Genomic DNA, 91,689 nt, shown 5'->3' on the forward strand with positions numbered 1-91,689 from the left:
GACATCAAGAGAGCGGTAGCCTTTTTTAGGATTTCAGCTTCCATCTCCATGCGCTTGATCTTGGCTTTTAGCTCCTGGATCTGGCGCTGATCGTCAGTAATCGCCTTGGTGCCTTTAACTGGCTGGCCCTCGCGTTCCTTACGAACCTGATCAACCCAGCGCCGTAAAGCGGTGGGTCCGATGTCCAGCGATGCACAAACTTCTGGTACCGGGCAGTTATCATCAAGCACCATGCTGGCAGCATGCAGCTTGAACTCGCGGGTATAGACCTTTCTTTCGTTCATGGAACCTCCAAGTTGGCGAAATCATATCGCCCTTAAGAGGTGTCCGGAATTATTAGGCCAGTTCAGCTTGCTCGCGATGGGGCCGGTACATTCGACATCATCCTTAACAGACCCACCGCTATCGCGAGCTAATCCAGCGGCCCCAGCACCTGTCGATAGCTTTCGGCCCCCTGAGGCGTCTGGCGAGTCAGGCTGACTTCGATGCCTGTCGGATTTTCCTGGCGGTTGCCGCTGAGTTTGCGCCAGCCTTTTTCCGTGTCCCAGTACCGCAGGCCGGCGTCGCTGACGTCACTGAGCACGGCCACGCCCGGGCCGGGTGCGGGCAGGGGGTAACGGTTGCGGGCCTGGCCTTGGGCGCGGTAAAGCGTGTCACCCTTGAGCCACCAGCGCACCCGTTGCAGCTCGCCTTCCTGGGTCGCCGCCACGCGGATCACATCCAGGCGAAAGCCCCGACCTTCGGTGCTGCGCACGGTAAGGGCGGGCGGTGCGGTCGAGGGCTGGTCGTCGACGCCGGGTTTGACCGGTTCACTCAGCTCGATGCTGGCGCGCAGGGCCACGTCGCGCTCCAGTTGGTTCAACACCCGCAGCAGCGCTTCGGTCTGCTCGGTACTGGCCTGCAAATGGCTGTCGGCACGGGTCACGCTGTCCAGCCCGCGCCAGGCGATCAGGCTGACCACCGCCATCAGCAGGATCGCCACCATCACCTCCAGCAAGGTGAAGCCTTTCTCCCGGGCGCTCATTGGAGTTGCACCCGCCCGGCGGCACTGCGTTGCACAGTGAGACTGTTCTGGCCGTCCGACAAGCGGATCTGCAAGGGTTCGCCGATCCATTCGGCATTCAACACGACCCGCTGCCTGGGTTCCACGCGCACTTCCATCGACGGACTTTGCCAGCGACGTCGGCGCAGTTGCGGGTCGTCCTCGAAGCGATCGACCCCGGTGCCCCGGTCCGCGCGGCGACTGAAGCCAAAGCCCTTGGCATCCCAGCGCCAGGTAATCGGCCGCCCGTCGCTGCGTGCTTCGGTCTGGGCCAGTTGCAACAGCTGCACCAGCCGTTCGCCATCCTGGCGCAGCAACCTCAACGGGTCCGGCTTGATGCTCAAGCTCACGGCGGCACTGGCGATGCCGATGACCACCAGCACCACCATCAATTCGATCAGGGTAAAACCGCGTTGCTTGCCGAGGTTCATGTGCGCTCCTTTGCGTGAGCGTCATCCTGCACGGTGAAGATGATAGGGATGTGAAATAAAACGGAGAGAATTGACGCGTACGCTGCAAGTTGGAATCAAAAAAAGGAGATTCAGGCCATGGCGTTCATCGAACGTGTGTCCCCGGCGCAAATCGTCCAGGTCGTGGGCTTGTTGGCGGCGTTGGCCGGGGTGGCGACCTGGTCTTCGCTGCTGCTCACGTCGGCCGAGTCGCGCACGCCGGACGTCGCTCCGCAGCGCATGGCCGAGCGTTCCGATAACCCGGCGTTGCAATGGTTCTCCAACCAGCCGGCACCGGTGGACATCAAGGTCAGCGGCGTGCTGGCCGGTACCCACGCCGCCGTGGCGATCCTCAGCCTCAACGACGGGCCGCCGCGCAGTTTCCTGGTGGGTGAACGCGTGGCCCAGGGCGTACGGCTGGTGGCGATCGAGGCGCAGGCGGTGGTCATCGAACGTGGCAATGAGCAGACCCGGCTGGCCCTGGCCCGGTTGCCGGATTCGGTGAGTTTGCCCTCGCTAACCCGCTGAAGCCCTTGTGGCGAGGGGATTTATCCCCGCTGGGCTGCGCAGCAGCCCCAAATGGCAGAATGCATTAGGCCTGGCATTTGATGAGGATGATTATTAGGGCTGCTTCGCAGCCCAGCGGGGATAAATCCCCTCGCCACAGAGGATGTGTTAATCCATACCATTCAAGGTTTGTCCCGGCTGACCAACGTCTCCAGCCGAGCCAACGGTGGTGCTTCGCGACTGCGGTCCGACACGCTCAGTTGAACCTGCAGCAACCGGCCGTTTTCCGCCGGGCGCAGGGTCTGTTCGCAGCGCAGCAGCAAGCGCCCCTGGTCGCACTCGAACACTTCGGAACCCTGGGCAAAACGGCCTTCCAGGCGCAACTGCGCCAGTTGGCTGCGAGCGGCCAGCAGGGCGATGGATTTGTCCCGCAGCAGGCCGTTGCTCTGGGTCATCACCGCCGCCACGCGCACGGCGGCCGACATGGCCACGGCGATGATCGCCAGGGCCACCAGCACTTCGATCAGGGTGAAGCCGGCTTGCGGAGCAGGGCGTGGCATGGCGCGGGCTCGGGTGCGAGGGCAGCCTCAAGGGTAGCCGGCGTTCGTGACCGATTGACGACGCAAGCTCCTGAGCAATTTCAATATCACTGACATATTTTCTTGCAACACTGCGCCTCGAATCGAATCCAGCGAAGGACCGTCGAGATGCAGATCGCCCGTTACAACGCCCGTTCCCAAGGCCCTCGCGGGCAGCGGGGTTTCACTCTGATCGAAATCATGGTCGTGGTGGTGATCCTCGGCATCCTGGCGGCGATGGTGGTGCCCAAGGTCCTCGACCGTCCCGACCAGGCGCGGGCAACGGCGGCGAAACAGGACATTGGTGGCCTGATGCAAGCCTTGAAGCTGTATCGCCTGGATCACGGCAGTTACCCGAGCATGAACCAGGGTCTCAAGGTGCTGGTGGAGAAACCGGCCGATGCGAAGAACGGCACCTGGCGCTCCTACCTCGAGCGCCTGCCCAACGACCCATGGGGCCGCCCCTACAACTACCTCAACCCCGGTGCCAACGGCGAAGTCGATATCTTTTCCCTGGGGGCCGACGGCCAGCCTGATGGCGACGGCGTGAATGCCGACATTGGCTCCTGGCAGCTGTAAGGGCCGTGATGCGAACGGATTCGCCCCTCGCGGCGAAGCAGCGCGGCATGGCGGTGATCAGTGCCTTGCTGATCGCCGCCGTGGTGGCGGTCATCGCCGGCGGCATGCTGACCCGCCAGACCTTGTTCACTCGCAGCCTGGAGGCCGAGCAGTTGCGCGTCCAGGGCACGGCGCGATTGCAGGGCGGTCTGCAACTGAGTCGCCAGTTGCTCCGGGATGCCCGGCAGCGCGATCCACTGACGCGCTTCGGCCAACCCTGGGCCAAACCCATCGTGATACCGGGTTCAGGCCAGATCGACACACCCTTCGAAGGCCAGTTGGAAGATGAGCAAGGCAAGTTCAACCTGCGCAACCTAGTCGCCAATGAGCGGGTGGACGAGGAACAAGTGCGCGCCTTCGAACGCCTGTGCCTGCAGTTGGGCGTGGCCGCGACGGTCCGCACGCGTATCGTCGACAGGGTGGTCGAGGCCTATCCGCGCCTGTTGAATCCGCAGCGGGTGGACCAGGCGCCAAAGGCCAATACCTTCAACAGCGGGCGCGAAACGTCGCCCCAGGCCGACAACACGCCGCTGGCCCCGACGCGGCCGATGCTGCGCACCTTGCAAGACTTGCGCAGCGTCAAAGGCGTCACCACGCGGTTACTGGACACACTGGCGCCTTACGTGACGATCCTGCCCGCCAACACCTGGCTCAATGGCAACACCGCCAGTGCCCCGGTGCTGGCCGCCTACGTGCCTGGGCTGTCGCTGCAACGGGCCGAGGCACTGGTCAGGGAGCGCGACGGCGGCCACTGGTTTATCAACCGCGGGGATTTCGTCAATCGCCTGCGCATGCCGGAGCTGGAGACCGCCAGCGTCAAGGTCGGCATCACCAGCGACTGGTTCCGCCTGCGGGGCCAGGCGCGCAGTGGTCAGCGGCGGGTCGAACTGGAGGCTTTGCTGCAACGCACCGAGGACCGCTTGCCCCAGGTGATCTGGTCAAGGGTGGGGGTATGACGCGCTTGCGTATCGCCCTGGCGCCGCTGGGCAGCCTGGACCTCGACAGCCCGCTGGCGTTTGCCTGGCTGGATCGCCAGGGCCAGGTCCGCGAGCAAGGCCGCAGCAGCCTTCGGGCGTTGGGCCAGCGTGGTAAAAACCTTTCGGTGGAGTGTTTCCTTCATCCCCGCGACAGCGTGTTGACCCGCCTGGAGTTGCCACTGTTGCCGGCGGCCAAGATCACCGCAGCGGTGACGTGCGCGGCCCAAGCCCTGATGCTCGGCGCCAGCGAACACATGCAGGTGGCCCATGGCCCGCGTGACATTGACGGGCAGGTGCAGATCGCCTGGCTGGACCGTGAATCCCTCGCCAATCTCGGGCGGCTAGTGCACCAGGCCGGCATGAAACTGCGCGGCCTCTACCCGGCGGCCTACGCCTTGCCGGTGCTGTCGGGGCCGGTGGCTTGCATCGAGGACGACCATCTGCTGGTGCGCCATGGCCTGCAGCACGCCGTGGTGCAACCGTTGCAGGAGGAGGCGCTGGACGAGTGGCTACTGGAAACGGGGGGTGGGCTGCACTGGATCGGCGCCGCGCCGCCACAATCTTCCCTCGACACCTTGGCGGAAGGCCAACGCTGGACTGGCCCCGCTCCGGGCTGGGGCTTGCATGCCGGTCTTGCACGCAACGCCGTCGAGCGCGGTGGCTGGGGCCGGGCGGTAGCGATCTGCGCGACAGCGCTGGCGGTGTGGGTGGCCGGGTTGAACCTCTATGCCGCCCGCGAAGCGGCCCAGGGCCAACGGCTAAAGGCGCAGATGAGCCAACGGGTGAAACAGGCGTTTCCCGAGTTGCCGGTGATCCTCAACCCGTTGCAACAGGCACGCCAGCAAATCGCTGCGCGCCAGAGCGGTGCGGCGACCGACCCGGCCCAACGTTTTGCCAGCCTGGTGCAACAGGCGGGCAGCGCCATGCCGTTCATGAGCGGCAATGTCCAGGCGTTGGTGTTCGAGAACGGTGAGTTGCGCCTGACTGTCGTGGCCGAGGCGCAGAAAACCGCCGCCGAAGAGGATTGGAAAATCCCCCTGGCCCAGGCCGGCATCGACGTCGCCGCCGTCGACCAGGGCTGGCGCCTGCGGGTGGCCCCGGCCGGCCAGGGTACGCAGGACGCCTCCGACGAAACCCCGGACGCCGACGATGAATAAGCTCTCCCTGTCACTGGCGCGGGTCCGTTGGCAAATCTTTCGCACGCGTTTGCGCACGTTCTGGCAGGGGCTTGCCGTGCGCGAACAAGCCGCCGTGGCCCTGGCCGTGCTGGTGTTGGGCGGCTGTCTGGTCTGGCTCGCGCTGATCCAGCCACCGCTCAAGACCATCGCCTACTGGCAAGCCGAAACCCCGAAGCTGCGATCCCAGACCGAGGCCCTCGAAGTGCTGTTGCGTGGCCTCGCCGGGCCCGCGCAAGGTCTGTCCCTTGAAGCCGCCTTGCGCCAGAGCCTGGACGCCAGCGGCTTGAGCCAGCACTACCAATTGCAAGCGCCCGGGACCGAGCGCCCCGGCGCCTGGCAGCTCACGTTCGAGCAGGCCCCGGCGGAGGCGGTCATCAGCTGGCTGCTGGGCAATCCACGGCAATTCTCCCTGGAGGTGATCGAGGCCCGTTTGCAGCGCACCGCCCTTGCCAATCCCAATAACCACGACAACCTCGACAACAGCGCCGGCACACTGTCCGGAACCGTTCGCATGGATCAGGCGCAAAGCGCTAAGGAAGCTTCATGAAAGGGGCCCGATACCCACGTCATTGGCGCAAGGCCGCGCCGCTGTTGTTGCTGGCGTTGAGTGCGTGCAACAGCACGCCGCCCGCGTCGCAGCCACCGTTGCTGGTGGACAGCGAGCTGGGTATTCCATTGGGGAGTACCCAGCGCAGCGGCGATGCATTGCTCGATCGCCAGCGGGCCCAGGACCTGCGTGAACGCAAGCCCGCGGTGCGGCATCAGGTCGATCTCACCGCCCGTGCCCGAGAGCCCCGCAGCAATGTGCCGGCGCGCACGCCCCTGGGGGATCAACCGGTGACGCTGAATTTCGTCGAGGCGGATATCCAGGCGGTGGTGCGGGCCTTGTCCCGTTCCACCGGCCAACAGTTCCTGGTGGACCCGCGGGTCAAGGGCAACCTGACGCTGGTTTCCGAAGGCCAGGTCCCGGCCCATCAGGCCTACGACATGCTGCTGGCTGCGCTGCGCATGCAAGGTTTCAGCGTGGTAGACGTGGGCGGCGTGGCCCAGGTGGTGCCGGAGGCCGATGCCAAGCTGTTGGGTGGGCCGATCTACAGCGCCGACAAACCGGCCGGCAACGGCATGCTGACGCGCACCTTCCGCCTGCAATACGAAAACGCGGTGAACCTGATCCCGGTGCTGCGCCCGATCGTGTCGCCGAATAACCCGATCAATGCCTACCCGGGCAACAACACCATTGTCGTCACCGATTACGCCGAAAACCTGTCGCGGGTGGCGCAGCTCATCGAAGGCATCGACACCCCGAGTGCCATCGACACCGATGTGGTGCCGATCCACAACGGCATCGCCGTCGACATCGCGCAAATGGTCTCTGACTTGCTGGAAACCCAGGGCGGCGACCAGACCCAGAAGATCAACGTGATCGGCGATCCGCGTTCCAATTCCATCATCATCCGCGCCGGCAGCCCCGAGCGCACGGAGCTGGCGCGCAACCTGATCTACAAGCTCGACAACGCTCAGAACAACCCGAGCAACCTGCACGTGGTGTACCTGCGCAACGCCCAGGCCGGCAAACTGGCCCAGGCCCTGCGCGGCTTGCTCACCGGGGAAAGCGAAGGCGAGGGCAACGACAACTCGCGCTCGGTGCTCAGTGGCATGGGCGCCAGTACCAATGGTCAGAATGGGCAGGGCAGCAGTGGCGATGGCACCGGCAGCACCACCAGCGGCAGTGCGTCGACCAGCGCCAACGGCTACGCCCAGGGCAACAACGGGACAACCTCCGCTTCGACGAAAAACGAACAGAGCACTGCTTTCAGTGCCGGCGGTGTCACCATCCAGGCCGACGCCACCACCAACACCTTGCTGATCTCCGCGCCGGACCCGCTGTACCGCAACCTGCGGGAAGTCATCGACCTGCTGGACCAGCGCCGGGCCCAAGTGGTGATCGAGAGCCTGATCGTCGAGGTCGGCGAGGACGACGCCAGCGAATTCGGCGTGCAATGGCAGACCGGCAACCTCGGTGGCAGCGGCGTGATCGGCGGGGTCAACCTCGGCGGCACCGGGCTCAACCTCAACGGCAAGACCAGCATCGATGTCTTGCCCCAGGGCCTGAACCTGGGTTTGGTCAATGGCACCGTGGACATTCCCGGTATTGGCAAGATCCTCGACCTCAAGGTCCTGGCCCGGGCCTTGAAGAGCAAGGGCGGCACCAACGTACTGTCGACGCCGAACCTGCTGACCCTGGACAACGAAGCGGCGAGCATTTTTGTCGGCCAGACCATTCCCTTCGTCAGCGGCAGCTACGTCACGGGCGGGGGCGGCACCAGCAACAACCCGTTCCAGACCGTGACCCGCGAGGAGGTGGGTTTGAAGCTCAATGTCCGGCCGCAGATTTCCGAAGGCGGGACGGTCAAGCTCGACATCTATCAGGAGGTCAGCAGCGTCGATAATCGCGCCTCGAGCACCACGGGTATCGTCACCAACAAGCGCGCCATCGACACCAGCATCCTGCTCGACGACGGGCAGATCATGGTCCTTGGCGGGCTGCTGCAGGATGGCTACAGCCAGAGCAACGACGCGGTACCGTGGCTGTCGACGATTCCCGGGATCGGCGCGCTGTTTCGTAACGAACGGCGGCAGATCACCAAGACCAACCTGATGGTGTTCCTGCGGCCCTACATCATCCGCGACACGGCGGCGGGACGCGGCATTACCCTCAATCGCTACGACTTCATGCGCCGCGCCCAGGGCCTGCTGCAACCGGATCGCAGCTGGGCAATGCCGGACATGCAGGCCCCGCAACTGCCGGCCTCGGCGAGGGCGATCCCGGGGACGCCGCCCGCCGGGCCGCAGATGCCCAGGGCGGTGATCAAGGCGGTGCCGGTCGAAGGAGGCACTCGCTAATGAACAACAACCCTGGAAACACTGCATTTGTGGCGAGGGGATTTATCCCCGTTGGGCTGCGCAGCAGCCCCCAGCCTGACACCAAGGTATGTCGGGTGGATGTTGTAAGATTTTTTGGGGCCGCTGCGCAGCCCAACGGGGCGGTGCGACGTTTCGCTAAATCCCCTCGCCACAGGTTTTGTGCATGGCCAAGTGGTCGGGGGTTGTTGCCATGAACACCCTCCCATACGCCTGGGCCAAGGCCCAGCGCCTGGTGTTGCGGCAGGCCGAGGACGGTGCGGTGCTGATGGTGTGCCCGTCCACGCCGGGCTGGTCCATCAGTGAAGTGCGCCGTCAGTTCGGCGAAGTGCGGCTGGAGCGGGTGCGCGACGAGGAGCTTGACGGGCTGCTCAACAGTGCCTATGCCGACACCGGCAGTGCTGCCGCGGTGGTGGGCGCGGCGGAAAACGAAGTCGACCTCGACCGGCTGATGCAGGACATCCCCGAGATCACCGACCTACTGGACACCCAGGACGGCGCGCCGGTGATTCGCATGATCAATGCCTTGCTGACCCAGGCCGCACGGGATGAGGCCAGCGACATCCACATCGAACCCTACGAGAGCCATTCCGTGGTGCGCTATCGCGTCGACGGCACCCTGCGCGATGTGGTTTCGCCACGCAAGGCCCTGCACGGTGCGCTGGTGTCGCGGATCAAGATCATGGCCCAGCTCGACATCGCCGAAAAACGCCTGCCTCAGGACGGCCGCATCGCCTTGCGCGTCGCCGGTCGACCGATTGATATCCGCGTCTCGACGGTGCCCACCGGCCACGGCGAACGGGTGGTGATGCGGTTGCTGGACAAGCAGGCCGGGCGCCTGCAGCTGGAAACCCTGGGCATGGATCCGGACGTATTGGGCAAACTCGATCACCTGATCCGCCAGCCCCACGGCATCGTCCTGGTCACCGGCCCCACGGGCAGCGGCAAGACCACCAGCCTCTACGCCGCCCTGGCCCGGCTGGACGCCAGCGTCCACAACATCCTCACGGTGGAAGACCCGGTGGAGTACGACCTGCCGGGCATCAGCCAGATCCAGGTCAACGCCAAGATCGACATGACCTTCGCCCTGGCGTTGCGGGCGATCCTGCGCCAGGACCCGGACATCATCATGATCGGCGAAATCCGCGACCTGGAAACCGCACAAATCGCCGTGCAGGCGTCCCTCACCGGTCACCTGGTGCTGGCGACGCTGCACACCAACGACGCGGTGTCGGCCATCAACCGCCTGATCGACATGGGGGTCGAGCCGTTCCTGCTGGCCTCGTCGATGCTCGGCGTGCTCGCCCAACGACTGGTGCGCAGGCTCTGCCCGCAGTGCAAGCAGCCGGATCCGGCCACGCCCGGCACCTGGCGCCCGGTGGGGTGCCCGGGCTGCAACCAGACCGGCTACAGCGGGCGCACCGGGATCCATGAACTGTTCTGCATCGACGACGATATCCGCACGCTGATTCACCTGGGGGCAGGGGAGCAGGCACTGCGCGCCGCCGCTCGCCAGGCCGGCATGTTCAGCATGCGCGAGGATGGCGAGCGCTGGGTGCGCAGTGGCACCACGGCCCCTGAAGAAATCCTGCGCGTGACACGGGACGCCTGATGAATCGCTACCGTTTCGAGGCCGCCGACGCCCAGGGCAAGATTGAATCCGGACACTTGGAAGCCGACAGCCAGGGGGCGGCCTTCAACCTGTTGCGCAGTCGCGGGCTGACGGCATTGCAGGTGCAGGTCGAGCGCAACACGACACCGGCGAACGGCGGTGGCTTGTTCAGCGCCAAACTCTCGGACAACGACCTGGCCTGGGCCACCCGGCAACTGGCGAGCCTGCTGGGCGCGAGCCTGCCGTTGGAAGCCGCGTTGAGTGCCACGGTGGAACAGGCCGAGCGCAAGCACATCGCCCAGACCTTGAGCGCGGTGCGCGCCGATGTGCGCAGCGGCATGCGCCTGGCCGAAGCCCTGGCGGCACGCCCCCGGGATTTTCCGGAAATCTATCGGGCGTTGATTGCCGCCGGTGAAGAGTCCGGCGACCTGGCCCAGGTGATGGAGCGATTGGCGGACTACATCGAAGAGCGCAACAACTTGCGGGGCAAGATCCTCACGGCGTTCATCTACCCTGGGGTGGTGGGGCTGGTGTCGGTCGCCATCGTGATTTTCCTGCTCAGCTACGTGGTGCCCCAGGTGGTCAGCGCGTTTTCCCAGGCCCGCCAGGACCTGCCCGCGCTGACCGTGGCGATGCTCACCGCCAGTGATTTCATTCGGGCCTGGGGCTGGTTGTGTTTTGGCGTGCTGGCCGGTGGGTTCTGGAGTTGGCGCATGTACTTGCGCAAACCGGCGGCGCGCTTGAACTGGCACGCGCGGGTCTTGCGCCTGCCGCTGATCGGGCGTTTCGTACTGGGCCTCAACACCGCGCGCTTTGCCTCCACCCTGGCGATTCTCGGCGGAGCCGGGGTGCCGTTGCTGCGAGCGCTCGAGGCCGCACGCCAGACGCTGTCCAACGACCGCCTGAGCCAGAGCGTCAGCGAAGCCACGGCCAAGGTCCGCGAAGGGGTTAACCTGGCGGCGGCGCTGCGGGTGGAAAAAGTCTTCCCGCCAGTGCTGATCCACCTGATCGCCAGCGGCGAGAAAACCGGCTGCCTGCCACCGATGCTCGAACGCGCCGCGCAAACCCTGTCCCGCGATATCGAACGCCGCGCCATGGGCATGACTGCGTTGCTGGAGCCGCTGATGATCGTGGTCATGGGCGGTGTGGTGCTGGTGATTGTCATGGCGGTGCTGTTGCCGATCATCGAGATCAATCAGTTGGTGCAATAAACCGCCCTCTACTGGTTGACACAGATCTTGTGGCAGACACAGGTCCTGTGGCGAGGGGATTTATCCCCGCTGGGCTGCGCAGCAGCCCCATGCCAGCCCAGTCAATTCGTCTGATACACCGAGGCGGCAGTTGTGAAGGGTGCTTCGCACCCCAGCGGGGATAAATCCCCTCGCCACAAAAGCACACCGAGCAAAATAGATGTTGACGCCGTCAACACCTCCCGAGCCTCACCATCGCCAAACTCGGGTTCCTTGTTCTGTCATCTTCCGTCGCCCGGCAACCATCCGCCGCCACCTCCACGGGCAGCCCTTGCCGTCCCCCTGGAAAAACCGCCTGAACCCACGGCGCAGAGCCCTCGAACACCCGAGGAAAAAACTCGAAAAACAGCCCTCAGCTCCCGAGGTTTTTTCCTTTATCTGTCACCGGAAACTGCGAATTTCTAACCCATGGCCTCACCCCATCGCCATCGGCACAGGACCGAGCGCCATGACGGCAAGCACGCGTCACCCCAACCTACGTACGAACACGATGAAAGGAGATTCTTCATGTTTAAGCGCAACGTTCTCGCGGTATCCCTGACCCTCGCCGGCCTCTGCGCCGCTCAGGCCGCCATGGCTGATGTCAATGGCGGTGGTGCTACCTTGCCTCAGCCGCTGTACCAGACTTCCGGCGTCCTGACTGCCGGTTTCGCCCCTTACATCGGCGTGGGCAGTGGTGCCGGCAAGTCGGCTTTCCTGACCAACGACTACACCAAGTTCGTGCCAGGCGACACCAGCGGCAAGAAAGTGCACTGGGCTGGTAGTGACTCCAAGCTGAGCGCCACCGAACTGAGCACTTACGTCAGCGCCCACGGTGCTGCCTGGGGTCCATTGATCCAGGTGCCATCGGTCGCCACCTCGGTTGCCATTCCGTTCAACAAGACCGGCACCGCCAACGTTGACCTGAGCGTCAACCAATTGTGCGGCGTGTTCTCCGGCCGTCTGACCGACTGGAGCCAGATCACCGGTTCGGGCCGTACCGGCGCGATCACCGTGGTCTACCGTGCAGAAAGCAGTGGCACCACCGAGCTGTTCACCCGCTTCCTGAATGCCAAGTGCGCTGAAACCGGCACCTTCGCCATCACCACCAACTTCGCCTCCAGCTACAGCGGCGGCCTGCCAGCCGGCGCCGTTTCTGCCACTGGCAGCCAGGCTGTGATGACTGCAGTGAACGCCGCCCAAGGCCGTATCAGCTACATGAGCCCGGACTACGCGGCTACCACCCTGGCCGGTCTGGACGACGCCACCAAGGTCGCCCGCGTTGCCGGTGTTTCCCCAGCCCCGGCCAACGTATCGGCCGCCATCGCCGCTGTTGCGGTACCTGCCGTCGCCAACCGCTCCAACCCGAACGCCTGGGTACCGGTGTTCGCCGCTACCACCAACCCAAGCGACCCTAGCGTCGTAGCCTACCCAACCACCGGCTACCCGATCCTGGGCTTCACCAACGTGATCTTCAGCCAGTGCTACGCCGATGCGACCCAGACCACTCAGGTTCGCAACTTCTTCAGCCGCCACTACGGTTCGTTGACCAACAACGACTCGGCCATCACCGCCAACCGTTTCGTGCCGCTGCCTTCGGCTTGGAAAACCGCCATTCGTGATTCCTTCGTCACGGCTTCCAGCGGTCTGAGCATCGGCAACACCAGCGTCTGCAACGCCATCGGTCGTCCGTTGTAAGCCCAGGCTTGAACGACTCGCAACATCCGGTCAGCAACGGTGAAAGCCGTTGCTGACTTTTTGCGTCATAGCCGTACCAACACAGCCACATGAAATTTTCATGACATCCGTTCGGTCGCGAGCGGCTGTAACCGCCTAACCCCTATAACCAACGCTGGCAGCTTGATAGCACTGCGTTGCGCCCCCTTAGAGCGAACCCGAAAGGATGAGTAGGATGCTGCGCTGCAAACCCCAGACGAACCCGAACGCCCCACGTCGCGATGGCGAGTTGTCGATGTTGCGGCTCAAGCCGCTGGCCCAGGCCATTGCCCTGCTGATGGTAGCCGGCAATGCCCAGGCGGCGACGGCGTTCAGTTCGGCCTGGTTTGCCGCCAAGGGCGCGTCCCAGGCCGGTGGTACGGGGCGGCCCACGACCGCGCAGCCAGGCATGCCGCCACCCTTGGCCCAACAGCAACGGGCCAATGCGCAGTTGCAGCGTTCGCTGACCAACCTCAACAACACCGTGGCCGCCATCGCGGCCCAGCAGGCGGCCCAGGCCGCCGGGCGGCAAGCGGCGTTCGGGCAGGTGCAGACCGTGCCCGACGGCTTGGGCGAGGGTGGGCTCAAGGTCGATAACAGCCTGACCCAGGGCTGGCTCAACGCCAAGGGACCGCAGCAGACCCAGAGCGGCGGCAAGACCACGGTGAAGATCGAGCAGACCGCCGACAAGGCGATTCTCAACTGGGAAACCTTCAACGTCGGGCGCAACACCACGGTGGATTTCCAGCAGCAGTCGGACTGGGCCGTGCTCAACCGGGTCAACGATCCGCAGGCGCGACCGAGCCAGATCCAGGGTCAGATCAAGGGCAACGGCACGGTGATGCTGGTCAACCGCAACGGCATCATTTTCAGCGGCAGCAGCCAGGTCAACGTGCGCAACCTGGCGGCGGTGGCGGCCAACATCAGCGATGAGCAATTCAGCCAGCGCGGCTTGTATGTCGATGCCACCGGCAGCCAGCCGACCTTCACTGATGCGGCGGGCAAGGTCGAAGTGCAGCAGGGCGCACTGATCGAAACCCATCGCGCTGCCACCTCCACGGCCGGTGGTGGTTATGCCTTGCTGCTGGGTTCTGAAGTGGAGAACGCCGGCTCCATCATCACTGCCAAGGGCCAGACCACCCTGGCGGCGGGCGACAGTTTCTACATCCGGCGCGGCCAGGGCACCAGCGGCAACCTGCGTTCCACCACCCGTGGCAACGAGGTCGCGACGTCCCTCAAGCCCGGCAGCAGTGCCGGCACGGTGATCAACAGCGGCCTGATCCAGGCCAGCACCGGTGACATCACCCTCACCGGGCACAACGTGCAGCAGAACGGCGTGGCCGTGGCCAGCAGTTCGGTGGACACTCGCGGCACCGTGCACCTGCTCAACGCCTTCAGCGACAGCAGCGGCAGCGTGACCCTGGGGCAGGGCAGCGCCACGGCGGTGTTGCTCGATGCTGCCGGCGGCAGTGCCCTGGACAGCCAGCGCAACGCCGGACCGGCCGGCCTGGATGGCACGCCGAACAACCTGATCACTGGCCAGTTCAACAACCTCAGCAGCGTGGTCGACCGCAGCGACCAGTCCCGGGTCGAGATCGTCAGCGGCGGCAGTGTCGACTTCCAGAACGGCTCCATCACCCTCGCCACCGGCGGCCAGGTCGCGGTGAGCGCTGCCGGGCGCAGCCTGGTGCGCGATGGCGCGGTGATCGATGTGTCCGGCGCCATCGGCGTCAAGGTGGCGATGGAATCCAATTCCATCAAGGTCAACGTGCAGGGCAATGAACAGCGCGACGCCCCGGTCAACCGCGACGGCGGCAAACTGACCAACAACGATGTGTGGGTGGACGTGCGTGACTTGATCTACGTGCCGGCGGGCACTAACGGTTACGCCACCGATCGTTGGTACACGGCGGGTGGATTGTTGGAGGTCGGCGGTTACCTGGGCACTCGCGGCCACAGTGTCGGCGAATGGGCCGCACAAGGCGGTACCCTGACGTTCACCGGCAACGATGTGGTGACCCAGCAGGCGTCGCAGTTGAACCTGTCTGGCGGCACCTTGGATGTGCAGAGCGGCTACCTGCGCCAGTCCTGGCTCAAGGGCGCCGATGGGCGCTTGTATGAATTGTCCAAGGCACCGGGGGACATTCTCTATACCGGCATCTACAAAGGCTACGAAGACCACAGCCAGCGCTGGGGCCAGACCGATTACTACTACAACCCGCTGATCGCCCCGCGCGAGCGTTTTGAGGCCGGCTACACCGTTGGCCGCGATGCCGGCAAACTGGTGGTATCGACCCGCAACGCGGTGCTGGAAGGCCAGATCGTTGGCGAGGTCTACCGGGGTGAACGCCAGACCCAGGCGCCGAACCTCAACCTCGATGGTTACCAGCAATCGCAAAACGCCGTGGCCCGTCGGGCCCAGTTGTGGGTGGGCAGCTACACGCCGATCTATGACAAGACCAGTGGCGTGATCAATAGCGGCCTGAACCCCACCTTCGATCAGGTCACCGTCGGCAAGGTGACCGACAAGATTGCCGCAGGCCTGGACCTGACCTCGATGGTCGGCAGCGACCGGCAAGGCAAGTTGGTGCTGGATAACGCGCTGCTCAATGGCTTCCAGCTCGGCGCGGTCAAGGTGGCAGCGGCGCAAGGCATCAACGTCGATGGCACGCTCAAGGTGGCCGATGGCGGGGATATCACGCTTTATGCGCCGCAGGTGGAGGTGAACGCCGACCTGACCGCCCGTAGTGGGCGCATTGCCTTGGGTAACGTGCTTAAACAGGTCCGAACCGATAATTTCCAGATGGAAGACGTTGTGCTTTCGCCCGCCACCGGTCAGCGTGCCGCGGTCACGCTGGGCGAGGGCGTGACATTGAACACCGCTGGTCGGTGGAGCAACCTGCTACTCGACGGCAACGATCACCAGGGCCTGCCGTTCCTCAATGGCGGCGCTGTGTCTGTACGCAGCAGCGGCGACATCGATGTGCGCCAGGGCAGCCTGATCGACGTCAGCTCCGGTGCTGCGGTCATGGCCGATGGCAAGACCCGTGGCGGCAAGGGCGGTGACCTGACCCTGACCGCCAGTACCGGCACGTCGTCCAGTAACGGTGCCTTGAACCTGGGCGGCGAATTGCGCGGCACCGGCGTGAATGGCGGCGGGACCTTGAAACTGTCGGCCAACAAAGTGCTGATCGGCGACAGCGGTTCGCCCCTCGAACCCGGCACTTTGCAACTGGGCGGCGACTTCTTCGACAAAGGCTTCTCGGCCTATGACATCACCGGTAACCAAGGCCTGACCGTGGCCGAAGGCACCCGCGTCGATGTGACGATGCCGGTGTACCGTTTCGGCGAGCAGGCGTTGAGCACCGGCAGCGGCGCAGAACCGGCCGATGCGTTGCAGCGCTGGACGCCGCAGCTGTACCAGGAAGATGCGATCAAAGGCGTCCTGACCCAGCGTCGCGGCGCAAGCCTGAGCCTCACTGCCGGTACCGCGAACTCCAGCGCGGCCGACATGGCCAGCACGGTGTTGAACCTCGGCAAGGGCAGCGTGATCAGCGTCGATCCGGGGCAGGGCATCGATGTGCGCAGCATCGGTCAACTGACCGCCAACGGCACCCTTAATGCGTGGGGTGGGCGGGTCAGCCTCACCGGGTTGAGCGTCATCGGTGCGCAGGGTGAAGCCGTCAACGCCCAGGGCCACGGTCGTTCCATCTGGCTGGGCGAGCAAGCGCTGATCGACGTCTCCAGTCGGGCCGTGACCGCCCAGGATATGCGCGGTCAGACCTATGGCTTGGTACGTGATGGCGGGCAGATTGTCATCGGCGGCCAGATCGATGCCACAAAGGGTTCGGCTTCCGCATCCGAACTGTTTGTCGTGGTGCGCGACGGCGCGCGTCTGCAAGCGGATGGCAGCCAGGCCGTGCTGGATGTTCCCGGACAGGGACGCACGTCGGTGGCGAGCGATGGCGGCAGTATTTCCGTGGCGTCGGCCAATGGTTTGTACCTGGATGGCGATTTCAGCGCTCGTTCGGGGGGCACGGGGGCGGCAGGGGGCAGTTTGTCGGTGGCCCTGGAAACGCCGTATTACCGCAACGATGCGGTCAGTGACAGGGTGTTGCAAGTGCGTGAGCTGGTGCTCGGGCAAAACGCCCAAGCGACCCTGCCGGGCGACACGGCCGAAACCTCGGCGGATTCACTGGCCTACGGTCACGGCCGATTGGGTGTGGATCAGGTCCAGTCGGGTGGCTTCGACAGCCTGGCGCTGTTGAGCAACGGGCTGTTGAGCATCGATGGCGACGTGTCGCTGTCCCTTGGCCAAAACCTGAGCCTGTATGCCCGCAGTTTTGTAACCAGTGCAGCCGCGCCAAATACCCGGGCTCAACTCAATGCTTCCCATGTACTGCTGTCGGGCCCCGCGGCCAACCTTCCAAACAGGGATAGCTACGTCCGACCGGTGGTCGATGGCGGCGTATCGTTGCAGACGAACAAGGCCGTGTTTTCTGTCAACGCAGACCTGCTGGATGTGCAGGGTAACGTGACCTTCAGTAGCAAGGGTACCGTGCGACAGGCCGACGGCAGCACCGTCGAGTTGGAGCGCGCCGGTTTTGACCGGGTTCAGTTAAGCAGTCGGGGGGATGTGCGATTCCTGGCCGGGTTCTCGAACGATGGATTGCCTACAGGCTTTACCACCCAACTCCTGACGCCTTCGGACATGATGTTGCAAGCCGCTCAGCTGTATCCAGCGACGGGCGTTGGCGCCCGGGTTTTGGCGGGTTGGAGCATGACCGCGGAGGGAACGCCGCAATATGATCCTTTGCGCAGCCTGGTCATCGGGCGAACGACCCAAACCACGTCCCAGGTGCCTTACTCGGCATTCGGGCGCTTGCAATTGGGTAGCGCAAGGATTGAACAGGGCGGGGTGGTACGGGCACCGCTGGGTTTGATTGAAATCGGCACCAATGGTGGTCCCGGGGAAGCCATCACCGATCGGATCAACCTGTTGCCGGGCAGCTTGACCTCGGTCAGTGGCCTGGGTCTGGTCATGCCGTATGGCGGCACTGTCGATGGTCAGAGTTACCAGTATGCCGGCAAGAAGGTTGTGCTGCTGGGGCAAGGCGCGGTTCCTTCCGAAAACGGCGACATTAATATCGGCGTGATTCTGGGCGGCAAGTCGGTGGAGGGCCAGGAAGGCTCGGTACTCGACCTTTCGGGTGGCGGTGACTTGCTCGGTGCTGGTTTCATCTCCGGCCGTGGCGGTTCCACCGACGCACGCTTCAACCCGTTGGTACAAATTGGCGCGAACGGCGGCTTCACCCTGCCGGGGCTGTCCAGCAATCCGGTCTACGCTATCGTGCCGGGCAATCAGAGCCAGTATGCGCCGGTCGCCCCCGAAGGCGGCGCGGTGGATCCGCGAGTAGGCCAGCAAATTACCATTGGCGCCGGTGTGCCAGGGCTCGCCGCCGGTACCTATACCCTGATGCCGTCCACGTATGCGTTGATGCCAGGAGCGTTCCGAGTCGAGGTCAACGGCCTGGCGGGACAAGGCCTCACAACGGGCGCGCAACAGATGCGCAACGGCTCCTGGACCACCGCTGGCGTGCTCTCGGTCGCCAATACCGGACAGCGCGACAGTTTGTCCAGCCAGGTCATCCTGACGTCGGGGGATGTGCTGCGTCGCTACTCGCAATATAACGAAACCAGCTACGCCCAGTTTGCCGTGGCCGATGCCGCTCGCCTGGGCGTGCCTCGGGCCGTCTTGCCGGTCGATGCCAAGACCTTGAAGTTGAGCCTGTCGCCTGGCGCGGGAGATCAGGCGTTTTCCTTCAAGGGCATCGGCAAGTTCGCGCCTCAAACGGGGGGGTATGGTGGTACTGTCGCTGTGACTGCTATCGCGAATAAGGCGTTGGAGGTGGTAGCCGAGGGAAGTGGGGCGACGGCCGGCTTCGAAGGCGTGACCCTCAATGCCGAGAGCCTGAATGCGTTGAATGCCTCGCGCCAAGTGATCGGTGGCCAGTTTTCAGTGATCTATGGACAAGGCGGCAATTACATCAGCCCGCAGAAGGTGTCGAGCAGCGTGATCTTGCGCGAAGGCGCGACCTTGGCAGTTCCCGAAGTATTCCTTCTGTCCAGTGGCGGGGAAGTGCTGGTGGAGCAAGGCGCCGCCATCAATACCATCGGCCGGGGCAAGGCCGCCTATGACGCCCGTGATGGTTTTATCTATAACCTGAGCGGGAAATCGCTCAACTACAGCATGCTGGCTGCCTCCAACGGTTTGCTCAATGTGCTTGCGCCCGAGTCGGGTTCCAACGGCTCCATCAACATCGGCGGTTGCAGCCTGATAGCGTGCAGTGGCGTCACACGGATTCATTCCGAGGGCAGTATCGTCGCCGCTTCGGGCGGCAGCGTGGCCCTGAGTGACCAAGTGCGCTACGGCACCCGTCACCTGACCCTGGCCCTGAGTAATATCAACGTCGGCACCGCCCAGGCACTCAGCGATGCGGCGATGCGCCAGGTCTTGCCAGGGGGGCTGACCCTGAGCCAGACCGTGCTTGATCGCCTGTTGCGTGGCGACACCGAATATGGCGCACCGGCCCTGGAAACCCTAGAGCTGTCGGCCCGCGAGGCGTTGAATTTCTACGCAACCGTCAGCCTCGACACGTATGACCCGGTCACCGGCAAATCGCGCCTGAGCAACCTGATGCTCAGCACCCCGGCCATCTATGGCGCCGGCAACGCCAATGACGTGGCGACCATCCGCACCGCCAACCTGATCTGGAACGGCGCTGTTGGCGCGCCGGGTTCGGTGATTGCCGGTGGGGCGGGCACCGGTGCCGGTCGCCTGGACATCCAGGCCCAACGGATCGAGTTCGGTTACAGTGACTTCGCCCAGCCCAGCTCGATCACCACCCTGGATCGCCTGGCGCTGGGATTCGCCAACGTCAACCTCAGCGCCAGCGAGCGATTGACCGCCAACCACAAGGGCAGCCTGGCGGTGTATCAGAGCCAGGGGGCCTATGACGCGAAAACGGGCTACGCCTACAGTGGCGGCAACCTGAATATCCTTACCCCGTTGCTCACCGGTGAGGCCGGTTCGGTCAACCGCATCACCGTAGGTGGGGCGGTCAATGTGGCAGGCACGACCGCTAAGCCGGGCGCTGTCTCCGGGCTTGGGGGTGAGTTATCCCTCAAGGGGCAGAGCCTCAACCTGGCCAGTGCCGTGGTGCTGCCCAGCGGCAAGCTCACCCTCAGCGCAACGGATGACCTGACCCTCGCCGACGAAGCGTTGATCGATGTAGCCGGTCGCGCGATCACCTTCAACGATGTCACGCGCTACAGCGCCGGTGGCGAGGTGATCCTGCAAAGCCGCAACGGCAACATCCGCCAGGCCGGTGGGTCGAGCATCGACCTCTCGGCTCGCAATAATCAGGCTGGCCGGCTCAGTGCGGTGGCGTTGGACGAGGCGGCCGGGCTGGTCGACCTGCAAGGACGAATCCTCGGCAGCAGCAGTGGCGAGTATGACGCCGGCGGCACCGCCACGCCGTACTTGGCCGGCGACGTGGAAATCCAGGCCCAGCGCCTGGGCGACAGCGGCGATCTCAGCGAGCAGTTCGCGGCCCTGAACCAACGTTTGAACGATGGACAGGTCTACGGCTCCCGTGGCTTCCAGCTCAAACAGGGCGACCTGGTGATCGGCAACGAACTCAAGGCCTCGACCATCAGTGTGTCGGTCGACAACGGAAACCTGTTGGTCAATGGCAAGGTAGACGCCAGCGGCGAACGGGTCGGCAGCATCCGGCTCGCCGCCGGGCGCTCTCTGACCCTGGGCAGCAACGCGGTGCTCGATGCCCACGGCAATCGCCTGCGTGTAGACAGCTACGGCAAGATCATCGACTCGCCGAACCGCGCCATGGTCGACCTGACCTCCCGGGGCGGCGTGCTGACATTGGCCGATGGTGCGCGCATCGATCTGCGCCATGGCACCGCGGCGGCTGAGGGGCAGCATGATGGTCGCGCTCGCGGCACCCTGGAGCTCAATGCCCGGCGCGCCGGCCCGGATGCCACCTACGGTGACATTGCCATCGACGCCAGCGGCAACCTGGATATCCAGGGCGCACGGTCCATCGCCGTCAATGGTATGTGGCAATACAACGACGCAGCCTTTGGCAGCGATCCGGCGGCCAGTGGCCGTCCTTATCAGGTCATCGACCAGGCCTACCTGGATGGCAAGCATCAGGACAGCCTCGCCTTCATCAACGCGGCGCTGGCCAACAGCGATTTGATGCAACGCAAACTCGCTGGGCTGAGCAACGCCCGTTATGCCGATGCGTTCCACCTACGGCCCGGCGTCGAGATCGTCAGTGCGACGGCCGACGGTGATCTGGTGGTGCAGGGCGACCTGGACCTGTCCGGTTATCGCTACGCCAGTGTCAACCCGCACACCCGGCAAACCGCCGTGTACGGCTCCGGCGAGGCCGGCGCGTTGACCCTGCGCGCCGGGGGCGACCTGAGCATCTACGGCAGCATCAACGACGGATTCGCTCCGCCGCCCGCCACTCAGGATGACAAAGGCTGGGTGTTGCTGCCCGGCATCGATTTCACCGGTGGCGACATCGTCGTCCCCGGTGCCGGCGTGACCCTGGCCGACGGTACGGCGTTCCCGGCGGGAACCACGCTCAACTACGACTTACCCATCAAAAACGTGACCCTGGCGGCCGGCACCCGGTTGCCAGTGGCGGCGATCCTGGAGCAACCCTTGGAACTGCCGGCCGGCACGGTATTGGCGGCGGCGGTGCACGACGCCTCCGGCAACCTGCTGTTTGCCGCGGGCACTTTGCTGAGCCGGGCCCAGACCCTCGAAGCCGGTTCGCAGTTGGGCGCCGGCAGCGTGTTGAGCGGCGCCGCCGCATTGCTCGGTTTCACCTGGCCCAAGGGCGTGGCGCTGCCCAATGTAGCCAACGCGGGCAATGTGCAGAGCAATATCCTCAGGCTGGACGGCAGCCTGGCGCTGAACCGTGGTTCGCTGATCCCGTCCGGGACCGATGTGAAGTTGCCGGATGGCGTCGAGTCGATCCAGCTACGTCCGGAAATCGCCGGCAGCGATGGCCGCATGTGGGCTATCGCCCCGATGCTCGCCGAGGGTTCGCAATCCTGGTCGCTGCGGCTGGTGGCCGGGGCGGATACGACGGCGGCGGACAGCCGGATCGTCCAGCCCGATCCGGTACAAGGCGACTTGCGCCTTGCCGATAGTCACTACGGCATGTTTGGCAAATCCGTGCCGGCCAAGGGCACCTATCGGTGGACTCAACAAGGGGTCGATGAGCTGGCGGGCGCGGGATTCACGGTAGAGCTTGGCCAAACCGTTGACCTGGACATCGTGAGCAATTTTGGCTACGACTCGGTTGACGCCTTCTGTGCGGATTTCGCCGGCATTTGCGCGCTTCAAGCTTCTTACAGATGGACCAAGGCCGCGGAGGAGGAGTTGGCCGGTTCCGGCTTTGAGGTCAAGGCCGGCGAGCTGATCAGCCAGGCCGCTGCGCAGTTTTTCCAGTTTGATTCGGTTCAGTCACTCTGCGACGCGGCGCCGAGTGTCTGTGCCCCCGCAGACGTGGAGTATCAAGCGGTTGCCGGCAGTGTCCGTCCGAGCGTCATCCGCACCGGTACCGGGGACCTGGAACTGCTCAGCGGTGGCAACCTGCGCATGGATTCGTTGTTCGGCATCTACACCGCCGGCACCTCGTCAGCACCAACGTTCCCGGGCGATCCCTACAACCAGCCCAAGGCCCTGGGCGCCAACGGCAAGGTGCTCAACGACGAGGATGGCAGCAACGAAAAGCTGGTCGATGGCGGCACTGAAAGTCTCTATCGCGCCTGGTATCCGGACGCGGGCGGCAATCTGTTGCTCAAGGTCGGCGGCGACCTCAGCGGTAACCTGACCGCGCCTGCAGCAACCCCGAACGGACGACCGAATCCCGCCGACATTGGCCAGGACTCGGCCAATGTGGGCAATTGGCTCTGGCGCCAGGGCAATGGTGATTCAGTGAGCAGCCAGCCGACCGCCTGGTGGATCAACTTCGGTAGTTATACCGCGTCGACGGTATCGGGTGGCGCTGATCAAATGGCCGCCTTCACCGGGTTCGGAACTTTGGGTGGCGGTGATCTGGATGTACAGGTGAAGGGTGACGCGGGCGTGTTGAACCGGCTCGCCGGTGGCGACTTCAACTCAAACATCAGCCCTCGTAGCCAGGGGCTGCTGTTGGCGGTGGGCAGCACCGGACGTGTGGGCGCTGATGGCAGCCTGCAATTGACCGGCGGTGGTGACCTGAGGCTGCGGGTGGGGGGCGTTCTGAATTCCGATAGCCGGCTCACGGACGGGCGTCTCAGTGGCGCAGTGATCAATCTGCGTGGGCATGCGCAGCTCGACAGCAGCGTGATCGGGCGAATCGACCTGCGCTACGGTAATCAGGGCACGGACCAGTCCCCGGGGGAAACGCGGGCTTACGATTCCTTCCGCTCCACACGCGGCCAGGCAACCGGTGGCTTGACCCTGATGCCAGGCGACGCCACGTTCAATCTTTCGACCCTGGGCGACCTGGTGGTGCAGGAGGTCGTAGACCCGGGGAGAGCGCCGATAATGAGCGTTTCGCCCTTCAAGAATGGCGAGATCAATGGGGCGGGTGTGAGCTGGTTTACGCTGTGGACGGCCAATACGGCAGTGGACCTTTGGTCGTCGGGGGGCAATATGACGCCCCTGGTGTCAGAAATCGAGACCGACCTGTCGGTGGTCTATCCCTCCATCCTGCGGGCTGTGGCCGCCAGTGGCAGTCTTTATTATGGCCAGGCCAAGGTTTTTGGTACCGCAGGCTACGATGGCAGTTATCGCAGGGCGCTGCTACTCGCACCCGGTATCAACAGCGAGCTGCAGTTCCTGGCCGGCGACTCCATCTATGGCGGCGACCTGACGGTCAGTCGTTCCGGGGCCTCGTCTGCGGCCATGGCCACCCCGCTGCGGCCGGCTTTCATGGGGCTTGTCAATGGAAGTGTGGTGGTCAGTAACCTCTCTGCCGATGCCAATAGTGTCTCCATAGGCGCGAATACATTGCCGTTGTTTGCTTTTGACAGCAGCAGCGCTGCCGACGAATGGGCGACCAACACCGATCCTGCCCGTTTCTATGCGCTCAAGGGCGACTTGCTGGCCGTCAATAGCGGGCGGGCGATGACGTTCACCACCCCGAGTGACAGCCGATTCGGCCAGACCTATTACGAAGGAACCGGGTCGGTGTGGATGATGGCCGGACGGGACATCGTCAGCAGCGGCACCCCGCTGAGTGGCGGCAGGGGCGGTGAGTCGGTCACGGGGGAGTACACCAGCGCCGGCAACCTCTTCATCCACAACAACCCCACCGACATCTCCATCGTCTCAGCCGGGCGCGACATCCTCTACAGCAACTTCAACGTCGCCGGTCCCGGCCTGCTGGAAATCACCGCCGGGCGCAATATCCTGATGGACGACAAGGTCAGCATCACCAGCCTCGGCGCCGTGGTGCCGGGGGATTCGCGCTCTGGCGCGAGCCTGGTGCTGCAAGCTGGCGCGGGCCTCAACGGCGCGGATTACGAGCGCTTCGTCAAGGCCTACCTGGACCCGGCGAACCAGGCCCTGGCCGGTGTGCCGCTGGCGAACCAGGACGGCAAGGTCGCCAAGACCTATGAAACCGAACTGGTGGATTGGCTCAAGGAACGCTTCGGTTTCAGCGGCGACACCGAGCAGGCCCGCAGCTACTTCGCGGCGCTGCCGGCCGAGCAGCAGCGGGTGTTTGCCCGCGACGTGTACTTCGCCGAGCTCAAGGCCGGCGGGCGTGAGTACAACGAAGTGGGCGGCGTGCGCCAGGGCAGTTACCTGCGCGGGCGGGAGGCTATCGACTTGTTGTTCCCGAGCAAGGATGTGGCGGGCAATCCGATCACCTACAAGGGCGACATCACGATGTTCGGCGGGGCGGGGGTGCACACCGATTTTGGTGGCAGCATCCAGATGCTGACGCCGGGTGGCGGGCAGACGTTCGGCATCGAGGGTAACGCACCGCCGTCCACCGCCGGGGTCATTACCCAGGGCGAGGGCGATATCCAGTTGTATGCGCAGAACAGCATCCTGTTGGGGCAGAGCCGGATCATGACCACCTTTGGCGGCTCGATCCTCGGCTGGTCAGCCCAGGGCGACATCAACGCCGGCCGGGGTTCGAAGACCACCGTGGTGTACACGCCGCCCAAGCGCTTGTACGACACCTGGGGCAACGTGACGCTGTCGCCTTCGGTGCCGAGCACCGGGGCCGGTATCGCCACCCTCAACCCCATTGCCGAAGTGGCGCCGGGGGATATCGACCTGATCGCGCCGTTGGGCACCATCGATGCGGGCGAGGCAGGGATCCGGGTGTCGGGCAACGTCAACATCGCGGCGTTGACCGTGGTGAACGCGGCCAACATCCAGACCCAGGGCAAATCCACCGGCGTGCCGCTGGCGGCCTCGGTGAACACCGGGGCCATCACCTCGGCCAGTTCGGCGGCGTCTTCGGCGACGCAAGCGGCTGAAGACGTGGCCCGTCAGCAACAGAACGCGGCGCGGCAGAACCAGGCGTCGGTGTTCACGGTGCAGGTGGTGAGTTTTGGCTCCGAGCAACTGGCCCCCTCACGTGATGGCGCCAGCCGCGACGCGCCTCGGGCCTACGACCCGGCCAGCCCGGTGCAGGTGCTGGGCGCGGGGCCTTTGGACGAGCAGAGTCGCCAGCGGCTGACCGAGGAGGAGCGGGGGCGGTTGAGTTTGTAGGAGATTGAGCTTGCAGTGAGGTGGGCTGTGATGGCCTCATCGCGAGCAAGCTCGCTCCCACCGGGAACTGGGGTGTTCATGAGTTTTCTGCATGCACCACAGCGCCCATTGTGGGAGCTAGGGGTTTAGGAGCTTTGCATGCACCGCAGGTCTCATTGTGGGAGCGAGCTTGCTCGCGATAGCGGTGGGACGTGGGTTACAGCCACCGCGGCGTGGTGAAGAACGAGGCCATTTCCGAGCGGGCCAGTGCCGCGCCGAAGTACGGGCCCTGGACATGGTCGCAGGCCACGTTGCGCAGTTGGCTGAATTGCCGGGCGTTTTCGATGCCCTCGGCGGTGACCATGAGCCCTACGCTGCGGCTCAACCGGATCATCGCCAGGACGCCTTCCTTGTCGTCCTCCAGGCCTAGCTGCGACAGGATGTTGCGATCGAAGCGGATGCCATCGAACGGCTGGTCCAGCACCTCGCGCAGGGAGGCGATGCTGGTGCCGAATTTGTCGATGTTGATCCGCACGCCGAGGTCCTTGAGCGCATGGAGGGTGCTGGCGACGGTCTTGTGGTCGGCCAGCAGGACCCCTTCGGCCACTTCCAGGGTCAGCCGGTGAGGCGCCAGGCCGCTCGCTTCGAGGGCCTCTTGCACTTGGTCGAGCAGGAAGTTGCTGTTGAACCACCGGGGTGAAACCGCGATGGAGACATTGACGGCGCTCGGCCAGGTCGCGGCCTCTTCACAGACATTGATCAACATCCAGGTACCCAGCTTTTCCAGTTGGCCCGAGGTTTCGGCCACCGGTATGAAGTCGCCCCCAGCCAGCTCACCTTTCTCGGGATGGTGCCAAAAGGTCTGGGCTTCGAAACCGTGCAGCTGCTCGGCGCTCACATCGAAGCGAGGCAAGTAGCGCAGTTCCAGTTGGTCCCGCTGCATGGCGTCGCGCAGTTGCTGCTCGTATCGCCGCCGGTCGCGGGCCAGGTTGCCCATGGCTTCCACATACACGCGCCAGGTGTTGCGGCCTGCTGCCTTGGCCGCATACAAGGCGATATCGGCGTGGCGCAACAGTTCATCGGCGCGTTCGTCACCGGGCTGCGCCCAGGCAACGCCGATGCTCACCCCCAGGTACAGCGTATTGCCGTCCAGGTGCATGGGCCGTTGCATGCAATCGATCAGCCGTTCACACAGTTGATCGAGATCGTCGGCGTCGCCGGGGTCGGGCATGACAATGACAAATTCATCTCCCCCCAGGCGCGCCACCAGATCGGTGCCACGGACGTTTTGCTGGAGGATATGCGCCACTTCCCTGAGCACTTTATCGCCCACTGCATGGCCCAGGGAGTCATTGACCGGCTTGAACCGGTCCATGTCCAGGTTCAGCAGCGCCAGTGGCGGGCGATCAGGTCGACTCAGGTGTTCGCGCAGGCAATCGAACAAGCGGTTGCGGTTGGCCAGCCCGGTCAGCGGATCATGCAAGGAGAGGTGCTTGATCTGGGCCAACGCCCGCAATTCATCGGTGATGTCGGTGGCGGTGCCGCGAAAACCCAGGGTGCCGGCCTCGATGGCCCGTACCGACAGTTTGCAGGTGCGGATGCGCTGGTTGCGTGCGGTGTACTCGCACAGCAGCGGCGCCGAAGAGAGGCTGTTGGCGCCGTCGAGCAACCATTGGGCAATCGAGATCGAGCCGCCATGGGGATGAAGCAGCCGATGCAGAGGTTTGCCCAGCCATTCCGTGGGGCTGAACCCGGTTACTTGTTCGAAACGCTCCGACAGGTAGGTCAGCGTCCCGGTCGAGTCGACCTCCCACAACCAGTCGGATGAGACTTCGGCAATGTCGCGGAAACGTTCTTCACTGCGTTCCAGCGCCTTGCGATGGGCCAGCAGGCTGGCGTATTGGCTTTCCTGGGCGCGAAGCATCACCAAGGCATGGCGCAGGACGGCCAGCGCCAGGATTCCCAGTACCAGCAGCGCCAGGGCCAGTAAAGGCAGCAGCCCCTTGCGCAGGTCCTGGCCCGGGGTTTGTGGTCGCCAGGCCAGGGCCTCCAGGGTCAGGTTATCGAGCAGCAATTGGGCGGTATCGGCTGGGCCGGGTGTCCTGGCGATATGGGCATCGGGCAGGGCGAAGTCCCGCGCCAGGTTTTCCAGGGCACCGGGGTCCAGGACCTTGACGAAGAGCATCAGGCTGGGCGGTCCGGGAATTTGCGCCACGCTGTTGTCCGTGCCGGTGGTGATGGCGGACACGGCGACGAACGCCGGGGCATCTTCGTGATGCAGCATCTCGACGACCACTTCGTCGTGATTTTCCTCGGTGCTGGCTTTTTTCCACAGGGCACGCAGGTCGCCGGTCAGCCAGGTGTCGGCATCGACGTCGCTCATTTGACCATCGATCACCGAATAGACGGTCTTGCCGGTCGGGGAAATGACAAACACCGCCTGGTAACCGTAGAGCGAATGCACGCTGCTGCCGACGTTTTCCTGGTCATAGGCCCATTCCTTGTCGACCTGGACATGCAGGTGCCGGTAGGCGTCGCTCCACTTGGAATAGTCGCTCAGGTCCCGGCCGATGCCGGTGCGGATCCCCTCGATGGCCCGTTGGGCGAAAAACAGGCTCTGCTCACGGGCGCGTCGGTCCTGGGCACCGGTGATGTTGAGCAACACGGCGATTGCCAGTGCGGACATGACAAACAGCAGGAGCATGATGGCCGGAAAAGTGCGACGGGTGAAGCTACGGGTTGGCGAGCCCGGGGAAGGGACAGTCGAGTCGTTGCCAGCATTTTCAGTCATAAAGATAAGTCATCAGCGCAAAAAGCGATTTCACCCGCACGTGTCTTGTATCGGCGCAGAGGCTGATTTACTTAGTCGTCTTAACGAAGGGGCCGACGGGCTGCGTTGTCTTCGTCATGTGCGGGCCTTCAAGCGTGAGGCCACTCGAGGGCGACATCCCGTTGGCGCAGGGAATTGCCCCGGCGGCCAGCCATTCAATGATTTCGTAAATGGCCGGCGACGCGAGAATCAGGCGCCAGGGCCAGGAAACAGCCCCCGAACCCTGTTGCTGGCGCAACCGGCAGCAACACCTCGCGCAACTAGCGACGATGCAGCTCAACGGTTGCCATCGCGTCGGCCTCATTCCTTGTCCGTGCGATGGCCCGGCAGCAGGGTGCTCAATACCTGCTTGGCGGTCTCGACCACGATGCCTCGCTCGTTCGGGTCGCCCTGGAGCAGGGTCGAGGCGAACTTCTTCGCCTGCTCCAGCTTGATGTGCGGCGGCAGCGGTGGCACGTCGGGATCGGTGCGGAACTCGATCAGCACCGGACGATCCGCCGCCAGCGCGGTTTCCCAGGCCGTGGCCACGTCGTCCTCATGCAGCACCAGGATGCCCTTCAGGCCAATGGATTCGGCGAACAGGTGGTAGGGTACGTCGGGGATGTCCTGGGAGGCGGCGAATTTCGGATCGCCCTCCATGACCCGCTGTTCCCAGGTCACCTGGTTCAAATCCCGATTGTTGAACACCGCGCAGATCCAGGTGCCGTTGGCCCAGGTGCGCCAGTATTTGGCGACGGTGATCAGTTCGGCCATGTTGTTCATCTGCATGGCGCCATCGCCCACCAGGGCGACCACCGGCCGCTGCGGATGGCAGAACTTCGCCGCGATGGCATAGGGCACGGCCGCGCCCATCGACGCCAGTCCACCGGACAGCGAACACATCATGCCGCGACGGATCTGGATGTCCCGGGCGAACCAGTTGGCGCAGGAGCCGGAATCGCAGGTGATGATGGCGCGCTCCGGCAGCCGCGGCGACAGTTCGAAGGTGACCCGCTGCGGATTGATCGGCTTGGCCGATACCCGGGCGCGTTTTTCCAGGGTCCGGTCCCAGCGTTCCCGCCAATGTTCGATTTTCTTGCGCCAGGCGCGGTCGGGTTTTTCTTCGATCAGCGGCAGCAGGGCGCGCAGGGTGTCGACGCTGTCGCCGTGCAGGCTGACTTCCATGGGATAGCGCAGGCTGAGCATGTCTGCCTGAATGTCGATCTGCACGCCCCGGGCCTGGCCTTCAGGGGGCAGGAACTCGGCGTAGGGAAAGCCGGAACCGATCATCAGCAACGTGTCGCAGCCGGCCATCAGGTTGTCGCTGGGCTCGGTGCCGAGCAGGCCGATGGTGCCGGTGACCCAGGGCAGGTCATCCGGCACGGCGGCCTTGCCCAACAGTGCCTTGGCCACACCGGCGCCGAGCTTCTCGGCGATGGCGATCACCTCGTCGGTGGCATGCAGTGCTCCGGCACCCACCAGGATGGCGACTTTCTTGCCGGCATTGAGGACGTCGGCGGCTTTGCGCAGGTCCTCTTCGTAGGGGACGATGCTGGGCTTGCAGTAGCCGACGCCGGAGTGAACCGTACCGTGCTTGTGACGTGGCGCGGTGTACTCCATTTCCTGAAGGTCGTTCGGCAGGATCAGCGCCGTGACCCGGCGCTCGCCTATCGCCGTGCGTACGGCACGGTCCAGTAGATGACGTACCTGGGCGGGCACGCTGGCTTGTTGCACGAACGCCCCGGCCACGTCCTTGAACAGGCTGACCAGGTCCAGTTCCTGCTGGTAATGCCCACCCAGTGCGGCGCGCGCCTGCTGGCCGCTGATGGCGAGCACTGGCATGTGGTCCATCCGAGCGTCGTAGAGGCCGGTCACCAAGTGAGATGCACCGGGCCCGGAGGTGGCGATGCAAACCCCCAGCTCGCCGGTGAACTTGGCGTGGGCACAGGCCATGAACGCGGCCATTTCCTCGTGGCGGGCCTGGATGAAGCGGATTTTTCCCTGGGCGCGGTTCAAGGCGCCAAACACGCCGTTGATGCCATCGCCCGGATAGCCATAGATGCGGCGAACCCCCCATTCATAAAGACGTTCCACCAGAAAATCACCGACGGTCATGCTCATGTCTGTCCCTCGTTTCGGGCTGCGGTCGCTCGGCGCGACCTGCAGCGGTTGACGTTCATACAGGACTTGACCGGTGCAGGGCTTCCAAGGTTTCGATTTTTTCAACCCAGGGACCTGAGGCCAGGCGGGCGTGTATCGCAGTGTGTACCGCACAGGCCCGGATACACCTGCTTGAAGAAGGCCCAGGCCGACGACACAGGCCGGATACACACCGGCGATTAACTACGCCAGCCAGCCGACACCGAGCCTCGGTGCGGGTGACTGGCGCCTTAATCGTCAATCGTCAGAGGAATACCCCATGCTCAACTTCTCCCGTCATTCGTCCCTTGCACTCGGCCTGGCCCTGGTCGGCGGCCTGGGTCTTTCCACGGCGGCTTCGGCCTTGACCATGAACGACCTGGCCCAGGGCTACACCCTGGCGGCCGCCGATACCGTGAAGAAACCCGCCGAAGGCAAGTGCGGCGAAGACAAGTTCGCCAAGACCGATAAAAACCACGATGGCCAGGTCTCGCGGGACGAGTTCATCGCCGCTGCACCGGAGCGCGCGGCGGAGTTCGACAAGATCGACACCAACCACGACGGCGGCATCTCGTTGCCGGAAGCCAAGCAATACCTGTCGGCCCAGGCGAAGACCGCGGAAGGCAAATGTGGCGAAGGCAAGTGCGGGGCGGCTATCGAGTCCTGATTCGCCCCGGTGGTGAGCCTGATGAGTTGATGAGGGCCCGACAGCTCCTACACGGCGCCTACAGACCCAGCGGGTCACGGGTGTTCGTTTCATGAGGCTCTCCACATCTCGTTTCCCCCAAGAGAGATGTGTCATGTTGAATCTACCTCAACCCTCGGCAGGTCTCGGCCTGCGCCGGGCCTTGCTCGATGAGCTGCGCCAGGCACCGGCCGGGGATTTCGATTTTCTCGAAGTGGCCCCGGAAAACTGGATCGGAATCGGCGGCCCCCATGGGGCCGCCTTGCATTCGCTGGCCGAACGTTATCCATTGACGTGCCATGGCCTGTCGTTGTCCCTGGGCGGGCCGGCACCGCTGGACCTGGCGTTTCTCGGCCAGGTGCGCGGGTTTCTCGAGCGTTTCAAGGTGCCGCTCTACAGCGAGCACTTGAGCTACTGCGGCGATGACGGGCATCTGTATGACCTGTTGCCGCTGCCCTTTACCGAAGAAGCGGTGCATCACGTGGCGGCGCGGATCCGTCAGGCCCAGGATGTGCTGGGGCGACGTCTGGCGGTGGAAAACGTCTCCTATTATGCCGCCCCCCAACAAGACATGAGCGAGCTGGAATTCACCCGGGCGGTGTTGCGCGAAGCCGATTGCGACCTGTTGCTGGACGTCAACAACGTCTACGTCAATTCGATCAATCACGGTTTCGATCCCCGGGCATTCCTGGCGGGCCTCGAGCCGGAGCGGGTGGTCGCGATACATGTGGCCGGGCATTACGATGAGTCCGACACCTTGAAAATCGACAGCCATGGCGCACCGGTCAAACCGCTGGTCTGGGCGCTGCTGGCCCAGGCTTACGCGCGCTTCGGCGTGCGGCCGACCCTGCTCGAACGGGACTTCAACTTCCCGCCCTATGCCGCGCTGGTGGCCGAATTGCAGACGATTCGCCAGTTGCAACACCCGGCCGTCAGCCGGCAGGCGGTGACCCATGGCTGAGGCCCGGCAGACGCTGCATCAGCAGCAACAGGCGTTGACCCGTTACCTGCGCGACCCGGAACACTGCCCGGTTCCGACCGGCATGGACGCGGCGCGGGCGCAGGTGTACCGCGACCTGATCTTCGAGAACATGGGTTCGCTGCTCAGCGGCACTTTCCCGGTGCTGGTGAGCGTGCTGGGGCAGGAGCAATGGCGTGCGTGTGTGCGCCGGTTCCTGCGCGAACACCGCTGCGTCACGCCCATGTTCGGTAAAATCGCCGAGGAGTTTGTGAACTACCTCGCGGCCCATCCATCGCCGGATTGGCCGCCGTTCATGGCCGAGCTGGCGCACTATGAGTGGGTCGAGATGGCGCTGCTGCAATCCGAGGCCGAGCCGTTGCTGATTCCTGATGAGGCCGCCTTGCTCGATCTGCCGCTGCGGGTCTCGCCCTTGGCCTGGCCGCTGGCGTATCAGTGGCCGGTGCATCGCCTGGCCCCGGGCTACCAGCCTTCGACGCCACCGGCCCAGCCGACGCTGCTGCTGGTGCGGCGCACGCCTGGGTTTGAGGTGCGTTTTTCCGAACTCAGCCCGTTGGCCTGGCGCCTTTTGCAGCGCATCGAGGAATATCCCGAGTTGGCGGGGCGAGGGCAGTTGCTGGCGTTGGCGCAGGAGGCGGGGGTGGCTTCGTTCGAGTTCATGGACAGCGCCGTGGCGCTGTTGCGGCGGATGCAGGAACAAGGGGTTGTTGGCGTGCAGCAGTAATCTGCCCATTTGAAATGCTAACCCCTGTGGGAGCGGGCTTGCTCGCGAAAGCGGTGTATCAGTCAAAGTCAAGTTGGCTGACACTCCGCTTTCGCGAGCAAGCCCGCTCCCACAAGGTTATGCATTAATTGCACTATCGGCGGTGCAGGCCGCTCTTCAGCACGGCATCCACACTCAGCTTCCCAGCCCCTTGCAGCACCAACGGCAGCAACGCCACCAGGTAGATAAACGGCAGCTTGAAGTTGCCATGCCCCTTGTTGGTAATCGCATAACCCTGGGCCAGTTCGCTCAAGCTCGACCAGTCCGCCGGCCAGTGCGCGGCAGCGGTCGCCACCACGGTGACGACGATCAGCACCAGCGCCGACAGGCGCGTGCCCAAGCCGATCAACAGGGCGATGGCGCCGATCAGTTCGGCCCACATCGCCAGTTCCCAGTTCCACTGGGCCGGTACATGGTCGAAGGGGAACGGGAAGGCGGACTGGATCTCGGCGAACCAGTTCTCGCCATTCCATTTTTCCAGGCCGGATTCGAAAAACTCCCAGGACAGGAACAGGCGCAGGCCCAGCGGCGCGAGCCAGGCGCCTGCCTGATCGAGATGCAGGTGCAGTGTTTTCAGCACGTTTGAATACATGATCGGCCTCCCTGGGCTCAAGCGTGTTGCGGCCGTTGGCGGCGCTGAGTGGCCTGGGCCAGCTTGCCCACCAGGCGGATGGCGGTGGCGGCGCAGATCAGGCCGAACGGCAGCACGTACCAGTCGCTCATGGGAATACGCTTGAAATTGGAGTAGGCAAAGATCGCCGCCAGCACCCACATACCGGTGACATGCAGGCGCTTCCAGGCCTTGAAACCGATCAGGCGCGTGGTGCTTTTGAATGAAGTCAGGGCCAGCAGCAGGATGAATACGTAGCCCACGGTGCCGGGCACGTTGCCGAGGGTGGTGCGGCCGGGCCAGAACTCGGTGTTGAGCTGGCCGTAGCTGTAGATCAGCACCGCGTGGACCAGATGGGAGAAGGCAAACGCCAGCCCGATGAAGCGTCGTTCACGCACCAGCGACCGGCTCAGGGGCGAGGGTACCAGCACCGCGAATGCCGAGGCGGTGAAGGCGATCAAGAAGAGCAAGAAGGACGAACGAGCCGTGGCGCGAATGGCGCTGCGCACGCCTTCGGTGAGGTCCGGGTTGAGCACCAGGATCAACCCGGTCATCAACAGCACCAGGGCGGCGAGCAGGCTGAACAGCGACCAGCCCTGGAAACGAAGGGGAGATGCAGTTGCGGTAGGCATGTAAAGGCTCCTTGGATGTCGAGGCCCGGTGGTGATAGTCACCGGGGATGCGAGGAGTCTTTCAAGCCGGTGTAAGCGGGGTGTGTCCGCAACTCAGCATTGTGCAAGTTTGTGTATGCCGATCATCCGCAGACACACTGACATACAAACCCCCTCCAAATCCAATACCCCACAGAGGTTGTTGGTAGTGTCAGCTTGCGAAGGCCAGGCGCAGCTCGGCGCATAGGCCGCCGCCGTCGCGGTTGCTCAGGGTCAGTGAGCCGCCCATGGCGATGGCCAGTTGCTGGGCGATGGCCAGGCCCAGGCCGGTGCCACCGGTTTCCCGGTTGCGCGAGCTTTCCACCCGGTAGAAGGGCTTGAGCACCTCGGCCAGTTCCTGCTCGCTGATCCCGGGGCCACGGTCCAGCACCTGGATAGCCAGTTGCCCGTTGTCGGCCGGTTGCACCTGGATCTGCGCCGCGCCGCCGAATTTCAAGGCGTTGTCCACCAGGTTGACCAGCACCCGCCGCAGGGCATGGGGGCGGGTGTCGATGACGGCGGCGTTTTTCCCGGACAGCTGCACATCCTTGCCGGTGTCCTGGTAGTCGAACACCAGGCTGTCGAGAAACGCATCCAGGCTGATCCGGCAACTGGCCTCGGTGGCGCCGTGGATGCTGCGGGCATAGGCCACCCCTTCACGCACCAAGTGTTCCATTTCGCTCAAGTCGCTCCACAATTTTTCCCGTTCGATCCCTTCGTCCATGAACTCGGCGCGCAGCTTCATGCGCGTGATGGGCGTCTGCAAGTCATGGGAAATCGCCGCCAGCAACTGCATGCGCTCCTTGAGGTAGGCGGCGATGCGGTCCTGCATGGCATTGAAGGCCTTGGCCGCATGCACCACTTCGGTCGGGCCCTTTTCGTCCAGGCGGACGCTGTGGGCGTTCGGGTCGAGGGTTTCCACCGCCTGGGCCAGCCGGGTCAGGGGCCCGACGGCAATGCGCACGGCCAGCCAGGTGCAGCCGATCAACAGCGCCAACTGCCCCAGCAACACCATCGGCAGCCAGGGGGAGAGGGGCATCATCGCCGGGCGTACGTCGATGGTCAGCGGGCTGCCATCCCCCAGGCGCAGGAGTGCCTGATAGTGCATTTTCGGCCCGGGAATCTGCTTGAAGGTCAGGCCATAGGCCTGGCCGATGGCTTCCTGAATCGAACTGACCGAGATCGGCGCGTCGGCAAGATCCATCGGTTGCCCGGGTTGGCCTTCGTCGAGCAGGTAGCCATAGTTGCGCCGGGCGAGTTTCGGCAGCCAGGCCGGGCGTTCGGCGGCAGGCAGGCGGTCGAGAATGGCGACGGAGGTCGAGACATCGGTTTCCAGGTTGCCGAGCATGGTCGACTTGGCACTCTGATAGCGCTCGTAGTATTGGACACCGAAGGACAAGCCCTGGGCCAGGATCAGGCCGATCAGGAAGATCAGCGACAACCTCGAGGCCAGGGTCCTTGGCCAACGCAGCGGCAGACTCATACCGAGGCCTCGAGGATCTCCACCGGCAGCGAGAACACGTAGCCTTCGCTGCGCACGGTCTTGATATAGGCCGGCTCCCGGGCATCGTCCAGCAGGCGCTGGCGCAGGCGACTGACCAGCAAATCGATGGAGCGATCGAACAGGTCGGCGTCCCGGCCCTGGGTGAGGTTAAGCAACTGGTCGCGGTTGAGCACCCGTTGCGGATGGTCGAGAAATACCCGCAGCAAACGATATTCGGCGCCGCTCAAGGCGACCATGGTGCCGTCGGTGTCCAGCAGGTGGCGGGCGGTGGTGTCCAGGCGCCAGCGCCCGAACGCCAGAAGGCGACCGCTTTCGGTGACCACCAGGTTGGGCGGCAGCATGCGGGTGCGGCGCAGCACGGCGTTGATCCGCGCCAGTAGTTCACGGGCGGCGAACGGCTTGACCAGGTAATCATCGGCGCCCATCTCCAGGCCGATGATGCGGTCGGTTTCGTCGTTGCGCGCGGTGAGCATCAGCACCGGCGTGGCTTTGTGCTTGCCGGCACGCAGTTCCCGGCACAGCACCAGGCCGTCGTCGCCGGGCATCATGATGTCCAGCACGATCAGGTCCACCGGGGTGGTTTCCAGGAAGGCGCGCATCTGCCGGCCATCGGCGACGACGGTGGTGCGCAGGCCATTCTTTTTCAGGTAGTTGCCAACCAGCTCTCTGATCTCGCGATCGTCATCCACTATCAACACGTGATCGACATGATCCATGGTGTCCAGCTCCTCGGCGTTTCGTTGTGAGCAGTCTACAGGCGCCGGCCGGCCCGGCTCGCGGCGGTTTGTATTGCAGTGTATCTGGCGCGCGACGGATACACAGCGATGCAAAAAGCCACGTGGCTCGATACAGACGCGATACCTGCGCGGCATTCAATGGCACCCATCGAGGCAATACAACGGGCCTCGGCAGATAACCCCCCATTGAATCGAGGAATCGCCATGAACACCAAAGCCCTCTATGCCGCCTGCCTTTTCGCCGCGCTGAACATCTGCACCCTGTCGGCCCGGGCCGAAAGCAACGTGCAAACCCACAGCTACACCTACGGCACCCACCTGGACATCCAGAAGGTGCTTTCCCTTACCGAAGACGCCGAGCCGACCTGCGGCGTGGTCAACGCCCACATGACCTACCTGGATTCGGCGGGTCACGAGCAAGCGCTGGACTATCGCAAGTTTTCCGATAACTGCAGCAACCAGAACTGAGATCAACACCCTAGTCATGGCTGCCAGGTCCCTGTGGCGAGGGGATTTATCCCCGCTGGGTCGCGAAGCGGCCCCCTTTATTTACCCGATGAGTCGAGTTGCCAGGGTTTGGGCCGCTTCGCAGCCCAGCGGGGATAAATCCCCTCGCCACAAAGGTGTTGGCTCTTATTCATGTTTCAGCCCATTTTGAGGTGTTGCCATGCTTCTGATCGCTTTTCTCGGCGGGATCCTGACGATCCTCAGCCCCTGTATTCTTCCTGTGGTGCCGTTTCTGTTCGCCCGGGCCGACCGCTCCCGCGGCTCGGTGCTGCTGACCCTCGGCGGCATGGTGCTGACGTTCGCCCTGGTCTCCAGCCTGGCGGTGGTCAGTAGCGAATGGGTGGTGCGCGCCAGCAGCGTCGGCCGGCAAGTCGCCTTGGTGGTGATGGTGGTGTTCGCCTTGTCATTGATCTTCAGTCGGGTCGGCATCTGGCTGGCGCGGCCGCTGGTCAGCCTGGGCAATCGCCTGGACGCCGGGGCCGGGCGGATGGCCGGGCCGGTGGCCTCGGTACTGATCGGGGTCGCCACCGGGCTGCTCTGGGCACCATGCGCCGGGCCGATACTCGGGGTGATCCTGACCGGCGCCATGCTGCAAGGCGCCAGCGCACAAACCAGCCTGCTGTTGCTCGCCTACGGCCTGGGCAGTGCCTTGTCCCTGGGTACATTGATCCTGGCCGGGCGTGGTCTGGTCGGGCGCCTGAAACTCTCGCTGCCGATCACCACCTGGTTGCGCCGGGGAACGGGGGCGCTGGTGTTGCTGGCGGCCGTGGCGATTGGCACCGGGGCGGACGATCGCTTGTTGGCGGCGACTTCCTCCCAACCCTCGACCACCTTGGAGAAAAGCCTGCTGGAGAGTGTGCCCAAGGCCATCGACTATGTGGTGAGCAAGGCCGGCGCTAGCGCCATGCCGGCCCTCGAATCCCAGGGCGCCATGCCTGCACTGGACGGCGCGGTGCAATGGCTGAACTCGCCACCACTGAGCAGCGAGTCACTGAGGGGCAAGGTGGTGCTGGTGGACTTCTGGACCTACGACTGCATCAACTGCCAGCACACCTTGCCCTATGTGAACGCTTGGGCGAAGAAGTATGAAAAGGACGGGCTGGTGGTGATCGGTGTCCACACCCCGGAATACGGCTACGAGAAGATCATCGACAACGTACGCGAACAGGTACGCAAACTGGACATCCACTACCCGGTGGCGATCGACAACCAGTATGCGATCTGGCGCGCCTTCAACAATCAGTACTGGCCGGCCCATTACTTCATCGATGCCAAGGGGCAGGTGCGCTACAGCCACTTTGGCGAAGGGCGCTACGGCGAGCAGGAGCAGGTGATCCAGCAACTGCTGCAGGAGGCCAAGGCAGGCCAGTGACTTGTGGTGAGGGAGCAAGCTCCCATGAAATAAGCGGTGCGCGGATTGATCGTTCCCACGCTCTGCGTGGTAATGCATCCCGTGACGCTCTGCGTCACCTTTCAGAAGCGGAACGCGGAGCGTCCCTGGCGGCGTTCCCACGCGGAGCGTGAGGAACGATCTTCCACCGCCGCCGCGATCAAACGCGGTGCCTCAGGGAACGGTAGAGGACCGCTTCGCAGCCCGGCGGGAGCAAGCTCCCTCGCCACAAAAGCTCACATAGCCACATGTCGGTGCAGCGGTGCTGGCCCCTTGCTCATTTACATAAGGTCAAACTTCTTTTTTTTCAGAAAGTTGGGCGACAAACCTATGCGTATTTCTATGTGGGTCGTGGCGACGTTTCTCTTGGCCGCCGTTTCGCTTGAGGCCCAGGCCAGGGCGCTGACGCAGAACCAGCAGTCGGTGTGCCGCTGGGGTTCGGACATCGCGGCGGGCGCGCAGGCGTCGAAGCTTTCCGGCGTCAGCCTGTACGGCGCGCGCAAGAAGCTGCAAGTACGCAAGTTTCCCCGGCCCTGGATGCGCATGACTGCCCTGGGCATCACCGAGCAGACTTACAACAGCGCTTCGCGTCTGAAGCCTGCTGCGGTCAAGCAGACCTACTACGAACAATGTGTCCGTCACGAGGTGGCACGCCGATAGGCCTCAGGCCGGGCTGCGGCCTGGCATTTCGATGCCATGCTGGTGCACCCGCCGATACAGGGTCGCCCGGGAAATGCCCAGGGCCCGGGCCGCAGCGGTGGGTTTCCAGCGGTGGCGCACCAGGGCATCGAGCAGTGCCTGGCGCTCCGGGCTGGCGCTCGGCTCCGGTCCATGATCGACGGCGTCCGCGCGGTGCAATGACTCGGGCAGGTGGCTGAGTTGGACCACACTGGCTTCGCACACCGCACAGGCATAACGCAGCACATGGCGCAACTGGCGGACATTGCCCGGCCAGTGATAACCGAGCAGGCATTCCAGCGCCGCGCTGCTCAATTGCACCGTTCCCCCGCAGAGCGCTGACTCCTCGGCAAGAATTCGATTGATCAGCGCCAGCCGGTCGCTGCGTTCGCGCAACGGTGGTAGCTGGAAACGCGCGCCACCGAGGCGGAAATACAAATCCTCACGAAACTCGCCAGCGGTCACCAGGGTCTCCAGGTCGCGGTGGGTGGCGCAGATCACTTGGATGTCCACGGCCTTGCGGCGAGATGCCCCCAGCGGCGCCACTTCACCCTCGGCCAGCACCCGCAGCAGGCGGGTCTGCAAGGCCAGCGGCATGTCACCGATCTCATCCAGGAACAAGGTGCCGCCATCGGCCTGCTGCAGCAGGCCTTGCATACCTTTGGCCGAGGCACCGGTGAAGGCGCCGGCGACGTAGCCGAACAATTCGCTTTCGATCAGGCTTTCGGGAATGGCGGCGCAATTCAACGCCACGAAAGGGCGATCACGGCGCTGGCTGGCCTGGTGCAACTGCCGGGCGAACACTTCCTTGCCGGAACCGGTTTCGCCCTGGATCAGCACTGGCAGGTTGCGATCCTTGACCCGTACCGCCAGGCGCAGGCTGTCGGCCAGGCGCGAATCGATCTCGGCCGGCGTCATCGCCACCCGCGGACGCGGATTGGCCCGCTGGCGGGGTGCGCTCAAGCGGCCATGCAAAGCGTGATCGAGGAAGCAGAGGCTTTCGTCCCGGGCCCGGTGCAGCCGCTGCTGGTCGAACACCTGGCCGATGTGTTGCGGCAACTGTCCGTAATGTTGCAGCAGGTATTGGCGGGCGGCCGGGTTCAGGGCTTGCAGGCAACCGTCGTCGTCCCAGGCGAACAGGAAGTCCGGCTGGCTGTCGACGTAGCCAGCGTTGCGATGGGCCCGCAGCACCCAGTAGCCCTGGGCACTGCTCATGAAAAACGCCTGCTCGATCTCCCGGGCGCTCTGCACCACCATTTGCCGGATCAGGTGCTGCGAGCGTCGATCATCCGGCGAGCGCACTGCCGAGACATCCAGCACCCCGAGCAATTCGCCCCGGGGGTCGAAGACCGGTGCGGCGGAGCAGGTCAGGCCAATGAACGCCGCGCGGAAATGGTCGCGCTTGTGCACCGTCACCGGGGCTTTGCCCGTGAGCACCGCCGCCACGCCACAGGTGCCTTCTTCACCCTCTGACCAACACGTGCCCAGGTACAGCCCGGCCTTGCGGCAGTCATTGCGGATCGTGGTTTCCACCCGATAGTCGATGGTCTGGCCCTGGGCATCGGTCAAGAGCACGCAGTAGTCGGCATCACGTACCCGGCCATGGAGGCGGGCCACTTCTTCGCTGGCGATATTGAGGAACAGCTCGGAGCGCTCGCGGCATTGCTTGAGCACGTCCTGGGACAGGATGCGCGGGCCCTGCAGCGAACCGGGGTCCAGGTGATGTTGCTCCAGGGAGCGGCGCCAGGAGTCGAGGATCAGGTCCGGGACAGGCAGTTGAGGCAATTGCGCCGCGTTTTTCACCACGCGGCTGACGCAATCCACGTGCGCCCGGGAGTGAGCGGAAAGCATAGGGGCCTCCGATTCAGCTTCTTGTCGTTGTGCGCACATTAAGCGCCGTTCGCCGGGTGCAGACAAGCACGACGGGTTGTTCGGCAGGTGTGAGACGCCACGTCTCAGCGTCTCGCCGCCACCTCGTGCAGGCTGACATGGAGCGTCTCAGCGGGGCTCGCCTGGCCTTATCGAACATCACGCCTGGAACGCTCTGGTCCGGCTGTCTCCTGGGTTTTTCCGGTAACTGGCACCGCCCTTGCTCTACCCCTGGAGCCCGCCCGTCGGGCCATCCAATAATAACAACGAGGTGTCTATGTTCTCCTGTCCAGGCCGTTCGCCTGATCTTCCCACGGTGGCACCATGAGCCGCCGGCCACTGACCGTGGGCATCATCGCCAACCCCGCATCGGGCCGCGACGTGCGGCGCCTGACCGCCAATGCCGGGCTGTTTTCCAGCACCGACAAGGTCTCGGTGATCCAGCGCCTGTTGGCCGCTTTCGGTGCCACCGGCATCGAGCAGGTGTTGATGCCCACCGACATGATTGGCATGGCCGCCGCTGTGCTGAAGAACAGCCACAGCCGCCAGGCCCGCAGCAGCCACTGGCCGGCCCTGGAGTTCCTCGACCTGACCCTGCGCCAGACCGTCGAAGACACCCGCCAGGCCGCGCGCCTGATGGCCGAGCGCGAGGTGGCGCTGATCGCCGTGCTCGGTGGCGACGGTACCCACAAGGCGGTGGCCGCCGAAGTGGGGGACATCCCGTTGCTGACCCTGTCCACCGGCACCAACAACGCCTTTCCCGAACTGCGCGAGGCCACCAGTGCCGGGCTGGCCGGTGGGTTGTATGCCAGCGGCCGGGTCCCGGAGCAGATCGGTTTGCGCCGCAACAAGCGTTTACTGGTTTGCGACGCCGGACGTGGCCTGCGGGAAGTCGCCTTGGTGGACGTCGCCGTGTCGCCCCTGCGTTTTGTCGGCGCCCGGGCCATCAGTCGGGCGCAGGACCTGGCCGAAGTGTTCGTGACCTTCGCCGAACCGCAGTCCATCGGCCTGTCGGCGCTATGCGGCTTGTGGTTGCCGGTGTCACGCCAGGCACCGGGTGGTGCCTGGATGCGCCTGGACCCGCAATCCCCCGAAGCGCTGCTGGTGCCGCTCGCGCCGGGCCTGTTGCAGGGCTGTGGCGTGCTCGCCGCCGGCCCCCTGGAACCCGGTGTCGCCCATGGCCTGTCGCTCTCCAGCGGCACCCTGGCCCTGGACGGCGAGCGGGAAATCGAATTCAACGTGCATGACCGACCCACGGTCACCCTCGATGCCGGCGGTCCACTGAGCATCGACGTCAACGCGGTGCTGGCCTACGCCGCGCAACAACGTTTGCTGGCCATCGGCCGCGAACACCCGCAACACCCCCTGAACCTTCAAGACACCCCTGGAGAATAAAAATGTCGACACCGCTCACCCACGATCAACTGCTGCACGCCTATCAGGTGATGCGCACCATCCGCGCCTTTGAAGAGCGCCTGCACGTGGAGTTCGCCACCGGCGAGATCCCCGGGTTCGTCCACCTGTATGCCGGCGAAGAAGCCTCGGCCGCAGGCGTCATGGCCCACCTGGGCGATGACGATTGCATTGCCTCCAACCACCGTGGCCATGGCCATTGCATCGCCAAGGGCGTGGACGTCTACGGGATGATGGCCGAGATCTACGGCAAGAAAACCGGCGTCTGCCAAGGCAAGGGCGGCTCGATGCACATCGCCGACTTCGAGAAAGGCATGCTCGGCGCCAATGGCATTGTCGGCGCCGGCGCGCCCCTGGTGGTCGGCGCGGCTTTGGCGGCCCGGCTCAAGGGCACCGACAGCGTCGCCGTGGTGTTTTTCGGCGATGGCGGCTCCAACGAGGGCGCGGTGTTCGAAGCCATGAACATGGCCTCGGTGTGGAACCTGCCGTGCCTGTTCGTCGCGGAAAACAACGGCTACGCCGAAGCCACCGCGTCCAATTGGTCGGTGGCCTGCGATCACATCGCCGACCGCGCGGCCGGGTTCGGCATGCCCGGCGTGACCGTCGACGGCTTCGACTTCTTTGCCGTGCATGAAGCCGCCGGGGCCGCCGTCGAACGCGCCCGTGCCGGGGAGGGACCGTCGCTGATCGAGGTCAAGCTGACCCGCTACTACGGCCACTTCGAGGGCGACGCCCAGACCTACCGGGCCCCCGACGAGGTCAAGCACTTCCGTGAAAACCAGGACTGCCTGATGCAGTTCCGCGAGCGCACCACTCGGGCCGGCTTGCTCACCGTCGAGCAACTGGACCAGATCGACAAGGAAGTGGACCTGCTGATTGAAAACGCCGTGTACAAGGCCAAGTCCGATCCCAAGCCCTCCGCGGCGGACCTGCTGACCGACGTCTACGTCAGCTATCCCTGAACGCCCTCCGAACAACAAGAATAGAGAACTCCATCATGGCGAGAAAAATCAGCTATCAGCAGGCAATCAACGAAGCGCTGGCCCAGGAGATGCGCCGGGACTCAAGCGTGTTCATCATGGGTGAGGACGTGGCCGGTGGCGCTGGCGCACCCGGTGAAAAAGACGCCTGGGGCGGTGTACTTGGGGTGACCAAGGGCCTTTACGACCAGTTCCCCGGGCGCGTGCTGGACACGCCACTCTCGGAAATCGGTTACGTCGGCGCGGCAGTCGGGGCTGCCACCTGCGGCGTACGCCCGGTGTGCGAACTGATGTTCGTCGACTTTGCCGGGTGCTGCCTGGACCAGATCCTCAACCAGGCGGCGAAGTTTCGCTACATGTTCGGCGGCAAGGCTTCCACGCCCCTGGTGATCCGCACCATGGTCGGCGCCGGCCTGCGCGCCGCCGCCCAGCATTCGCAGATGCTCACGTCCTTGTGGACGCACATTCCGGGGCTGAAAGTGGTCTGCCCGTCATCGCCCTACGACGCCAAGGGCCTGCTGATCCAGGCGATCCGCGACAACGACCCGGTGATCTTCTGCGAGCACAAGTTGCTCTACAGCATGCAGGGTGAAGTGCCGGAAGAGCTCTACACCATCCCCTTTGGCGAGGCCAACTTCCTGCGCGACGGCAAGGACGTGACCCTGGTGTCCTACGGACGCATGGTCAACACCGCGATGGACGCCGCGCGCAGCCTGGCCGGGCGCGGTATCGACTGCGAAGTCATCGACCTGCGGACCACCAGCCCGATGGACGAGGACAGCATCCTCGAAAGCGTGGAGAAGACCGGGCGCCTGGTGGTGATCGACGAGGCCAACCCGCGCTGTTCCATGGCCACCGATATTTCCGCGCTGGTGGCGCAAAAAGCCTTCGGCGCGCTCAAGGCCCCGATCGAAATGGTCACCGCGCCGCACACGCCGGTGCCGTTCTCCGATGCCCTGGAAGACCTGTACATCCCTGACGCGGCGAAGATCGAGCAAGCCGTGCTCAACGTGATCGAGTGGAGCAAGCGCTGATGAGCCAGATTCATACCTTGACCATGCCCAAGTGGGGCCTGTCGATGACCGAGGGCCGGGTCGATGCCTGGCTCAAGGAGGAGGGCCAGGCCATCGCCAAGGGCGATGAAGTGATGGATGTCGAGACGGACAAGATCTCCAGCAGCGTCGAGGCGCCGTTCTCCGGAATCCTGCGCCGGCAGGTTGCCCGCCAGGACGAAACCCTGGCGGTCGGCGCCTTGCTCGGCATCGTCGTCGACGGCGAGGCCAGCGACGCCGAGATCGACGCGGTCATCGAGCAGTTCCAGTCCAGCTTCGTGCCCGGTGACGCAGCCGATGAAGACAGCGGTCCGACACCGCAGAAAGTCGAGTTGAACGGCCGGGTGATTCGCTATTTCGAACGCGGCGAGGGCGGCGTGCCGTTGGTGCTGGTGCACGGTTTCGGCGGCGACCTGAACAATTGGCTGTTCAACCATGAAGCACTGGCCGTCGGGCGACGGGTCATTGCCCTGGACCTGCCGGGCCATGGCGAATCTTCGAAAACCCTGCAACGCGGCGACCTGGACGAGCTGAGCGGCGTGGTGCTGGCCTTGCTCGATCACCTGGACATCAACGCTGTGCATCTGGTGGGGCATTCCATGGGTGGGGCGGTGGCGCTGAATGCCGCGCGTCTGATGCCTCAGCGCGTACGGTCGCTGACCTTGATCGGCAGCGCCGGGCTGGGCGCGCAGATCAACGGCGGCTACCTGCAAGGTTTCGTCGAAGCGGCCAACCGCAACTCCCTCAAGCCGCCACTGGTGCAACTGTTCTCCAATGCCGAGCTGGTCACGCGGCAGATGCTCGACGACATGCTTAAGTACAAGCGCCTGGAAGGCGTGGACGCCGCGCTGCGGCAACTGTCGGCGACGCTGTTCGCCGACGGCCACCAGCAGATGGACCTGCGCGATGTGGTACAGGCCGGTCACGTACCAACCCTGGTGATCTGGGGCAGCGACGACGCAATCATCCCGGCGGCCCACAGCGAAGGGCTGGATGCCCAGGTAGAAGTGCTCCCCGGCCAGGGCCACATGGTGCAGATGGAAGCGGCCGAGCAGGTCAATCGATCGATTATCGAGTTCATCGCACAGCACTGACCCAGCGGGCGGCGATGAATCGCCGCCCCATAAAATATTCTGGAGGCAACTATGAACGTTTCAATCAAGCCGATCCGCAGCATGCGCGCCGCCGTCTGGCATGGCCGCAACGACATTCGCGTCGAAGACGTGCCACTGCCGGTTTCGCCGCCCGCCGGATGGGTGCAGATCCGCGTGCAATGGTGCGGCATCTGCGGCTCGGACCTGCATGAATACGTGGCCGGGCCGGTGTTCATCCCGGTGGACGCGCCGCACCCGCTGACCGGAATCAAGGGCCAATGCATCCTCGGCCACGAGTTCTGCGGCGAAATCGTCGAACTGGGCGCCGGCGTCGAGGGTTTCAGCGTCGGCGAACCGGTGGCGGCCGATGCTTGCCAGCACTGCGGCACTTGTTATTACTGCACCCACGGGCTTTACAACATCTGCGAGAACCTGGCCTTCACCGGGCTGATGAACAACGGTGCGTTCGCGGAGTTGGTCAACGTGCCGGCGAACCTGCTCTACAAACTGCCTGCCGACTTTCCGACCGAGGCCGGTGCGTTGATCGAGCCGTTGGCGGTGGGCATGCATGCGGTGAAAAAGGCCGGCAGCCTGCTGGGTCAGAACGTGGTGGTGGTCGGCGCCGGGACCATTGGGCTGTGCACCATCATGTGCGCCAGGGCGGCCGGCGCGGCCCAGGTGATTGCCCTGGAAATGTCCGGTGCCCGCAAGGCCAAGGCCCTGGAAGTCGGCGCGAGCCATGTGATCGATCCGAACGAGTGCGACGCCCTGGCCGAAGTCCGCCGCCTGACCGCTGGCCTGGGGGCCGATGTCAGTTTCGAATGCATTGGCAACAAGCACACCGCCAAGCTGGCCATCGACCTGATCCGCAAGGCCGGCAAATGCGTGTTGGTGGGGATTTTCGAGGAACCGAGCGAGTTCAACTTCTTTGAACTGGTCTCCACCGAGAAACAAGTGCTCGGCGCGCTGGCTTACAACGGTGAGTTCGCCGATGTGATTGCCTTCATCGCCGACGGCCGCCTGGACATCTCGCCGCTGGTGACCGGGCGCATCCAGTTGGAGGAGATCGTCGGGCAGGGCTTCGAGGAACTGGTGAACAACAAGGAGCACAACGTGAAGATCATCGTGTCTCCCGCACGGATCTGAGAGCGCCCGGGTGGGCGATTTGGCGATGGCCGGCAGCGACCGTCGCCTTTTTTTCGGCGTAGCGCTTCAGTCGGGCCGATAGTCTCGCCAGACAGTTGCTTCGTTGAGTTGCAGTGTTTGTTCTTCTTGCTGCCGAAACCTACGGTCGCAGTCGAGGAAAAACTCATCGAGCTGCGGTGGCTTGACATCCGTGCCGCTGAGCATCGAATGCACCTGGCCGCGGTGATGGATCTGATGTTCGAACAGGTGCAACAGCAGTCGGTCGATTCGTTCGAGCACCACACCGTCGGCACGCACCAGGTCGACGGAGCGGGCGAGGTCTTTTTCTCGCAGTGATTCGCAGAAGGCCACAAGCCGCTGGTCGGTTTGAGTCTGGCTCTGCATGAGCTGGGCAAAGGGCAGGATCTCGGAGAAATCCTTTATCTGGCCGTCACGATCACCTTCAAGGGCGGTGAGGTAGTAACGGTCCACTTCCAGGATGTGGCAAAGCGTGGCTTGGATGGACGGGAAGAACCCCGTGCGCTGGGCCACATATTCGGCCTCGCTCAGTTGCGCGCAGGTGTTGAGCAGCCTGTGATTGGCCCATTGGTTGTTCAGGGCCTGGGCCAGGAAATAGTTCATGGGAAGCCTCCCTGTCATGGCCGCCACAAATCCTGTGGGAGCGGGCTTGCTCGCGAAGACGGCGGCACATACAGCATAGTCCTACCAGACAGACCGCTTTCGCGAGCAAGCCCGCTCCCACACAGGCCTCCTTACTTTCTTGGGGGAGGTCTTAAAGCCCCACATCCGGCAACGCCGGCCGATTGGCCATGGCCTTGGCCATGATCTGCTCCACATACACTCGGTCTTCCTCTGGCAGGGCCAGGCGCGGTGGGCGGGTGAGGGCGCTGCCGCGGCCGGCGATGGCTTCGCACAGCTTGATGCATTGCACCAGGTCGGCGCGGGCGTCCAGGTGCAGGATCGGCATCAACCATTCGTAGATCGGCATCGCTTCGGCAAAGCGTCCGGCGCGGGCCAGGCGGAAAATGGTTTCGCCTTCTTTCGGGAACACGTTGGACATGCCCGAGACCCAGCCTTCGGCGCCCACGGCGAGGCTCTCCAGCACCACGTCATCGAGGCCGGCGAACAATACAAAGCGATCGCCGACTTCGTTGCGCACGTCGATGAAGCGCCGGGTATCGCCGGAGGAATCCTTGAAGCACACCACGTTGTCGCAATCGGCCAGGGAAATCAGGATGTCTGGGGTCACGTCATTCTTGTAGATCGGCGGGTTGTTGTAGACCATCAGCGGCACATCGGCGTGGCGGGCCACGTAGCGGAAATGCTCGGCGGTCTCGAAGGGCTTGGAGCCATAGACCAGCGCCGGCATCAGCATCACCCCGTCGACGCCCACCTTGCGCACTGCGTTGGCGACCTTGGCGGCCTGCACGCTGGTGAACTCGGCCACGCCGCAGATCACCGGCACGCGGCCACGGGAGGCGTCCACCGCGACTTCGGTCACGGCGATTTTTTCCTCGGCGCTCAGGGACGTGTTTTCCCCCACCGAGCCGCAGACCACCAGGCCGGAAACGCCATCGCGAATGACGTTGGAAATCACTTGGTGGGTTTTTTCCAGGTTGATGGAAAAGTCGTCGTTGAATTGCGTGGTGACGGCGGGGAAAACGCCGCTCCAGTTGATGCGTTTGCTCATGGTTGTCTCCGGTGGTTAATAGTGTGTGGCGAGGGGATTTAGCGAAACGTCGCACCGCCCCGTTGGGCCGCGAAGCGGTCCTGAAATCTGGCGACTCGGTGTATCAGTAGGAACCAGGGGGCTGCTTCGCAGCCCAACGGGGATAAATCCCCTCGCCACAGGGGTGTGTGCAAGTTGAAAGATCATGCGCCAGGCCAGGTGTCTGAAAGCCGATAGCCCTGGGGCCACGGATCGGCCGGGTCGAGCAACAGCTGATGGGTTCCGGTGATCCACGCCCGTCCGGCGATACACGGATAAATCGCCGGGCGTCCGGCCACGTCGGTCAGTGAGTCGATGCGGCAGTGGAATTCGGAGCCGATGATCGAGCGGCCGATAAACCGCTCGCCCACCTGCATCAAGCCCTTGGCGTGCAACACCGCCATGCGTGCCGAGCAACCGGTGCCGGTGGGGGAACGGTCGATCTTGCCAGGCTGAATCACCACGGCGTTGGCGCCGGTGGCAATGCCATTCTCCTGGACGATGGGCGCGGCGATCTGGCAGAACGAGATGTGCGACCAATCAGGATTCAACGGGTGCACGAAGCCCAGTTGTTCGTTGGCGGCGCGGGTGATCTTCAAGCCCACGGCCACCAGCTCGGCGGCTTCCTCGGGGCGAATGGCAAAGCCCAGGCGTTGGGCGTCGACGATGACAAAGCTGTCGCCGCCATAAGCGGTGTCCACCTGCAGGGAGCCCAGGCCTTCGACTTCGATCCAGGCATCGAGGCGGTCGGCGAAGGAGGGCACGTTCTTGATCTCGACCCGTTGCACCTTGCCGTCGCGGCAGTCGGCCACCGCCTCGATCAGGCCGCCGGGCGCTTCCAGTACCAGGCGGGTCTGGGGCTCGGTCATCGGCAGGATGCCGCTGTCCAGCAACACGGTGGCGACGCACAGCGAGTTGGAGCCGGACATCGGCGGGGTGTCGGCTGGTTCCATGATGATCCAGGCCATCTGCGCACGCGGGTCCTTGGCTGGCACCAGCAGGTTGACGTGACGGAACACACCGCCACGGGGTTCGTTGAGGACGAAGTTGCGTAGGGTCTGGTCCTGGGCGATCCAGCGTGACTGCTCCCACACCGTGGCACCGGGTGGTGGCGCGACACCGCCGACGATCACATCGCCGACTTCGCCCTCGGCGTGGCAACTGACTACATGGATGATTTTTGATGAGCGCATGGATCAAATCCTTTGTTGTCTGGTCGGGCCTCATCGCGAGCAAGCTCGCTCCCACATTGAAATGCGTTCCCCTGTGGGAGCGAGCTTGCTCGCGATAGGGCCATCCGCTATTTCACCGACTTGAGAAACGCCGCCGTCTCCGGCTGCACCGGGTTGCCGATCACCTGGTCCGGCGGGCCGATTTCATGGACCCGCCCATTGCAAAAGAACGCCACGCGGTCGGACACGTCCCGGGCGAAGCGGATCTCGTGGGTCACCAGCACCATGGTCATGCCGTCTTCGGCGAGCATGCGCATGGTGTCCAGCACCTCGCCCACCAGTTGCGGATCCAGGGCCGAGGTGGCTTCGTCGAAGAGCATGTAGTCCGGCGACATCGCCAGCGCCCGGGCGATCGCCATGCGCTGCTGCTGGCCGCCGGAAAGCTTGCCGGGGAAGGCCTTGAGCTTGTCCCCCAGGCCCACATGTTCAAGCTGCTTCACCGCCAGTGCCTCGGCGTCCTGCTTGCTCTTGCCCAGCACCTTGCGCGGCGCCAGCATCACGTTTTCCAGTACGGTCAGGTGAGGGAAGGCGTTCCATTGCTGGAAGACGATGCCGATCTTCTGCCGCAAACGATTGAGATCAGTGGCCCGGTCATGGACCTCGATGCCGTCCACGCGGATGCTGCCTTTCTGGATGGGCTCAAGGCCGTTGATGCACATCAGCAGGGTCGACTTGCCAGAGCCGGAACCGCCGATGATCGACACCACTTCGCCCTTATCCACCGTCAGGCTCACACCCTTGACCACTTCCAGGTCGCCGAAGGATTTGTGTACGTTTTCGATCTCAATCATTTTCCTGCCACCTTCTTTCCAGGCGTGCGCCGAGGCGGGCGACCACCAGGCTCATGACGTAGTAAATGAGGCCCGCGATGCACAGCACCAGCAGGGGTTCCTGAATGCGCGTGACGATGGTTTGCGACGCCCGCAGCAATTCGACGATGCCGATCCACATCACCAGCGCGGTGTCCTTCATCACGCCCAGCACCAGGTTCAGCCAGCCGGGAAAGGCCACCCGCGTGGCAATCGGCAGGACGATGAAGCGCAGGTCCTGCACATAGCTCAGGCCCAGCGACCGGCTGGCCCGGCGGGTGCTCAACGGCACCGCCAGCACGCCACCGCGGACGATCTCGGTGAAGTACGCCGCGGCGTAGATCCCGAGCACGATGCAGCCGACGGCAAAGGCACTGAGGTTCAGGCCGGCGATGCTCTTGAGGGAGTTGAACAGCACGAACTGGATCAGCAGCGGCACACTGCGAAACACGTCCAGCAGCCAGGCCAGCGGCAGGCTGGCCCGCGGCAAGAGCGCCCGCAACAGGCCGAACAGCAACCCAGCGAGAGTGCCCAGCAGGATCGACCACACGGTCAGCTGCAGCGTGACCCAGGCCCCCTCGAGCAAATACAGCAGGTCGTTGACGCTGAGGCTTGTAGAAAACATGACCCACCCTCCTCAGTAACGAAACAAGCGCCAGGACAACAGCCGGGCCAACCCGACGATCAGCTTGGCGATCAGGTAATACAGCACCGCCGCGAGGGCGAAGTATTCGAAGGTGCGGAAGGTCTTGACGTTGTATTCCTGGGTGACACCGGTGAGGTCGTTGTTCAGGCCGACCACCACCCCCAGGGATGTCATCAGCACCGCCCAGACCATCTGGTTGGTCAACGGGTAGAAGACGATGCGCAACAGTTGCGGGACGATGATCATCCGGTACGCCTGGAAGGCACTCATCCCCAACGAACGGGCGGCGCGCATTTGCGTACCGGGCACGGCCTTGAGGCCGCCGCGAAAGTTTTCCGCCAGGTAGCCGGCGTTGTTGAAGGTGATCCCGGCCAGCAAGGCCAGCCAGGAACTGACGTGCAGCCCGAGGGAGCCGAGGCCGAAGTAGAGGATGTAGATCTGGAACAGCGAGGGCGTGTTGCGGGCGATGGATACCCAGCCATTGCCCACGCCTCGCAGCAAGCGATTCGGGGCCTGGCGCATCACCGTCAGCACCAGGGCGATCAGCACGCCGAAAATCATCGACAGCGCAGCGGTCTCGAAGGTCACCCAGGCCCCGGCGAGCATGTCGGGCAGGGCGCGCAAGGCTGGGCGCCATTGGAAGCTGTAGTCAAACATGGGTCGGGCTCCCAGTGCGGTTCGGTTGTAGCCACGTCGGCGGCTGGCCGCGAGTCGCGGCGGTGCACGCGGCCTCGACGCAATCGGCGAGGGCGGCAAAGTGCACCCCGCGACCGACCAGGCCGGGTGCGTAGTGGGCGTACTTACCGGAGTTGGTCATCAGGGTGGTGGCGTGGGGCGGAATCACCGGCTCACCCAACATGCACCAACAGGTGTCGGTCACCAGCACCGCGCCGAAGGCCTCGATGGCGGTCAGATACCCGGCTTTGCGGGCATGCTCCAGCACCGCCCGGCCGCAGGTGATTGCCAGCACCACATAGGGATGCTTGACCCGGCCCGCGCACAAGGTCGCGAGGGCGGCGAATTCACTGAGGGAGAAATGCGGATTGCCCAGGGACACCACGTCCACCCAGTTATCGCGGGCGCTGTTGAGTTCGCGCCAACTGGCAAGCAGGCCCGCGGCATCGACGCTTTCGTGTGGTAACGCGACGTCACGCTCCAGGACATCGGCCGGGTCGAGGGCTTCCGGTGTCACCCCGGCGATGTGGAACAGCGGTGCGGCGCTGGTGGTGGCGAACGCGGCGCCGAAGGCCTTGAGGTCGTCCAGGCTCGGTGCGGCGCGTTCCAGGCCGCGTATCAGCGGAATACGCCGGCCGGCCAGACTCCCGATGTGGTAGCCCAGCAGCGGATAGAAACTGTCATCGACTTTGCCCAGCGCCGGCACGTCGACGATCAGCCGGGCCCTGCGCGGATCGTCGAGATGGCAGCCGGTCAACGGTGCCCGCCCGCAGAGGGCGATGCAGATGTCGAGGAAGTCCGGGTACTTTTGCGTGCGCGCGCCCAACACGCTGTTGGCATAGACCACCGCGTTGGATTCGGCCCAGACGATTTGCTCGCCAGCCTTTGGCGCGGTGTCCAGCAGATAGGGGGCGCAGGTGAAACTCAGCTGGGCGCCCATCGCCATGTAGGCATCGCCCAAGGCACTGGCCGGCTCGCCCAGCGCCGGGTCGACACCCAGCTCGCGCCAGCGACGCTGGTCCACGGAGATGGAATTGAGGGTGGTGGGCACGCGAACTTTCGCGCCCCATTGCACCAGTTGCTCGGCAAAGCGCAGGCTGGCGGGACCGGTGTAGATGCAGCCGTCGATGTGGGCCTGGGTCACGTCCAGCAATTGCGTGGCGCCCTGGATCTCGGCCATGCGCAGCACAATGTGCATCGCCACTTGGGCAGCTTTGCCATGGCTGCCGTCGAGCAATGCCCGGTCTTGTTCGGTCAGTTCCAGGGTTGAGAACGTGGGCGGCTGGGACGCCGCGTACGAACCCTGCCAGCCGTCGTCCAGGGGGCGGCCAGACAATGTCAGGACATCGCCTTCCAGACGGACAAAACCCTGGCCGCGCAGCCCATTGAAGGCCTCGTGTCCTACGCACAACACCGGCAGCGAACGCTGGAAAATCACCTGCGCCACCAGCACGCCCAGGGTCAGGATTTCATCGGCTTCGGCCAGCACCAGGGCTGCGGGGGCGTGGCCGTTGCTGATCAGTTCCATCAAGACGCTGCTGCCGGTACAGGAGCCGCGTCCGCTGGGAATCGCCAATACGCGCCCGGCCAGGTGCTGGCCACTCAAGGGATGGTGCCGGTCGATGACCTCGCCACTGGCTGGATCGACGCCGCCCCAGAAACTCAGCCCCACCTCGGCGAACAGCAGGGCGCCCTGGGCGGCACCCTCCACCAGGCTGCGGCCTTTCACACGGACAGGCGTGCTTGGCATGCGCCGATCCTCAGTAGTAGACCTGGGGAACGGTCAGGTTGGCCGGCGGGATGTCGGTGCCGACCCATTTGACGAACAACTCCTTGTAGCGGCCGGTGCGCACCTGCTGGTTGACGAACAGGTTGAGGTAGTTGAGCAGGCCGTACTCGCTGCGCTTGGCCCCGAGGGACACGTAGTCGATGACGTAGGGCGCGTCACCGGCGATCTTCAGGCCCTTGTACTTGCCCGACTTGATGGTCGCGGCGGCCACGGTGTTGGTCACCACGGTGGCATCGATGTGCCCCTGGGCGACGGCCAGCAGGGTGTCGTTCTGCGACTGGTAGGCGCGGAAGCTGCCGCTGCCCCAGCTCTTCTGGTCCTTCTCCAGGGCGATGGCTTCGTAGGTGCTACTGGTGTTGCCCAAGGCTTTGCCCTTGAGGTCGGCGTAGCTGTTGATGCCGGTGTTGTCGCGGGTCAGCACCACCATCTGGAAGGCGAAGTAGGGCACGGTCAGGCCGACGGTCTTGGCTCGCTCCAAGGTGTCCGACGTGGAAGCGACGATGACGTCGGCGCGCCCGGACAGCAGCGCGGGGATTCGGTCGGAGAACGGCGTTTCCACCACTTCGGCGTCTACGCCGAGGACCTTCGCCAGGTCCTGGCAATAGTCCACGTCGAATCCTGCCGGTTTGTTGCTTTCGTCGCGAAAGCCCATGGGTGGGAAATCCAGGGTCACGGCGCAGCGCAGTTTGCCGGAACCGATGATGTCGTCGAGTTTGTCGGCGTGGGCCGGGGCGATGAAAAGCGGGGTGAGGACAACGCTGAGGGCTACGGCCAATGCAGGGTTTTTCATAAATGCCTCGCTGTCGAATAAATGCGGTGAAATATCGTATTGAGGATTTCGTATACGATATTAAATAAGCAATCGGCATGCCTGTTTCGAGTTGAGTCGCAGTGATTGTGTGGGAGGACTGACCTAGAGGCTTTTCCGGCGGGCGGTGGCATACAGGGGCAGGGTGCTACGTTGGCCTGTGGTGTTACAGATGGGAGCAGCCACGGGATCCGACGCCCCATCAGGGAACATGGATCAGCGCTGATTCTCGCGATATTGGCTGGGCGACAGGCTGGTCAGGGCGCGGAACTGGCGACTGAAGGCGCTGTGATCGGTGTAACCGCAGCGCAGGGCGATCTCGGTGATCGGCAGGTCCTGGTCGAGCAACAGCCGCGAGGCTTCCTCCAGCCTGGCCTTGTGAATCATCTGTCGCGGCGTGAGTTGGAAGATGCGCTTGCAGTGCCGTTCCAGTTGCGCCACCGACAATTCGGCGATGGTGGTCAGCTCGGCAAGGCTGATGGGGCGGGCGAAGTGCTGCTTGATATGGGCGTCCACCGCCGCCAGTTTGTGAAACGCCGGGTGGCTCGATTGCGGCAGTTGCAGGTCGCGGGAAATGCCGGCCAGGCCGACGATCCGGCCCTCCGGATCGTGCAGGGCGAGCTTGTGGGTCAGGCACCATACGGGCTGGTTGCCGTAATACAAATGCAGTTCGAGCTGGTCGGCCAACTCCCGCCCGCTGGCCAGCACCCGGCGATCCTGTTCGGTGTACAGCGGGCCGAAGCGTTCGGGGAACACCTGGTCGGCGGTGAGGCCGAGCAGGTCGCTGCGGTGTTTGAAACCGCAGCGCCGGGCCAGGGTCTGGTTGACGAAGGCGTAGCGGGCCTGCGGGTCCTTGATGAAAAACACCACGTCCGTGAGGGTGTCCAGCAGCGGGGCGATGGGTTGCAGGCTGCCTAGCAGGGTGTCGAGGTCGCAAGGGGCTAGGGAGGTGAGCGAGGGGTACATGGTCTGGATTCTGAGAGGACGCAGAGATCATAGAGCCAAAACCATTGAGGCAGGAAGGTCTGGAACCGACTCGGTCTACTGTGGGAGGGGGCTTGCTCGCGAAGGCGTCGGTACATTCAAAATCGTTGCAAGCTGAGCCACCGCTTTCGCGAGCAAGCCCGCTCCCACAATAGAATATCAGTCCGGTTCAGGTGGGCGGGGTTTCTGCCAGGTTCAGCAAGGTCTCGATCCGCGCCGGGCTGAAGGGCGGGCGCGGCAGGGGTGGAGTCCAGCCTAGCAGGTGTTCCAGGGCGGCGCCGCACACCCGGCCCTGGCAGGCGCCCATGCCGCAGCGGCTGGCCAGTTTCGCTTCGCGCCAGTTGTCATGACCGGCCAGTTCGCCATACGGTACGTCCTCGCAGCGGCAGACCAGGGTGTCCGCCGTGGCCAGGGTCTTGAGGCGTGGATCGAGGGCGAAGGCCGTGTTCAGGGCCCGGGCGAAATCCTGCCAACGTGCGCGACGGGGCCACAGCTGTTGGGCGGCGCCGCTGTTGCCGACGGCGGCGTGGCCGGCGATGGCGCCTTCCACCAGCGCCAGTTCGCTGCCGCCGAAACCGGTGCACTCACCGGCGGCGTAATGTTCGCGGCGAGAGGTCGCTTGCCACGCGTCCACCGCCAGCGCCTGGTCTGCGACCGCGCAGCCCAAGGCCTGGCCCAACTGGGTATTGGGAATGAGCCCGAAACCGCAGGCGAGCCGATCGCAGGCCAATTCAATCGTCTTGCCTTGCTGGTGCAGGCGCACGCCCTCCAGCCGTTCCCGGCCGAGGGCTTCCACCACATGGGTGTCGGTGCGGTAGTGCCGGTCGAACAGGCTGAACGATTGGAAAAACTTCCCCGGCCAGCGGGGCAATTGCGCGGCGAAACCGGCGACGGCGCCGCGCCGGGCCTGCTCGGCGATGCGTACCACCTGTGCGCCCTGATGTTTTGCCGTGGCGGCGCTGGCCAGCAGCAAGGGGCCGCTACCGGCGATGACCAACCGTTCGCCGCGCACTGGCAAGCCGCCCTTGATCAACGCCTGCAACCCGCCGGCGCCGGTCACGCCGGGCAGTGTCCAGCCGGGAAACGGCAGCAGCAGCTCGCGGGCACCCGTGCACAGGATCAAGCGCTCGTAGCTGATCTGCCAGCCACGCTCGGCATCTTCCACCAGCAAGGTTTTATCCGCCGCGCAGGCGATCACGCGAGTACCGGCATGGCAGCGTACGTTGGCGCAGGTGTGCAGTTGATCGCGCAGGCGTCGGGCGGCGGCGGACAGGTTGGCCTGGGGGCCGTCGCGCCAGATCTGCCCGCCGGGCAGCGGGTTGTCATCCAGCAGCACGATGCGTGCACCGCTGCTGGCCGCGGCGAGGGCAGCGGCCATGCCCGCGGGGCCGGCGCCGATGATCAGCAGGTCGGTGGTTTCGTTCATGGTCGGGTCTGCACATGCATGCCATCGAGGCAGACCGTCTGGCAGGCCAGGCGGCGGCGACCATCGATCAACACCCGGCACTCCTGGCAGATGCCCATGCCGCACAAGGGCGCCCGTCGCTGGCCGCTGACCGAGGTGCGGCTGCAACCGTCCGCGCCCAGCGCCAATGCCGCCGCGACGCTGGTGCCGTTGGCCACTGACAAGGGGTGGCCGTCGAGGAATAGATCAGGCATGGGCCGGCTCTCCAAGGAAACGCTGCGGCAGGTAAGCTTGAGGCGCCAGCGGCGAGGTTTCGTCGAACAGCTGGGCCACCAGCAAGTCGGCCGTCGCCGGTGCCGTGGTGACGCCCAGGCCTTCGTGACCGACCGCCAGCCACAGCCCCTTGCGCTGTGGATGTTGACCCACCAGCGGCAAGCCGTCGGGGCTCGCCGCGCGGAAACCGGTCCAGGCCCTGATGCCGTTAAGATGCGCCAACCCGGGCATGTATTCGACGGCGCGCTTGAGCATCTTCGCCAACATCCAGCCTTCCACCTGCGGATCGACGCTGCCGAACTGCCGTGAGGCGCCGATGAACAATTGTCCGGTCGGGCGTGGTTGGATATTGCACGCCACCGAGGGCCCGCTGGCGTTATGGGCGCTGGTGACGTAGCCCAGTTCCACCAGGGTGTGGGTGACGGTAGCGGGGTAGCGGTCGGTGATCAGCAGGTGGCCCTTCTTCGGCTCGATCGGCAGTTCCGGGCATAACTCGGTGGCTTGGATGCCATTGGCGAGGACCACCGCGTCGGCGCTCAGCCAGCGACCCTCGCCGAGGCGCACGCGGTGACCGTCGACTTCGCTGACCTGTGCCCGCTGCTGGCGAATGTTGGGCGCGTCGAGCATCCAGCGGGCGGCTGCCGGAGCGTAGAGGATGCCGTCGCCCTTGATCAGCAGCCCGCCTTCCAGCCCAGGGCGTAGCTCGGGTTCACGTTGATGCAGAGCGGCTTGGCCGATCAATTCACAGGCTTCGCCATGGGCCAGCAGGTTCAGGTATTTGCTCTGGGCCACCGCCATTTCTTCGGCATTGGCCGCCAGCCACAAGGTGCCGTTGTTGCGCCAGGCACAACCCTCGGGCAGGGCCGGGGCCAGTTCGCGCCAGCGTTGCAGGGAATATTGACTGAGGGCCAGTTCCGCCGGGTTGTCATCCAGCACCAGCAGATGCCCCATGCCGGCCGCCGTGGCGCCGTGCCAACCGGCGTCCAGCACCAACACGTTGACGTTGCGCCGGGCCAATGCCTGGGCACAGGCTGCGCCAATGATGCCCGCGCCGATGACGATCACGTCGGCGACATGACCCTCGCTCACGGACGAATGCCCCAGGCGAACGGGTCGTCCGCTTCGATGATCAGGGTGGTTTCGGCACTGATGTAGGCGCGACCGCGAATGGTTGGCACGATGCGCTCGCCCGAGTGTTCATAGGAGCCTTCGAACTCGCTGCCAATGACACTGGCCTGGCGCCAGATCTGCCCAGGTTGCAGTTTTCCATCGGCCGCCAGGCACGCCAGCTTGGCGCTGGTGCCGGTGCCGCAAGGGGAGCGGTCATAGGCCTTGCCCGGGCAGAGCACGAAGTTGCGGCTGTCGGCTTGCGGGTCATCGGCAAACAGTTCGATATGGTCGATCAGGCCGCCGTCCTCGCCGCGAAAACCCTGTTGCTCCAAGGCTTGCTGTACGGCGTAGGTGTAGGCGGTCAATGCGTCGAGGTTATCGCCGGCCACGCGCTGGCCATGTTCGGCGATCAGGAAAAACCAGTTGCCGCCCCAGGCCACATCGCCCACCACCTGGCCGATGCCGGGCACTTCCAGGGCCAGTGCCTTGCGGTAACGATAGGCCGGCACGTTGCGCACGCTGACCGAGCGGTCTTCGTGCAAGGTTGCCTGTACCGTGCCCACCGGGGTTTCGATGCTGTGCACGCCAGGGCCGATCCTGCCCAAGTGGGCCAGTGACGCCACCAGGCCGATGGTGCCGTGGCCGCACATGCCCAGGTAGCCGCTGTTGTTGAAAAAGATCACGCCGGCACAGGCGCTTGGGTCCACCGGCTCGCAGAGCAGCGCTCCCACCAGCACATCGCTGCCCCGGGGTTCCAGCACGCAGGCGGTGCGCCAGGCGTCATGCTCGCTGGCCAGGCGTTGCTTGCGCTCGGCCATGCTGCCCTGGCCCAGGTCAGGAAAACCGTCGGTGACCAGTCGGGTCGGTTCGCCGCCGGTATGGGAATCGATCACGGTGATGCGTTTCATGGGAGGGCCACGTCCGTTCAGGTGAGTGACGGTAAGCGTGGCCCGCGCCCAGGGCTGAAGGCTTGATGGTTTTATCTGTCGCCGATGACGAAATCGGCACAGCGTTGGCCGATCAATGGCTGGAAGGCAGGAACTTGAACAAGGTCTCGCAGACCCCGGCAATGTGTTCGTCCAGCAGCGCCACGGCCCGCTCGACATCACCGGCGCGGCAGGCCTTGATGATTTCCCGGTGCTCGTGATCGGCACGGTCCTTACCAGCCGAAAGGCTCATCTGCATGCGCAAATAACGCTCCAGCTTGTCGTGGACCGAGCGAATCAGGCTCACCATGAACGGCCGTTGCGCCGGTTCGTAGAGACAGGCGTGCAGTTGCCAGTTCAGTTCGGCCCAACGCCCGACGTCGTCTTCACCGACGAACTCCCGGCAGATGCTCTCGGCGCGGGCGAAGGTGTCTTCGGTCATGTTGGGAATCGCCAGGCGCAGCACTTTGTCTTCCAGCAGCATGCGCACCTCGAACATCTGCGCCAGCTCTGCCTCGGAAATGCGCGTCACCATCGCCCCGCGATTGCGCAGGAACATCACCAGGCCTTCGGCCTCCAGGCGCTTGAGGGCCTCGCGTACGGGGATCTTGCTGACATTGAACTGGCGGGCGATGTCATCCTGGCGAATCGGCTCGTCCTCGGCAAAATGCCCAGCCACGATGGCGTCGCGCAGATGGCGGGTGATGATTTCCGAGGTGGAAGGGGTGTTGCCCAGGTCAGGCAGGTTGAACTTGGATAAAGTCACGGCGGCGGGTCGTTCGGCTTAGGTGGGGATATGGTATACGACTTTGCCGAGGCGGTCGTTGGGGCTTTGAACCGTTAGGTCGACTCCAATTTGTGGCGAGGGGATTTATCCCCGCTGGGCTGCGCAGCAGCCCCCAACAATGTATAAACACCTGCTACAGCGGGTGATGGATTTAAGGGCTGCTGCGCAGCCCAACGGGGATAAATCCCCTCGCCACAAGGGTTTGTGTTCAGCCGTGGGACAGGTGGCTCACATAAGCCTCGGTCCGGACGATGCGCCATCCGGTAACAGACACCGCAGCCAACAACGCCAGGCCGAACACGATCAACGCCACGTCCGCGCCGAAATGATCGGCCAGCAACCCGGTCACCACCACCGGGATGCTGAACCCGACATAGGCGAACAGGAAAAAACCGGCACTGACCCGAGCCTTTTCCGCGCCGGCCATGGCCGTGACGGCCGACAACCCACCCAGGTACAGGAAACCGTAGCAAGCGCTGCTGGCGCCCAGCGCTCCCAGCAACACGGCGAGCAGGGAGCCGGCGCTCGCGCCCCAGGCCAGCAACGCGTAGCTCGCAGGCAGGATCAACAGCCCCAGCCCCGTGGCCCTGGCCGGCGACATGCGCCGCACCCAAGGCTGGAAGAGCAAGCCGCAACTGATGACCGTGAAGGTCGACAGGCCCGACCAACGCTGCAAGTCGTGGGTTGCCAGCACCGACGGCAATATGGCGATGACCAGGCCCGAAGTCGCCCAGGCCAACAGCATGGAAAAGCTGTAGGGCAGGCTGCCGGCGGGAAACAAAGGCAGGCGCAGCAGCGGCGCGTCTTTGATTTTCAGCGCCGGGTCCGGTAGCCGCCAGACCACGACAATCGCCAGGGCGGCCAACAGCAGCTGCAGCCAGAAGCTGCCGGGCGTGGCGCTGTGATGGACGAACAGGAACAGACTGGTCAACGCCGCCCCCAGGCCAAAACCCAGTGAGGTGCTGGCGGTGACCCAGTTGGCCGGCGAGCGGGTATCGCGGGTTGCCATGAGCTCTGTCATATAGGCGGTCGAGGTGGCCGAGGCCAGCCCCGTGCCGACCCCCATCATCAAGCGCGCCACGCCCAGCGCCACCAGGCTTGGCCAGAGCAACGTCACCAGCGTCGCCAACATCGACAGCCCGAGCGCGACCAGGATCAACGGCTTGCGGCCCACCCGGTCGGCCAGTCCACCGAACGCCAGCAGGACCGGCAACACCCCCAGCACATAACCGGAAAACGCCACCGCCGTGGCCCCGGCCCCGGAGCCGGACAATTGCGCGTAGGTGGTGTACAGCGGCGCCTGCAGGTTGACCGCGAGGGTGATCAGGCAGAGGCCGAAAGCCAGCCCCCAGGCATGTCGATGCTGTGGGTTCAAGAGTGTTCCTTAAAGGGTGCGCATGAAGTCCCGGGGACTATCACCGCCGGGCACAACGCAAACAAGGAACAGACGCCGGTCATTTGTGTTTAACTGTTTTCTCGAAAATCGAGAACACTTGGCCAAGAGTGCCCGCTGTGGACCTGAAGATTGATCGCAACACTGCCGAGCCCATGATCCGGCAGCTCGTGACGCACCTCACGGGCTGGATCAACGCCCATGGCATTCGCCCCGGCGCGCGAATGCCGTCCATTCGCCAACTGGCCCGGGAAAATGGCCTGAGCCTGTCGAGCGTGATCAAGGCCTATGACCAACTGGTTGCCAGCGGGGTGCTGGAGTCTCGGCATGGTGCGGGCTTTTTTGTCGCGCAACAGGTGGTCCTGCCGGTGGAGCCGATACCTGAAACGGATAACGTGTCGTGGCAATTGTTCGACAATGAGTCGACGCAGCTCAAACTCGGTTGTGGCTGGCTGCCCGACGCCTGGCGCGACGACACCGACCTGGGACAGGCGATCCGCCAGGTGGTGCGCAGCGACAACCACGCGTTGTTCAACTACAGCACCCCGTTGGGTTCGCCTCATCTGCGCCTGCAGCTTCAAAAACGCCTGGGCCTGATCGACATTCACGTCGACCCGGCACAGATCATCACCACCCAAGGCGCCAGCCAGGGCCTCGACCTGCTGGTGCGAACCCTGCTCAAGCCCGGTGACCTGGTGCTGGTGGAAAGCCCCGGCTACTACAACCTGTTCAATCTGCTGAGGCTGCAGGGGGTCAAGACCGTGGCGGTGCCGAGGACTGCCCAAGGCCCGGACATCGCCCGCCTGGAACAGCTTCTCGGCGAGCACAAACCCTCGTATTTCTTCATCAACAGCATGTACCAGAACCCCACCGGCACCAGTCTGGCGCCGAGCGTGGCCTATCGTCTGCTGCAACTGGCGACGGCCCATGACTTTTGTCTCATCGAGGACGACATCTACGCCGATTTCCAGAATGGCCCGACATCCCGCCTGGCTTCCCTGGATGCCCTGGACCGGGTGATCTACCTGGCGAGTTTTTCCAAGACCTTATCCAGTTCCCTGCGCATCGGTTATGTGGTCGCCCAGCCCGACATCATCCGGCGCCTGGCCGAAGTCAAGATGATTACCGGCATCGGTTGTTCGCTGCTGGCGGAAAACGTGGTAGCGACGTTGCTGGCCAACGGCGCTTATCGCAAGCTGATCCAGCGCTTGCGCCAGCGCCTGAACAAGCAGATGGCAAGTACGCTGCGCCACCTGGACCCGGCCAACTGGGAAGTGTTTGCCGAGCCGATGGGGGGAATGTTCGTCTGGGCCAGGCCTCGGTGCCTGGCGGCGCAACGGGTGCAGCAGATCGCCCGGGAGTTGGAGATCCAATTGTCCCTGGGTTCGACGTTCCTGCCCCAAGGGGAGGCGTGCGACTGGTTGCGGTTGAATGTGGCCTATACCCAGGACCATCGTGCGCAGGTGTTCTTCCAGCGGGTGGAGCAGGAGTCGATTGTGGTGGGCCTGTAGGGCATGGGGAGATTGTTCTGGCGCCATCGCGAGCAAGCTCGCGATGGCTGACTAAATAGTCACGAAATATCCGGCGTTAATGGGAATAGATATCAAACAACAATGAGTTGCTGTATCTTTCGCGATACATTCTTGTCAGCTTCCCGATGTGGAGGCTTTTTTCCATTAGGATTGTGCATCGATGCGTCGGATACTCGTTTCACTGTGTGTGCTCCAGGCTTACTCCGTTTCCACCTGGGCCGAACAGCCAGTCCCAGCCAAGCCGGCCTCCCTTGAGCTGCAAGCCACGGATATCGTCGGTAGCGCCGACTATGAATCAGCCCAGGGTCCAGTGAAGGGCTATCACGCCACCCGTTCGGCCAGTGCCACCCGTACCGACACGGCGATCCATGAAACCCCGCAGTCCATTTCCGTCGTGTCCCGCGATGTGGTCGAAGACCTGAGCGCCACACGCTTGCAAGATGCTCTTGATTACGCCGGCGGTGTGGGCCGGGCCAACAACTTCGGCGGCCAGGGCCTGACCACCTTTACTGTGCGCGGTTTCACCACCGGGGAGTTCTACCGCAACGGTTTCCCGATCAACCGTGGCTACCCGAACATGCCGGACGCCAACACCATCGAGCGGCTGGAAGTCCTGCGCGGCCCGGCCACTATGCTCTATGGCCGTGGCGATCCGGGCGGTACCTTCAACGTGGTGTCCAAGCAACCGTTGGCCGAGCGCACGGTGACCCTGGGCAGCCAGGTCAGCGATCAGGGGATGCGTCGCGGTACGCTGGATGCGTCCGGCCCATTGGACGAAGAAGGGCGCTTGGCTTATCGCTTGAACGTGATCGGCGAGGGCGGCGATACGTTCCGCGACCACGTCGAGACCGAGCGCTACGGCGTCGCGCCGGTGGTCTCCTGGCAGGTCAACGACACCACGCGCCTGATTTTCGAAGGTGATTTCATGCGCAACAATGCGCCGCTGGACCGTGGCCTGACCCATTACGCCGGCCAGCGCGGCACCGCCTCGCGCGATACGTTCTTCGGCGAGAAAGATGCCGGCAAGCTGCACAACGATAACAACATGCTGCAGGTGCGTTTCGAGCACATGCTCAACGACGACTGGACCCTGGCCGGCGGAACCCAATGGCTCGACGGCACCTTGCAGGGCAATGCCGTCGAAGGCAACGGCATCGCCGCCGATGGCCGCACCCTGGGGCGCAACTTCAACTACCGCAAATTGGAGTGGACCGATCGGGACACCCAACTCAACCTCACCGGGCATTTTTCCACGGGCGGGTTCGAGCACACATTGTTGACGGGCGTCGAGTATGAAGACTACGACTACCAATCCATCATCCAGCGTTCCTCCGGCGCTGTCGGTGCCTACCCGATCGATATCTTCGACCCGGTGCATGGCCAGCCACGCCCGGCATTGACGCGCAAGCCCACCGATGACCAGGAAAACCTCAAGACGTTTGGCGTGTTCGTCCAGGATCAGGTGGCGCTGACTGAGCGTTTGAAGTTGTTGGCGGGGGCAAGGTTTGAGCGATTCGAGCATCAGTATGAGAGTTTCGTCCCCCAGAACCCGCCTGGTAGCCGGAACTGGGACGTCACCGACAGCGCCGTCACCCCGCGCCTGGGTATGATCTATGACCTGACCGACACCGTGGCGGTCTATGCCAATACCGCACGCTCGTTCAAACCCAACACCGGTGCCAGACTCCAGGGCGGAGGGTTCAAACCGGAAGAGGGTAAGTCCTACGAAATGGGGATCAAGTGGGAAGCGCTGGAGCGTCAGTTGAGCGTCGACGCGGCGATCTACCAGATTGAAAAGCGCAACGTCCTCACGCCCGACCCGCAGGATGCAACATTCAACGTGGCCGCTGGCGAAGTGCGCAGTCGCGGATTTGACTTGAACGTGGCGGGCAATTTGACGCCGCAATGGCGCGTGATCGGTGGCTATGCCTATGTAGATGCCGAAGTGACCAAGGACATCAGCATCCCGTCCGGCACTCGCCTGCTCAACGTGCCCAAGAACTCCTTCAGCCTGTTGAACGTCTACGAGTTCCAGGACGGTGGCCTCAAGGGACTCGGCCTTGGCGTAGGTGCCAAGTACGTTGACGAGCGGGCCGGCAATACTGCGGCCAGCACCTTTACCATGGACAGCTACACCGTCGTGGACTTGCTCGGCTACTACAAGGTCAACGAGCGAATCCGCCTCAACCTGGACCTGAAGAACCTGTTTGACGCCGACTACGAAGAGGGTGCATTCGGTGGCGTATATGCCTACCCGGGTGCACCGCGGACGGTACAGGCCGGGATTTCCTACACCCTTTGAAGTCGCGCGCAGTCCAGGTGGGAGCGAGCAAGCTCGCTCCCACAGTTTTTTCCTACCACTTACCGGTGCTCATCCCACCGTCCACCGGCAGTATCGCGCCCGTCGTGAAATCAGCGCCCGCCAGGTACAACACGGCCTCGGCAATTTCCTCGATGGTGCCCACGCGACCGGCCGGGGCCAGATTGTCGAGGAAGTCGCGGTGCGCCGGGTCGTGCATGGGCGTGTCGATGATGCCGGGGGCGACCGCGTTGACCTTGATGTTGTGGGGCGACAGTTCAAGGGCCAGGGCGCGGGTCATCTGGTTGACGCCGCCCTTGATCAACACCGGCAGCGCCGCCGGCACCTGGATGTTCGGTTGCAGCGCCACGGCGGCTGAAATGTTGATGATGAAGCCGCGCTGGCGCCCGATCATGTGCGCCGCTGCGGCCTGGCTGGCGTAGACGAGGCCCTTGAGGTTGGTGTCCAGCAGCGCGTCCAGGTCCTGGGGGCTGTATTCGACGAAGGGTTTTGGCAGGAAGAAACCGGCGTTGTTCACCAGCCCGTCAACGGCGCCAAACGCCTCGACAGCTTGGGCAATGAGGGCGGTTGAAGTGGCCGGATCAGCGATGTCACCGGCCACGGCCATGAAACCGGCCGGGTGGCCGAGCTGGGCGGCGGCAGCGTCCAGTCCGGACGAAGAGCGGGCATTGCCCACCACGTTATACCCCCGGGCCAGGAACGCCTTGACCAAACCCAGGCCGATCCCGCTGGAAGCGCCGGTAATGATGACGGTTTTGTTGAGGCTCATGATTGACTCCTGATCACATTGAATGGAACCGATGCGCCTGTATGGCGGTGGTTGAGCTCAGGGTATTGATGCCTCAGGGTTTGATAAATAAGGCTTCTGGTACTTGAGTTGATACTTCATGTAATCAATCTCGAACACCCCATAAACCCCTGTGGGAGCGGGCTGCTCGCGAAGGCGGTATATCAGCCGACTCAAATGTCGACTGACACACCGCCTTCGCGAGCAAGCCCGCTCCCACAAGGGGAATCACCAGGCAGAAAAAAGCCCGGTCAGTTGGACCGGGCTCGGGAGGGGCAGAGCGTTTATTCCTTGGGAAGACTTCGATACTCGGTGGTCGTCATCCCCGCATAACCCCAGTTATCCGTATCCACTTCCTCGATCACGATATGGGTCAAGTGAGGGTCCTTGCCCAGCACGCGCTGGAGGGTTTCGGTGATTTCGGCAATCACCTGGGCTTTCTGTTCACGGGTGACGCCGTCTCGGGTAATTCGCACATTGACGAAAGGCATGTTGCACTCCAACGGATGGGAAATGGACGCAGGACAACGCCCGCGTGTTGCGAGGCCACTGTATTTATACGCCACGGGCTGATAAACAGTGCTTTGGAAACTTCAGTTGATACGCGGTGTAACGAATCATGAAGCGTCATTTCGAAGACCTGCAGTTGGGCAGCATAGAACTGTTCTGCCTCGCGGCGGAGGCGGGCAGTTTCACGGCTGCGGCGCAGTTGGCGGGCGTTACCCCGGCGGCGGTGAGCCGCTCGATCTTTCGCCTGGAGGAGCGCCTGGGCTCGCGGCTTTTCGTGCGCACCACCCGCAGCATCCGCCTGACCGAAGCCGGCAAGACCTATTTCGAACAATGCCGGCAAGCGCTGACGCAACTGGTCGAGGCACAACAGGAAATGATGGGCGCCCAATCGGTGCCGTCCGGGCAACTGCGCATCAGCTTGCCCACCACCTACGGTCATCACCGCATCCTGCCCTTGCTGCCGGCCTTTCGGGCGTTGTACCCGCAGGTCAGCGTGGACCTGCACCTGAGCAATCGAAACATCGATTTCGTCGCCGAAGGGTATGACCTCGCCATCCGGGTGCGAGCCCAGCCGGACTCGTCGATGATCGCCCGGTTGCTGGAAAACGCGAAACTGGTGGTAGTCGCCTCTCCGGATTACCTGCGCAAGGCCGGCACGCCGCAGGTTCTTGAAGACCTGGACGACCATGAGTGCATCCAGTTCGAATTGCCCAGCAGCGGGCGACGGATTTCCTGGTTGTTCAATGTCGAGGGCAAGGAAAAGGAGGTGTTCGGCGAAGGAGGGTATTGCTGTTCGGACGACGTGCTCGGCGGCGTGACACTGGCCAAACACGGCGCCGGCTTGTTCCAGACCTACAAATTCATCGTGGAGCAGGAGCTGGCCAATGGGCAATTGGTGGAGGTACTTGCGCCTTTTGCGGGGCGCTCGCGTCCGTTTACCTTGCTGTATCCCCATGGCCGGTATGTGCCGCAACGGGTGCGTGCCTTCGTGGACTTCCTGTTGGAGTACCGGCAGCACTGGTCCGGAGCCTGACAAAACCCCCTCCCCACAATGAATCACATCAGTTTTGCGTTCAGCCAGCGATCAGAACCGAAACGCCTGACGACCGATCAACAGCCACTTGCCATCTTTCTGCTTCTGCCAGATCTGGAAGTTTTCGATTTCCGTTGGCACCACCTCAGTGCCTTTGAGCGCCTGTGCCGAGAAGTGATTGCGCACCAGCGCAGTGTCCCCGGACAAGGTGATCTTCTGGTTCTGCATTTCCAGGGTCTTGAATGCGCTCTTGCCCGTTTCGATGTCGGCGATGAAGGCTTTCTTATCCTGGATGTTGCCGCTGGAGTGCCCGTAGGTGAGGTTCTCGGCGGCCAGGGCCTGGAGTTGGGGGATGTCTTTATGCAGCATGGCCTGGGTCAGGTGGTCGACGGCCCGGGCCACTTCCTGCTCGGCCGCTGACGTGGCAGCCGCTGCGTAGCCGCTGAACAGGCACAGGAAGCTGATGGCAAGTGTGGTCTTCTTCATGGGGGTTCCTTGTTTTTGTTGTATCGGAGAAGGACGAGCGTTACATTCTCATCGGTCATCGTATAACTTCGAGGGGAAGCCGGGAATAGCCAATGCGCCGGTTAATTTCTGAAGGAGCCAAATCAGTGGGGACCGCGACCCCCCTGTGGCCAGGGGGGCAACAAATCGCCCGCGAACTGCAGATCCAATTGTCCCAGGGTTCGACCTTTCTGCCCCCCGTGCAAGCGGATAGAAAAGGAGTTGATGGCGGCGCTGCGGTGCTCTGGTCTGTCTGTGAGGATGCTCTTGACTACTGGTGTTAAAAACTTATGGTATTGGATATATCTCGCTTGTTTCTGAGATTTCAATCGAGTGCTCTTTAAAATTAAGATCTTTGTAATTAAGTATGCCGGCAGAAACGGATCTAAAATAAAAATTTCTGAACGCTCCATCTTTGCTGTCGATATAAATTTTTGTCGTCAGGATGCACGTTCTTGAAGTCATCTTCGGTGTAAATTCTCATGATGGTTTCTCCATTGGTGGGAGATGTTATTCTTCTTGCTGTTTATTGTGAGGCGCATTGTCTGAGCTCACGGTTTTTATATTTTTTTAGCTGTTGCAGAGGGCGATTTATTCCGTTTGGCTGGGCATGCTCCAAAAATGTATTTTCGGCAGCGGTCAGGGTTTTGAGCGGTGACCCGATGCAAGCTGCCCCGGCGTCATCGCTTCCTCCTCGCCACCAACGCCTATATGAACAGCGGGCAGGAGCCTGAAGGACGAGGCCAGGTGCAAGGGGCTCTGAGGCAGTTGAGCCTGGTCTTGCGGCCAGGCTCGTATGCTCTTGATAGGCTTTATCAGAAGTTCAGAAATCAGGTCGAGCGATGGGATAATCGAGCTCGGGAAGTCGAACTTCAGAAAGCTCCGAGAGATCATTTGAGTGTTCCCTGAAATTCATATCCTCATATTTGATTCTCCCTTTTTCAATCGATTTGAAGTAGCCTGAGACATTCGAGCCATTGACACAAATTAATAGCTTGTCGCCGGATTTATAATTTTTAAAGTCGTCTGCAGTCATGCCCATGATCGTGCTCTCCAAGGATGGAAGAGTCTATTGTTTTCGCTGTGCATTGAGGTGGGTACTGTCAGAGTTGACAGTTTTTTATAGTTTTCAAGGGGTGGTGGCTATTTGTATATTCTGTTTGGTTATTTCATGTTCTCGCTTGGTCCCATGCTTCGTGAAGTCAACCGAAAACCAGAAGCCAAGTACGGTCCTTGGGCGAGGCGTTACAGCCAGTTTTCGGGGTCACATTCCATCGCGAACCGCCCCCCTAATCCCCTCCAGCAACATGGTAAACGCCGGGTTGTCGTTGTCCTCGCGCCACACCAGGTGCAACTCGCTCTGCACCCCTTCGCCCAGGTCGATCTCACGGAACACCACCTGCTTGAACACCACGCTGGTGGCGCAACGCGGTACCAGGGCCAGGCCCATGCCGGCGTTGACCAGGGCCAGGATCGTCAGCGACGACCCCAACCATTGCACGAATTGCGGCGCGACCCGGGCCGAGCGCAGCATGCCGGTGAGCAGTTCGTTGAAGGGCGGGTAGGCGGCGTGGGAGTACATCAGGAATGGTTGGCCATCCAGGTCCTGGACGCTGATGACTTCGGCGCTGGCCAACGGATGCCCGGCCGGAACCGCCAGCACGAAGGGTTCGCGCACCAGGCACTCGGTGGCATAGCCGGTTTCCAAAAGCGGTGAGCGGACGATCCCCAGGTCAATGCGCCGTGCCCGCAAGGCTTCGTGCTGCTGGTAGGTGTTCATTTCCGCCAGGACGATCTTGACCTGCGGCTGCTTCAACCGCGCTTCGGCAATCACCTTGGGCAAAAACTCGTACACCGCGCTGCCGACGAAGCTGATGGTCACCGAACCGATGTCGCCCTGGGCGAAACGCCGGGCCGCCACGGCGGCTTGTTGCGCCTGTTCCAACAGGTTCTGCGCTTCGATGAAAAACGCCCGGCCGGCGGCGGTGAGTGCCACGCTGCGGGTGCTGCGGGTGAACAGTTCGACGCCCAGGTGATGTTCCAGCAATTGGATCTGCCGGCTCAGCGGTGGCTGGGTCATGTTCAGGCGTTCGGCGGCGCGACGGAAGTTGAGTTCGGTCGCCACGGTGGTGAAGCAGCGCAACTGGGCTAGTTCAAACATTGATTCAATCCAGGTATCAATCAAGTGCCAAGTTAGATTAGACGGGAACAATCCACCGCGTCCATCATCGTCCCGTTCCCCACAAAAACAATGATCGGGAGGCACCCCTTGAATAACGTAACGGACTCCACCCATGACAGCACCCTGGCGCTCGCGGCGGCCAAGGTCAAACGTCATGTACTGCCGTTGGTGGTGGTGATGTTCATCGTCAACTACATCGACCGGGTCAACATCGGCTTCGTGCGCAGCCATCTGGAAACCGACCTGGGCATCGGCGCTGCCGCCTATGGGCTCGGCGCCGGGTTGTTCTTCGTCGGCTACGCGCTGTTCGAAGTCCCGTCCAACATGCTGTTGCAACGCTACGGCGCCAGGGCCTGGCTGACGCGCATCATGTTCACCTGGGGCGCGGCGGCGATGGCCATGGCCTTTGTGCAAGGTGAAACCAGCTTCTATGTGCTGCGCTTCATTCTTGGCGCCGCGGAGGCGGGCTTCTTTCCCGGCATCATCTACTACTTCACCCAGTGGCTGCCCGCCAACGAGCGCGGCAAGGCGATGGCGATCTTTCTCAGCGGTTCGGCCATCGCCTCGGTGATTTCCGGCCCGGTGTCCGGCGCCTTGCTGCACATCAGCGGGATGGGCCTGCATGGCTGGCAATGGATGTTCCTGATCGAAGGTTTTGCCTCCATCGTGCTGTGCGGGTTTGTCTGGTTCTGGCTGCAATCGCACCCGAGCCAGGCCAAATGGCTGACCGCTGAAGAGAAAGCCGTATTGATCGCCGCCATCGCCGAAGAGCAGCGGGCCCGGGAAGCCGCGCAAGTGATCAAGCCGTCGATGTTCAAGTTGCTGGCCGACCGACAGATCGCGCTGTTCTGCTTCATCTATTTCTCCATCGCCCTGACCATCTACGGTGCCACGTTCTGGCTACCGAGCATGATCAAGAAAATGGGGAGCCTGGGGGACTTCCAGGTCGGTTTGCTCAATTCCATTCCGTGGATCATTTCCATCGTCGCGATGTACGGCTTTGCCGCCCTGGCCGGCAAATGGAAATTCCAGCAGGCGTGGGTCGCGGTGACGCTGGTGATCGCTGCGTTCGGCATGTTCATGTCCACCACCGGCGGGCCGATCTTCGCCTTCGTGGCGATCTGTTTCGCGGCCATCGGTTTCAAGGCGGCCTCGGCGTTGTTCTGGCCGATTCCCCAGGGTTACCTGGATGCGCGCATCGCGGCGGCGGTGATCGCCCTGATCAACTCCATCGGCAACCTCGGCGGCTTCGTCGCGCCCACGGCTTTCGGTTTCCTGGAGCAGACCACTGGGTCCATCGAGGGCGGCTTGTATGGGCTGGCCGCCACCTCGCTTGTCGCCGCCGTGGTGATCTTTTTCGCCCGCACCACGCCGAAGCGCGATACCCCGAACTCACTGTCCGGCCGGCCCGAAACCGTTGCCGAAGCCAATCAGCCGGAAAAAAACCAAGCCTTGAACCCTGGCCCATCGGGAGCCGCTGTATGAAGATCAAACGCGTCACCGTGACACCCATCGCTTTTCGCGATCCACCTTTGCTCAACGCCAGCGGTATCCATGAGCCGTTCGCGCTGCGCTCGATCATCGAGATCGAGAGCGACAACGGTTACATCGGCCTGGGGGAGAGCTACGGCGATGCCCCGGCCCTGGCGATCCAGCAGCAGTTGCAGAGCCAGTTGATCGGCCTGGACCCGTTCAACCTCAATCAGTTGCGGGCCATCGTCCAGGCGACCGTCGCCGCGCAGAAACCGGCCAGCGTTGCCGGTGCCGAACTGGCACCGGGTTCCCATGCGAGCAAGGCGGTGAGCAATGCCTACTCGGCGTTCGAAGTGGCCTGCCTGGATTTGCAGGCCCACTACTTGAACGTGCCACTGGTGGACCTGCTGGGCGGCGCGATTCGCGACGAGGTCCCGTTCAGTGCCTACCTGTTTTTCAAGTACGCCGAGCACATCGATTCGCCGTACCCGCCCGACAGTTGGGGCGAGGCGCTCAACGAACAGCAGATCGTCGCCCAGGCCCGGCGGATGATCCAGGACTATGGCTTCAAGAGCATCAAGCTCAAGGCCGGCGCCCTCGATCCGGAACATGAAGTGGCGTGCATCAAGGCACTGAAACAGGCCTTTCCCGGCTACCCGTTGCGCATCGATCCCAATGCCAACTGGTCCCTGGAGACTTCGATTCGCATGGCCGAGCTGCTGGGGGATGACCTGCAGTATTACGAAGATCCGACGCCAGGGCTGGAAGGCATGGCCGAACTGCACAAGCGCACGGGGCTGCCGCTGGCGACCAATATGGTGGTCACCGATTTCGATGAGTTCCGCCGCAGCGTGGCCCTGGACAGCGTGCAGATCGTCTTGGCCGACCACCATTACTGGGGTGGTCTGCGGGACACCCAGGCCCTGGCGAAAATGTGCAGCACCTTCGGCCTGGGCGTATCGATGCATTCGAACTCGCACCTGGGCATCAGCCTCATGGCCATGGCCCACGTGGCGGCCGCGGTGCCGAACCTGGACTACGCCTGCGACACCCATTACCCGTGGCAGGAGCCGGATGAAGAAGTGATCAAGGGCGGCAAACTGCCGATTGTCGACGGCTGCGTGAAGATCACCCGGGCGCCGGGCCTTGGCTTGGAATTGGACCGGGATCAATTGGGCAAGCTCCATGACCAGTTCCTCAGTTGCGGCATCCGCCAGCGCGACGATGTGCGGCAGATGCAGCGCTACCGGCCGGAGTGGAAGACCGTCAAGCCGAGGTTCTGAGCTGATAGCGAGGGGGCCTGCTGCGCAGGCCAGCGGGAGCAAGCTCCTGTGGCGAGGGGATTTATCCCCGTTGGGCTGCGCAGCTGCCCCCTGGATCTGTCAGGCAGGTTTTAGGGCCGCTTCGCGCCCCAACGGGGATAAATCCCCTCGCCACAAGGTCAGTGGTATTTAGCTCCGACCCTACACCCTCCCAGCCCACCCAGCGGCCCACACCCAAAGTATCGCACCCGTCGGCAAGGCAGTCTTACACCCAAGCTGTCGCGCCCCTCGACCTCGCCGTCTTACACCCAAACTGCCGCGCCGGGCCGGCGCTTCCAAAGCATTCGCCAATTGCCTCCAAGGCAGCGTATGACGCGCCCTGGCACCTTTCGATAATCGCCTCCGACATCCCGTCCCCTGTTGCGGAGCGCGCCATGCACAACAATAAAAATACCTGCCTGCGTTTTTTGCCTGCGGTCATCGCCGGTCTTTCCAGCCTGGGCCTGACGTCTTGGGCCAACGCTGAAATCATGCTGTATGACAAGGACCAGACCACCTTTTCCACCGACGGCTACATCAACGCCTTTTACGTCAACAGCGATGTGGACCGCGCGGGTGAGCAGTACGACCGTCGGCAGGCGCGGGTCAAGATGGGCTTTTTGCCCAACTACCTGGGTTTCAACATGGGCAAGCAGGTCGATGACCTCAAGCTCGGCGCCCGGGCTTCGTTCTGGGTGACCATCAACGACAGTGAAACCAATGGCACCGACACCGCCATCGACGTGCGCCAGTTCTACGGCACCGTGGCCAATCCGGAGTGGGGCGAAGTGCTGATCGGCAAGGACTTCGGCCTGTTTGCCCGCTCCAATATCCTGCTGGACGAACTGCTCGCCGGTTATGGTCAGGTCAGCGACACCCTGGGGCTGGTGGACGGCGGTGGCGTCTCGTTCGGCAACATCGGCAGCGGTTACCCGTACCCGTTCCCGACTTCGCAGATCACTTATCGCACGCCGGTGATGGACGGGCTGCGGGTGGCGGTGGGGATCATGGACCCGGTGGACACCAACGACAACAGCGCTACCGGCAAGGCCTATCAGGAAAACCCGCGCACCGAGAGCGAGATCACCTACCAGTTCGACCTGGGCGGGGCGAAGATCTACAGCTGGCTCAACGGCAGCTACCAGACCTCGGACAACACCGACTCCACCGTCGAGTCGGTAACTTCCAAAGGCCTGGGGTATGGCGTGCAGGCGAAGATGGGGGGGGTGTCGCTCACCGGCTCGGGGTTCCAGGCCAAGGGCATCAACCCGTTCTTCACCAACAACGCCGGTGAAGCCACCCTGCGCAATGTCGACAGCAAGGGCTACCTGTTGCAGGGCTCGTACAAGCTGGGCAAGAACCGCCTGGCGCTGTCCTACGGCAAGACCGATGACGACGGCAACGGCGTGGTAGGCAGTGGCGCCGATTACGAAACCCGGGGCATCGCGCTGTTCCATGACATCAACGACAACCTCAAGCTCGTGGCCGAGTACAACCAGTTCGAAATCAACGGCCACGACACCAGTGCCCAGAACGAAGACACCGATACCTTCGCGGTGGGGGCGGTGCTTACCTGGTAAGGGTGACCCCCTTCAGCTGAGGCGTGTCAGGTCGGCTTTTGGGGCTGCTGCGCAGCCCAGCGGGAGCAAGCTCCTGTGGCGAGGGGATTTATCCCCGTTGGGCTGCGCAGCAGCCCTCAGACCGGGCAACCCGGTGTATCAGTCTGATCAAATGAGAAGCTTATAGGGGCTGCTGCGCAGCCCAACGCGGATAAATCCCCTCGCCACAATAGGCATTCCAACTGGACACCGTCGCAGTCTTTTGTGGCGGGGAAGTTTGCTCCCGGGGGCTGCGCATCAGCCCCCTTTTTTCAGTGGGATGTCCCCTCGGCGAACTCGATCTTGTTGCCGACGTTGTACTTGCCCGAAGGCTTGTTCATGGGCAGGCGCTTGATTTCCTCCAGGGTGTCGCTGTCGTAGACGATCAGCGCGCCATTGGTGTCCCAGATACTCAGCAGCAAGTAGCGCCCGTCGCGGGTGAACTCGACGTGGGCGGCGGTCTTTCCGGGCATGGGTCGCAGGGTGTGGGCGATTTCCAGGGTCTGTTTGTCGATCAGGTGGATGGCGTCGTTGTCGGGGCCGAAGAACACATCGGTCCAGGCGTAGCGAGAGTTGGCATGGCTGCGCAGGAAGAAACCCGGCCCCAGGGTGGGGATCTGCTTGATGACTTTCCAGGTGTCGAAGTCGATCTCCGAGATCAGCCCCTTGCTGATGTTGGGCGTGGCGAGCACCCAGTGTCCATCGCGTTTCCAATAGGTTCCCGAGCCCATTGCGGCATGACTTCAACCCGGGTGGGGAGGTGCAGATTGTGCGATTCATGAATATGAGCGGGGGTTAAGGGCTTGCGCGGAATTTTCCACGGTCGGTACTGCGGCTAACAGTCAGAATCGAGCCTTGTCCCTCCTCCTCCCTTCAAGACCTAGCACACAAGCTGAGCTTGCTCGTGATGACGTCGGCACATTCAATCCCGATGCAAGCTGAACCGCCGCTATCGCGAGCAAGTTCAGCTCCCATGGGTTTTGCCCAGCGCCCTATCCGGTAAGTCAGACCACCGTCGATTCGAGGGTCGATTCCAGGAAGCGGAAGGCGGTGTGTTTCGAGCGATGGGTCGACTCGAAGAACGCCAGGTGGCTGCCATCACGCTCGACATGCAGCAAGGCGTCATTGATGGACTCGGCAATGTGCTTGGAACCACCAATGTGGGTGGTTTCATCGGAGTCGCCGGCGACGACCAGGGTGGGCGCCGTGATCTGCTCCAGCCGCGACTTCAACTCAGTCTTGTTCAGCGCATCGTTGAGTCGCGCATAGCGATAGAACAGCTCTTCGTTGACATAAGGGTAGAGCGCCGCATGGGCGATGGAGTCCGGAATGGTCGCCAGGGTCGCCTGGTCCAGAAACAACGCCTGCAGGTCGCTGGCTTCGTTGCGGTCCACGGCGGCCGATTCCATCAGCCACTCGAAGTTCTGCTGGTGGGTGGTGCGCAGGCTGTCGTCGCCCAGGTTGTAATCGCCGTGCCACAGGCTCAGGGAATTGACCCGGTCGGTGTGGATGGCAGCCGCGCTGAGGGCGATCACCGCGCCACCGCAGATACCCATCAAGTGCGCGCTTTGCAGGCCATAGTGGTTCATCACATTGATCAGGTCACCCACCTGGGCGTCGGTGTCCACGGACAACTGATCGAAGGAGGTGCAGGAACCGAACAGCCCGCGGGTTTCCCAGGTGACCACGAAAAACCTTTCACTCAGCGCATTGAACCAGTCGCGACACAAGTCGAACGGCATGCCGCAGGGCAGGGCGAGGACGATGGCCGGGCGGTTTCGATCGGTGCTGGCATGCACCGACAGCGCCACGTTGTCGCGGGTAATCAGGTGCAGTGTCTCGACCTCGGGCACGGCCCCGCTGAAATCGAAGTGTCTGACCAAGCGCCCGAAGTCCTTGGCACTGTCGACATCGTCGAAGTGGCCATAGGTAAACTCGAGCGCCTGGCAGATTTTCTTGCTGATGAACATCTCGAAAGACGACAGCTGCGCCTCGCCGTCATGCACGTACTGCACGGCTTTGACGCCGATCCTGGCGAACGCGGCGCTGACCGCGCGTTCCGTGGCTCTCACGCTGGAGGAAGCCTGGTCGGGCGCCACGTCACTGCCCTGGGCCAAAAAGCTCAGGCAGATAGGATCGGGCAAATGGATGGCAAGGTGCCTAAGCATCCTTACGGTCTCACACAGGCGCGTCGCTGCGTCGGTGGAAGTAGTCATGGATTGGGGACTCCTGTCAGGCACGTTGCGCATGCCAACTGTCATATGGCATTGAAAAGATCAGACGGCTTCGAATTTCTTGCCTCGGGTCGTGTGGGTGACAAGGCGATTGTATGCAGGGGTCGTCTCGCCGATGACCTGCACCGCGCCGTACTTTTCAAGGCTGATACGTCCACCGTATTCCTCGATGTGGTCGGAGTCCGGGTAGATCTTCACGAACGACGGTACATAACGCGAGGCGAAGCCCATGCGCATGTCCTGGGACTCGCCGCTGTGAGGATAGGAGGCGTGCATCAGGGTCGACCAGAAAATGATGAACTGGCCGGCTTTCATCTGCATGGGCACGGCGGAGGCTTCGTCGGGCTTCCAGTTTTCGTCGATCTGCAGCTGGCGATAGTCGTAGCCGAAGAAACCGCGCCGCACACCATCCTTGACCACCGAGCTGTTGTTGGCATCGGGATCGTAGGCCATGCGCTTGGTTTCGTCGTAGTTCATGCTGTTCTGGGTGCCGGGAATGAACTGCAGGCAACCGTTGGCGATGTTGGCGTCGGTGAAGGCGGTCCAGACGGTGATGGTGCCACCGAAGTCTTCGTTTTCCGGCCAGAGAATCTGCGGCTTGCCCGAGGCGTTGGCGAAGGTGTCGGCCTGGTGCCAGTCGGTGCCTTCGTCGCCCGGGTATTTAGGGAAGAACTCGGTGCGCCAGCACAGCACGTCCGGGCCGAGGATGCTCTCGACGCGGTCGCATATCTGCGGACGGCAGATGTGGCTGGCGAGGAATTCGTCGTCCAGGTGGCGATCGTAGTTGGCAATGTTGGTGCCGCCGGAGATCGCATCCAGATCCTGGTAGGCCGCGGCACTGCGGTCGAGCAGGCGCAGGCGGGTGCGCTTCCAGGTCTCTTTCATTTCTTCTGGCGAATAGGCGTCGAACGGTCCGATGAAGCCGTTCTTTTCAAAGGACGCACGTTCTTCCGGGGTCAAGGCGAATTTTTTGCTCATGAGCTTTTCCTTTTCGATCAATGGGCTTGAACAAGGGAGCGCTGGATACAGCCGGCCAACACTTTGGCGGTCGCGCCATCTGCCAGCACACCTGGGTCGAGGTTGACCCGGTAATGGGCCTTGAGCGTACTCAACGAGCGGATCAGGGCCAGCGAGGTGCCGCCGAAATCGAAGAAATCATCGTTCAGGCCGATGTTCTTCAGGCCGATGTCGTCCGACCAGACCTTGAGCACGAACTGCTCCTGTTCGGTGAGGCCCGGTTCGCTGGCGTGGTCCACGGTCGAGGGGGTGGAATCGGGCGAGGGCAGGCGGCTCTTGTCGATCTTGCCGTGGTCAGTGACCGGCAACGCGGCCAGTGGGATGTAGGCCGAGGGGCGCATGTAGTCCGGCAGGTTCGCGGCCACCTGTGCGGCCACTTCGCTGCGCACCTGTTCGGTCCAGGCCGCCACGCCATGGGTCGGCACCACGTAGGTGACCAGGCGCCAGTCGCCATCGCCGTAATCGTGACCGGCCACGTGGGCGGCGGCTACGGCAGGGCTGGCTTGCAGGCACGCCTCGACTTCGCCTGGCTCGATACGGAACCCGCGGATCTTCAGCTGTTCATCGCAACGACCGGCGTAGCGGTACTCGCCATCGTCTCCCAGTACCAGCAGGTCGCCGGTGCGATAGGCACGGCTCGAGGTGCCCGGCAACTGGACGAAGCGTTCGGCGTTCAGGGCGGAACGATTCAGGTAGCCCAGGGCGACCCCGGCGCCTTCGATGTACAGCTCACCGGCGTTGCCTTGGGACACCGGTTGTTGATCGGCGTCGAGCAGGTGCAGGCGCCAGCCGTCCAGCGGCGCGCCGATGGAGACCATGGCGGCGCTTTCCAGATCCTGGCCACGCACGCGTTTGAAGGTGGTGTGGACGGTGGCTTCGGTGATGCCGTACATGTTGATCAAGGCCGGCTTCTGATCGCCATGGCGCTCAACCCACGGCCGCAGCACGGTGGCTGGCAGCGCTTCGCCGCCGAACACCACATAGCGCAGGGCCAGTGGCGCAGTGGCAGAGCGGTCCGCCTCATCCAGGCCGCGAAACGCCGATGGCGTCTGGCTCAGGACAGTCACGCCCTGGTCGGCCAGCCATTGACGCGTGCCACTTGGCGAGCGCGAAACATCGTAGGGCACCACGGCGACGTGGCCTCCGTGGGCGAGGGCGCCCCAGATTTCCCACACCGAAAAGTCGAAACCGATGGAGTGGAACATCGACCAGACGTCGTTTTCGGTGAAGGCGAACGAGCGCTGGGTACTGTCCAACAGGCGGCTGACGTTACCGTGCGCCACCAATACGCCCTTGGGCTCACCGGTGGAACCGGAGGTATAGATGACATAGGCCGCCGCCTCGTCGGGGTTGCGGCGGTCGTTGGCGGGCAGCGGTTGCAGGGTCGGGCCGGCCAGCAGCTCGGCCAGGGACAGGACGCGTACGGACGCGCTTTGGGGCAGGTCGGCGAGTTCACCGATCATCAGGCCCAGGCCGCTGTCGCGCACGATGTGTTCGACACGTTTACCGGGGTATTGCGGGTCGACCGGGACGTAGGCGCCGCCGGCCTTGAGGATGCCCAGCAGGCTGATGACCAGGTCGACGCCACGTGGCAGGCACATCCCCACCAGCATGCCGTCCTGGACGCCTTCCTGGCGAAGCCTGGCCGCCAGCTGCGACGAAGCCGTGTCGAGTTGTGCGTAGCTCAATGAGCGAGAGGCATCGGACACCGCGGTTCGCTCAGGGAATTCACGGGCCCGGGCGACGAATGTTTCATGCAGGAATGCACCGGGCGTGAGAGGGGCTGGCGCGGGATTGACCGATCCGCCAGTGTTCTTAATCGGCATGACTAACGCTCCTGTTAAATGCCAGGCACAGCGTGTTTGCATGTTGCGCAAACCGATGTGCTCGAGACGTCACTGCGACCCACGGCATCGTTTGCGGTACCTGTGCAATTCGCAGCTGACGCATTTCAGCACCGACTTCGTGTCGGCGTCTGTCGCGGGAAATGGGGACAAGAATCTGCCGCTCCACAAACGGCTCAAGTAGACACCATGACCCCCTCTGTCCCGGTTTGCGGTGCCAGACATCACCGCGGATCAGTGTTTTTATCCTTGCCCGATGGTGGGGCGCATTGGTCCGGCCCTGCGACGTGGATCCGACGATCCGTGGTTCAGGAGTTATTCATGAGTCTTCAAACTGACGCATCGCCCGTCATGCCCGCTGACGGGATGGCGGATTCGCTTGTCTGGCCAGGTCACGGGGCCGGCGAATCGGTCAGGCTGTCATTGCTCGCCGACGGCTTGAGTTTGCCGGTGGTGATCGAACCGATCGAACCGGGGCTGGATCCTTCGTTGTGGGCCAACACCCATCGCGAGGCTATCGAGGCGTTGCTGTGTCGTCACGGCGCGGTGCTGTTTCGTGGTTTTGACCTCGGCTCGGTGCCGGCCTTCGAGGCGTTCGCCGAAGCCTTGTCACCCGGGTTGCACGGCAGCTACGGCGACTTGCCGAAGAAGGAGGGCGGACGCAACGTCTACCGCTCCACGCCGTATCCCGAGCGCGAGATGATCCTGTATCACAACGAGAGCTCGCACCTGGAAAGCTGGCCGCGCAAGCAATGGTTCTATTGCGAGCAGCCGTCACGGGTTGGCGGTGCGACGCCGCTGGTCGACATCCGCCAGGTGCTGCAAAGCCTGCCGCCACAGGTGGTGGCTCGGTTCGAACAAAAAGGCCTGATGTACAGCCGCACCTTTACCGCTGGCGTCGAGCCGAGCTGGGCATCGTTCTTCGGCACCCACGACCGCGCGGCCGTCGAACAGCGATGCCGGGAACAGGGCACCGATTTCGAATGGCTCGACGACGACACCCTGCAGGTGCGCACCCTCTGTCCAGCGGTTATCCAACATCCGGTAACCGGGGAGTGGGCTTTTTTCAACCAGGTACAGCTGCACCATCCGTTCTGTCTCGGCGAGGAAATGCGCGAAGACCTGCTCGATATGTTCGGCGCCGATCGTCTGCCGCGCATGGTCAGTTATGGCGATGGAACGCCGATTGAAGACGACGTCATGGCGTTGCTCGGCGAGGCCTATGAGGCCTGTGCGGTCAGGTTCGCCTGGCGCAAGGGCGATGTGGTGATGCTCGACAACATGTTGGCCGCCCACGCTCGCGATCCTTACGAGGAGCCACGCCTCATCGTTGTGGCGATGGGCGAAATGACCGCCCGGGGCGATGTATGGCGACCGGCGTGAGCCCTTTCGCGACTCCATTGAAGGATAGCAACCCATGAAAGAAGAGAAGAAAGCGAAGAAGCCCAAGGCAGGCTCGGTCATGCGCCTGTTGTGGCGTAACCATCCCTGGCTGACGCTCTTTACGCTGATCTGCGGTGTCATCAGTGGGGTGGCGTCCATCGCGGTGGTGAGTGTGATCAACGACGCTATCCACAATGATGGATCGCGCCTGCAGGCGCTGTACTGGTTCATCGGCCTCAGTGCCACGGCGCTGATCCTGCGCAACGGTGCGGCGCTGTTTCCGGCGTACGCCAGCATGCGGATCATGACGCGCTTGCGCATTGCGCTGTGCCGCAAGATTCTCGCCACGCCACTGGAAGAAGTGGACCGGCGCGGCCCGCCCAATGTGCTGACGATGTTGACCAACGACATCCCGCAGCTGAACACGACGCTGATCGTCATGCCCACGGTGCTGGTAGAAACGACGGTCTTCCTGTTCGGTATCGCCTACCTGGCGTACCTGTCGTGGGTGGTCCTGGCCTTGACGGTTTCGCTGATGATCCTGGGGGTGGGCTTGTACCTGTTCTTCTTCGCCAGCGGCGTGAGGTCCACCAATCGGGTTCGGGACGAGTTCACCGCGTTCAACGAATACACCCATGCCCTGGTGTTCGGCCTCAAGGAGCTGAAGCTCAACGGCATCCGTCGCCGCTGGTTCGGCCGCTCCGCCATCGAGGCGTCTTCGACCCGGGTGGCGCGCTACAACTTCGTCGAGCGCCTGTGGTACACCGCCGCCGATAACGTGGGCCAGTTCACCCTGTCGTTGCTGATTGGTTGCCTGCTGTTCGCCGCGCCGTTGGTCAGCACGGTCGATCCCAAGGTGATGACTGCCAGTGTGCTGGCGGTGCTCTACATCATGGGGCCGCTGTCGCTGTTGGTGGGGGCGATGCCGGTGCTGGCGGCAGGCAAGGTCGCCTGTACCCGGCTCGCGGAATTCGGTTTCTCGATCAATGATCCGCATCCTGAACCCGTTGCGGTCGAACCACCGAAGGTGCATCTGCTCGAGCACAAGAAGACCTGGGACAGCATCGAGTTGAAGGGCGTACGGATGCATTATCAGGATCCGCATGCTGGAAGCGGTTTCTCCCTGGGCCCCATCGACCTGACGGTACAGGCGGGTGAATTGATCTACATCGTTGGCGGCAACGGTTGCGGCAAGAGCACCCTGGCCAAGGTGTTATGCGGGCTCTACATCCCGCAGAGCGGCGAGGTGCTGCTCGACGGCGTGGCGATCACCGACGAGAGCCGCAGTGAATACCGTGATCTGTTTTCCGCGGTGTTCTCGGATTTTCATCTGTTCAATCGCCTCATTGGCCCCGACGAAGAGGATGGCAGCCCGGACCTGGCGAGCAAATACCTGGAAACCCTCGGGTTGGCCGACAAGATCAAGATCGAAGGGCTCGGTTATTCGACCCTGAAGGCGTTGTCCTACGGCCAGCAGAAACGCCTGGCCCTGGTATGTGCCTACATGGAGGACCGGCCGGTGTACGTGCTCGACGAATGGGCGGCCGACCAGGACCCGCCGTTCAAGAAGTTCTTCTACGAAGAACTGCTGCCCGACCTCAAGCGGCGCGGCAAGACGGTGCTGATCATTACCCATGACGACCAGTACTTCCAGCTGGCCGACCGGATCATCAAGCTGGCGGACGGGCACATCGTCTCCGATATCAACTGCGCCATTCGCGACAAGCGCGCCTGAATGGCTGTTCTGACTGCACCGTCCGGCTGGCGATGTTGTCGCGACAACATCCCCGCCAACCCGTGAAAGACGTCTGACATCAACCCGCCCGACAGCAGTGGACCTCCTGCCGGGTGGCGCTGGCTGTCTGCGCGGATCCGCATCATCAACTCCAGGCGTGCCCTGCTGCATTTGTCCCGGGCAGCACTGACAAATATCTGAGAAGGAACGTATGACATTTTTCTTTGCTGTGGGCGTTGTTATCGCAATGGGCCTTTCGGCCAGCCGTCATCCAGAGCCTGTCGGCGTGCAAGTGACAGGAGGCCGCGTATGAACCAGCCCCTGGAGCTTGCTGCGACCTATCCGCTGACGGCGTCCCAGCGGGATATCTGGCTGGACCAGATGACCAAGGGCGATTCGCCCTTGTACACCATGGGTGGCTACGTTCATATCCAGGGTTCCGTCGATCCTGAACGTATCCAGCGGGCAGTCGAACTGTTGGTCCGCAAGCACGATGCCTTGCGCACGGTCCTGCACTGCGACGTCGGTGGCGACGGCGTGCCCATGCAGACCTTGGTCGAGTCGCTGGAGGTGCGGGTACCGCTGATCGACCTCTCAACTCGCCCCGAGCCGCAGACTGCGGCCCAGACCTGGGTGCAACAGGGGCTGGAAGTGGCATTTGAGCTCGATAAGGGGCCGCTGTTCCGCTTCTACCTGGTCAAGCTCAATGACGCTTCGTTCTATTTCGTCGTCAACTTGCACCACATTATCCAGGACGGCTGGGGCATCAACCTGATGCTCGCTTCCCTCTGTGACCTGTACAACGCGCTGGAGGAAAACCGCGAGCCTGACCTGTCGGCACCATCCTATGCCGGGTTCATCGAGGATGATGCCCGTTACCACGACTCGGACCGTTTCCAGCGGGACCAGGCCTACTGGCTCGACAAATACCGGGATGTACCGGATCCATTGTTCACCGCCCGTCACCGTGATCGCTACGCCGGGCCCGTGGTGCCCAGCGCCCATGCCATGACGCCGTTCCCACAGGCGCTGAACGAGCGGATCGACGCCCTGGCGCTGACCCATCAGGTTTCGCGTTTTCCTGTGCTGCTGGCGACGTTGTACGTGTACTTTGTCCGTACGACCCAGCGCGACGAGCTGGTGGTGGGCCTGCCGATCCTCAATCGCTCCAATCCGACCTTCAAGCAAACCGTGGGGTTGTTCACCCAGGTCAGTGCCATGCGCTTGAGATTCGCCGATGATCTGTCGTTCGGCGAGCTGATCCAAGAGGTGGCGCGCGCGCTCAAGCAGGACTATCGCTACCAGCGGTTTCCTTTAAGCGACATTCACCGCTCCCTGGAGCTGCGGCGTGACAATCGTGCCCAGCTGTTCGATGTGTCGTTCTCCTACGAGGAAGAGAACTATCTATACCGGTTCGGCGACGCCACGGCCTATTCGGTGAAGAGTTCCAACGGCCAGGAACAGATGCCCCTGGCGATCCATTTCCGGACCAACCCCAACGAAAAAAATGCCTGGGTGCACTGGATCTACAACCAGGCGTTCCTGCAGGCAGATGAAATCGAGGCAATGGCCGAACGCTTCGTCCATGTGCTGGAGCAGGGACTGGGTGACGATACGCTGCCGATCCAGGACTTTGTCCTGCCGACACCGGCTGAAGCCCGTTTGCTCCGGGCCTGGAACGCGAGCGATGCGCAGCGGTATGAGCACGACCGCACGATCCATGGCCTGTTCGAAGCCCGGGCCGCCGCGCAGCCTGGCGCGGTGGCGGTGGTTCATGAAGGCCGGACTCTGACCTACGGCGAGCTGAATACCCGGGCGAACCAGGTCGCCCATCGGCTGCTGGCGCTGGGTGTATTTCCGGATGACCGGGTGGCCATCTGCGTCGAACGCGGCCTGGACATGATCGTTGGCCTGTTAGGTATCCTGAAGTCCGGCGCTGGCTATTTACCGCTCGACCCGGCCTATCCCCTGGACCGCCTGGCCTTCATGCTCGAGGACAGCTCGCCGGTGGCGTTGCTGACCCAAGCGGCGCTGCAAGCCCAGGTGCCTGCGCCGGCTGTCCCGGTGCTGCTGCTCGATCAGCCGGAAGCCGCAGGTTTTACCGAGCAGCCACGGCATGATCCGACTATCGGCACGCTGGCATCCCATCACCTGGCCTACGTGATCTACACCTCGGGCTCGACCGGCTTGCCCAAAGGGGTGATGGTCGAGCACCGCAACGTTGCGCGGCTGTTCTCGGCCACGCACCCTTGGTTCGATTTCGGCCCGCAGGATGTCTGGGCGCTGTTCCATTCCTTCGCCTTCGACTTCTCGGTCTGGGAAATCTGGGGCGCACTGACCCACGGCGGTCGTCTGCTGGTGGTGCCGCAGCTGGTCAGCCGTTCGCCGCAGGACTGCTATGCGTTGTTGTGCGAGGCCGGTGTCACGGTGTTGAACCAGACGCCAAGCGCGTTCCGCCAGTTGATCGCGGCCCAGGGTGAAAGTGACCTGAACCACAGCCTGCGCCAGGTGATCTTCGGTGGCGAGGCCTTGGAAACCGGCATCCTCAAACCGTGGTATGCCCGGGCAGTCAATGCCGATACGCAATTGGTAAACATGTACGGCATCACCGAAACCACGGTGCATGTGACGTATCGTGCGTTGCAAGCGGCCGATGCCCAGTTGATTGGTGTCAGCCCGATCGGTAAGCGCATTCCCGATTTGCGCCTGTACCTGCTGGACAAGTACGGCAAGCCGGTGCCCAAGGGGGTGGAGGGCGAGTTGTACGTAGGGGGCGCCGGTGTAGCGCGAGGCTACCTGAACCGGCCGGAGCTCAACGCAACGCGGTTCCTGCCCGATCCGTTCGACACCGGTGCGAACGCGCGGATGTACCGTACCGGCGACCTCGGTCGCTGGCTGCACAACGGCGAACTGCAGTACCTTGGGCGCAACGATGAGCAGGTGAAAATTCGCGGCTTCCGTATCGAACTGGGTGAAGTCGAAGCGAGGCTGACGGCCTGCGCAAAAGTGCGCGAGGCCGTGGTGATCGCCCGGGAAGACGAGCCGGGGGACAAGCGACTGGTGGCCTATGTGCTTGCCGAAGACGGCGCTTGCGTGTCTGCGGGCGAGTTGCGCAGCGAGCTGCTGGGCTCGCTGGCGGACTACATGGTGCCGAGCGCGTTCGTGATGCTCGAAGCCTTCCCGCTGACCACCAACGGCAAGCTCGACCGCAAGGCGCTGCCGGCTCCCGATTCGCAGGCGTTTGCCCGACGCAGCTATGAAGCGCCGGTGGGCCAGGTGGAAATCACCCTGGCCGCTTTGTGGGTCGAGCTGCTTGGCGTCGAGCAGGTGGGTCGTCACGACCGTTTCTTCGAACTGGGCGGCCACTCGCTGCTGGCGGTCAAACTGATCGAACGCATGCGCCAGTTGGACCTGAACGCTGACGTGGGTGTGCTGTTCGGCCAGCCGACGCTGGAGACCCTGGCCGCTGCCACGAGCACCTGCGGCGCAGTGGTGGTGCCGGAGAATCGGATTCCCCGCGACGTCGAGCGCATTACCCCGGACATGCTGCCCCTGGCGACCCTGACCCAGGACGAAATCGATCGCATTGTCGCAACCGTGCCGGGCGGCGCGGACAATGTGCAGGATATCTACGGCCTGGTGCCGTTGCAGGAAGGCATTCTCTATCACCACCTGGCGACCCGCGAAGGCGATCCATACCTGTTGCAGGCCCTGCTGCGCTTCGGTAATCGCCAGCAGTTGGACGCGTTCGCGCAAGCCTTGCAGGCGGTCATCGCACGGCACGACATCCTGCGCACCTCGGTGGCGTGGGAAGGGCTCGGCGAACCGGTACAGGTGGTTTGGCGCGAGGCGCGCCTGAGGGTCGAAGAGCTGGTCATGGACCCGGCCGAAGGCGATATCGCCGGCCAGTTGCAGGCCCGCTTCGATCCTCGTCACACCCGCTTCGATCTGCGCCAGGCGCCGATGATGCGTATTCACTTCGCCGAAGATGTCGCCAGCGGCAGTTGGGTGGCGGTACTGCTGTTCCATCACCTGATCGATGACGCGACCTCCCTCGGCATGCTGGGCAAGGAAATCGACGCGTACCTGCAAGGTCGTGCGGCGGAGCTGCCGGCGTCGGTGCCTTACCGCAACTATGTGGCTCAGGTCCGCCTGGACAATCATCCCGAGCAACATGAGGCGTTCTTCAGCGAGATGCTCGGCGATGTGGACGAGCCGACGCTGCCGTTCGGCCTGCAGGATGTGCAGGGCGACGGCAGCGGCATCGAAGAGGCGACGCTGTCGCTGGAGGTCGGGCTGGCCCGGCGTCTGCGTGCCCAGGCCCGGCGCCTGGGGGTGAGCACCGCCAGCCTGCACCATTTGGCCTGGGGCCAGGTAGTGGGGCGCTTGTCCAGCCGTCAGGACGTGGTGTTCGGCACCGTACTGATGGGTCGGTTGCACAGCGGACAGGAGACCGGACATGCCTTGGGCATGTTCGTCAACACCTTGCCGTTGCGGGTCGAGGCGGGGGACCAGGGGGTGCTGGCCGCGTTGCAGGCGACCCATGGCCGCCTGGCGGCGCTGCTGGGTCACGAACATGCGCCGTTGTCGTTGGCGCAGCGGTGCAGTGGCGTTGCGGCGCCGGCGCCGTTGTTCAGTGCGCTGATGAACTATCGGCAGACCGCCGTGGCGGCACAGGCGAGCGAGGATGCGGGCCAGGCAAGAGTCTGGGCCGGTGCGCAAATTCTCGGCGGCGAAGAACGGACCAACTACCCGCTGTCGCTGTCGGTGGATGACCTCGGTGATTCGTTTGGACTGACCGTGCAAGCCGTGGCCGGGATCGGTGCGCAACGGGTTTGCGGCTACGTGCACACCGTGCTCGAAGCATTGGCCGATGCCCTCGACCAGGATGGCAACATCCCACTGCACACGTTGGCTTTTGTTCCCGTCAGCGAACGCCAGCAATTGCTGCACGATTTCAACGCCTTCGATGCGGTGTACCCGTCGGGGCTACTGGTCCATCAGCTGTTCGAGGCCCACGCCGAGGCTCATCCGGAAGCCGTTGCGCTGACGTATCAGGAGCAGAGCCTGAGCTACGGCCAGCTGAATCGGCTGTCCAACCAGATCGCCCATCGCTTGATCGAGTTGGGTATCCGTGCCGACGACCGGGTGGCGATCTGCGTGGAACGCAGCCTGGAAATGGTTGCGGGGCTGGTGGGTATTCTCAAGGCCGGGGCCGGCTATGTGCCGCTGGATCCTGCTTACCCGGCCGAGCGCCTGGTCTACATGTTGGACGACAGCGCACCGAAGGTGCTGCTGACCCAGCGCAGCCTGCAGGAACGCTTCCCAGCGGCAGGCGTGCCGGCCTTGCTGCTCGACGGTGAAGACCGTGACGTCGCCGGCATCGACCGGCAGCCGTTCACCAACCCGGACGCACAGGTGAGCGGCCTGAACCCCGACAGCCTGGCGTACGTCATCTACACCTCCGGCTCCACCGGCCAGCCCAAGGGCGTGGCGATGGCGCACCGCCCCCTGGTCAACCTGATGCAGTGGCAGATCGACCAGGCCGCGCAGCAGGGGCGAGCCGCTGCGCGCACCTTGCAGTTTGCCGCACTCGGATTCGACGTGGCGTTCCAGGAAGTCTTCAGCACCTTGTGTGCCGGCGGGGAGCTGTCGCTGATCCATGCCGACATCCGCCTGAATTTCCACCGCCTGTTCGAACACATCTGCCAACAGCGCATCGAACGCCTGTACCTGCCGTGCATCGCCCTGCAAGCCCTGGCCGAAGCGGTCGCCGGCGAGCGTGAAGGCACTCGGCTGACCTGCGACTTGAAAGATGTCATCACCGCTGGCGAACAGTTGCGCATCACCCCACAGATCCGTGCATTGTTCGAGCGCCTTGATGGCTGTCGCCTGCACAACCACTATGGGCCGACCGAGTCCCACGTCACCACCGCCCTGACGCTGCCGGACGATGTCGCCGCCTGGCCGACGCTGCCGGCCATCGGGCAGCCGGTGGCCAACACCCGTATCCATTTGCTGGACGCACAGCAGCAACCGGTTCCGGTCGGTGTAGCCGGCGAGATCCACATCGGCGGCATCTGTGTTGCCCGTGGCTACCTGAACCGCGATGACTTGACCGCCGAGCGCTTCGTCCGCGATCCGTTCGCGGCCGATGAACAGGCGCGCCTGTACAAGACCGGTGACCTGGGCCGCTACTTGCCCGATGGTCATATCGAGTACCTGGGACGCAACGACGACCAGATCAAGATCCGTGGTTTCCGTGTCGAGCTGGGTGAGATCGAGTCCCGGCTCTGCCAGCATGGCGAAGTAAAGGAGGCGGTTGTCGTCGCCCGTGAAGACCAACCCGGCGAGAAACGCCTGGTGGCCTACATCACCGCCCAGGTGGCGGATGCGGCGCCGGAGGCCGATGCACTGCGTGCGCACTTGCAGGCGCTGCTGCCGGACTACATGGTTCCGGCGGCCTACGTGCGCCTGGACAAACTGCCCTTGTCGCCCAACGGCAAACTCGACCGCCGCGCGCTGCCGGCCCCGGAAGCGGACGCCTTCGCCAGCCGTGCATATGAAGCGCCACTGGGCGAGGTGGAGACCACACTGGCAGGGTTGTGGGCTGATGTGCTCGGTGTCGGGCAGGTGGGGCGACACGATCATTTCTTCGAACTGGGCGGGCATTCGCTGCTGGCGGTAAAACTGATCGAACTGATGCGCAAGGCTGGGCTGAGCGCCGATGTGCGGGTGCTGTTCGGTCAGCCTACCTTGGCCGCCCTGGCGGCGGCAGTGGGCGGCCGTACCGAGGTGAGCGTGCCGGCCAACGGTATTGCAGCGGGGTGCGAACGGATCACTCCGTCGATGCTGCCGCTGGTGAGGCTGGACCAGGAAACCCTCGACCGGATCGTCGCCGGTGTGCCGGGCGGAGCCGGCAATGTCCAGGACATCTACCCGCTGGCACCGTTGCAGGAAGGCATTCTCTATCACCACATCGCCGCCGAAGAAGGCGACCCCTACCTGCTGCAAGCCACCTTCGCCATGGACAGCCGTGCTCGACTCGATGGCTTCGTCGCGGCTTTGCAGGCGGTGATCGACCGGCACGATATCCTCAGGACCGCGCTGCTGCACGAAGGCCTCGAGGCGCCATTGCAGGTGGTTCTGCGCCAGAGCCGGTTGACGCTCGAAGAGCAGGCCCTCGACCCGGCCAGGGGCGATATCGCCGCGCAGTTGCAAGGGATGTTCGACCCTCGCCATTGCCGACTGGACCTCGACAAGGCGCCATTGATGCGCCTGGCCTGCGCCTGGGACAGTGTGCACCAGCGCTGGGTCGCGGTTCTGCTGTTTCACCATATCGCCCTGGACCATACCGCCCTGGACGTGATGCAGGAGGAAATGCTGGCGTTCCTCAATGGCGAGGGCGACCGCCTGGAAGCGGCCATGCCTTACCGTAATTACGTGGCGCAAACACTGTTGGGCGTGCCGCGTGAGCAACATGAGCGCTTTTTCCGCGACATGCTCGCTGATGTCGACGAGCCGACGCTGCCGTTCGGCCTGCGGGAAGTCCAGGGGGATGGCCGGGGTATCGAAGAGGTCAAGCTGAACCTCGATCCGGATCTTTGCCGGCGTCTGCGGCAGCAGGCGCGCCAACTGGGCGTGAGCGCGGCAGCCTTGCATCACCTGGCGTGGGCAAGGGTACTGGGGCGCGTGTCCGGCCGCGAGGACGTGGTCTTCGGCACCGTACTGCTGGGGCGCATGCAGAGCGGCGAGGGCGCGGATCGCGCCCTGGGCATGTTCATCAATACCCTGCCGTTGCGGGTGAACGTGGGCGGGCAGGACGTACGCACCGGGGTCAAGGCGACCCATGCCCGCCTGACGGCCCTGTTGGGCCACGAACACGCCTCGCTGGCATTGGCCCAGCGTTGCAGTGGCGTGCCGGCTTCGCTACCTCTGTTCAGTGCGTTGCTGAACTACCGGCACAGCCCGCTCCAGGACGGCGACAGTGTCGACCGCTGGGCGGGTACGCAGGTGTTGGAGGTCATGGAACGGACCAACTATCCGTGCATGTTGTCGGTGGACGATCAGGGCGAAGGCTTCCTGCTGAGCGTGCAAACGGCCGGCGAGGTTGATGCCCGTCAGGTCGGTGCCTACATGCAGACGGCCCTGGCGAGCCTGGTGGATGCATTGGAGCGTGCGCCGGGATCCGCGATCAACGATCTGGAAATCCTGTCTGAACACGAGCGCTGGCAGGTGTTGCAGGGCTTCAACGGCACCGCCGCTCATTTCCCTCTCGAGCAGACCATTCACGGACTGTTCGAGGATCAGGTGCAGCACACGCCGAATGCACTGGCGGTGCTGCATGGCGGTCAGCGCCTGACTTATGCTGAATTGAACGAACAGGCCAACCGGCTGGCGCATTACCTGCGTGGGCAAGGCGTGCGGCCGGATTCGCGGGTGGCGATCTGTGTCGAGCGCGGCAGCGACATGGTCGTGGGCCTGCTGGCGATCTTGAAGGCGGGCGGCGGTTATGTGCCGCTGGATCCGGCGTATCCGGCGGATCGGATTGCCTACATGCTGCAAGACAGTGCGCCGGCGGTGGTGCTGGCCCAATCGGCAACGGTTGGGTTGTTGGCCGGTGTTTCGATGCCGGTGATCGATCTCGGTAGCGGGCTCTGGCAGGACGAGTCCGTCTCGAATCCAGAGGTTGCCGGGCTGACCTCGGCGCATCTGGCCTATGTGATCTACACCTCGGGTTCGACCGGCCTGCCGAAAGGCGTGATGATCGAGCATCGCAACACGGTGAACTTCCTCACCTGGGCTCATAGCGCCTTTGACGCTGAAACCCTGTCGAAAACCTTGTTCTCGACGTCGTTGAACTTCGACCTGGCGGTCTACGAATGCTTCGCGCCGCTGACGTCGGGCGGCAGCATCGAGGTCGTCACGAATGTGCTGGAACTGCAGCAGGGCGAGCACGACATCACCCTGATCAACACCGTGCCGTCGGCGCTCAAGGCGTTGCTGGAGTCCGGTGGATTGGGCGAGGGCGTGGACACGGTGAACGTGGCCGGTGAAGCCCTCAA

At 63.5% G+C, this 91,689-nt stretch carries 64 protein-coding genes and 1 pseudogene; 30 read left to right on the forward strand and 35 right to left on the reverse strand.

What is annotated here, in order from left to right:
* The 3 genes from BLP82_RS21940 to gspH form a co-directional block, all read right to left on the reverse strand.
* The coding region (locus tag BLP82_RS21940) for a transposase (protein ID WP_139197915.1) at nucleotides 1-284 on the reverse strand (284 nt) is incomplete at its 3' end.
* A gap of 128 nt (nucleotides 285-412) precedes the next feature.
* Nucleotides 413-1,024, reverse strand: a complete 612-nt coding sequence (locus BLP82_RS21945) for a PulJ/GspJ family protein (protein ID WP_092172871.1) — start codon at nucleotides 1,022-1,024, stop codon at nucleotides 413-415.
* Entirely contained in the window at nucleotides 1,021-1,473 is a 453-nt protein-coding gene (gene gspH / locus BLP82_RS21950) for a type II secretion system minor pseudopilin GspH (RefSeq protein WP_092172874.1), read from the reverse strand. The genes BLP82_RS21945 and gspH overlap by 4 nt, the downstream gene beginning before the upstream one ends.
* 117 nt (nucleotides 1,474-1,590) lie before the next feature.
* Between gspH and BLP82_RS21955 the strand changes: the two genes are divergently transcribed.
* Nucleotides 1,591-2,019: a type II secretion system protein N gene (locus tag BLP82_RS21955; protein WP_092172877.1), complete on the forward strand. Its 429-nt coding sequence runs from the start codon at nucleotides 1,591-1,593 to the stop codon at nucleotides 2,017-2,019.
* Between the two features lie 161 nt (nucleotides 2,020-2,180).
* On the opposite strand, the gene gspI is transcribed toward BLP82_RS21955, so the two are convergent.
* Nucleotides 2,181-2,558 (reverse strand): type II secretion system minor pseudopilin GspI, encoded by a 378-nt coding sequence (gspI, locus tag BLP82_RS21960; protein ID WP_092172880.1) that lies wholly within the window; start codon nucleotides 2,556-2,558, stop codon nucleotides 2,181-2,183.
* Nucleotides 2,559-2,705: 147 nt separating this feature from the next.
* Between gspI and gspG the strand changes: the two genes are divergently transcribed.
* From gspG to BLP82_RS22005, 9 genes are all read left to right on the forward strand, one after another.
* A complete protein-coding gene (gspG, locus tag BLP82_RS21965) occupies nucleotides 2,706-3,155 on the forward strand; it encodes a type II secretion system major pseudopilin GspG (protein ID WP_060742020.1) in 450 nt (149 codons plus the stop codon).
* Nucleotides 3,156-3,163: 8 nt separating this feature from the next.
* Nucleotides 3,164-4,150 (forward strand): type II secretion system minor pseudopilin GspK, encoded by a 987-nt coding sequence (gene gspK, locus BLP82_RS21970; RefSeq protein WP_092172883.1) that lies wholly within the window; start codon nucleotides 3,164-3,166, stop codon nucleotides 4,148-4,150.
* Nucleotides 4,147-5,328, forward strand: coding sequence for a type II secretion system protein GspL (gene gspL, locus BLP82_RS21975; RefSeq protein WP_092172886.1), 1,182 nt, complete (start codon nucleotides 4,147-4,149; stop codon nucleotides 5,326-5,328). Before gspK ends, gspL begins: the two co-directional genes overlap by 4 nt.
* A complete protein-coding gene (gene gspM / locus BLP82_RS21980) occupies nucleotides 5,321-5,896 on the forward strand; it encodes a type II secretion system protein GspM (protein WP_092172889.1) in 576 nt (191 codons plus the stop codon). Before gspL ends, gspM begins: the two co-directional genes overlap by 8 nt.
* Complete coding sequence (gene gspD / locus BLP82_RS21985; RefSeq protein WP_092172892.1) at nucleotides 5,893-8,253, forward strand: type II secretion system secretin GspD; 2,361 nt, start codon at nucleotides 5,893-5,895, stop codon at nucleotides 8,251-8,253. The genes gspM and gspD overlap by 4 nt, the downstream gene beginning before the upstream one ends.
* Before the next feature lie 211 nt (nucleotides 8,254-8,464).
* Complete coding sequence (gene gspE, locus BLP82_RS21990) at nucleotides 8,465-9,883, forward strand: type II secretion system ATPase GspE (RefSeq protein WP_092173030.1); 1,419 nt, start codon at nucleotides 8,465-8,467, stop codon at nucleotides 9,881-9,883.
* The gene (gene gspF / locus BLP82_RS21995; RefSeq protein WP_060742025.1) at nucleotides 9,883-11,094 is read left to right on the forward strand and encodes a type II secretion system inner membrane protein GspF; all 1,212 of its coding nucleotides are present in this window, start codon (nucleotides 9,883-9,885) and stop codon (nucleotides 11,092-11,094) included. Before gspE ends, gspF begins: the two co-directional genes overlap by 1 nt.
* Nucleotides 11,095-11,640: 546 nt before the next feature.
* Nucleotides 11,641-12,810 (forward strand): substrate-binding domain-containing protein, encoded by a 1,170-nt coding sequence (locus BLP82_RS22000; RefSeq protein ID WP_092172895.1) that lies wholly within the window; start codon nucleotides 11,641-11,643, stop codon nucleotides 12,808-12,810.
* Between the two features lie 214 nt (nucleotides 12,811-13,024).
* Nucleotides 13,025-25,642 (forward strand): filamentous hemagglutinin family protein, encoded by a 12,618-nt coding sequence (locus BLP82_RS22005; protein WP_092172898.1) that lies wholly within the window; start codon nucleotides 13,025-13,027, stop codon nucleotides 25,640-25,642.
* 196 nt (nucleotides 25,643-25,838) lie between these two features.
* Here BLP82_RS22005 and BLP82_RS22010 read toward each other — a convergent pair whose 3' ends face one another.
* Together BLP82_RS22010 and BLP82_RS22015 are read right to left on the reverse strand one after the other, a co-directional pair.
* Complete coding sequence (locus tag BLP82_RS22010; RefSeq protein ID WP_092172901.1) at nucleotides 25,839-28,412, reverse strand: bifunctional diguanylate cyclase/phosphodiesterase; 2,574 nt, start codon at nucleotides 28,410-28,412, stop codon at nucleotides 25,839-25,841.
* Between the two features lie 339 nt (nucleotides 28,413-28,751).
* Complete coding sequence (locus BLP82_RS22015; protein WP_092172904.1) at nucleotides 28,752-30,551, reverse strand: thiamine pyrophosphate-requiring protein; 1,800 nt, start codon at nucleotides 30,549-30,551, stop codon at nucleotides 28,752-28,754.
* A gap of 298 nt (nucleotides 30,552-30,849) precedes the next feature.
* Between BLP82_RS22015 and BLP82_RS22020 the strand changes: the two genes are divergently transcribed.
* The 3 genes from BLP82_RS22020 (at nucleotide 30,850) to BLP82_RS22030 (ending at nucleotide 32,957) form a co-directional block, all read left to right on the forward strand.
* Nucleotides 30,850-31,236: an EF-hand domain-containing protein gene (locus BLP82_RS22020; RefSeq protein WP_092172907.1), complete on the forward strand. Its 387-nt coding sequence runs from the start codon at nucleotides 30,850-30,852 to the stop codon at nucleotides 31,234-31,236.
* Nucleotides 31,237-31,369: 133 nt separating this feature from the next.
* Nucleotides 31,370-32,215 carry an HvfB family MNIO-type RiPP peptide maturase gene (locus tag BLP82_RS22025; RefSeq protein ID WP_092172910.1) on the forward strand — a complete coding sequence of 282 codons (846 nt, stop codon included), beginning with the start codon at nucleotides 31,370-31,372 and terminating at the stop codon, nucleotides 32,213-32,215.
* Nucleotides 32,208-32,957 carry an HvfC family RiPP maturation protein gene (locus BLP82_RS22030; RefSeq protein ID WP_092172913.1) on the forward strand — a complete coding sequence of 250 codons (750 nt, stop codon included), beginning with the start codon at nucleotides 32,208-32,210 and terminating at the stop codon, nucleotides 32,955-32,957. The genes BLP82_RS22025 and BLP82_RS22030 overlap by 8 nt, the downstream gene beginning before the upstream one ends.
* Nucleotides 32,958-33,090: 133 nt before the next feature.
* Here the strand turns inward: BLP82_RS22030 and BLP82_RS22035 are convergent, their stop codons facing one another.
* From BLP82_RS22035 to BLP82_RS22050, 4 genes are all read right to left on the reverse strand, one after another.
* A complete protein-coding gene (locus tag BLP82_RS22035) occupies nucleotides 33,091-33,588 on the reverse strand; it encodes an HvfX family Cu-binding RiPP maturation protein (protein WP_092172916.1) in 498 nt (165 codons plus the stop codon).
* Nucleotides 33,589-33,605: 17 nt separating this feature from the next.
* Nucleotides 33,606-34,238, reverse strand: coding sequence for a ferric reductase-like transmembrane domain-containing protein (locus BLP82_RS22040; protein ID WP_092172919.1), 633 nt, complete (start codon nucleotides 34,236-34,238; stop codon nucleotides 33,606-33,608).
* 190 nt (nucleotides 34,239-34,428) lie between these two features.
* Nucleotides 34,429-35,739: an ATP-binding protein gene (locus tag BLP82_RS22045; RefSeq protein WP_092172922.1), complete on the reverse strand. Its 1,311-nt coding sequence runs from the start codon at nucleotides 35,737-35,739 to the stop codon at nucleotides 34,429-34,431.
* Nucleotides 35,736-36,476 carry a response regulator gene (locus BLP82_RS22050; protein WP_003202589.1) on the reverse strand — a complete coding sequence of 247 codons (741 nt, stop codon included), beginning with the start codon at nucleotides 36,474-36,476 and terminating at the stop codon, nucleotides 35,736-35,738. The genes BLP82_RS22045 and BLP82_RS22050 overlap by 4 nt, the downstream gene beginning before the upstream one ends.
* A 225-nt stretch (nucleotides 36,477-36,701) precedes the next feature.
* Here BLP82_RS22050 and BLP82_RS22055 point away from each other — a divergent pair, with 225 nt between their 5' ends.
* The 3 genes from BLP82_RS22055 to BLP82_RS22065 all read left to right on the forward strand — a co-directional run bounded on the left by BLP82_RS22055 (nucleotide 36,702) and on the right by BLP82_RS22065 (nucleotide 39,054).
* Nucleotides 36,702-36,965: a DUF2790 domain-containing protein gene (locus tag BLP82_RS22055; RefSeq protein ID WP_060742034.1), complete on the forward strand. Its 264-nt coding sequence runs from the start codon at nucleotides 36,702-36,704 to the stop codon at nucleotides 36,963-36,965.
* 199 nt (nucleotides 36,966-37,164) lie between these two features.
* Complete coding sequence (locus BLP82_RS22060) at nucleotides 37,165-38,376, forward strand: cytochrome c biogenesis protein DipZ (protein ID WP_092172925.1); 1,212 nt, start codon at nucleotides 37,165-37,167, stop codon at nucleotides 38,374-38,376.
* 348 nt (nucleotides 38,377-38,724) lie between these two features.
* On the forward strand, nucleotides 38,725-39,054 hold the full coding sequence (locus BLP82_RS22065; protein WP_092172928.1) for a hypothetical protein: 330 nt from the start codon (nucleotides 38,725-38,727) through the stop codon (nucleotides 39,052-39,054).
* A gap of 3 nt (nucleotides 39,055-39,057) precedes the next feature.
* On the opposite strand, the gene BLP82_RS22070 is transcribed toward BLP82_RS22065, so the two are convergent.
* The gene (locus BLP82_RS22070; RefSeq protein ID WP_092172931.1) at nucleotides 39,058-40,923 is read right to left on the reverse strand and encodes a sigma-54-dependent Fis family transcriptional regulator; all 1,866 of its coding nucleotides are present in this window, start codon (nucleotides 40,921-40,923) and stop codon (nucleotides 39,058-39,060) included.
* 342 nt (nucleotides 40,924-41,265) lie between these two features.
* Here BLP82_RS22070 and BLP82_RS22075 point away from each other — a divergent pair, with 342 nt between their 5' ends.
* The 5 genes from BLP82_RS22075 to BLP82_RS22095 all read left to right on the forward strand — a co-directional run bounded on the left by BLP82_RS22075 (nucleotide 41,266) and on the right by BLP82_RS22095 (nucleotide 46,626).
* Nucleotides 41,266-42,336 carry an ATP-NAD kinase family protein gene (locus BLP82_RS22075; RefSeq protein WP_092172934.1) on the forward strand — a complete coding sequence of 357 codons (1,071 nt, stop codon included), beginning with the start codon at nucleotides 41,266-41,268 and terminating at the stop codon, nucleotides 42,334-42,336.
* Between the two features lie 2 nt (nucleotides 42,337-42,338).
* The gene (locus tag BLP82_RS22080; protein ID WP_092172937.1) at nucleotides 42,339-43,316 is read left to right on the forward strand and encodes a thiamine pyrophosphate-dependent dehydrogenase E1 component subunit alpha; all 978 of its coding nucleotides are present in this window, start codon (nucleotides 42,339-42,341) and stop codon (nucleotides 43,314-43,316) included.
* Nucleotides 43,317-43,351: 35 nt separating this feature from the next.
* Nucleotides 43,352-44,368 (forward strand): alpha-ketoacid dehydrogenase subunit beta, encoded by a 1,017-nt coding sequence (locus BLP82_RS22085; RefSeq protein WP_092172940.1) that lies wholly within the window; start codon nucleotides 43,352-43,354, stop codon nucleotides 44,366-44,368.
* Complete coding sequence (locus BLP82_RS22090) at nucleotides 44,368-45,480, forward strand: acetoin dehydrogenase dihydrolipoyllysine-residue acetyltransferase subunit (protein WP_092172943.1); 1,113 nt, start codon at nucleotides 44,368-44,370, stop codon at nucleotides 45,478-45,480. The genes BLP82_RS22085 and BLP82_RS22090 overlap by 1 nt, the downstream gene beginning before the upstream one ends.
* An 81-nt stretch (nucleotides 45,481-45,561) precedes the next feature.
* Nucleotides 45,562-46,626: a 2,3-butanediol dehydrogenase gene (locus BLP82_RS22095; protein ID WP_256326529.1), complete on the forward strand. Its 1,065-nt coding sequence runs from the start codon at nucleotides 45,562-45,564 to the stop codon at nucleotides 46,624-46,626.
* A 66-nt stretch (nucleotides 46,627-46,692) separates the two neighbouring features.
* Here BLP82_RS22095 and BLP82_RS22100 read toward each other — a convergent pair whose 3' ends face one another.
* The 15 genes from BLP82_RS22100 to BLP82_RS22170 form a co-directional block, all read right to left on the reverse strand.
* Complete coding sequence (locus BLP82_RS22100; protein WP_092172949.1) at nucleotides 46,693-47,247, reverse strand: DinB family protein; 555 nt, start codon at nucleotides 47,245-47,247, stop codon at nucleotides 46,693-46,695.
* 151 nt (nucleotides 47,248-47,398) lie between these two features.
* Nucleotides 47,399-48,316: a dihydrodipicolinate synthase family protein gene (locus BLP82_RS22105; protein ID WP_025213515.1), complete on the reverse strand. Its 918-nt coding sequence runs from the start codon at nucleotides 48,314-48,316 to the stop codon at nucleotides 47,399-47,401.
* A gap of 182 nt (nucleotides 48,317-48,498) precedes the next feature.
* Nucleotides 48,499-49,527 (reverse strand): trans-3-hydroxy-L-proline dehydratase, encoded by a 1,029-nt coding sequence (locus tag BLP82_RS22110; protein ID WP_092172952.1) that lies wholly within the window; start codon nucleotides 49,525-49,527, stop codon nucleotides 48,499-48,501.
* Nucleotides 49,528-49,634: 107 nt separating this feature from the next.
* Nucleotides 49,635-50,357 carry an amino acid ABC transporter ATP-binding protein gene (locus BLP82_RS22115; protein ID WP_092172955.1) on the reverse strand — a complete coding sequence of 241 codons (723 nt, stop codon included), beginning with the start codon at nucleotides 50,355-50,357 and terminating at the stop codon, nucleotides 49,635-49,637.
* Entirely contained in the window at nucleotides 50,350-51,000 is a 651-nt protein-coding gene (locus tag BLP82_RS22120) for an amino acid ABC transporter permease (protein ID WP_092172958.1), read from the reverse strand. Before BLP82_RS22120 ends, BLP82_RS22115 begins: the two co-directional genes overlap by 8 nt.
* A gap of 12 nt (nucleotides 51,001-51,012) precedes the next feature.
* On the reverse strand, nucleotides 51,013-51,678 hold the full coding sequence (locus BLP82_RS22125; protein ID WP_060742046.1) for an amino acid ABC transporter permease: 666 nt from the start codon (nucleotides 51,676-51,678) through the stop codon (nucleotides 51,013-51,015).
* Nucleotides 51,671-53,446 carry a cis-3-hydroxy-L-proline dehydratase gene (locus BLP82_RS22130; RefSeq protein WP_092172960.1) on the reverse strand — a complete coding sequence of 592 codons (1,776 nt, stop codon included), beginning with the start codon at nucleotides 53,444-53,446 and terminating at the stop codon, nucleotides 51,671-51,673. Before BLP82_RS22130 ends, BLP82_RS22125 begins: the two co-directional genes overlap by 8 nt.
* A 10-nt stretch (nucleotides 53,447-53,456) precedes the next feature.
* A complete protein-coding gene (locus BLP82_RS22135; protein WP_072404405.1) occupies nucleotides 53,457-54,275 on the reverse strand; it encodes an ABC transporter substrate-binding protein in 819 nt (272 codons plus the stop codon).
* Nucleotides 54,276-54,509: 234 nt separating this feature from the next.
* Nucleotides 54,510-55,259, reverse strand: a complete 750-nt coding sequence (locus BLP82_RS22140; protein ID WP_092172963.1) for an AraC family transcriptional regulator — start codon at nucleotides 55,257-55,259, stop codon at nucleotides 54,510-54,512.
* Nucleotides 55,260-55,446: 187 nt separating this feature from the next.
* Nucleotides 55,447-56,703: an NAD(P)/FAD-dependent oxidoreductase gene (locus BLP82_RS22145; RefSeq protein WP_092172966.1), complete on the reverse strand. Its 1,257-nt coding sequence runs from the start codon at nucleotides 56,701-56,703 to the stop codon at nucleotides 55,447-55,449.
* The gene (locus BLP82_RS22150) at nucleotides 56,700-56,936 is read right to left on the reverse strand and encodes a 2Fe-2S iron-sulfur cluster-binding protein (RefSeq protein WP_092172969.1); all 237 of its coding nucleotides are present in this window, start codon (nucleotides 56,934-56,936) and stop codon (nucleotides 56,700-56,702) included. The genes BLP82_RS22145 and BLP82_RS22150 overlap by 4 nt, the downstream gene beginning before the upstream one ends.
* Nucleotides 56,929-58,044, reverse strand: coding sequence for an NAD(P)/FAD-dependent oxidoreductase (locus BLP82_RS22155; RefSeq protein WP_092172972.1), 1,116 nt, complete (start codon nucleotides 58,042-58,044; stop codon nucleotides 56,929-56,931). Before BLP82_RS22155 ends, BLP82_RS22150 begins: the two co-directional genes overlap by 8 nt.
* Nucleotides 58,041-58,973 carry a 4-hydroxyproline epimerase gene (locus tag BLP82_RS22160; RefSeq protein ID WP_092172975.1) on the reverse strand — a complete coding sequence of 311 codons (933 nt, stop codon included), beginning with the start codon at nucleotides 58,971-58,973 and terminating at the stop codon, nucleotides 58,041-58,043. The genes BLP82_RS22155 and BLP82_RS22160 overlap by 4 nt, the downstream gene beginning before the upstream one ends.
* Before the next feature lie 112 nt (nucleotides 58,974-59,085).
* On the reverse strand, nucleotides 59,086-59,757 hold the full coding sequence (locus tag BLP82_RS22165; protein ID WP_092172978.1) for a GntR family transcriptional regulator: 672 nt from the start codon (nucleotides 59,755-59,757) through the stop codon (nucleotides 59,086-59,088).
* A 229-nt stretch (nucleotides 59,758-59,986) separates the two neighbouring features.
* Nucleotides 59,987-61,153, reverse strand: a complete 1,167-nt coding sequence (locus tag BLP82_RS22170) for an MFS transporter (protein ID WP_092172981.1) — start codon at nucleotides 61,151-61,153, stop codon at nucleotides 59,987-59,989.
* Between the two features lie 137 nt (nucleotides 61,154-61,290).
* Between BLP82_RS22170 and BLP82_RS22175 the strand changes: the two genes are divergently transcribed.
* Nucleotides 61,291-62,682, forward strand: coding sequence for an aminotransferase-like domain-containing protein (locus BLP82_RS22175; RefSeq protein WP_092172984.1), 1,392 nt, complete (start codon nucleotides 61,291-61,293; stop codon nucleotides 62,680-62,682).
* A gap of 181 nt (nucleotides 62,683-62,863) precedes the next feature.
* Nucleotides 62,864-65,005 (forward strand): TonB-dependent siderophore receptor, encoded by a 2,142-nt coding sequence (locus BLP82_RS22180; protein WP_092172987.1) that lies wholly within the window; start codon nucleotides 62,864-62,866, stop codon nucleotides 65,003-65,005.
* A gap of 52 nt (nucleotides 65,006-65,057) precedes the next feature.
* On the opposite strand, the gene BLP82_RS22185 is transcribed toward BLP82_RS22180, so the two are convergent.
* Together BLP82_RS22185 and BLP82_RS22190 are read right to left on the reverse strand one after the other, a co-directional pair.
* Nucleotides 65,058-65,792, reverse strand: coding sequence for an SDR family NAD(P)-dependent oxidoreductase (locus tag BLP82_RS22185; RefSeq protein ID WP_092172991.1), 735 nt, complete (start codon nucleotides 65,790-65,792; stop codon nucleotides 65,058-65,060).
* Between the two features lie 302 nt (nucleotides 65,793-66,094).
* On the reverse strand, nucleotides 66,095-66,301 hold the full coding sequence (locus tag BLP82_RS22190) for a tautomerase family protein (RefSeq protein WP_092172994.1): 207 nt from the start codon (nucleotides 66,299-66,301) through the stop codon (nucleotides 66,095-66,097).
* A gap of 128 nt (nucleotides 66,302-66,429) precedes the next feature.
* On the opposite strand from BLP82_RS22190, the gene BLP82_RS22195 reads away from it, so the two are divergent.
* Nucleotides 66,430-67,353: a LysR family transcriptional regulator gene (locus tag BLP82_RS22195; protein WP_092172997.1), complete on the forward strand. Its 924-nt coding sequence runs from the start codon at nucleotides 66,430-66,432 to the stop codon at nucleotides 67,351-67,353.
* Nucleotides 67,354-67,404: 51 nt separating this feature from the next.
* On the opposite strand, the gene BLP82_RS22200 is transcribed toward BLP82_RS22195, so the two are convergent.
* The 3 genes from BLP82_RS22200 to BLP82_RS22210 form a co-directional block, all read right to left on the reverse strand.
* Nucleotides 67,405-67,839, reverse strand: a complete 435-nt coding sequence (locus BLP82_RS22200) for a nuclear transport factor 2 family protein (protein ID WP_092173000.1) — start codon at nucleotides 67,837-67,839, stop codon at nucleotides 67,405-67,407.
* A gap of 841 nt (nucleotides 67,840-68,680) precedes the next feature.
* Nucleotides 68,681-68,893, reverse strand: coding sequence for a hypothetical protein (locus BLP82_RS30805; protein WP_139197917.1), 213 nt, complete (start codon nucleotides 68,891-68,893; stop codon nucleotides 68,681-68,683).
* 228 nt (nucleotides 68,894-69,121) lie between these two features.
* Nucleotides 69,122-70,018, reverse strand: coding sequence for a LysR family transcriptional regulator (locus BLP82_RS22210; RefSeq protein ID WP_092173006.1), 897 nt, complete (start codon nucleotides 70,016-70,018; stop codon nucleotides 69,122-69,124).
* A gap of 90 nt (nucleotides 70,019-70,108) precedes the next feature.
* Here BLP82_RS22210 and BLP82_RS22215 point away from each other — a divergent pair, with 90 nt between their 5' ends.
* The 3 genes from BLP82_RS22215 to BLP82_RS22225 all read left to right on the forward strand — a co-directional run bounded on the left by BLP82_RS22215 (nucleotide 70,109) and on the right by BLP82_RS22225 (nucleotide 74,393).
* The gene (locus tag BLP82_RS22215; protein WP_092173009.1) at nucleotides 70,109-71,524 is read left to right on the forward strand and encodes an MFS transporter; all 1,416 of its coding nucleotides are present in this window, start codon (nucleotides 70,109-70,111) and stop codon (nucleotides 71,522-71,524) included.
* Nucleotides 71,521-72,795 (forward strand): glucarate dehydratase family protein, encoded by a 1,275-nt coding sequence (locus BLP82_RS22220; RefSeq protein WP_092173012.1) that lies wholly within the window; start codon nucleotides 71,521-71,523, stop codon nucleotides 72,793-72,795. Before BLP82_RS22215 ends, BLP82_RS22220 begins: the two co-directional genes overlap by 4 nt.
* A gap of 413 nt (nucleotides 72,796-73,208) precedes the next feature.
* Nucleotides 73,209-74,393, forward strand: a complete 1,185-nt coding sequence (locus BLP82_RS22225) for a porin (RefSeq protein ID WP_092173015.1) — start codon at nucleotides 73,209-73,211, stop codon at nucleotides 74,391-74,393.
* 290 nt (nucleotides 74,394-74,683) lie between these two features.
* Here BLP82_RS22225 and BLP82_RS22230 read toward each other — a convergent pair.
* The 4 genes and pseudogenes from BLP82_RS22230 to syrB1 form a co-directional block, all read right to left on the reverse strand.
* Nucleotides 74,684-75,142, reverse strand: a pseudogene (locus BLP82_RS22230) (cytochrome D1 domain-containing protein); the annotation flags it as partial.
* A gap of 273 nt (nucleotides 75,143-75,415) precedes the next feature.
* Nucleotides 75,416-76,627: an alpha/beta fold hydrolase gene (locus BLP82_RS22235; RefSeq protein WP_092173018.1), complete on the reverse strand. Its 1,212-nt coding sequence runs from the start codon at nucleotides 76,625-76,627 to the stop codon at nucleotides 75,416-75,418.
* A gap of 60 nt (nucleotides 76,628-76,687) precedes the next feature.
* Nucleotides 76,688-77,623 carry a syringomycin E biosynthesis L-threonyl-[L-threonyl-carrier protein] 4-chlorinase SyrB2 gene (gene syrB2 / locus BLP82_RS22240; RefSeq protein WP_072412274.1) on the reverse strand — a complete coding sequence of 312 codons (936 nt, stop codon included), beginning with the start codon at nucleotides 77,621-77,623 and terminating at the stop codon, nucleotides 76,688-76,690.
* 17 nt (nucleotides 77,624-77,640) lie between these two features.
* Nucleotides 77,641-79,488: a syringomycin E biosynthesis L-threonine--[L-threonyl-carrier protein] ligase SyrB1 gene (syrB1, locus tag BLP82_RS22245; protein WP_092173021.1), complete on the reverse strand. Its 1,848-nt coding sequence runs from the start codon at nucleotides 79,486-79,488 to the stop codon at nucleotides 77,641-77,643.
* Between the two features lie 339 nt (nucleotides 79,489-79,827).
* Here syrB1 and BLP82_RS22250 point away from each other — a divergent pair, with 339 nt between their 5' ends.
* The 3 genes from BLP82_RS22250 to BLP82_RS22260 form a co-directional block, all read left to right on the forward strand.
* Nucleotides 79,828-80,889 (forward strand): TauD/TfdA family dioxygenase, encoded by a 1,062-nt coding sequence (locus BLP82_RS22250; protein ID WP_092173024.1) that lies wholly within the window; start codon nucleotides 79,828-79,830, stop codon nucleotides 80,887-80,889.
* 34 nt (nucleotides 80,890-80,923) lie between these two features.
* A complete protein-coding gene (locus tag BLP82_RS22255) occupies nucleotides 80,924-82,624 on the forward strand; it encodes a cyclic peptide export ABC transporter (protein ID WP_092173027.1) in 1,701 nt (566 codons plus the stop codon).
* 309 nt (nucleotides 82,625-82,933) lie between these two features.
* The coding region (locus BLP82_RS22260) for a non-ribosomal peptide synthetase (protein ID WP_139197921.1) at nucleotides 82,934-91,689 on the forward strand (8,756 nt) is incomplete at its 3' end.

This window comes from Pseudomonas sp. NFACC37-1 (assembly GCF_900101575.1).
GTDB classification, from domain to species: Bacteria; Pseudomonadota; Gammaproteobacteria; order Pseudomonadales; family Pseudomonadaceae; genus Aquipseudomonas; species Aquipseudomonas fluorescens_AA.

What these genes read in the sequence shown, in the direction of transcription:
- BLP82_RS21945 (WP_092172871.1), bottom strand. Translation starts at nt 1,024, where the DNA reads ATGAGCGCCCGGGAGAAAGGCTTCACCTTGCTGGAGGTGATGGTGGCG.
- gspH (WP_092172874.1), bottom strand. Translation starts at nt 1,473, where the DNA reads ATGAACCTCGGCAAGCAACGCGGTTTTACCCTGATCGAATTGATGGTG.
- BLP82_RS21955 (WP_092172877.1), top strand. Translation starts at nt 1,591, where the DNA reads ATGGCGTTCATCGAACGTGTGTCCCCGGCGCAAATCGTCCAGGTCGTG.
- gspI (WP_092172880.1), bottom strand. Translation starts at nt 2,558, where the DNA reads ATGCCACGCCCTGCTCCGCAAGCCGGCTTCACCCTGATCGAAGTGCTG.
- gspG (WP_060742020.1), top strand. Translation starts at nt 2,706, where the DNA reads ATGCAGATCGCCCGTTACAACGCCCGTTCCCAAGGCCCTCGCGGGCAG.
- gspK (WP_092172883.1), top strand. Translation starts at nt 3,164, where the DNA reads ATGCGAACGGATTCGCCCCTCGCGGCGAAGCAGCGCGGCATGGCGGTG.
- gspL (WP_092172886.1), top strand. Translation starts at nt 4,147, where the DNA reads ATGACGCGCTTGCGTATCGCCCTGGCGCCGCTGGGCAGCCTGGACCTC.
- gspM (WP_092172889.1), top strand. Translation starts at nt 5,321, where the DNA reads ATGAATAAGCTCTCCCTGTCACTGGCGCGGGTCCGTTGGCAAATCTTT.
- gspD (WP_092172892.1), top strand. Translation starts at nt 5,893, where the DNA reads ATGAAAGGGGCCCGATACCCACGTCATTGGCGCAAGGCCGCGCCGCTG.
- gspE (WP_092173030.1), top strand. Translation starts at nt 8,465, where the DNA reads ATGAACACCCTCCCATACGCCTGGGCCAAGGCCCAGCGCCTGGTGTTG.
- gspF (WP_060742025.1), top strand. Translation starts at nt 9,883, where the DNA reads ATGAATCGCTACCGTTTCGAGGCCGCCGACGCCCAGGGCAAGATTGAA.
- BLP82_RS22000 (WP_092172895.1), top strand. Translation starts at nt 11,641, where the DNA reads ATGTTTAAGCGCAACGTTCTCGCGGTATCCCTGACCCTCGCCGGCCTC.
- BLP82_RS22005 (WP_092172898.1), top strand. Translation starts at nt 13,025, where the DNA reads ATGCTGCGCTGCAAACCCCAGACGAACCCGAACGCCCCACGTCGCGAT.
- BLP82_RS22010 (WP_092172901.1), bottom strand. Translation starts at nt 28,412, where the DNA reads ATGACTGAAAATGCTGGCAACGACTCGACTGTCCCTTCCCCGGGCTCG.
- BLP82_RS22015 (WP_092172904.1), bottom strand. Translation starts at nt 30,551, where the DNA reads ATGAGCATGACCGTCGGTGATTTTCTGGTGGAACGTCTTTATGAATGG.
- BLP82_RS22020 (WP_092172907.1), top strand. Translation starts at nt 30,850, where the DNA reads ATGCTCAACTTCTCCCGTCATTCGTCCCTTGCACTCGGCCTGGCCCTG.
- BLP82_RS22025 (WP_092172910.1), top strand. Translation starts at nt 31,370, where the DNA reads ATGTTGAATCTACCTCAACCCTCGGCAGGTCTCGGCCTGCGCCGGGCC.
- BLP82_RS22030 (WP_092172913.1), top strand. Translation starts at nt 32,208, where the DNA reads ATGGCTGAGGCCCGGCAGACGCTGCATCAGCAGCAACAGGCGTTGACC.
- BLP82_RS22035 (WP_092172916.1), bottom strand. Translation starts at nt 33,588, where the DNA reads ATGTATTCAAACGTGCTGAAAACACTGCACCTGCATCTCGATCAGGCA.
- BLP82_RS22040 (WP_092172919.1), bottom strand. Translation starts at nt 34,238, where the DNA reads ATGCCTACCGCAACTGCATCTCCCCTTCGTTTCCAGGGCTGGTCGCTG.
- BLP82_RS22045 (WP_092172922.1), bottom strand. Translation starts at nt 35,739, where the DNA reads ATGAGTCTGCCGCTGCGTTGGCCAAGGACCCTGGCCTCGAGGTTGTCG.
- BLP82_RS22050 (WP_003202589.1), bottom strand. Translation starts at nt 36,476, where the DNA reads ATGGATCATGTCGATCACGTGTTGATAGTGGATGACGATCGCGAGATC.
- BLP82_RS22055 (WP_060742034.1), top strand. Translation starts at nt 36,702, where the DNA reads ATGAACACCAAAGCCCTCTATGCCGCCTGCCTTTTCGCCGCGCTGAAC.
- BLP82_RS22060 (WP_092172925.1), top strand. Translation starts at nt 37,165, where the DNA reads ATGCTTCTGATCGCTTTTCTCGGCGGGATCCTGACGATCCTCAGCCCC.
- BLP82_RS22065 (WP_092172928.1), top strand. Translation starts at nt 38,725, where the DNA reads ATGCGTATTTCTATGTGGGTCGTGGCGACGTTTCTCTTGGCCGCCGTT.
- BLP82_RS22070 (WP_092172931.1), bottom strand. Translation starts at nt 40,923, where the DNA reads ATGCTTTCCGCTCACTCCCGGGCGCACGTGGATTGCGTCAGCCGCGTG.
- BLP82_RS22075 (WP_092172934.1), top strand. Translation starts at nt 41,266, where the DNA reads ATGAGCCGCCGGCCACTGACCGTGGGCATCATCGCCAACCCCGCATCG.
- BLP82_RS22080 (WP_092172937.1), top strand. Translation starts at nt 42,339, where the DNA reads ATGTCGACACCGCTCACCCACGATCAACTGCTGCACGCCTATCAGGTG.
- BLP82_RS22085 (WP_092172940.1), top strand. Translation starts at nt 43,352, where the DNA reads ATGGCGAGAAAAATCAGCTATCAGCAGGCAATCAACGAAGCGCTGGCC.
- BLP82_RS22090 (WP_092172943.1), top strand. Translation starts at nt 44,368, where the DNA reads ATGAGCCAGATTCATACCTTGACCATGCCCAAGTGGGGCCTGTCGATG.
- BLP82_RS22095 (WP_256326529.1), top strand. Translation starts at nt 45,562, where the DNA reads ATGCGCGCCGCCGTCTGGCATGGCCGCAACGACATTCGCGTCGAAGAC.
- BLP82_RS22100 (WP_092172949.1), bottom strand. Translation starts at nt 47,247, where the DNA reads ATGAACTATTTCCTGGCCCAGGCCCTGAACAACCAATGGGCCAATCAC.
- BLP82_RS22105 (WP_025213515.1), bottom strand. Translation starts at nt 48,316, where the DNA reads ATGAGCAAACGCATCAACTGGAGCGGCGTTTTCCCCGCCGTCACCACG.
- BLP82_RS22110 (WP_092172952.1), bottom strand. Translation starts at nt 49,527, where the DNA reads ATGCGCTCATCAAAAATCATCCATGTAGTCAGTTGCCACGCCGAGGGC.
- BLP82_RS22115 (WP_092172955.1), bottom strand. Translation starts at nt 50,357, where the DNA reads ATGATTGAGATCGAAAACGTACACAAATCCTTCGGCGACCTGGAAGTG.
- BLP82_RS22120 (WP_092172958.1), bottom strand. Translation starts at nt 51,000, where the DNA reads ATGTTTTCTACAAGCCTCAGCGTCAACGACCTGCTGTATTTGCTCGAG.
- BLP82_RS22125 (WP_060742046.1), bottom strand. Translation starts at nt 51,678, where the DNA reads ATGTTTGACTACAGCTTCCAATGGCGCCCAGCCTTGCGCGCCCTGCCC.
- BLP82_RS22130 (WP_092172960.1), bottom strand. Translation starts at nt 53,446, where the DNA reads ATGCCAAGCACGCCTGTCCGTGTGAAAGGCCGCAGCCTGGTGGAGGGT.
- BLP82_RS22135 (WP_072404405.1), bottom strand. Translation starts at nt 54,275, where the DNA reads ATGAAAAACCCTGCATTGGCCGTAGCCCTCAGCGTTGTCCTCACCCCG.
- BLP82_RS22140 (WP_092172963.1), bottom strand. Translation starts at nt 55,259, where the DNA reads ATGTACCCCTCGCTCACCTCCCTAGCCCCTTGCGACCTCGACACCCTG.
- BLP82_RS22145 (WP_092172966.1), bottom strand. Translation starts at nt 56,703, where the DNA reads ATGAACGAAACCACCGACCTGCTGATCATCGGCGCCGGCCCCGCGGGC.
- BLP82_RS22150 (WP_092172969.1), bottom strand. Translation starts at nt 56,936, where the DNA reads ATGCCTGATCTATTCCTCGACGGCCACCCCTTGTCAGTGGCCAACGGC.
- BLP82_RS22160 (WP_092172975.1), bottom strand. Translation starts at nt 58,973, where the DNA reads ATGAAACGCATCACCGTGATCGATTCCCATACCGGCGGCGAACCGACC.
- BLP82_RS22180 (WP_092172987.1), top strand. Translation starts at nt 62,864, where the DNA reads ATGCGTCGGATACTCGTTTCACTGTGTGTGCTCCAGGCTTACTCCGTT.
- BLP82_RS22185 (WP_092172991.1), bottom strand. Translation starts at nt 65,792, where the DNA reads ATGAGCCTCAACAAAACCGTCATCATTACCGGCGCTTCCAGCGGGATC.
- BLP82_RS22190 (WP_092172994.1), bottom strand. Translation starts at nt 66,301, where the DNA reads ATGCCTTTCGTCAATGTGCGAATTACCCGAGACGGCGTCACCCGTGAA.
- BLP82_RS22195 (WP_092172997.1), top strand. Translation starts at nt 66,430, where the DNA reads ATGAAGCGTCATTTCGAAGACCTGCAGTTGGGCAGCATAGAACTGTTC.
- BLP82_RS22200 (WP_092173000.1), bottom strand. Translation starts at nt 67,839, where the DNA reads ATGAAGAAGACCACACTTGCCATCAGCTTCCTGTGCCTGTTCAGCGGC.
- BLP82_RS30805 (WP_139197917.1), bottom strand. Translation starts at nt 68,893, where the DNA reads ATGACTGCAGACGACTTTAAAAATTATAAATCCGGCGACAAGCTATTA.
- BLP82_RS22210 (WP_092173006.1), bottom strand. Translation starts at nt 70,018, where the DNA reads ATGTTTGAACTAGCCCAGTTGCGCTGCTTCACCACCGTGGCGACCGAA.
- BLP82_RS22215 (WP_092173009.1), top strand. Translation starts at nt 70,109, where the DNA reads ATGATCGGGAGGCACCCCTTGAATAACGTAACGGACTCCACCCATGAC.
- BLP82_RS22220 (WP_092173012.1), top strand. Translation starts at nt 71,521, where the DNA reads ATGAAGATCAAACGCGTCACCGTGACACCCATCGCTTTTCGCGATCCA.
- BLP82_RS22225 (WP_092173015.1), top strand. Translation starts at nt 73,209, where the DNA reads ATGCACAACAATAAAAATACCTGCCTGCGTTTTTTGCCTGCGGTCATC.
- BLP82_RS22235 (WP_092173018.1), bottom strand. Translation starts at nt 76,627, where the DNA reads ATGACTACTTCCACCGACGCAGCGACGCGCCTGTGTGAGACCGTAAGG.
- syrB2 (WP_072412274.1), bottom strand. Translation starts at nt 77,623, where the DNA reads ATGAGCAAAAAATTCGCCTTGACCCCGGAAGAACGTGCGTCCTTTGAA.
- syrB1 (WP_092173021.1), bottom strand. Translation starts at nt 79,488, where the DNA reads ATGCCGATTAAGAACACTGGCGGATCGGTCAATCCCGCGCCAGCCCCT.
- BLP82_RS22250 (WP_092173024.1), top strand. Translation starts at nt 79,828, where the DNA reads ATGAGTCTTCAAACTGACGCATCGCCCGTCATGCCCGCTGACGGGATG.
- BLP82_RS22255 (WP_092173027.1), top strand. Translation starts at nt 80,924, where the DNA reads ATGAAAGAAGAGAAGAAAGCGAAGAAGCCCAAGGCAGGCTCGGTCATG.